This is a genomic window from Pseudomonas sp. Pseu.R1 (genome assembly GCF_045764065.1).
Taxonomy (GTDB): domain Bacteria; phylum Pseudomonadota; class Gammaproteobacteria; order Pseudomonadales; family Pseudomonadaceae; genus Aquipseudomonas.
Genome location: NZ_JBJGEE020000001.1, coordinates 3700553 through 3813993, shown reverse-complemented (window position 1 = coordinate 3813993; position 113441 = coordinate 3700553). Strand labels below are relative to the sequence as shown.

The following is a 113441-nucleotide window of genomic DNA, read 5'->3' as shown; positions in this document are numbered from 1 at the left end:
CGGCCTCAGTTTTCTCAGCCGATTGCGTAAAAGCAAAGTAATTCTTGGATAAGACCTTTTCAAGATATTTAAGCGCTCATGCGCCATATAAAATCTCTTGGCATACCAATAGGTCGACGCTTTGGAGTATGCATCTCGCTCCAAACGCATAATTATCTGGATCGCCCTACTGATATCTCGTTTTGATGGAAGCGGATAAACTTTCACCAGCCTAGCCACTAAAGCAGCATGTTGAGTGTGCCGCAGCCTTGCCAGTTTATTAACCTTTCCCATGCACCGATTGAAGTCATGCCGATAGGCATGGGTTAATCTATAACCACGCTCATTAGCTATGACTTCAATATTCTTAACTGACGCTCGAATTCGCCTAACCTCGTCTGCCGGGAGGCGCGGTTCATTGAAGCAAATTCTCAAACCATGTACCATCAACGGCTCAGACGATAAATACTGAGTCCTTGATTTACCCGAATTCAGAGGTAAATCTTTTGCGGTCAACATTTGTTCTACTACACCGCGAGCAAAACCAAAATCGAAATTTGATATTTTACTAGAGAGAGTTATGTCGTCCACGAAACGAGTGTATACAATACCTTTTCGCGACAAACGATCTACAACATACGTTTCTACATCATGGAGACAGAGACTAGCTAGATAACTTGACGTCAGAGCACCTTGAACTAGATGAGACTTGAAGGTGCATACGTTAGTAAGTGCCCGCGACACTTCATCTGGGTATTTCAATAAATCTTTAAACACACCGTAGACAATGTCGCCATGTACATTGTCAAAGAAATTCTTCACATCAAGTTTAAGCAGCGATTTTGCACCGCAGTGAGATGCAGCGCATGCTATGTGATCCTTTGTTACCTCTTGGCCGTACTTATCTCTATGATTGGGGATTGATCCAAATAAAAAGTCCGGCCAAGTTATTACATGACTATTTGAAAAAATTCTTTTATTAATCCTCCGCTGAATCAGCCTGACCCTATAGTCGGGGCTATAGACCGTTCTAATTCCACCATCAGACTTAGGCAGCTCAGATTTTTTATATCTATCCTCATCTGGGATCTGCAAGACTTCCTGCAAAAAAGAAAGACTTACACCAAGAGCCGACGCTAGATTTTCAATTGAAGATATCGAGTGGACCGAAGCTTTATAACGTTGAACCTCAGCAATCCCTGCCATTATTGCCCACCGAATAAGTGTAGGTGTCGCCAGCTCATACTATAGAGCGTTGAGGGAAAATGTTGCCTTCATTAACACAATACACTGATAGCTACCAAATTCCCTCTGGCTAACCTACCGTCATTCACTATTCCGGGACGGGATAGGCGGACGGTGCCCCCCTCCGGACAAGCTCGTCGAAACATCAACGAGCGCCTTCTCAGGCGTGCTCAGTGTTGTTACATGTTAACTGCAGCAAGCAAGCGATACGCTTGCGTAATCTGACGTTAGCGCAATTTTTCACCTATAGCAATGGGCCATCCTTCAGAGAGTTTTGTTACTGCGCCGAGGGACCACACAACCGACACATCCCCCCACAAAACAAACCAGATCCTGTAGGACGCTTCTGATTTTTGCCGTTATGCTCCCCGGCGCGTTGCGGCTCTGTGGATCGAGGCATACCCTCCTTCGCGTCGCTAGTTCGGCGACCGGTTTTGACAGACCGCATTGAGAGAAAGCAGCGCCCGCCAGCCCCAGCAGATCTTGTATCTGCGGGTTCTGACATGGCGGCTGTACGTGGGGCACATTCGTGTGCGCCAGGTTGCTCTCCACTGGTCTGTCAACCCGCGTATAGCTGCCACCCCATCTGATTGACAGCGGAACAGGTGTCGGCTCAATCGTTCAGGAGAGCCCTAATGATCAGATCCACCCCCCACCCACCCGAAATCCCCGTCACCCAATCCATCCCGTTCGGCGTCAATTTCGGCAGTCACTGCCTCTTCAACGTCCAGTCCGGTATTCGGGTCGATGATGCGTTGGTACTTGTCTCCGAATTCCTCAGTTGCGCAGCCGCAACGGCCTATGAGTCCGCCAACAACACGGCATCTGACTGCCGGCCATTGGCTCGGTCGGTCGTGCATCAGATCGAGGCGGCGAAAGCGCTGGTGGAAGCTTCGCTGGCGGGGTTGGCGGTTCAAAGACGTTGATTGCGTTCAAGAAGCCTGTCGCGTTTCCGATACGTAACTGACCCTTGCGATTTTCATGAGCATCCACCGTCCATGCGTATTCCCCTGTTCGTCGTCGTTCTTGGCGCACTCTCTCTGGTGGGCTGCGCGCATAAGTCACCTGCGCCCCCAAGACGCCGAAAGCCCCGGTCGTGCTGAAGGCAGATGATCAGCTTGCCAAGGTGGTTTTCCGGGTTGCGACGACGCATGCCATTGCCACCTTCCACGCGGGTAAGCCGGGGGATCTGGAGCGGGTGGGGAATGTGTACAACGACGCCGAGGAGCAGCAATACCCGGGCTTCACTCGGGGTCTGGCGAAAGGTCTGACGCGAGCATTTGGCTTTGCACGTCCGGTGCGGGAGATACTGGTTCCAGCGGGTGAAACGACTGAGGTTGAAAGTACGGGCGGCTGGACAGAAAGCACCCCTTTGCGTCAGTGGAGTTACTCGTGCGGGCCGTTCACGAATCAGTGGGTGGCGCAGGCCAACAAGACGTATCTGGTTGAGTTCGATCGGTCCGGGATGTTGTGCTCACAGGCGTTGTACGACATCACTGATACGGGTCAGAAGGTTCTGATTCCCAAAGGCGCACGTTAGCGCTTTGGTTTCTGGTGAAAGAACTGACCGGTTTTCGCTGCGATTTTTGCAAACAGTCTTGCCCCACAATCCTCTCAGATTTTTCCGACAGACCCGCCAAGTCGAGGCTGGAAAGATGCGCCCTTCGTTCACAAGGGACATTGAACATGCTGAAGCTCGACAAGCATCTGCTGAAGTACCTGCTGCCACCGGTGGCAGCATTGATCGCCATTCCGCTGATCTTTACCCAAGTCTTTTTCTACAACGAAGCCGGGTACATGACCCATGTGCGTACGATCTTCGGTGACGAGAAGATCGTCGATGACGTGGGGTATGCCACCAAGTGGTTTGGTCGCGCGACGCCCTGGAAGAAGGCGGTGAGCGTGCAGTCTGTGTTGGTGATCGACAAGGATGATCGGGACCCGGAAAACGATGCACTGGGGGCGACCATCGAGGCGTTTCCGATTGTGTTTCTGGGCAATGTCGATGCAAAAGTCGAGTCGTCTGCCCGGTTCCGTCTACCCAGCGGTCCTGCCTTTTTGACCATCGCTCAGGAATACCGCAACCCTGACAACTTCATCCGCACTGCGTTGCTGCCTGCGATCAAGGAAACCCTGCAAGCCACGGCGTCGCTGATGACGGCGGACGACTATTACGCAGGCGCGCGAAGTGAGTTCGCGGCCGAGTTCGAAAACCAGCTCAACGAAGGGCTCTATCTGATCAAGCGCCGCGAGATTCGAGGCCCGAGGGGCGATTTGCCCAAGCAGACGGCGATTCTCCAGGCCGGGACCGAGCAGGGCAATTTTGGCAGCAATACAGGCAGCCAGTACGTCACGGAAAAGGTGGTCGACAGCAAGAACATTCCGATTCGCAAGCAGCAGCAATTCCGCAAATTTGGCGTGGAAGTGGTTGAGGCTCGAATCACCAACACCGACCCGAACCCACAGTACAAGCAGCGTATGGTCAAGGTGCAGCAGGCGCTGGCGGAATTGGCGGTAGCGCGGCAGAACCGATTGAAAGAGGAAGAGGAAAAACGCCTGGTGACCGCGCGCGGCGAGAAGGAAGTCGAAGCCAAGCGGCAGGAAACGCTACGCGATCAGATCGAACGCACTACGCAGGCCGAGACAGAGAAGCAGCTTGCGGTGATCAACGCCGAGCGCGAACGCAGCCGCGCAGAAATCGAGAAGCAGACGGCGGAGCTGTTGCGCGACAAGGCCACCACCATGGCGCAAGCGACGACCATCACGGCAGACGCTGAAGCCCATGCGCGAGAAGCGACGATCAAGGCGGACGGTGCGCTGCAATCCAAGCTCGATGCGCTGATCGAAATCAACAAGGCGTGGGCACAGGCCGCTATGCATGCGCCTGTCCCGAGCGTCACCATGGGCGCTGGGCAATCTGGCGGCACGGGGCGTCAGGATGAGTTGAATCAGTTCATGAGCGTGTTGGCCACCAAGGCGGCGCGGGATCTGGCGATTGATCTGAAGGTCGTCAAATAACGGTTGAACGGGGCGGTAGGGCTGAAACGCTCTCCCGCCCTCAGCTGTTGGATCACCAAAAGCACCACCACTCATCCGATACCCATCCCCTTGGCCCATCTCCCGGAACCGATCCCTCGCCCCGCAACTCAAGTAAATAGCGGCTACGCTGCTGGTTGACTGATCTGACACAGTTTTATCGCCCCGCGCCAACGCACTTGGCAGTGACGATCCCATTTCCAGTGATGGAAGCCTTTTCGACCGTCCCACTCATTGCATCGACTCCACGCGTTGACTCATGTGGAGTGGAAGGCTTTGTTTCATGCTTGCTGGCGCCCGCTGCGACTTTTGTGACGAATGGCAGTCGCCGCAACAGGGGAAAACCGTCGTTTGGCGATCACCCCCGAAATGAACGACTACTTAAAAAGGGAATTACCATGGGCATTCTTAGCAGCATTCTTGAAAAACTCGGTATTGGGTCAGCCAATGCCAGCCCTTCATCGTCACCAGAGCCGTCCTCCGCACCACCGGTGGTGGATGTGACGTCTGGCATCGATGCACCTTCGCCCGCGAGTGCTGAACAAATCAGCGCCAAACTCGCGTCGTTGGCTCAGGCTCATCCAGAACTGAAGCCTCAAAACTCCATCGTGGATTTACTCAAAGCGTTGGGCCTCGACAGTAGCTTCGAGCACCGCAAAGAGTTGGCCAAAGAGGTCGGGCTTGAGGGCTACGAAGGCACTGCAGAACAAAACATCAAGTTGCACGAAGCCGTGCTAAGAAAGGCCTCTCAGTAGGACCAAGCGCCGTAGGTGTAACTCAACGAACCTATAGAAAACCCTGGGCGTTGCGCCTGCATTCTGGCGCAGCGCCCATAAATGCGATGGCTTTTTGGGCGAGAATGTCGCTGCCAACAAGCCTTGGTCTCCGGGATTTGTATCGCTGTGTATCTACAGCCCAGGCTGATACGCATCGTTGCGTTCAAGCAGGTTCGGGGACACATCCGGTATACGTGAGGGGCGTTAAATGAGACCCATCGAGACGGTACAGAGCCTCTCGAAACAAACACTCATTGAACGCTAGGAGACACCTCATGAACTGGAAAAATCTGACACTCGCTTCCCTGTTTGCTGCTCTGAGCTTCGCTGCTGTTGGTGCCAACGCGGCCGATGCGGTCAAAGCGCACAACTACATGTACGGCGATCATCTGGACATTGCCAAGGTGGTGTCGGTGAACGAAGGTTCGGCTTCCTGCGGTGTGGTCAATGCTCGCCTGACCTACCTGGATTCGATGGGCCAGAAGCAGGCGGTGGACTACCGGACCATTGCTCAGAACTGCGCGCAGGACAACTGATATCGATGCACGCTGTTCGCCAAATCCTGCAAACACTGCCTCCCTGATGAATGCGTGGGTTCATCAGGGAAGCGGCGTTTGCAGGAAACTCAGTGCTCGCTCTTGTCCAGCGTGCGTAATTTTTCCGGCAACGCCCACAGCAACAGTCCCGCCGCGATCACGCTGGTGACGCCGATCACGTACAGCGCTGGGGTGGTGCTGCCGGTCATGTCTTTGATGCTACCGACCATGATCGGGCTGACGATGCCGCCAAACTGACCCAGAGTGTTGATCAGCGCGATGCCGCCCGCCGCGCCTGCGCCTGCACCGGCCAGCAGTTTGGGTGGCAGGGTCCAGAAGGCCGGGATGGAGGCGACGATGCCGCCGCCGAGCATGGCCAGCGAGAGGATCAGCATGCTGGTGTGCTGGGCGAAAATGCCTGCGCTGAAGAAGCCAATGGCGCCGAGCACGACGAGGCCACAGACGAATTTGCGTCGCTCACCACTGGCGTCGGACAGGCGACCGATGACGACCATGCTGATCGCGCCGCAGATGTAAGGGATGGCGGTGAGCAGGCCGATGACCACCGGGCTTTCGACGCCTGCGCTGCGAATCAGTTGTGGCGCCCAGAAATTGAGGCCGTAGGACGCGACTTGAATCAGGAAGTAGATCAGGCCGAGCATCAGGAAACCGGGCATTTTCAGGGCCGTCAGCAACGAGCCGTGTTTGTTCGGCTCGTGTTGGGCGATGCGGCTGGAGAGGTAGGTTTTCTCCGAGTCGGTCAGCCATGGGGCGTCTTCAACGCGGTCTTTGAGGATTTTCAGCACCGCCAGCCCGAGCAGGATGCAAGGCACGCCGCCCAGCAGGAACAGCCAATGCCAGCCGCGCATGTGCATCACGCCATCCATTTGCCCCAGCACCAGGCCCGAGATCGGCGCACCCAGCAGGCCGGCGAAAGCGGAAGCCAGGAACAGGGTTGAGGTGATGCGACCACGGTAGGTCTGCGGAAACCACAGCGTCAGGTAAAACAGCACGCCCGGTGCGAAACCGGCTTCCATCGCGCCGATGATGAAACGCAGGACGTAGAACTGCCAGTCGGCGTTGACGAACACCATCAAGGCCGTCGCGATGCCCCAGGAGATCATGATGCGAGCGATCCAGCGCCGTGCGCCAACCTTGTACAGCATGATGTTGCTGGGCACTTCGAACAGCACGTAACCGATGACGAACAGGCTCGCGCCCAGGCCATAAGCGGTGTCGCTCAGGCTCAGGTCGGTCTGCAACTGGAATTTGGCGAAGCTGATGTTGATGCGGTCGAAGAAGGCGAACAGGTAGCAGACCATGATCAGCGGCATCAGGCGCCACGCGACTTTGCGGATCAGGGCCTTTTCGGCGCTTACAACCTCGGCGAGGCTGCTGCTCGGGTTCAGAACAGAAATTGTCATTGCGGTCACTCCAGTGGGACTTCCCAGGGGGGAGCCCTTTTGTTTTTGTTGTCTGGACGAGCACGCGGCGAGGCGTGTTCGTTCGTTTTAAGGGTGTAACTCCATGAGTACGCCGCTGCTGATGTGGGAGATTCTATGTTGCCTGATCAACAGCTTTCGCCACCAAGGCGGCTCCCACAGGGATCGCGCCGAACTCGAATCTCGTTATCGACGCTGAATCTGTGGGAACCACAGAAACGTGGGGCAAGGTGTTTTCGATTCAGGTCGGGAGATTTTCGGGTGCTGGATGCAAATCACAGTTACGCCCCGCCTTGGCGACCTGGCCCGGCATTTCGTGGCCGAGCAGTGCGGGCAAGCGTCGCGACATCGTCAGCAAATGCGGCAGATCGATACCGGTCTCGATACCCATTTCTTCGCACATGTTCACCAGGTCTTCGGTGCAGATGTTCCCCGATGCGCCCGGCGCGAACGGGCAGCCGCCCAATCCACCCAGCGAGGCATCGAAACGACGGGCACCGGCTTCGTAGGCGGCCAGCACGTTGGCGAGCCCCAAACCTCGGGTGTTGTGGAAGTGCAGAGTCAGCGCCGACGCCGGAAGACGCTCCAATACGCGCTGCACCAGACGATGCACCTGTCGCGGGTTGGCCATGCCGGTGGTGTCGGCGAGGGAAATGCCCTGCATGCCCAGTTCCAGATAGGCATCGACGATTTGCAGCACGCGGTCTTCGTCGATCTTGCCTTCGAACGGGCAGCCAAATGTTGTGGCGATGGAGCCGTTGAGACTCACGCGGCTGCCAGCGGTGAACGAGACGATGTCGCCAAACGCGCTGAGCGACTGCTCGCAACGCATGCGCATGTTGGCGAGGTTGTGGGTCTGGCTGGCGGACATCACCAGGTTCAGCTCATCGGCGCCAGCCGCCATCGCACGCTCGGCGCCCTTGAGGTTGGGGATCAGCGCCACATAGACCACACCCGCGAGCCGCTTGATGCCACGAAACACTTCATCGCCATCGCGCAGCGCCGGGATGGCCTTTGGCGAAACAAAAGAACCGGCCTCGATGCGGCTGAAACCGGCGAGAGAAAGCTGGTTGATCAGGTCGATCTTGTCAGCGGTTTCGACCCAAGTCGGCTCGATCTGCAAGCCATCGCGGGGCGAAACTTCCTGGACGATCAGACGCTCGGAAAAATCGGTAATCATTGCACCACCCCATCGGTCTTGAGTTGCACGATATCGGCAGCGGTCAGGCCCAGGTCGCCGAGCACGCTGTCGGTGTGTTGGCCCAGCGCCGGCCCTTGCCAGTTCACCGAACCCGGCGTTTCGGAGAGCTTGGGCACGATGCCTGGCATTTTGACGTTCGCGCCGCCTGGCAATTGGGCGTCCAGAATCATCTCCCGGGCCTGATAATGCGGGTCTGCCACGATGTCAGCGACGTTATAGATGCGGCCTGCGGGCACTTCGGCCTGCTCCAGTGCCTTGAGCACGTCATCTATCGGCAGGCTGGAAGACCAGGCACTGATCGCGGCGTCGAGCATGTCACTTTGTGCGGCGCGACCGTCGTTCTGCGCGAACTCGGGCGCTTCGGCCAAGTCCGGGCGGCCAATGGTGTGCATCAGCCGCTTGAAGATCGGGTCGCTGTTCCCGGCGATGACCACGAACGCGCCTTCGGCCGTCGGGTAGGTGTTGGAGGGCGCGATGCCTGGCAACGCGCCGCCAGTGCGCTCACGCACATGACCGAGCATGTCGTATTCGGGCACCAGGCTTTCCATCACGTTGAACACGCTTTCGACCAGCGATACATCGACGATCTGGCCATCGCCCTGCCCGGTTTTCACCCGCAGCAGCGACATCAAAGCGCCCATCACGGCGTGCATCGACGCGAGGGAATCGCCAAGGCTGACGCCCACGCGCGCAGGCGCTGAATCTGGCGAGCCTGTGGTGTAACGAATGCCGCCCATGGCCTCGCCGATGGCGCCAAAGCCCGGTCGGTCGCGATAAGGGCCGGATTGACCGTAGCCGGAAATACGCACCAGCGTCAGTTTGGGGTTCAGGGCATGCAGGACATCCCAGCCCAGGCCGAGCTTTTCCAGCGCGCCGGGGCGCAGGTTTTCGATCAGCACATCGGCGCTTTCGGCCAGACGTTTGACGATCTCGATGCCTTCAGAGGACTTGAGGTTCAGCGAAAGGGATTTTTTGTTGCGCGATTGCAGGTACCACCACAGCGACGTTCCTTCGTGCAGCTTTCGCCATTTGCGAAGTGGGTCGCCCTGCCCCATGGATTCGATCTTGATCACCTCAGCGCCGAATTCACCCATCAGACGGGCGGCAAAGGGCGCTGCGATCAGTGTGCCGATTTCAATCACGCGCACACCGTTCAGGGGGCCTGTCATAGCGGATACCTCAAGTGTTTCTTGGAATTTGAGGCCAAGACTAGAGGACCCGCGTTCGGGAAATCCAACCGTTTGTGGGCAAGAGGCGTTCGCGAAACGCGAACGCTTTCAAACGTGCCGCTGAAGATGCTCGAACAGCAGTTGGCTGACTGGCGACAACGCCGAGGTGTCGCGCACCACCAGAATCAACGTGCGTTGCGCCCACGAATCGCTCAGCGCCACAGCCGTCAGGCCCAAGGGCGTGCCCAGCAATTCGAACGCTTTGCGCGGCAACACGCCGATGCCCATGTTGGCCTGTACCATGCGGCACATCGCGTCGAAGCCGGGCACGTGAATCCGCACCCGAAGAGGAACGCCATGAGAACGCGCCGCCGTGTGGGTGCGCATGTTGATCGAACTGGCCGCGTGCAGACCGATGTGGTCACTGCCAAGGGTTTCTTCGAACGCCACTCGCTCCCGCTGTGCCAGTGGATGATCAGGGCGCATCACCACGACCAGTTCGTCGCGTCGATAAGGCACGCTGTGCAGCCCCTGAACGTCGGTGTCTTCCGAACAGATGCCGATGTCTGCCACGCCATCGATCAGCCCTTGCACCACGCCATTGCTGGGCCGTTCTTCCAGATCGATCTTCACCAAGGTGTGGCTGGTGGTGAAGTCGTGCAGGTCTTCGGGCAGAAACTGGATGATCGCCGAAAGGTTCGCCAGCATGCGCACATAGCCGCGCATGCCTTGCAGATGCTCATCCAGTTCCAGGCCCATCTTTTCCAGATCGGACAGCATGCGGCGGGCGTGATGCAGCAATGTTTCCCCCGCTGCCGTGAGCAGCATACCCTTGGCGTTGCGCACGAACAGGCCAATGCCCAGCACTTCTTCGAGTTCCATCAGGCGCTTGCTCGCCGCCGAGGTGGCAATGGCTTCGCGCGCTGCGGCGCGGGTCAGCGTGCCTTCCTCATACACCGCGATGAACAGCTTCAGGGTGATCAGATCGAGGCGGCGGATGAGGTTCTTGTGCAGCATGCTGATGCTCTCAGTGGCCGGGCGGGGTCCAGAATACACGCAAACAGGCGAATGAACGTTTGCCCTCCTTTCTGTCTGAGGGGTATACGCTCTGTAGTCACACATTGATCGAGCAGGCCCCTCCCCGATCTTGCTGCCTTCTAGTAACGTATAGCGACGTCCAACGGGCCATCGCCGTATCCACTGAGGCGCCAGGGGTCCGTAACCTGAAACACGAGAGAAGACACACCGTGCATAAAGTCCGATTGATCAAAAACGTCTGGACTCACCAGACTCCTGAGATCTCTTCTGAATGGTCCAAGCTTCTGTTTGAAGCCGAACTGCCGTTCGTCCCTTTCCCAGGCCTGAACATTCGCCTGCCCGATCAGAGCGCCTGGCGCATCCGCGATGTGGAATGGAACGTCGAAGAAAAAACCTTTCGCTGCTATATCGAGGATCAGTTCATGAACCTGCTCGTCGATGTCGACGACTCCTACGAGGACTGGCTCGAAACATTACAGGCCGATGGCTGGAAATTGAGCGGCCGCTACACCAACGAGCACAACAAGACCTGATAGTGGATGTTTTTCAGCATTGACGCTGAATGCTGTACCTTGACCAGCAGAATCATGAACAGCTGCCAGACTGATTCATGAGCCAGGCAAGAGGCCTGCTTTTACAGGCCCGGTATTTACCTTGAGCGCTGCTGCCATGAAATGGATGTCCCGCTTTACCTGCTACGCGTTCGGCGCGTTTCTGGTGTGGCCGTCAATTGCGTCTGCTACACCGTCGGTTGATATGTACGTTCCCGAAGCGCCTCCCCTGACGATGCTCAGTCAGAACGATGAGCACGGCATCGTCGGTGACATCGCGCTGCAAGCCATCGCCATGGCCGGGTACTCGCCAAACCTTCTGTCCCCTCCCTGGCCCCGCGCACAGCGGGAAGTGAGCATCGGGCGCGACCTGCTGATTGCGCCTCTGACACGCACTCAGAGCCGTGAAGACAACTTCACCTGGATCGCACCGATCCTGACCATGGACCGTAGCTTCTTCAGCCTGACCAAGCGCGTCGATAGCTTCGACGAGGCGAAAAAGACTTTCAAGCTGATCGCTGTCGGCATAGGCAGCGCTCAGGAGACACGCTTGCGGGACGAGGGCTTTCCCGCCTCGCAAATCTACCCGCTCAAGATCGGTGAAAACCCGGCGCAAATGCTGCTTAAAGGGCGGGTCGATGCGTGGTTCAACGGCGTGCCGGAAACGCGCTACATCTGGAAACAGGTGAGTGACCGGCCTTTAGTCATGAGCCGCGTATTGATGACCGCCAATTTGTACCTGGCGTGCTCGAAGAACTGCGACCCAATGATGGTCGAGAAGCTGAGAACCGCCATCGACACGCTGGAAGCCAATGGCACCAATGAGCGGATCGAGGCGGGGTATATGAAGGGCTTGCCGGTTTGGTGAGCGTAACGGCGGCCGTTTTGTAGGCGCCTGCGGTGGCGATTTAACAGTCGCTGCCGTCGGCAAGTCGGACTGCTACAGATCAGGGAATCAAAATCACCTTGTCCGTGCTGCCCTGATTGACCTCGGCATAACGCCCCAAACCTTCCTCGATAGGCGTTTCGACAAGCCCCGTCGGCAGCGGCAGCTTCCCTTCGTCGAACAACTGGCCGAACTGCTCCAGCATCCGCGCACACTCTTCAACGCCGTACAACAACGAGTTAATCCCCACCACTGAGCCGCCTTTGCGGTACAGCGCCAACGCAGGCAACTGAACGTGGCCGTCTACCGGCGCAGCGATGATCGCAATGCGACCGAAAGGTGCCAGCGCCTGAACAGACGCAGGCAGCCAGAAACCGGTGGTGTCGAAAATGACGTCAGCCCCACTTTCAAATACGGCGCTCACCTGACCGGCCAGCTCTTCTGGCTTGCCCAGTTGAATCGCGTTGAAACCCTGCTCCTTGAGCGCATCAACCTGTTCAGGGCGCCGCACGGCCGCCAGCACTTGAGCGCCACGCACTTTAGCCAGGGCAATCGCCGCACTGCCGACCGCGCCATTGGCGCCAATCACCAACAATCGGGTTTTCGCATCAACGAGGCTACGCTCCAGTGCGTCCCAAGCCGTGGTGTACGGCACACCCAGACTGGCCGCCTGAGCGAAACTCAGCGAGCTCGGCTTAAGTGCAACGCCCTTGGCAGGCAGCGTGATGTAACCGGCATGGGAGCCATTGCGCGAAAAACCGATCTTGTTGCCCGTGCCCCAGACTTCCTTGCCGATCAGCGATTCCGGACCTTCGATCACAACACCCGCGAAGTCGCGACCGGGAACCCGTGGCAATGTGGTGTAGGGAAAACGGCCCAGCACGTTCTTCACGTCGCTGGGGTTCAGACCCGCTGCCTTGATCTGCACCAATACCTCACCTTCTGCGGGGACGGGAGTGGGCAGTTCGACGACTTCCAGCGCAGCCAGGTCGCCGGTGCGGGAAAATTGCAGTGCTTTCATGGTGTTCACATCCAGAGAGAATCGGAAATCGTTCGAGTCACGAGATCAGGTTGGCGACCAGTTGACGCCCCATGGGCCAGAGCTTCTCGCCCGCCTGCATGCCCAACAGGCCAACCAGGGCCACCAACGGCGGTGCAGGCGAACGGAAATCGAGGGCGCCATAAAGCAGGCCGACAGCGATGCCGATTGCGAGGGAAATGATGTAGCTCATGACGAACTCCGGTGCTGTGTATCAAGCGATGACCAGAGTGTAAGAAACGGCCTAAAGCGCTACCGGCCAAGTGCTTCTGAATTTCGGACAGGCTGTTCCGAATCCTGTAGGAGTGAGCTTGCTCGCGATTACATGGATTCAGACAACACATGCGTCACAGACAGATTGTTATCGCGAGCAAGCTCACTCCTACAGGTGCGCGGTAAAGCGTTACGACATTTCACCCAACGGATAGTGCGAAGGCGCCACCCCCAGCTCACGACGAAACATGTCGCTGAAACTGCTGGGCGAATAGCCCATGGAACGCGCGATGGTGCTGACGGGCACGCCCTGAATGATTTCGGCCACCGCCGTCGCCAGTTGCACCTGCCTGCGCCACTCGGCGAAACCCATCCCCAGCACGCTCTGAAACAAGCGAGATAACGTCCTGACGCTGGCTCCGGCATTCTCGGCATGCTGCTCGAACGAAACGCCGATCGACGGCTCGACCATCACCGCATGGCAGACATTCATCAGGCGACGATCACTGTCATCCGGCATTGGCACCTTCAACAGCGAACGCTTGGCGCGCTTGAGCTCCAGCAGGGCCAGGCCGACCAGCGCAGCGTAATACTCCGAATCCTTGTCCTCTTCGGCGACCAGATTGACGATCAGCTCGCGCAGCAGCTTCGCGACTTCGAAGACCTGAACCGTACTCTCCAGTGTCTGCGCCAGTTCAGGACGCAGATAGATGTTGCGCATTTCCAGGTCCGACACCACCCGAATGCCATGAGAAACGCCCGGTGGCAGCCACACAGCACGCTGCGGCGGTACGACCAGCGCCTCATCGGGCGTCTCGACCCACATCACCCCCGACATCGCATACAGCACCTGCCCCCAGTCGTGCTCATGAGGCTCGATGTACAGACCGCGCGGGTAGGTACGCGACACGCGTTGCACGGGGACGGTGGTGTTCGTGAGGTCGGGCGGTGCGGCGAGGGCCATGGGGTGACCAATGAAAATGTGTGCGGCAATGTTATCGAGATGACGCATGCGATGAAACAGCCCTCTTCAGGCGCCACCGGTGGCGAACGCAGTGTGTCATTCAATTGGTCAGGTGCCGACATTACGCATTCGCCACCAAGGCGGCTCCCACAGGCTCAGCGTCTGCCACAAGGTTTGTATTCGGCGCGGCTCTTGTGGGAGCCGCCTTGGTGGCGAATGCGTCGGGTCAGTAACGTCCAGGTCGACTGAAACACCGCAATCGCCTACGCATAAAAAAACGCCCCGATCTCTCGACCGGGGCGTTCTCTGCAGCTTCAGCTCAACTGCCGTTCAACATTAGAAAACGTTGATCGGGTAATCGATGAAGATACGGGTTTCGTTACCGCCAACGTTGTAGTTGGAAGCGTTGTCCGACACGCGCAGCCACGAGTTGCGCAGGCGCAGGGACAGGTCTTTGGCCGGGCCGCTCTGAACCACGTAGGTCAGTTGGCTGAACAGTTCACGCTCGTCGCCATCGCCACGGTTGGTGCCGTCGTCGATGTTGTCGCCACGCACGTAAGCAACTTTGTAGCTCAGGCCTGGAGTGACGACGGTCGACAGGTTCACGCCGTAGCCCAACTGCCAGGAGCGCTCGTCCTTGCCGTTGAAGTCGGACCAGTAGGAGTTGCTCAGGTAGATGGTGTTGCCGCCATCGCTGAAACCACCATTGCTGCGCACGCCGCCGTAGTTGTAGCCGGTTTCGCCAGTGCTGCGCTGGTGCGCGATGGTGAACGAGTGGATACCGGTGGCCCAGGTGGCCGCCAGGCTCCAGATCTTGTTATCGCGGGCGTCGTCGGCCGCGATGTCCTTGTCCAGCTTGGTCTTGTAGCCGTTGAAGTCAAAGGTCAGGGACTGATCCTGCGGCAGCGCGAAGACGTAGTTCAGGTTCACGTACTGCTTCTTCAGCGTGTCTTCGTCGTCGGAGCCGTAGAACGCGGCGCTGAAGGCGTCGGTGAATTTGTAGCTGGCGCCGTACACGTTGATGCTCTTCAGGTCGCCACTGTCGCGACCTTCAGCGCTCTTGCGGGTCTGTGCCGTGAAGCGACCGGCAACCAGTGTCAGGTCCTTGATCTCTTTGGAAGTGATCATGGTGCCGGTGTAGCTTTCCGGCAGCAGACGCGAGTTGTCGTAGCTCAGGACTGGCAGCTCCGGCATCATGTCGCCGTATTTCAGCTCGGTCTTGGAGATGCGGAATTTGACCGCGCCGCCGAAGCGCTGCAGGTCGTCAGCAGCATGACCACTGCTGTCCTGTTTGAAGAAGTCGATGCCACCGGCACCACTTTTGCCTTTGCCGCCGTCCAGACGAACAGCGTACAGACCGAATGCGTCAACACCGACACCGACGGTGCCCTGAGTGAAACCGGAGGAGTAGTTGGCCATGAACGCCTGACCCCACTCGGCGCGGTCTTCAGGCCCGCCTTTATAGTCACGGCTGATGTAGGCGTTACGCAGATTGACCTTCAGGCTGCTGTCTTCAACGAAGCCGTTGGAGTCTGCCTGCCCGTCTGCCATGGCATGGCTGGCGGCGAAGATGCCCAGAGCGAGCAAGCCGATACGCTGTTTCATCTTGTTGTCCTTGTGTGCAGATTGATCTCGCGCTGTGGCAAAAACCCGGACAGGTCATTGCGTCTCCCCAGACATTGTCCCGGAAGCCCGCACGAAATCATCGCAGTGGACTACTGATGCACGTACATGGCGCTAGGCCACAGGCGGTTGAATCGCGAATGCTAGCGGCGGCATACAAGGGTGTCAATTTGATGAACGCCAAACCGACCCGCGAAAAGGCCTCCCCAGACCTGGGAGAAGCCTGTCGATTCAGTTATGCAGGATGCCCAACAACGCTTCCAGCTCTGCGTCATTGATCAGGCCTGAGGGGTAGCGCTGGGTCAACATCGCCCGGTAATCCGGTGCCTGGGTTTTCTGAGCCTGGGTTATCCGTAACCAGTCCGCCATCATCTGCCGTGCTTCATTGCTCGCAGACAAACCTCGAGTCACGCGTGACTCCTGACCTGCGTTCATAGGGATAACCTCTTGCGTCTTGGACTGCGAAATCTACGGATCTTTTGTTACAGACGGACGAATGCGGTAACCGTTTAGATAACTGCGCAGACCTTTCGGACAGGTAAACGAGAAATCGCTACCCACAAAAAAGCCCATCGTCCGATGGGCTTTGATGAAAGCAAGAAACGAACCAACTCAGCGGCGATGAGGCGCCGGTTGTTGCTGAGTCAGGCAATGAATGTTGCCGCCGCCTAACAGCAGCTCGCGACCCGGAACCATGACCACTTCATGTTCCGGGAACAGGCGTTGCAGGATTTCACGGGCGGTTTCGTCCAGTGGATCGTCGAAACTGGGGGCAATGATGCCGCCGTTGACGATCAGGAAATTCACATATGATCCAGCGAGGCGCACCGAAGGGTTGCGTTCCTGACTGCCATGCACCTGATCAACGCCCGCACATTCTTCTTCCGTAGCGAACAATGGCCCCGGAATCGGCATTTTGTGGACGACGAACGGTCGGCCTTTGGCGTCTCGCGCGTTTTGCAGGACCGCCATCGCCGCCTGGCAACGCGGGAAGTTGGGGTCTTGCGGATCATCGGTCCAGGCCAGCAGCACCTCGCCGGGGCGCACATAGCAACAGAAGTTGTCCACATGACCGTCGGTTTCGTCGTTGTACAGGCCATCCGGCAGCCAGATGATCTTCTCCACCGACAAGTGGTCACGCAGCACAGCCTCGATCTCTTCGCGAGACAGGTGCGGATTGCGGTTGCGATTGAGCAAGCATTCTTCAGTGGTGATCAGCGTGCCTTCGCCATCGACATGAATCGAGCCACCTTCCAGCACGAAGCTTTCAGTGACGTAACGCGGGCAGCGCTCGATTTCCAGCACCTTACTGGCCAGCGCGGCGTCCAGATTCCATGGCGAGTACAGACCGCCGTCGAAACCGCCCCACGCGTTGAACCCCCAATCCACGCCGCGCACTTCGCCGCCATCATTGATCACGAAGGTCGGCCCGGTGTCACGCACCCAGGCGTCGTCGTTGCTGATCTCGACGACACGAATGTTCGGCACGTCCAGACGCGCGCGAGCGTTGTCGTACTGGGCAGCGGAAACAGCCACGGTCACCGGCTCGAAGCGGGCAATGGCTTTGGCGACGGCCACATGCGCGGTCTGCACCGGTTTGCCACCCAGACGCCAGTTGTCAGGGCGTTCGGGCCAGACCATCCAGGTCTGGGTGTGTGGCGCCCATTCGGCGGGCATGTGAAAGCCGTCGGCGCGGGGTGTGCTGTTGAGTGTGGTCATTGATCAGGACTCCAGTGAACCATCGAGGGTTTTGAGTGGGCCGTACAGGTTGGGACGGCGATCACGGAAAGTGCCCCAGGCACTGCGGATGTGTTCCAGTTCATCGAGGTCGAAGCGGTGCACCAGCACGCCTTCCTCGGTTTGATTGAGCTCTTCGACCTTCTCGCCAAACTGATTGGCAATAAATGAGGAGCCGTAAAAAGTGATGTCGTAACCGTCTTGCTCTTCGCGGCCAATACGGTTGCTGGCGACCAAAGGCATCAGGTTAGCGCCTGCGTGGCCTTGTTGCACCCGCTGCCAGTGATCGCGGGAACTGATGGTCTTGTCATGCGGCTCGCTGCCGATGGCCGTCGGGTAGAACAGGATCTCAGCCCCCAGCAACGCCATGCTGCGGGCGCACTCCGGAAACCATTGGTCCCAGCAGATGCCAACGCCGATTTTCGCGTAGCGCGTATTCCAGACCTTGAACCCGGTATCCCCCGGATTGAAGTAGTACTTTTCGTGATAGCCGGGGCCGTCCGGAATGTGGCTTTTCCGATAGATTCCCAGGTTGCTCCCGTCCGCGTCGATGATCGCGATGCTGTTGAAGCGCGCACGCCCCGCCCGTTCGTAAAAGCTGATCGGCAGTACCACTTGCAGCTCTTTGGCGACCTTCTGGAAATGCGCGATCGCCACGTTGCTTTCAACGGACGTGGCCAGGTGCAGGTAGTCGGGGTTGGGTTTCTGGCAGAAGTACGGCGCTTCGAACAGCTCTTGAATCAGGATGATCTGCGCCCCCTTGCCTGCCGCCTCGCGGACCAGCCTTTCAGCGTTTTCGATGTTGGCTTCCAAGTCCCATGAACAGGCCATTTGAGTAGCAGCGACAGTGACGATACGGCTCATTTGATGCTCCGGCGGCAGATGCAAAAGGCGACTCATCCTGACAGACGAGCGATGACAATCTGGCCGTCTTTATAGCCGATAAATATCCGACTTAAAAGCATAAAGCCTCAGAAAAAGATTAATACCGTTACAGGTAGCCGATATTAATCTGAATTTAGCCCTTCCCTGTAGGAGCGCACGAGCTATGCCAGGCCGCGAACGGCCTCGCGCTGCTCGAACGCTCCTACAGGGGGATCTCGCACTACCGGATATCACCCGGGGCACCCATCAGCCTTCCAGCTCGCTCAGCACCTTCGAAACGCTGTCGACAAAGAAATCCACGCTTCGCCGCGTGGTCACCATCGGCGGTTTGATCTTGAGGATGTTCAGGTAATCCCCCGTGGGTTGCATGAAGATGCCCAGCTCGCGCAGGCGATCACACAGGTAGGTGGTTTCCTCGGTCGCAGGTTCCAGCGTCTCGCGATTGCGCACCAGTTCCAGCCCCAGATAGAAGCCGGAGCCGTGAGCCGCACCGACCAACGGATGTTTGTCGATCAGCGCCAGCAGGCGCTCCTTGAAATAGCCGCCCACCACCTGGGCGTTTTCCCACAGCTTTTCTTCTTCCATGACATCCAGCACGGCCATGCCGATCTGACAGCTCACAGGGCTGCCACCCGACGACGAGAAGAAATACCCCTCAGCCTCCAGCGCCTCGGCAATTTCCCGGCGAGTGATGACCGCGCCCAGCGGATGGCCGTTACCCATGCCCTTGGCCATGGTGATGATGTCCGGCACCACGCCTTGCTCTTCGAAGCCCCAGAAATAGTGCCCAAGGCGGCCATAACCGACCTGCACCTCGTCGGCGATACACACGCCGCCCTGCGCTCGAACTTTCTGATACACCTCGCGCAGATAGCCCGGCGGCAGCGAAATCCCGCCCGCGTTGCCGTACACCGGCTCGCAGATAAACCCCGCCAGTTGGCGGCCTTGCTCGCTGAGCCGCGCAAGATGCGCATCGACGCTTTTCAGGTAAAACGGCGTACTGTCACTGCCACGGGCCTCGCCGCGATAGGTATTCGGCGCCACCACGGGGTGCACCCAGTCTGGCCGGGTGCTGAGTGCTTGCGGGTTATCGGCGATGGAGGTCGAGATCGCATCGGTCGCCACTGACCAGCCGTGATACGCCTCCAGTACACTCAGGACATCGCGCCCGCCGCTGTAGGCCCACGCCAGACGAATCGCCAGATCATTCGCCTCTGTCCCGCTGTTGACCAGAAACACCCGATCCATGCCCGCTGGCGCGAGTTTGAGCAGGCGCTCGGAGAACTCGGCGATGGCTGCATAGTGAAAGCGTGAATTGGTATTGAGCAACGACCACTGCCGCGCGGCGACCTGCGCCATACGCGGATGGCCATGGCCCAACACGGCGACGTTATTGAGCATGTCCAGATAGGATCGGCCCTGCACGTCGATCAGATGATTGCGCCAGCCGCGCTCGATCTGCGGCGGCGTCTGATAGTAATGCTTCTGGGAGCGGGCAAAACTGGCATCGCGACGGGCCAGCAAATCTACCGCGTTAACAGGCTCAGGCGCGTCGCAATCAAATCCCAGAAGTACCGCTGGCGAAGGGCACAACGCCCGCCATGCAGCGGCACGCGACGGGATCGTGAACAGCGGTGGGCTGACATCACGCTCAGTGCACAGTTGCACGATCAGCGAGCCACCCCCTTGGCCGATGACGTCACCCGCTGCGAATTCGACACCCGAATCGAAATCCGAACGCACACCCCACAACCGCAGCGTCAACTGGTCACCTTCCACAGTCAGCGCGCCGTCAGCGGCGTGTCGCAGGGAGCCATGAAACGGCGCATGGACGACCGTCCCGTGAGGAATCTGCAACTCCACGTGCAACGCAAAGGTCTCCGGTTCACGAGCGCTGTCGGGCAGTGTTCTGGACAACCGATACTCGCCATAACGACTGGCTGCCAGACCGTCATGCTGTGCGGCGTCTTTGAGCAGACGTTCATCGATGTCGCTTTGCTCCCAGTTGCCCGCTTCGAAATGTTCACTGAGCACGCCAAGATCGACGATTGTGAATGCTTGTCCTCGCAAGCTTGGCAGCATCGGGGAAAGCACTCGGTCACGAGGCTGACGTTCCAGCAAACCCACGGAGTCCAGGATGGCGGCCTCCATCAAGGCCATGGGCACTGAAGTCGCTACATCGAAAATGTTCCACTCGCTGGCAAGGTTGGCCTGAATATAGGCGTTGCCCGGTTCGATACTCGCCTGCTGCTCGCTGCTGAGCACCAACACTGCCGAACGCGCAACGATCAACGGCCATAAGGCCTTGAGCTCTTCGACGCGCAGCGGATTGATCGCGTGATAGGCCTGAACCGCGTGCAGGATGTAGAGCGGATCCCCGTCGGCGTGATGCAACAGCGCGGCGCACGTGACGGACAGGTCGGCAATGCGCCAGGTGCTGACCAGATCGCCGAAATCGATCAGCCCTTGCAGTTGCCACATGGCGTGAGCATCCCGCGCCCAGACCACGTTGTACTCCGTGATGTCCAGATGAATGGCCTGAACAGGCAGCGCTGCGATCAGCGGCAGCAATCGTGAATGAGCCTCTGTGGCCGCCTTGTCGATACACGCCTGCGCGTGCGGGTCAGTAATGACCGGAAGCAAATGTTTGACCAGCGCACGCGCATGGCGCGGGTCCCACTGCAAAATGCGCTCAAGCCCCGGATGCGAAAAGTCAGCCAATGCCACATCGACGCGTGCGCACAGCTCGGCCAATCCGGTGACCACTTGCCGACTCAAATGCTCGACATGGGCGATGGACTGACCGTCAATGAATTCCAGCAGACGCGCATGAATCCCTTGGCCGCCCACGTCGACAGAAAGCAGGTCAGCACCGTTGAGCGCCTGTATCACGGCAGGCACACGAACTTCGGAATGGCTTGCCAGATGTCGAAGCGCAGCATGCTGGGCCTGCAACTCGACAACCGAATAGTCGCCATGGCAAATCTTCAACACGAAGCGCCGTCCATCACCGGTATCGAGGAGGAAATTACGGTCCTGATGGCTCCCCAACTCCTTCAAGGCCCCCGCCATGCCGTAATGCGTCAGCAACAGTTCAGCGGCCTGGGCAGAGGTCACTTCTGGGCATGGCAAGCTGGATCGACGAATCAGGGTGGCGAGCGGCATGAGAAGGTCTCAACGGGTGGAGGTGGGCTGCAATATCGCCAGTTGCCACGCACATGTGCAACCCTGTCTCGCAGCACGGGCGAAAACACTCATAACAATAGATGGATAGCGCGAGCGTTAGGCTGATGAAACAGTTGCGGCGGTTTTATGACGCGCCAACGATCCCGCAATCAATTATATTCATTGCCTCTGGGTGGTTTGCGCCTTGCGCGCGCCGCCACTCCCCCTCAAGCTGTGCATTGTTATCTCGACGTCCTGCCAGGGAAGAAGGTCTCTCCATGCGAATACTTGTCACCGGTGGCGCCGGTTTTATTGGCTCTGCATTGATCCGCCATTTGATCAACAACACCGACCATGACGTACTGAATGTCGACAAACTGACGTACGCAGGCAACCTCGAATCGCTGCACAGCATCGTGACCAACACCCGCTACGAATTCGTGCAGCAAGACATCGTCGATCAAGCGGCCATCAGCAAGGTGCTCGCACGCTTCAAGCCGGATGCCGTCATGCATCTGGCCGCCGAATCCCACGTTGACCGCTCCATTGATGGCCCGTCGGAATTCATCCAGACCAACATCGTCGGTACCTACAGCCTGCTTGAAGCAACCCGTGGCTATTGGCAGGGGCTGCCGGAAGCCGAGCGCGCGGCGTTTCGTTTCCATCACATTTCCACAGACGAAGTGTACGGCGACCTGCACGGCGTCGACGACCTGTTCACCGAAACCACGCCGTATGCCCCCAGCTCGCCATACTCGGCCAGCAAAGCCGCGTCTGACCACCTGGTCCGCGCCTGGCAGCGCACCTACGGCCTGCCGGTCGTCGTCACCAACTGCTCGAACAATTACGGCCCGTTCCACTTCCCGGAAAAGCTGATCCCGCTGGTCATTCTCAATGCCCTCGCGGGTAAACCACTGCCGGTGTACGGCAATGGCCTGCAAGTACGCGACTGGCTGTTCGTTGAAGACCACGCCCGCGCGCTGCTCAAGGTCGTGACCGAGGGCAAGGTGGGTGAGACCTACAACATCGGTGGCCACAACGAGCAGAAGAACATCGACGTCGTGCGCGGCATCTGTGCCCTGCTCGAAGAGCTGGCACCCGAACAGCGCAAAGGCGTGGCTCACTACGCTGATTTGATCACCTATGTGACCGACCGTCCGGGCCATGATATGCGCTACGCCATCGACGCCAGCAAGATCGAGCGCGAGCTGGGCTGGACGCCCGAAGAAACGTTCGAATCCGGACTGCGCAAAACCGTGCAGTGGTATCTGGACAACATGGAATGGTGCCGCAACGTACAAGACGGCAGCTATCAGGGCGAACGCCTGGGTACTCACGTAAAGGATCTGATCGCATGACCAAAGGAATTGTACTGGCCGGAGGCTCTGGCACACGCCTGCACCCGATTACCCTTGGCGTTTCCAAGCAACTGCTGCCCATCTATGACAAGCCGATGATCTACTACCCGATCTCGGTCCTGATGCTGGCGGGTATCAAGGAAATTTTGATCATTTCCACGCCGCTGGATCTGCCGCAATACCGTGCACTGCTGGGTGACGGCAGCCAGTTTGGTGTGCACTTCAGCTATGCCGAACAGCCCAAGCCTGACGGGCTGGCGCAAGCGTTTCTGATCGGCGAGACATTCATTGGCGATGACTCCGTTTGCCTGATCTTGGGCGACAATATTTTCCACGGCCAACATTTCAGCGATCAGCTCAAACGCGCCGCTGCCGATAAGTCCGGGGCGACCGTGTTCGGCTATTGGGTCAAGGATCCGGAGCGCTTCGGTGTCGTGGACTTTGACGAAGCAGGCAACGCCCTGTCCATCGAAGAAAAGCCCAAAAAGCCGAAGTCCAGCTATGCGGTGACCGGGCTGTATTTCTACGACAACGAAGTGATTCAGATTGCCAAGGACGTCAAGCCGTCCCCGCGAGGCGAGCTGGAAATCACCGACGTCAACAACGCCTATCTCCAGCGTGGCGACCTGCGCGTGGAGCGTTTCGGCCGCGGCTTTGCCTGGCTGGATACCGGCACTCACGACAGCCTGCTGGATGCATCGCAATACGTGCAGACCATCGAACACCGTCAAGGCCTGAAAGTGGCGTGCCTTGAAGAAATCGCCTATCAGAATGGCTGGATCGACCGGGCACATCTGCTGTCCCGGGCCGAATACTTTGGCAAGACCGGCTACGGTCAGTATCTGTTCAAGGTCGCAGGGGAAAGTCTGTGAACGTCATCGAAAGCGAGTTGCCTGAAGTCCTGATCATCGAACCGAAAGTGTTCGGTGATGAGCGTGGTTTCTTCTACGAGAGTTTCAACGCCAGAGCCTTCGCCGAGGCGACGGGCATCAAGACCCCATTCGTGCAGGACAACCACTCCCGCTCCCAGAAGGGCGTGCTGCGTGGCCTGCATTATCAGATCGAAAACCCGCAGGGCAAACTGGTACGCGTCACTGCGGGCAGCGTGCTGGACATTGCGGTGGACATCCGCCGCAGCTCGCCGCATTTCGGCAAGTGGGTCGGTATCGAACTGTCAGCGGCGAACGCCCGCCAGCTCTGGATTCCCGCAGGGTTTGCTCACGGCTTCGTGGTGCTGAGCGACTACGCCGAGTTTCTGTACAAAACCACCGACTACTACACCCCATCTGCCGAACGCTGCATTCGCTGGGACGATCCCGATCTGGCCATCGATTGGGGGCTGACCGAAGCGCCCAGACTGTCGGCCAAGGATCAGGTTGGGAAAAGCCTGAAAGACGCGGATCTGTTCCCGTGAGTTCGCCATTACGGATTCTGATCAGCGGGCAGCACGGCCAGGTTTCGTTGGCGCTGCAACAATGCCTGAACGGGCTGGGCGAGTTGATCGTGGTGGGCCGTGAACAGCTCGACCTGAGCCAGCCCGAATCGATTCGGGCCGTGGTGCGCGAGATCAAGCCTGATCTGATCATCAACGCGGCTGCGCACACGGCGGTGGATCAGGCCGAAAGCGAGCCGGATCTGGCGTACGCGATCAATGCGACTGCCCCCGGCGTTTTTGCCGAGGAAGCCAAGGCATTGGGCGTTCCGTTCATCCATTACTCCACTGATTACGTCTTCGACGGCAGCAAAGAGGGCGTGTGGAACGAGTCCGATACGCCCAACCCGCTGGGCGTTTACGGCAGCAGCAAACTGGCGGGCGAACAAGCCATTGCCAAGGTGGGCGGTCAGTACCTGATCCTGCGCACCAGTTGGGTCTACTCACTGACGGGGCGCAATTTTCTGCTGACCATGCAACGTCTGCTGCAAGAGCGTGAAAAACTCACTGTCGTCGCTGATCAGATCGGCGCGCCAACCTGGGCGGGTACGATTGCGCAGAGCACGCGCGAACTGATTGAACGCTGGCGTGACGGCAAGCCCGGCGCTTGGGGCGTCTATCACCTGACAGCGTCGGGCGAGACCTCGTGGTTCGGGTTCGCGCAAGCGATTGGTCAGGAACTGATCAAAGCAGGCAAGCCTTGCGCGGCCCTCGAACCCATCCCGTCGAGCGCCTACCCCACGCCGGCAAAGCGCCCGCTTAACTCACGCCTGGACTGCAGCCGTCTGCAACAGGAGTGGGGTGTCAGCCAGCCGAACTGGCGGGACGCAATGCTGGAGTGCCTGGCGCAGCAGCGATTGGTCAATCGCGTGTAATCTATTGCGACCGCTGCGCGATCGTTCGCGGATGAATCCGCTCCCACAGAAAAGGCATAACACCTGTAGGAGCAAATTCATCTGCGAGACGTCGATGCAGGCACCATAAAAATCGGCAGCGTACGCATACGATGAACAGCACCTCCCTTCCCCCCCGCCCTCGCTGGCGCAGCCTCGCGTTACTGGCGCTGATCCTCGCGCCGCTGCTGTGGCCGCTCGAACGTCTGGCCGAACATTACTATCGCAACGAGTTGCTGAGCCAGAACCGCCAGACGCTGGACCTGTACGTCGCCAACCTGCTCGGCACGCTCCATCGCTACGAAGTGTTGCCGCAAATTCTTGGTGACCTGCCCGGACTGCGCGCCATGCTGGCCAACCCGCAGGACAAACAGACTCAAGATCAGGCCAATCAGCTATTGATGAACACCGCTCGCCAGACGGGGGCGGAAGTCATCTACCTGATGGCGCCCAACGGCGACACCCTCGCCGCGTCCAACTGGGACAAGCGCGACAGCTTTGTTGGCCGCAACTTCGCGTTTCGCCCCTATTTCAGTAACGCCATGGCCGGAAATCTGGGGCGGTTCTTCGGACTGGGCACCACCTCGGCCAAGCGCGGCTATTTCTTCGCGGCAGCGGTACGAGATGGCAACACCGTGATCGGCGTGCTGGTGGTCAAAGTCGATCTGGACCTGACCGAAACCCTCTGGGGCAAGACACCCGAACAATTGCTGGTGACCGACCATAACGGCGTGGTCATCCTGACCTCGAATCCCAACTGGCGATTCCGCGCCACACGCCCGCTCAGCGAAGAGGAAAAGCAGGCCATCGTCGCGATCCAGCCCTATCCGACCCGCGACCCAAGACCCTTGCAGCTCGACGAAAACGGCTGGCTGACACAGACCCAACAGATCGACGAAACCGGCTGGAGCGTGAACATTCTGGCGCCCAAAGTGCTGGTATCCCGGCCCGTGCGCACGGTCGTGGCCATTGGCGGCGCGACGCTTCTGGTGCTGATGCTGCTGCTGGGGATCATGATGCAGCGCCGTCGACACTATCTGGATCGCATCCACTTCGAAGGTAAGGCGCGACGCGAACTGGAAGCGCGGGTGGTTGAGCGCACCAGCGATCTTGAGGGGTTGAACAGGCGGTTGCGCCAAGAAGTGCTGGAGCGCGAACACGCACAGCAAGAGCTGTTTCGCGCGCAGGATGAGCTGGTTCAGGCGGGCAAACTGTCAGCACTGGGCACGATGTCGGCCAGCATCAGCCATGAACTCAACCAGCCGCTGGCCGCCATTCGCAGCTACGCGGAAAACGCCGAAATCCTCCTCGATCATCAGCGCACCGACGATGCGCGCGGCAACCTCAAACTGATCAGCGAGTTGACCGGGCGCATGGCCTCGATCATCGCGCACCTGCGCGCCTTCGCCCGCCGCGACCGCCACGCCCCCGAAAGCGTGGCCCTGCAACCGGCGCTGGACGATGCGCTGGCGTTACTCGCCAAACGCCGTCGCGCCATGGACGTCGAGCTGATTCGTGACATGCCGGATGCCACCCTCTGGGTGCAGGCCGGTGAGACCCGTTTGCGTCAGGTGCTGGGCAATCTGCTGGCGAACGCGCTGGATGCGCTGACCGAAAAAGGTCCGCCGCGCAAATTGTGGATCAGTGCCGAGCACAACGCCGAAGGCGTCAACCTGTACATTCGCGACAACGGCCCCGGCTTCTCCCGCGAGGCGTTGGAGCACGCGCGCGAGCCGTTCTTCACGACCAAAACCCGGACGCAAGGTCTCGGGCTGGGCCTTGCGATCTGCGATACCCTGATGCGCGCCCTGGGGGGAGAGTTGCTGTTCGCCAACCATCCCGAAGGCGGCGCATTGCTGACATTGCGCATGCGCACAGCCGCTTCAGGAGTCAGTCTTCAACCGCCGGAGGATCTATCTGCATGACCACGGAGACCGCCATCGACAGCCGCATTCAGGTGGTGCTGATCGACGACGACCCGCATCTGCGTCAGGCCCTGAGCCAGACGCTGGATCTGGCTGGCCTGAAAATCCTGCCGCTGAGCGATGCCAAGGGCCTGCCCACGCGTATCGAGCGTGACTGGCCGGGGGTGATTGTCAGCGATATCCGCATGCCGGGCATCGACGGTCTGGAGCTATTGAATCAGTTACACGCTCAGGATCCCGAGCTACCTGTCTTGCTGATCACCGGCCACGGCGATGTCCCTCTGGCAGTGCAGGCCATGCGCGCAGGGGCGTACGATTTTCTGGAAAAACCCTTCGCCAGCGATGCACTGCTCGACAGCGTTCGCCGTGCACTCGCGCTGCGTCGACTGGTGCTGGACAACCGCAGCCTGCGTATGGAACTGAGCGACCGCCAACAGTTGAGCGCCCGGCTGGTAGGGCTTTCAGCGCCAATCCAGCGCCTGCGCGATCAGATTGGCGCGCTGGCCGCGACCAAGGCCGATGTGTTGATCCTCGGTGAAACCGGGGCGGGCAAAGAAGTGGTCGCCCGCGCCCTGCATGATCTGTCGAGCCGTCGTAATGGTCCGTTTGTGGCAATCAACGCCGGGGCGCTGGCCGAGTCGGTGGTCGAGAGTGAGCTGTTTGGTCACGAACCCGGCGCGTTCACCGGGGCGCAGAAACGGCGTATCGGCAAGTTCGAATTCGCCAATGGCGGCACGCTGTTTCTCGACGAAATCGAGAGCATGAGCATGGACGTGCAGGTCAAACTGCTGCGTCTGCTGCAAGAGCGTGTGGTCGAACGTTTGGGCGCCAACCAGCAGATTCCGCTGGATATCCGCATCGTCGCGGCGACCAAGGAAGACTTGCGCCACGCGGCCGATCAAGGCCGCTTCCGAGCTGACCTGTATTACCGCCTGAACGTCGCGCCGCTGCGCATCCCGCCGCTGCGCGAACGTGGCGAGGACGCCTTGGTGCTATTCCAGCATTTTGCCGACGCTGCCAGTCTGCGCCATGGTTTATCCCGTCGCGAACTGCAACCGGGGCATCGCGCGATGCTGTTGCGCCACAGTTGGCCGGGCAACGTGCGCGAGCTGCAAAACGCCGCTGAACGCTTCGCGCTGGGACTTGAGCTGGAACTCGAAGGCGCGGCGCCGCAACACGTGCCGTCGTCGACCGGGGGTTTGAGTGATCAAGTGGAAGCCTTCGAACGCGCGCTGATCGCGGCCGAACTGACCCGTCCGCACAGCTCGGTACGCAGCCTGGCCGAAGCCCTGGGCGTACCTCGCAAGACATTGCACGACAAACTGCGCAAGCATGGCCTGAATTTCAGCGGTGGCGGTTCTGATGACAACGAATGATCCGGGCTCAACTGCCCAACACCTCGAACACGTACTGCACCAAGACATTCCGCTGACCCGAGACATGGGGATGCAGGTCATCAGTTGGCGCGACCATCAGTTGCGCCTGCGCCTGCCGTTGACGCAAAACATCAATCACAAGAGCACGTTGTTCGGCGGCAGTTTGTATTGCGGCGCCGTATTAGCAGGCTGGGGCTGGTTGTATCTGCGCTTGAAAGAAGCGGGGATCGACGACGGACACATCGTGATTCAGGAAGGCCAGATCAGCTACCCACTGCCGGTTAAGCGCGACGGCGTGGCCATTTGCGATGCGCCAGATGACGCAACGTGGGACAAGTTCGTGAAGCTATACCAGCGACGCGGGCGTGCGAGGTTGGCGTTGAATACGCGGATTGTGGCTGAAGGATCGGAAGAGGCGGCGGTAGAGTTTGTCGGGCAGTATGTGTTGCATCGTTGACCGCACTGCCATTTTGCGGCCTGCGTAAAGGTTCCTGTAAACGCTTTACCTGTGGGAGCCGCCTTGGTGGCGAATGCGCCGTGTCAGTCTCCGTGGGAGTATCAGTTTTTTTGTGTTCGGGCTGGTCTGGCCTGCCGTTAGGCAGGCCGTTGTTTCACCAGCTTGGTCTGGTAAAACGGTCTCCATAGAGAATCGCAAACTGGTTAAGCGCCACTTTCCAGTCGTGTGCCGCACGGCTCCAATCCGCAGTGATATTGCGTAACGCCAGCCAGATCAATTTTGTCGCGGCATCATCTGTCGGGAAGTGCCCACGAGTCTTGATGATCTTTCGCAACTGAGCGTTGATGCTTTCGATGGCGTTGGTCGTGTAGACCACTTTACGGATGGCTGGCGGGAAGACAAAGAACGGGATCACCCGATCCCAGGCACGACGCCACGCAGCGACTACTGTCGGATACTGTTTGCCCCAAGGCCCTGCTTCAAAGGCGTTCAGCTCTTGTTCCGCAGCATCAGCGTTGATCGCCTGGTAAATAGGCTTGAGCGCTTTGGCCAGCGGACGGCGTTTATCCCAAGCCGCGTAATCAAGACTGTTTCGGATCAGATGCACGATGCAGGTTTGCAGCGTGGTGGCAGGAAAAACCGCTCCCAAGGCCTCCGGTATGCCTTTGAGCCCGTCAGTGACGGCGATCAGAACATCTTCAACGCCTCGCGTTTTTAGATCGTTGAACACCTTCATCCAGAACTTCGCGCCCTCTGTGCTCTCGATCCAGATACCCAAGATGTCACGCGTGCCATCCGGCAATACGCCCAGCGCCAGATATATCGCCTTGTTGCGCACCAAGCCCTCATCACGGATCTTCACTCGCAATGCATCGAAGAAGATGACCGGATACATCGGTTCCAAAGGGCGCTGCTGCCATGCTCCAACCTCATCCAGCACAGCATCCGTCACCGAGCTGATGAAATCGTGCGATACATCTGTTCCGTACTGCTCCGCCAGAAAAGCGCGTATCTCACGCACCGTCATGCCGCGGGCGTACATGGCGATAATCTTGTCGTCAAAGCCGGTAAAACGGCGTTCGTGTTTGGGAATCAGGATGGGAGCGAAGCTGCCGTCTCGGTCTCTGGGAATGTCCAGGCGAAGCGGCCCATCGTCGGTGAGCACCGTTTTGCCGCTTTTGCCGTTGCGCTGGTTGGTCGAATCCTCGGGGCGCTCCGCGCCCTGAGGATAGCCAAGGTGCTGCCCCAGTTCGGCACCTAAGGCGCGCTCGATCAGCGCTTTTTTGAACGCCATCGAGGCATCCTGAATGGCTTCGGCGCTCATCGGCCCCTTAACGAACTGGTCGATGATCTCTTGGGGAATCGAGGGCAGCTCTCTCGATGTTGCACTGGCAGCTTTCTTTTTGGTCGGCATACATGCACCTCTAGCTACATGTTAGGCCCGAACACAAAATTTCTGACAGTCTCGTCTCCGTAGATCTACCTGACACAGCCTTCGCCACCAAGGCGGCTCCCACACAAGAATCGCATTCAGGACTGGGATTTCGCCAACTCAACCAACGCCCCACGCCACGGCGCCTGCTCCGGTAACGCCAGGAAAAACCCGTTCAACAGCGACTCTCTGGCTGGGTAATCGAACGTCTCGCCCGCCAAATTCAACACCATGCCACCCGCGCCTTCCAACACGCCTTGCGCCGCAGCGGTGTCCCACTGAGAGGTCGGTGCCAGACGTGGGTAGCAGTCCGCCGAACCCTCAGCCAATAAACAGAACTTCAACGAGCTGCCAATGTTGGTCAGTTTCAATTCGCCCACGACAGAGGACAGCCCCGCCAGCAGCGCCTCTTGCTCCGGACTGGAATGACGACGACTGGCCACCACGGTAAACGGCTCACCGTCGCCAGGCTGGTTACGCACGCTGATCGGCTGAATATGATCGACAGCATCGCTGCGCCATGCACCCAATCCCGCACCACCGAAGTAGCAACGGTCATTGGTCGGCATCGACACCACACCGAATACCACGCGACCGTTTTCGATCAGCGCGACATTGACCGTGAATTCCTCGCTGCCGGAAATGAACTCCTTGGTGCCATCCAGCGGATCCACCAGCCACCAGCGTTGCCACTGGCTGCGCTCGCTCAGCGGAATGTTGGCGTCTTCTTCGGAAAGAATATGAATGCTCGGGTCCAGCGCTTTCAGGCCCGAGACCAGCACTTCGTGTGCGGCCAGATCCGCCGCAGTGACTGGCGAGTTATCGGATTTGGAGGTCACTTCAACGCCAGAGCGCCAGAACGGAAGAATAACCTTGCCCGCCTGGCGGCACAGCGCAATGACGGGCGCCAGCAACGGATGAGGCAAGTCTGCAAACACACCGGTCATGGCTGAAAGGCTCCGCGTTGGGTCAAAAGATCTCGCGCCAGATACAACGCCGCCAGCGCTCGACCTTCAGAAAATTGGGGGTGTTGCGCCAGGCTCGACAGCTCGCGCAGGTTCACCTTGTCCACACGCATCGGCTCAGGCTCATCGCCTTCCAGACGCTCTTCATACAGATCAGTTGCCAGCACCACCTGAATTTTCTGGCTCATGTAACCCGGCGACAGTGACAGCTCCGTCAGGTGTTCAAGGTTGCGCGCGCCAAATCCAGCCTCTTCCTTGAGTTCACGGTTGGCCGCAGCCAGCACATCCTCGCCAGGTTCGACCAGACCTTTGGGCAATGAAAGCTCGTAGGCATCGGTGCCACCGCAATATTCTTCCACCAGCACCGCATGATCGGCGTCCAGCATGGCCACGATCATCACCGCGCCATACCCGTTACCACGTCCGACCAAGCGCTCATAAACACGCTCGACGCCGTTGGAAAAGCGCAATTGCACTTCCTCGACACGAAAAAGGCGGCTGCTCGCGACGATTTCCCGGGCGAGAACGGTAGGTTTCTGGCGCATGACAAGCTCCTTGGCGTAGACGGGTTACTATACCGTGGCTTTTCTGAATGTCTGTGCCGATAGCCATAGCGATTTATTCACTGCCGAGAGATCTCCATGCCTTCTTTGCCCTGGCGCGATATCGACACCGTCCTGCTGGATATGGACGGCACGCTGCTCGACCTGCATTTTGACAACCATTTCTGGCTGGATTACCTGCCGCAGCGCTACGCCGAATTGCACGGTGTGAGCGTGGCCATGGCGCAATTGGAGCTGATGCCGCTGTTCGAAAAGAACGCTGGAACGCTGAACTGGTACTGCACCGACTTCTGGAGCACCGAACTGAAGCTGTCGGTGAAAGACCTGAAAGTCGAAATAGCCCACCTGATTGCCTTACGGCCCGATGCCGAAACCTTTCTGGCCGCTCTCCAACGTGCGGGCAAGCGCGTGATCATGATCACCAACGCCCACCGCGATTCGCTGTCGTTAAAGATGGAGCGGTTGCAGCTCGCGCCGTATTTCGAGCGCCTGATCAGTTCCCACGACTACGGCTACCCCAAGGAAAATCCGCAGTTCTGGGATGCCCTGCAGGCCGATATCCAGTTTGATCCGGCGCGCAGCCTGTTCATCGATGACACTTTGCCGATCCTGCGCAGCGCCGGGCGTTATGGCGTGAAACACCTGCTGGCCGTACGCGAACCGGACAGCAAAAAGGGGCCGAAGGACACCGAAGAATTCGCCGCGGTTGAGGATTACAGAGCACTCATCAAAGGGCTTTGAGCGTAACGCCAGACGTATGCTTTTGAATCTGGCGAAGCCTGTGGGAGCCGGCTTGCTGGCGAATACGGAGTGTCAGTCCACTTATCCGTAACTGATCCACCGCATTCGCCAGCAAGTCGGCTCCCACAGGATCTGAGTCCAACTGAACACCCCATGCGACATCCTGCCGCGTTAGAATCCCCGAGCCAGCCCAGTGCCTTGCGGAGTGACAATGGACATCAAACAGCTGAAATTCCTGATTGCCCTCGACGAAACCCGTCATTTCGGACAGGCCGCTGCGCGTTGTCACATCACTCAACCAACCCTTTCCATGCGCTTGCGCAGCCTGGAAGAAGAACTGGATCTGCCACTGGTCAATCGTGGCCAGCGCTTCGAAGGCTTCACAGCCCCCGGTGAGCGCGTGTTGGCCTGGGCGCGCACGGTGTTGGCCGCCTACGACGGATTGCAGGCCGAAGCCGCTGCCTGTCGCGGACATCTGGTCGGTACGCTGAGGCTGGGCGTGGTCCCGCTGTCGAACTTCGACCCACTGCCGTTGCTGCAACGCCTGCACAACGTTCATCCGAACATGCGCTTCGAGTTGTCCTCCCTCAGTTCTGAACAGATTCTCGACCAGTTGGCGAGCAACCGGCTGGACTTGGGCGTGTCGTATCTGGAGCGTCTGGACACCGACCGTTTCGATTCGCTGGAACTGGCGGAAACCCGCATGGGCCTGATCTACGACCAGCGCCATTTCAGCTTCGGCGACGAGCCGCTGAGCTGGGAAAGCCTGATCGAATTGCCCTTGGGCATGCTCACCAGTGGCATGCATTTTCGTCAGTCCATCGATCACAACTTCCACAGTCGCGGTCTTGAACCCCAGCCGCTAATCCAGACCGACGCCGTGCACCAACTGCTGCAAGCGGTTCACGGAGGCTTCTGCTGCGCGATCATGCCGCTGGATGGCGGCCTGGAAACACTGACCGAGCACCTGCGCCTGCAACCCATCGAACACGCACAAACCTTGGCGCGCCTGGGCCTGATCATGCGCCGCTCCGCGCCACGGTCGGCGCTGGCTGAAGCTTGCTTCGGGCTGTACCAGAAAATGATCGAGCCCTCTTGATCGACGTCATCTATCACGACATCAGTACTAGCAATTAGACGTTATTCGACGGGAAGCCTAGGCTTATAGCCTTAATACTCTGCCGGTACGTCCCGATGCATGCCAAGCGCACGGAGAGCACGGCGCCCGCAAAGCAACTGCCCGCGCCTGCCGCAAGCCAGTCTTACAGCTACTCGAACCTTGAGCACGACACCTCTGAGCCCAATGTGCTCGCCGAAGAGGTGGCGCTGGCCATTGCCTATAACGGCATCAGCCAGGCCGTGATGCTCGTGACACCCACCGATCTGGAAGACTTCATCGTCGGTTTCAGCATCGGCAGTGGCATTATCGAATCCCCGGACGAAATCTACGACATCAAACTCGGTGGCTGCGGCTCGGCGCAAACCGCTGAAGTGGAAATCGCCAGTCGCGCCTTCTGGAACCTCAAAACTCAACGTCGCCAACTGGCGGGCACCAGCGGTTGCGGCCTTTGCGGCGTCGAAGCCGTGGAACAGGCTTTGCCTGAACTGAACGTGTTGCCCGGCGCACCGCTGCCGCCAGCCGAATGGCTCAAGGGGCTGCGCGAGCGTCTGGACGATTTCCAGCCGCTGGGTCAGCACTGCGGCGCGGTGCACGCCGCGATGTTCATGAACGATCACGGCGAGCTACTGCTGGGTCGTGAAGACATCGGTCGCCACAACGCCCTCGACAAACTGATCGGCGCGTTGATCCGCCAGAACATCCCGACCACGGGCGGCCTGGCCATCGTCACCAGCCGTTGCAGCCTCGAACTGATTCAGAAAGTCCTGCGCGCCGGGATTCAAACCCTCGTCAGCCTGTCCTCGCCTACGGGCCTGGCGCTGCAATGGGCCCGTCGCCACAACCTCAATCTCATTCATTTGCCTAAACACAGTGCGCCGCGGGTCTACAGCCCTGCCTTGGAGAATAAAGCGTGAGCATGCACAAACAAGCCGACAAGACCCCAGTTCCGCGCTACAAGCCCTACAAAGGCCCGGCCGGTGGATGGGGCGCCCTGATCAGCGTGACCCAAGCCTGGCTGACCAGCGACAACGCGTTGAAAAACCTGCGCATGATGCTCAAGACCAACCAGAACGGCGGCTTCGACTGCCCTGGCTGCGCGTGGGGCGATTCTCCCGAAAGCGGCATGGTCAAGTTCTGTGAAAACGGCGCCAAGGCAGTCAACTGGGAGGCCACCAAGCGCCGCGTTGATCCGTCCTTCTTCGCCCGTTACAGCGTCAGCTCGCTGCTGGAGCAGAGCGACTACTGGCTTGAATATCAGGGCCGTATCACCGAGCCGATGGTGTACGACGCTGAAACCGACCGCTACAAACCGATTGCCTGGGACGACGCGTTCGCGCTGATCGCCAAGCACCTGAACAACCTGCCAAGCCCGAACATGGCCGAGTTCTACACCTCGGGCCGGGCGAGCAACGAGGCGGCGTACCTGTATCAACTGTTTGTGCGCGCCTACGGCACCAACAACTTCCCCGACTGCTCGAACATGTGCCACGAAGCCAGTGGTGTGGCGCTCTCGCAAAGCGTGGGCGTGGGTAAAGGCACCGTGACGTTCCACGATTTCGAGCACGCCGACGCGATTTTCGTGCTGGGCCAAAACCCCGGCACCAACCACCCGCGCATGCTGGAGCCACTGCGTGAGGCCGTGAAGCGCGGCGCCCAAGTGGTCTGCGTCAACCCACTCAAAGAGCGCGGCCTGGAACGCTTCCAGCACCCGCAGCACCCGATCGAAATGCTCAGCAACGGTTCCGAGCCGACCAATACCGCCTACTTCCGCCCTGCACTGGGCGGCGACATGGCGCTGCTGCGTGGCATGGCCAAATTCCTGCTGCAATGGGAGCGCGAGGCGCAAGCCAAAGGCGAACCAGCCGTGTTCGACCATGACTTCATCAACGAGCACACCCATGGCGTGCTGGACTATTTGGCAAAAGTGGACGAGACCTCCTGGGATTTCATCGTCGAGCAGTCCGGCCTGCCACTGAGCGACATCGAACGCTCCGCGCGCATGTACGCCAAGGGCAAGAACGTGATCATGTGCTGGGCGATGGGCATCACCCAGCATCGTCACTCGGTGCCAACCATCCAGGAAGTTGCCAATCTGATGCTGCTGCGCGGCAACATCGGCAAGCCCGGTGCAGGCCTGTGCCCGGTGCGTGGCCACAGTAACGTGCAGGGCGACCGCACGATGGGCATCAACGAGCGCCCACCGGCGTTCTTCCTCGATGCGCTGGAAAAACGCTTCCAGTTCAAAGTCCCGCGTGAAAACGGCCACAACGTGGTTGAGGCCATTCACGCGATGCTCGAAGGCCGCTCGAAAGTCTTCATCGGTCTGGGTGGCAACTTCGCTCAGGCGACCCCGGACAGCCCACGCACCTTCCAGGCCCTGCGCAACTGCGACCTGACTGTACAGATCAGCACCAAGCTCAATCGCAGCCACCTGACCCACGGCAAAGAAGCGCTGATCCTGCCGTGCTTCGGTCGTACCGACATCGACATCCAGGCAGAAGGCCCGCAGGCCGTTACCGTGGAAGACTCGTTCAGCATGGTTCACGCATCCAACGGCCAGTTGAAACCGCTGTCGCCTCACATGCGTTCCGAGCCTGCGATTCTTGCGGGTATCGCCAACGCCACCGTGGGCAAGCAGCCGGTGGATTGGCTGTGGCTAGTCGAAGACTACGACCGGATTCGTGACCTGATCGCCGACACCATTCCGGCGTTCAAGGACTTCAACGAGAAGGTTAAAAACCCGGGCGGTTTCTATCTGGGCAGCACCGCCGGTTCGCGCAAGTGGAACACGCCGAGCGCGCGCGCCAACTTCAAATCGAACCAGTTGCCACAGGACTTGATCCACGAAAGCATTCGCGGAACAGGCATCGTGCCGGACCTGATCATGCAATCGATGCGCTCTCACGATCAGTACAACACCACGATCTATGGCTTGGATGACCGTTATCGTGGCGTGAAAGGCCAGCGTGACGTGATGTTCCTCAACGAGGCCGACATCGTGCGCCTGGGCTTCGTACCGGGCCAGAAAGCCGATATCGTGTCGATCTGGGGCGACGATGTGGTGCGCCGCGTCAAAGGCTTCACGCTGCTGCCATTCGACATTCCTGCCGGGCAGGCCGCTGCTTACTACCCAGAGGTCAACCCGCTGGTGCCGCTGGAAAGCGTGGGCGATGGCAGCCACACGCCAACATCGAAGTTTGTGGCGATCAAACTGGAGCGGCATAGCGAAGTGGCGCGGATTATTTAAAAATCTCAGCAAACCCTGTGGGAGCGAATTCATTCGCGATTCGATCGTACATCCGACAAATATGGGTCGGATGTACCGGCCAATCGCGAATGAACTCGCTCCCACAGACGATCCCCACTCGCAGGTTTTGACCCACAAAAAAGGCCCGAATCGCTTGATTCGAGCCTGTGTGAAGTAGTCTAGGACTCACCAAAAAGCCTTAAGTTCCCGCCTAAAAACAATAACTTATCTATTTGTATACAAATCGTGTTATTCGTCGGATTTCGATTGTGACAAATTATTCATGATTGCAGGATCGCGTCGTCATCCCTACGAGCATCCTTACATGAAGTATTCCTCGATTCTGCTGTTGTCTCTCTCCCTGGCCACCGGGTTTGCCTCTGCGGGCGATAACCTGAATGCCGGTGTGGGTGGCGCATTGGGTGGGGTACTGGGTTCGGTCGTTGGCCAGCAGATTGGCGGCAGCACCGGATCGGCCATCGGCGCAGGTCTGGGCGGCGCAGCCGGTGGCGCAGTCGGCGCCAACCGCCACAACCGCACTGAAGCCGCGATTGGCGGTGGCCTTGGCGCAGCAGGCGGCAACGTGATTGGCCGCAGCGTCGGTGGTAGCACCGGTAGCCTGATCGGCGCAGCCGCAGGTGGCGGTGCCGGTGGCGCGCTGGGCAACTACATGGGCGAGCAGAGCCGCCATGATGACGATCGTCGCGGCTACCGTGGCGACCGTCGCCACTACGATCACGACCGCCGTCATCGTCATTACGATCATGGCCGTCATCGCGGCTGGCGCCATCGCTGAGCTACAGCTCACACCGATACCGGCCGCTTCCTACGCGGCCGGTTGTCATTTCAAACCATCAACACTTCCATGGCCTCGCGTAACGGCGCGGGGATCGGCACTGGCTGGTTCGATGCACGATCCACAAACACATGCACAAAGCGCCCGGCCGCACACGCCTCTTCTTCCCCTGTTCTGAACACCGCCAATTCGTACTGGACCGAACTGTTACCCAACTTGCCGACTCGTAAGCCCACCTCAATCACATCGGGATAGGCGATCGAGGCAAAGTAGTCGCACGAGGAACTCACCACAAAGCCCACCACGTTGCCATCGTGAATATCCAGCCCTCCACGCTCGATCAGGTAGCTGTTCACCGCGCTGTCGAAAAAGCTGTAATAGGTCACGTTGTTCACATGACCGTAGATGTCGTTGTCGTGCCAGCGGGTGGTGATGGGCTGGAAGTGACGGTAGTCGGAGCGCTGCGGGGTTTCGCTCATTCTTTTTCCTTATCGGTCGGGCTGCATTTGACGGCACGCGAGTCACACCTAGGGGCACCTGCCGTGCGCCCATTCCCTGACCTGCGCATAGGGATAATTCTCCAACGCTGCAAAGCCACTGAGTGCCTTGGCCTTGAGCTTGGCAAACAACGGCACACTGATCCCGCAAAGAAACCGGGTCAGACACTCCGCACTGGGCGGATACCCGCATGTTTCCAAATGCTTGCTGATGAACGGATCACACAGTCCACCGAAGTCCTGTTGATCAAACGGGGTCAATGCTGGCGTAGCAGGAAGAACGGCCGCTTGGCCCGCGCACACCGAACAGTGTCCGCACCGCTCGGGCGCCTGGTCATCGTCGAAGTAATTTGCCAGCCGATCGCTCAGGCATTGGTCGCTGGCAAACAGATCAAGCATGGCATGAATACGTGCTATCTCAGCCGTTTCGTGCTGCGTGAAATACGCGTGCAATTCTTCGCTCAAAGCCTGCGCATCGAAGTCCGTGATCAACACACTGTAGACCTCTGTCATCTGCTTGCTCTCCAGTTCGATCCAGCCTTTCTCTTGAAAGAAGTCCAAGGCTGTTATCACCCGTGAGCGCTCGGCCTGATATCGTTGATACATCGCGTCAAAACTCACCGTCGCCCAGGTCCGCGCCCGGCTTGATGTCTCGACAAGCGCCTGAACGAACTGCCGCCGCTCGCCCTGAAAGTGCTCAACGAGCGCCTCCGGTTCGATCAAATACTTAAAACGGTATTCAGCAAAATATGAGTACCGCGGCGCAATGATTCCGCGCAGTTCCAGCTGCACCAAGAGGGTCTTGAGTGGCAGTTGGCGGATGTTGCTCATCTCCGAAAGCGGCGTCAGCAAAAACTCCCACTGCCCGTCATGGCGTGCATTGAGCACATCCTCCAGCACCCTCCGAATGCCCTCGCGCTCGGGCGTGTCGCCATAAACGAAATTTTCCAACACGTTGAGGTTATCCCGATTGGCCAACACCAGGCACTGGGAAACGGCGCCGTCACGCCCCGCCCGGCCAATCTCCTGGCTGTAGTTCTCGATGGATTTGGGCAGATCGAAATGCACCACATTACGAATGTCGCTTTTGTCGATGCCCATGCCGAACGCGATGGTCGCCACGATGCAATTCAGCCGTCCGTCCATGAACTGGCGCTGGATTGACTCGCGGGTATCGTGGGGCAAACCGGCGTGATAAGCCTGCGCAGGCAAGCCGTTCTGCGCCAAGTGTGCCGCAACAAACTCAGCGGTTTTCTGGAGGGTGACATAGACGATGCTCGGCTGACCGGCGCGCTCCTTTAGCCATCGCAAGAGGCGCCCGCGTTTGTCATGACCCGGCGTAGGTTCGACGAATAACGTGAGATTGGGTCGGTAAAACCCGGTTGTCACCACATCATCGGCTGCGATAGCGAATTTGCCCTGCATGTCACGTATGACACCCGTGGTGGCCGTGGCCGTCAGCAGCAATACCTGTGGGATACGAAACTCCCGCTGGTAGTCCGGGAGCTTGAGGTAATCCGGCCTGAAGTTGTGGCCCCACTCAGAGATACAGTGCGCCTCATCCACCACCAACAACGAAATGGGCACCTGTGAGATGAAATGCCGGAAGCGTTCGTTCTTCAGTCGCTCAACCGAAATCATCAAAATCTTGAGTTCGCCTGATCGGGCGCGAGCCATGACACTGGCCACCTCATCGCGATTCTGCGCTGAATCGATACTGGCTGCCGCAATGCCATGGCGTTGCAAGAACGCCAGTTGATCCTGAATCAGCGCCAACAGAGGCGAAACCACCAGTGTGAGGTGAGGCAGTAACAACGCCGGAAGTTGATAGCAAAGGGACTTACCCGATCCCGTTGGGAAAATCGCTGCGGCCGAACGCCCAGCCAGAATTGCGCCAATTGCAGCCTCTTGTCCGGGACGAAACTGCCGATACCCAAAAACCTGTTTGAGGATTTGATGCATAAGCTACCCCTGCGTGGGAGTTTGCGAAAGTGCCGACCTTAACGCGACCATGCTCGCCGAGACACGGCCCAAGCGTTACAAAAATTCCGAGCAGGATACAAAGCTGATACCTCGTCGCTACGCACTACTAGCAAAAGAACATCGCGCCGTTTAACCTCGCCGCACCATTTACTCATGTTTCAGATCGCGGACTGCGCAGCCGCTGAAATACGCGAAATCCGCAACACGCCAAGGAGAGGCAATGCCACACACGCAACCGCCCAAGGACGACGGGCAGATTGTCATGCAGCGTCTGACACCTGACCAGTTCGATGTCGTACTCGGTTCTCATCCCGCAAAACGAAAAGCCGCCCCCTCCCAAGGTGCCTGGCCGCTCAGCAGTATTGGTATCTGTCTGGCACTGCTCGTTGCGATTATCTACCTCGTCGCTCAGATGTTTCATACGCCCAAGCCCGCTCAAATCACCATTGCCCCGCCACCGCCGGCAGAGATCAACGAAGAACCTGCACCGGCTGCCACCACGCCTGAAATCCGTACTGTGGAACAGGTTGTCTATGTTGCCCCCAAACTCGACAACAGCCAGCCCGTGCCAACCAAGCCGCTGGACGACTGCATCAAGGGTGGCAACGTCATTGATCGCGACGTGATCAATTGTCGCTTCGGCGATGCACAGCCCACCGACTACAACGCCCCTCGTCCACAAGGCATGGTTTCTGATCAGTACATGGCGCAGTACAAGTCGGCTGCGGCCAAAACCAAGCCCGAATTCCGCCACTACGATGTGGCAAGTGTATTCATCCGGGAAATCGACGGGCGTAACCGTTACGAAGCACGGTATCGCACCTACAACAACCACATCGACAACAGCAGCGTGTGCATGAACTTTAAAGGTGAAAGCGTCGAGTACCGCGAATGCCGACGTGCAGCCGAACCGTTCTTCAAAGACATGTGCAGCGACTGGACCAAGCGCCTCGCCAAAAACAAGGACGAAAAAAACAAGCTGGCACAGGAAAAGTACTGCGAAGCGGCACGATCTTATCGCCCCTAAAAGACGCTAGCCCATGAATACGCACATATTAAATCAGGTAATGGGTAAGTGCTTTAACATCAAGCAACATACCAAATTTTACCAAACACGTGATCACCTATACGTTGTGAGTTACCTATCAACCAACAAGGTAATAAGCAATGAGTGTATTTACAGTATTTTTCTGCGGCACCGGCTCCAATAAGTATGACACCCTCAACAACAGTTATTGGGATGGAGAGCTGGTCTCCAGACTGGCCTCTCAAATGGCAACGTACGAGTTCGCTGACTGGATTGTGGTAGACGGCCCAGGCAGCGGTAACTTACAAGCCGATGAGTTATTCACCGCACCCGGCGGTTATGGAATGAGTGGCACATTATTTGGGAGTGGCTGGGAAGAGAACGTTAAACATGCAGTGAACGTCATCAAAGGCCACACTACCTGGCAACGCAAAGTACTGACTCAACAGGAATACGAGCGCCTGAAGAAAAACGGGGTGCCTATCCAAGATTTGGAAACCACCGGCTCATGGCTATGGCGCACCTACGACTACGGGACCCGAAAAGTCACGCCTCAAGCGTTGCAGGAACAGATCATCAAAATGCGCCGTAAAGGCCAACCTATCCCGGACACCGTGAATATCGTGGGCTGGAGCCGGGGCGGGATCAGTTGTCACATGCTGGCCAATGCCATGTTGGCCGACCCGGCACTCAAACACGTTAAAGTGAACATCTTTGCGATCGACCCGGTACCGGGTGTGCTGAATATTCAAAAACACCGTATCTCCCTCGGCGAGAATGTGAAGGAATACGTGGCTTTTTATGCAAGGGACGAGCGCTCCAAAGGGTTTGCCTGCGTAATCCCACAAACAGCGCCTAGTACTGCAGTGCACGTTTATCCCATGGCTGGCCGTCACGCGACACTCGTAGGAAATGCGGCAGTAGACGGTGCCAACGGAAAGAAAGCATTCATTGAACCGGGCCTTATCGTACGACACTATGCCGAACAGTGCCTGACCCGTTGGGGGGCGAAACTTAACAACATGTTGAAATTGCCCAGCACAAAGATTGATGAGTACTTGAAGTCTGTTGCCAGTAATAACGAGGCGTTTATTGCAATGCGCAAACACTCATACACCCTCATCGTAGAACAAAGTGGAAGCTGCCGCTTTGTACACTGGGGAAAAAAGAGCATTAAGTTTTCATTAGTCGGCGGCTTGAACTTGAAGCCGGACGCAGGCTTGTCTGCTCCTATTGCAAAAAAGGCAACGGATTACAAGCACATTTAAGCAGCACCGAAAGCGATATTAAACACAATTGATTGAGTGGGGCATATCCTGGTTCTCCTGCACCTGCCCACAATGAGTTACCCCGACCTGGAGTGAATTACTCGGTCCAGCAACACACCGAATTCATGTACGACCGCCTGCTCTCGGAACGACCGAGGGCGGGCTCACGTGCCAGCGATGAGGCCGGCTGTACGGTAAAGCCGGACAAACGAAAAATGCCCCGTATCTTCCGATACGAGGCATTTTGCTAAGCCGCCCTTACAGATTGCCTGGTGTTCACACAATCTGTTTGAGAGCGGTTTTCTGTTCAGGAAAATATGACGTTACAGCTTCGGACCCGCCGCCTTGATCGCGTCGCTGACTTCAAACTTTTTGAAGTTCTCGATGAACAAGCCCGCAAGTGCCTTGGCCGCTTCATCGTAGGCCGCTTTGTCAGCCCAGGTGTTGCGTGGGTTGAGCAGTGCAGTGTCGACGCCCGGAACGACTTTTGGAACGTCCAGGTTGACGGTGTCCAAGTGCTCGGTTTCAGCACCGATCAGCGCGCCGCTTTGGATGGCTGCGATGACGCCGCGAGTCGTCGGGATGTTGAAGCGTTTGCCGACGCCGTAGCCGCCACCGGTCCAGCCGGTGTTGACCAGGTACACTTTCGAGCCGAAGCCGCGGATACGTTTGATCAGCAGCTCAGCGTACTCGCCAGCCGGACGCGGGAAGAATGGCGCGCCGAAGCAGGTGGAGAAGGTCGACTTGATGCCAGCGCCCGAACCCATTTCGGTCGAACCGACCAGCGCGGTGTAACCCGACAGGAAGTGGTAAGCCGCTTGTTCTTCGCTGAGGATCGAAACAGGTGGCAGAACACCGGTCAGGTCGCAGGTTAGGAAGATCACGGCGTTTGGCTCGCCACCGAGGTTTTTCTCGGAGCGTTTTTCAACGTGCTCCAACGGGTAGGCTGCGCGACTGTTCTGGGTCAGGCTGCTGTCGGCGTAGTCGGCGTGCTTGTTGGCATCCAGAACCACGTTTTCCAGTACTGCGCCGTGCTTGATGGCTTTCCAGATGACCGGCTCGTTCTTCTCGGACAGATCGATGCACTTGGCATAGCAACCGCCTTCGATGTTGAACACCACGCCTTCGCCCCAACCGTGCTCGTCGTCACCGATCAGGTAACGGCTTTCGTCGGCGGACAGGGTGGTCTTACCGGTGCCCGACAGACCGAAGAACAGGGTCACGTCGCCTTCTTCGCCAATGTTGGCTGCGCAGTGCATCGGCAGCACGTCAGCGGCTGGCAGCAGGAAGTTCTGCACCGAGAACATGGCTTTTTTCATCTCGCCGGCATAGCGCATGCCCGCGATCAGAACTTTCTTCTGAGCGAAGTTGATGATCACGCAACCGTCGGAGTTGGTGCCGTCACGCTCAGGTACGCACTCGAAGTTGGCAACGTTCAGCACTTGCCACTCTTGACGACCTGCCGGGTTGTACTGGGCAGGGTTGATGAACAGGCAACGACCGAACAGGTTCTGCCAGGCAGTCTGAGTGGTCATCTTGACGGCTAGGTAGTGGTCAGCCGCCGCACCTACGTGCACGTGGGAAACGAAGTGTTCCTGAGCGTTGTTGAACGCCTCGACACGCGCCCACAGGGCATCGAATTTATCAGCAGGGAATTTGCGGTTGATCGGACCCCAGGCGATGGCTGCCGTGGTGCTGGGTTCGTCAACGATGAAACGGTCGACTGGCGAACGACCCGTACGATGACCGGTTTCAACAACCAGAGCGCCGGTGTCGGACAGTACGCCTTCTTCGCGTTTGAGGGCTTCTTTAACCAGTTCGTCGACACTGAGATCGGTGTGAACGGCGTTATTGGCTTGCGTCATGAGATTCCCCGTCGGCCCGCTGGCCGAGTGCTCCAAACGTTTTGTAGTAGAAAAACCCAAACTACTACAGCTAAAAAGTGGCCGGATTATGCCAGAAAAGCCCAAAAAAGGTAGGGGCCTCCGGTCAGAACTACATAAAGAGAAGCCAAGCCCGCCGGGCGGAAACCATTCAGCCCGGCGCCCGCACTACATCAATGGCGAGTATCTGAAGGGGTATCGACCCCGCCACCGGCGAACAGCTGCGCTACATCGGTGGCGTCGAAAAGGTAGCGCTGATTGCAGAACTGGCAATCGATCTCGACGGTACCGTTGTGCTCGGCCACCAATTGCTGTGCATCTTCCACGCCAAGACTGACGAGAGCATTGGCGGAACGTTCGCGAGAACAGCTGCAACGGAAGACCAACGGCTGAACATCGAACATGCGCACGGCATCTTCGTGGAAAAGACGATGCAACACCGTCTCGTTATCCAGGCTCAACAGTTCCTCGGCGGTCAAGGTGTTGGCGAGCGCTCGAACATGCTGCCAACTGGCCTTGCGCTCGTCTTCATCTTTCAGGCGCTCAGGCGGCAGTTGCTGAAGCAGAAACCCCCGCGCCCGTTTTCCATCGGCATATAGCCAGAATTCGGTCGGCAGTTGCTCGGACTGAACGAAATAATCAGACAGGCAACGCGACAGGTTCTCGCCCTCCAGATCGACGATGCTCTGATAACGCTTGCCATGCCGTGGATCGATGTTGATCACCAGCGTACCGTCGGGCATCAGGTCCTGAAGCGTCGCGCCTGGCTGGATCAGGCTCTCATCGTAACGGGCGATGCCGCGCAGCTCGCGCTCGCTGGAGCATTCGACCATCAGCAGCGAGACAGGTCCCTGAGACCGCGCCTGCAACACGAGCAGTCCGTCGAACTTCAACGTGCCCACCAGCAGCGCTGCCGCCGACAGCATTTCGCCGAGCAGTTGCGCTACAGGCTCCGGGTAGGGGTGCTTGGCCAGCACTTCGGCGTAGCTGCGTTCCAGCGAGGCCAACTCGCCGCGAACGTCGCTGTCGTCGAACATGAAGCGCTGGGTGTTATCGGTATCCGGGAAATCATGCATATGAAATTGGTATCTGAAATGATGACAAAGTGATGACGACCGCTTATAAAACGCGGTTTAGCACCCTTGGGTGCACTGTCATGCCGATGGGGGCATTTTATGGACTATCCAGCGCTGTTCCAACCCAAGTGGAACGCCAAAAAATTCCTGCTGTGTAATCTAGTAGCGCTTGCGCTACTTCTGGTGTGGATTTGGCCGACGGGCCACGCAGCCTTCACCCAATTCGACGAGTGGCTTTTCCACCTGCTGAATCAGCCACTGACCCAGAACAAAGCCTGGCTATGGACCTGGACAATCGCCAGTATGCGCCCGTTCGACATCGTCGTCGGCTTGATTCTGTTGATGTTGCTCATCAAGGGCGACTGGGTATTCAAAACGGTACAAACCCGCGCGGCCCTGATCGGCTTCGTGCTCACGCTGATTCTTCTGCTGATCATTCGCACGGTGTTTTCCAAGATCATCGATCACACCTCACTGCAACACGACAGCGCATCGATGGTGATCCCGGACGCCATCAAACTCAGCGAGATTTTCCCTACGCTGGAAGACAAATGGCAGCTCAAGGACCGTTCGAGCCAAAGCTTCCCCGGTGACCACGCCTCTGTGTTGTTGATCTGGGCGATGTTCATGACCGTTTACAGCCGCACCGCTGGCCAACGTGTCGTGATTTGGGTCCTGGCTTTCCTGTTCATGATGCCGCGCCTGGTCGCGGGCGCTCACTGGGGGCAGGACGATTACATCGGCGGCGTAATGATCGCCCTGCTGGCGCTGGCCTGGAGCTGCTACACCCCGTTTGCCGCTCACGCCACAAGACTCTTGATGCGGGCCACTGCGCCCATTTTCAACGTCTTCGGCAAGCTTCCGTTGTTCCGCTGGCTGAGCATCATGAAGACGGACGCTCGCGCGTAAGCCGATCACGGGCGACACACTTCTGTGGGGCGGAATCCATTCGCGATACGGCGTGTCAGGCAAAGTAGATGCCGCATGTGCCGACGCTATCGCGAATGAATTCGCTCACAGGTTCAGCGTCGATAACGAGATTTGAGTTCGACGCGATCCCCGTGGGAGCCAACTGGGTGGCGAAGGCGTTTGACCGGGCAACATAGAATCTCCCACAGGTATTACATCCCCCCTCAATCATCGCCCGAGCGAAACTGAAACAGTTGCCGACGCTGCTTCTTGTTCGGCTTGCCGTCCGTTGTCACCCCCAGACTTCCGGCCTTGCGCATTTGCGCGGCCTGCTCACGTTTGGCCAGGCTCTCCGGGGTTTCGCTGTAAAGCAACTGAGCCTCCGGAGCACCGCGACGCACGATGGACAGGGCAGTAACCACCACCGTTCTATCGTCGAATCCGGTGCGAATCTCGAACGTATCCCCTACCCGCGGCTCCTTGCCCGGTTTGCAGCGCTCTCCCCGACAATGAACCTTACCGCTTTCGATAGCAGCCTTCGCCAGCGCACGGGTTTTGAAGAAGCGTGCAGCCCAAAGCCACTTGTCCAGACGAACCTTGTCGTCCTCGTCTGACTTTTGTGTCATCTGAATTCCTCAATTACGTGATAGTCAGAACTGTACTACTCCAAACGAAGCACGCAACGCTGGGCACACAGTAATCATCAGCCTTGGTTAGAATCCTCTGCACACAGAAGAGGGCATGCACACTCATGCTCGTCAGGCTATCGTGGGCAGAACGCGCAAACGTACGGGATCGCTTTGAAAACATTCGACCATCTCACAGTCATCGGCCTTCGCGAATGGGTGGCACTGCCCAGTCTGGGTGTGGCAGGTCTGCGCGCCAAGATCGACACAGGCGCCAGCACCTCCAGCCTGCACGCCACGGAAATCGAACCTTTTGAACGCGACGGTGAACAGTGGGTGCGTTTCAACGCACACCTGGGCACCGTCGTGCAATTGCGCCATCGCCGTTGCGAAGCGCAACTGGTGGCGATGAAGACCATCAAAAGTTCCAACGGACAGGCCCAGGTGCGTTACGTCATTCGCACGACGATGGCGCTGGGCGACCGGGTCTGGCCGGTGGAGTTCACCCTCGCCTGCCGCAAGGCCATGCGCTATAGGCTGCTGTTGGGTTCCAAAGCCTTGATCGACGGCCAGTTGGTAGTTAATCCGGGTGTTACTTATGTTCAGGACAAGCCGACCTTTCCGGCTTCAAATCCCTCTGCCACAGGTGTTGCATGAAGATCGCTGTGCTTTCGCGAAACCCGCGTCTGTATTCAACTCGTCGTCTGGTCGAAGCCGGTACCCAGCGTGGCCATGAGGTCGTAGTGATCGATACCCTGCGCGCCTATATGAACATTGCCAGTCATAAGCCGCAGATTCACTACCGAGGCAAACCGCTGGAAGGCTTCGATGCGGTCATCCCGCGCATCGGCGCTTCGGTCACGTTCTACGGCTGCGCCGTATTGCGTCAGTTCGAGATGATGGGCGTATTCCCGCTCAACGAGTCCGTGGCCATCGCGCGCTCTCGCGACAAACTGCGCTCGCTTCAACTGCTTTCCCGGCGCGGCATCGGCCTGCCCGTGACAGGTTTTGCTCACTCCCCCGACGACATTCCCGACCTGATCCAGATGGTCAACGGCGCCCCGCTGGTGATCAAGGTGCTGGAGGGCACTCAGGGGATTGGCGTTGTGCTGTGCGAGACCGCAACGGCGGCAGAGTCCGTGATCGAGGCGTTCATGGGGCTCAAGCAGGACATCATGGTGCAGGAGTACATCAAAGAGGCGGGCGGTGCGGATATTCGCTGCTTCGTGGTGGGTGACAAGGTGATCGCGTCCATGATGCGTCAGGCCAAGCCCGGCGAGTTTCGCTCCAACCTTCACCGAGGAGGCACTGCGAGCCTGATCAAGATCACCCCCGAAGAGCGCATGACCGCTATTCGCGCCGCCAAGGTCATGGGCCTCAGCGTCGCAGGCGTCGATATCCTGCGCTCCAACCATGGCCCACTGGTCATGGAAGTGAACTCATCGCCCGGCCTGGAAGGTATCGAAACCACCACCGGCAAAGACGTGGCAGGGATGATCATTCAGTACATCGAGAAAAACGGCGGGCCGCATATGACGCGGACCAAGGGCAAGGGATAACCGGCCACTCTGCCTTGCAGGAGCTCGCTTGGCCTGGGCGCGCTCCTGCAGCGGCAAATCGTTTTTCAAACCGCATCCCTCGGCAACATCAGCCCTAACGGCAGCCTCACCCGAGCCTCAAGTCCACCTCCCGAGCGATTACGCAGTTCGACATTGCCCCCATGCATGGCGGCAATGCGCTTTACGATGGCCAGCCCCAAGCCCGTTCCCTTTCCACCTCTCGCCCGATCGCCACGAGTGAAAGGATTGAAAATACCGTCCAGTTCGGAAGGGTCGATGCCCATGCCCCGATCCAGCACGCTCAGGACCACATAAGGTGCACCACTGTCACCCGAGACATAGGCTGCGACTTCGACACTGTCTCCCGCGTGATGCATGGCGTTGCCGATGAGGTTATTCAGCAAGCGCTTCATCGACACCCGTCGCAGTGGAAAGGGCGGGATGGATTCCAGTCGTGTGCGGACCTGTTCGGTCGGGCTGTTATAGGGGGCGACCACTTCGCGAATCAGCTCGACCAGATCGACTTCTTCGACCTCTTCATCGCGACCATCTCGGATGAATGCAAGGAACTGATCGAGAATGGCGTCCATATCCTCTATGTCGCGCACCATGCCGTCCATGAATTCATTGTCACGGGGCATCAGCTCCAATGACAGGCGCAATCGGGTCAGCGGCGTGCGAAGGTCGTGAGAGACACCGGCCAACATCAACTCGCGTTCCTGCCCGGCCTGCTCGACGTCTTCAGCCATTTGGTTGAAGGCGCGGTACACCTCGGTCATTTCACTCGGCGTATCCCCCACTGGCAGGCGTACACTGCGGCCCTGGCCCAACTGGCGAGCGGCGAACACCAGCCGCTTGAGTGGTCGGTTCAACTGACTGACGAAAATCCACGCCGAGGCCGTGGACAGCAGGCCTATGGCAAGGAACCAGCCCAGCACACTCCAGATTTTCTGGCCTCGTAGCGGGTGGGGATATAACGGAACCTTCAACCAGCCATCGCCTAGGCTGGGGGCACGAACCCACAGGGCTGGAGGCGCGTGAACGCGCAAACGGACTTCGGTATCGGCGCCCAATTCCGCTTGCATCTGGCGTTGATAGATTTCCGAGTACGGCCAGTGCTGCTCTCCTTCAGGCACACCGCCACCCACCACGCGTATCAGCCCTGCTGCATCGGCAATGGTCTGTCTGTCACTTTCATCAGCCGCCCAGTACGCACGCAACGTCAAGGCCACACCATGGCTGTACTGACGATCCACCAGCACGTCTTCGTTCATCAGCAGATAAACCAGCGTCAGCGCCTTGGAGAACAGCACCACGATAAGCACCAGCCACAAGGTGCGGGAGAAGAAGCTTTGCGGGAACCAGAGCGGTGTTTTCATGACAACAGCTACACACTTTGCGGAAGCGAGCCAGGCTCGCGGGAGTTCGCGGAATGCACCAGACAACAAAACCAGCCACCTCAGAGCCTTCTTTTGAAAGGCGTCGAGATGGCTGGCTAGCGGATGTGTGCAAGCGACACGCCCGGTATCAATCTGCCGACTGACGGTTACTGCTTGCCGGTACCGTCCGGCACGAATACATAGCCCACGCCCCAGACGGTCTGGATGTAACGCGGTTTAGCGGCGTCCACTTCGATCAGACGGCGCAGACGGGAGATCTGGACGTCGATCGAGCGTTCGAGCGCGTCCCACTCACGACCACGGGCCAGGTTCATCAATTTGTCGCGAGTCAGCGGTTCACGGGCGTGCATGACCAGCGCCTTGAGGACGGCAAACTCGCCAGTGGTGAGCATGTGGACTTCATCGCCTTTCTTGAGCTCGCGGGTCGCCAACGACAGCTCATACTCACCAAAGGTGACGGTTTCATCTTCACTGGCAGGTGCGCCAGGTACCGGCGTGGACTGGCGACGCAATACCGCCTTGACCCGCGCCATCAGTTCGTCAGGGTTGAACGGTTTGGCCAGGTAATCGTCAGCCCCCAGTTCCAGGCCCTTGATCCGGCTCAGCTCATCGCCCTTGGCGGTCAACATGATGATCGGCACCTGATTGTTCGCGGCGCGCAACCGGCGGCAGGCGGACAGGCCGTCTTCGCCAGGCAACATCAGGTCAAGCACCACGAGGTGAAAAACTTCGCGAGCCAGCAGGCGGTCCATCTGCTCCACGTTACCGACGGCGCGGGCGCGATAGCCTTTGCTGGTGAAAAAACGTTCTAACAGGCTGCTAAGGCCCGGGTCATCGTCAACGATGAGGATTTTCTCGCCTTCAGCCGTTTGTGCAGTGCTGCTCATTGAATGCTCCTTTAGTCTCGGCGCGCATTATGGCGTAGCGGCTGCCATGTGCACCGTGTGCATTGTTAGCAGATTTTTCCTGAGCCGCCACTGCTGCTCTACCTCGCCGCATTGCAGCAGACACGGCCAACGGTGTCGCTCGTAGTCAGCAGCCGACAGGACGGTCCCCTAATCGGAACTCACTGGGTATAATGCGCCGCCCTCAAAGTCAGGCAACGCTCGCTCAAGGCGGTTCGCCAGCAGCTGGTTTTTTTGCACACACATTTGCCAGGTGGTTTTATGGACAGTATCAACAGCCGCATCGCCGAAGAACTGGGCGTGCGCCCGCAACAGGTCGAAGCGGCCGTCGCGTTGCTGGATGAAGGCTCTACCGTGCCCTTCATCGCTCGCTACCGTAAAGAAGTGACTGGCAGCCTCGATGACACGCAGCTGCGTCATCTGGAAGAGCGCCTGCGCTATCTGCGCGAACTCGAAGAACGCCGCGGCGCGATCCTCGCCAGCATCGAAGAGCAAGGCAAGCTGACCCCGGAGCTGGCGCGCGACATCAAGCTCGCCGACACCAAGACCCGCCTTGAAGACCTTTACCTGCCTTACAAACAGAAACGTCGCACCAAAGGCCAGATCGCGCTGGAAGCGGGTCTGGGTGAGCTGGCCGACGGCCTGTTCAATGACCCGAGCCTGACGCCTGACGCGGAAGCGGCACGTTTCGTCGACGCTGAAAAAGGCTTTGCGGACGTCAAGGCCGTGCTCGAAGGCGCCAAATACATCCTGATGGAGCGTTTTGCCGAAGACGCTTCGCTGCTGGAAAAACTGCGCACCTTCCTCAAGCAGGAAGCGGTGATCAGCGCCCGCGTCGTGGCAGGCAAAGAGGAAGAAGGCGCGAAATTCCGCGACTACTTCGAGCACGACGAACCGCTGAAAAGCATGCCATCGCACCGCGCACTGGCGATCTTCCGTGGCCGCAACGAAGGCGTGCTCAGCTCAGCATTGAAAGTCGGCGAAGAATTGCCGGGCACCCTGCACCCGTGCGAAATGATGATCAGCGAGCGTTTTGGCCTGCAAAACCAGAATCGTCCTGCGGACAAATGGCTGGCCGAGGTCGTGCGCTGGACGTGGAAGGTCAAGCTCTACTCCCATCTGGAAACTGATCTGCTGGGCGAGCTGCGCGACGCCGCCGAGACCGAAGCGATCAACGTGTTCGCCCATAACCTGCACGATTTGCTGCTGGCCGCGCCCGCAGGCCCGCGCGCGACACTGGGTCTGGACCCGGGCCTGCGTACCGGCTGCAAGGTAGCGGTGGTCGACTCCACCGGCAAACTGCTGGACCACGCGACCGTGTACCCGCACGTTCCGAAAAACCAGTGGGATCAAACCATCGCCGTACTGGCCGCCCTCTGCGCCAAGCATTCGGTCGACCTGATCGCCATCGGCAACGGCACTGCCAGCCGTGAAACCGACAAGCTGGCGGCTGAGCTGATCAAAAAATATCCAGGCCTGAAAATGACCAAGGTCATGGTTTCGGAAGCAGGCGCCTCGGTGTATTCGGCCTCTGAGCTGGCCGCCAAGGAATTCCCGGATCTGGACGTGTCGATCCGTGGCGCGGTGTCCATCGCTCGCCGCTTGCAGGATCCATTGGCTGAACTGGTGAAGATCGATCCGAAATCCATCGGTGTCGGCCAATATCAGCACGACGTGTCGCAACTCAAACTGGCACGCGGCCTGGACGCTGTGGTCGAGGATTGCGTGAACGCCGTGGGCGTTGACGTGAACACCGCATCCGTCGCTCTGCTCGCCCGCATCTCCGGCCTGAATACCACGCTGGCACAGAACATCGTCGCTCACCGTGACGAGAACGGCGCCTTCAAAACTCGCGCTTCGCTGAAAAAAGTGCCGCGTCTGGGCGAAAAAACCTTTGAACAGGCTGCCGGTTTCTTGCGAGTCATGAATGGTGACAATCCGCTGGACTCGTCCGCCGTTCACCCCGAGGCCTACCCGCTGGTGCAACGCATCGCCGCTGAAACCGACCGCGACATACGCTCGCTGATCGGTGATGCCAGCTTCCTCAAGCGTCTGGACCCGAAGAAATTCACCGACGAGACCTTCGGTCTGCCCACCGTGACCGACATCCTGCAAGAGCTGGAAAAGCCGGGCCGCGATCCACGCCCCGAGTTCAAGACCGCCGAGTTCCAGGACGGCGTCGAAGACCTCAAGGACCTGCAACTGGGCATGATCCTCGAAGGTGTCGTCACCAACGTGACCAACTTCGGCGCGTTCGTCGACATCGGCGTGCATCAGGACGGCCTGGTACACATCTCTGCACTGTCGGAGAAGTTCATCAAGGACCCTCGCGAAGCCGTGAAAGCCGGGGATGTGGTCAAGGTGAAGGTCATGGAAGTCGACATTCCACGCAAACGCGTTGGCCTGTCGATGCGCATGAGCGACACCCCTGGCGAGAAAATCGACGGTGCTCGCGGCGCTCGTCCAGGTGCAGCGCCACGTCAGCAACAAGCCAACGCGCCTCGCAAGGAAACCGCGACTGCGGCCCCGGCCAACAACGCCATGGCTTCGCTGTTCGCCAACGCCAAACAACTGAAGAAACGTTGATGGATATTCCTGCAGAACTGACCGAGAGCGCGTATTTCAAGACCTTGGGCTGCAAACTGGTGCGACTGGGAGACGGCGTCGCCGAAGTCACGCTGGCACTGGAGCCACACTTGCGCAATCGCGGCAACGTGATGCACGGCGGCGCACTGTTCAGCCTCGTCGACATCGCCATGGGGCTGGCCTGCTCCAGCTCCCACGGCTTCGACAGGCAAAGCGTGACGGTCGAGTGCAAGATCAACTACATGCGCGGCGTACCGGACGGTGAAGTCACCTGCATCGGCACGGTGATCCACGCCGGGCGCCGAACACTGGTGGTCGAAGCCGAAGTGCGCCAGGCCGACAAGCTCGTCGCGAAAGCACAAGGCACGTTCGCGATCGTCTAGCTGTCCGATAGGGATATGAGTTAATTTCGACACTTGCTTAGCAGTGTCGAAATTTTCTGTCAGCTTCTGCATGGCACCCCTGCAGGAATGATCAGCGACGGGCATCGGCGTTCGGACCTGAAAACAAGGCGAAAACGCCAGTTCCTTTCTTCACCCTTGTAGACCGCCATATCGCCCCCATATAGGGCCGACTGACGCGTGAAGGAATCCAACTTGAGCGAACTTCTCAATCGCCGCCTGGCCCTGCTTGGCGAGCACTCGCACCTCTCCCTTCTGGAGAAATGCCTGCACGGTATCGAGCGTGAATGCCTGCGCGTTACAGGCGATGGCCGCCTGGCACAGACCCCGCACCCGGAAGCCCTGGGCTCTGCGCTGACCAATGAGCAGATCACCACCGATTATTCCGAGTCGCTGCTGGAGTTCATTACGCCAGCGATGGCTCAGCCAGCCGACACGCTGGACAGCCTGGAAAAGATCCATCGCTTCGCCTACAGCAAGCTGGGCAGCGAATACATCTGGAGCCCTTCGATGCCGTGCCCGTTGCCGGCCGAAGAAGACATCCCGATCGCCTATTACGGCACCTCGAACATCGGCAAGCTCAAGTACGTATACCGCCAGGGTCTCGCGCTGCGTTATGGCAAGACGATGCAATGCATTGCCGGTATTCACTACAACTTCTCGCTGCCCGAAGACATCTGGCCGGTGCTCAAGTCGACCGTGGCCTTCGATGGCAGTGATCGGGAGTTTCAGTCCGAGAGCTACATCGGCCTGATCCGCAATTTCCGCCGCTATAGCTGGCTGCTGATGTACCTGTTCGGCGCCTCCCCTGCGCTGGACGCCAGCTTCATGCGCGGTCGCTCGCACCAGTTGGAGCAGTTCGACGCCGATACCCTGTACCTGCCCTACGCCACCAGTTTGCGCATGAGCGATCTCGGTTATCAGAGCAGCGCGCAGGCCGATCTGACGCCGTGTTACAACGACCTGCTGACGTACACCGATAGCCTGCGCAAAGCTGTTGCAACGCCTTATGCGCCTTACGTCGAGATTGGCACGCACAAGGATGGCGAGTGGATTCAGCTCAACACCAACGTGCTGCAGATCGAGAACGAGTACTACTCGACGATCCGCCCGAAACGCGTCACCTATTCCGGTGAGCGTCCGATTCAGGCCCTGATGGCCCGTGGCGTGCAATACGTTGAAGTGCGCTGCCTGGACATCAACCCGTTCCTGCCGGTGGGTATCGACCTTCAACAGTCGCGCTTCATCGACGCCTTCATCCTGTTCTGCGCCTTACAGGAAAGCCCGCAACTGGCTGACTGTGAATGCGGCAACGCCAGCAGCAACTTCCTGACCGTGGTGAAGGAAGGTCGTCGTCCGGGCCTGCAACTGAGCCGCAACACCTCGACCATTGACCTGAAGGTCTGGGCTGACGAGTTGCTGGACAAGATCGAGCCGATCATTGCGTTGCTGGACAAGAGCCAGGGCATCGACGAGCACGCCAAATCGCTGGCCGCTCAGCGGGCTAAAGTCGCCGACGTGTCGCTGACCCCGTCTGCCCAGGTGCTGGCCACCATGACCGAGCACAAGGAAAGCTTCACGGCGTTCTCGTTGCGCCAGGCGCAAAGCCACGCCGAGTACTTCCGCAGCCGCCCATTGAGCGCCGAAGATCAGGCCGCATTCGAAAGCAAAGCGCGTGAATCGCTGGCTCAGCAGTCCGAAATGGAACAAACCGAAGAACCGGTGGATTTCGATACGTTCGTGGGGGCGTATCAGGCGAGCATCCTGGCGATCAGTAACTAGGACTACACAGATCCGCCCTTTGTGGGAGCCGGCTTGCTGGCGAATGCGTTGCGTCAGATACGCAAAGGGCGACTGACACTCTGCCTTCGCCAGCAAGCCGGCTCCCACAGGATTTGCGTCCGGCACATATCACGCTGTAACTGCGCTTAAATCGCCTTCTCGAAAATCTTCGAATTGCGCTGGTAGTTGTACAGCGACGCCCGAGCGCTCGGCAGGCGATCAACACTGCTTGGCTCGAACCCACGCTCACGGAACCAATGCGCCGTGCGGGTGGTGAGAACGAACAGGGTTTTCAGCCCTTGCGCCTTCGCCCGCTCTTCAATGCGCTCCAGCAACTCGTCACCGCGCCCGCCGTGACGATACTCGGGATTCACTGCCAGACACGCCAGCTCACCGGCCTCGGAATCGGCAATCGGGTACAACGCCGCGCAGGCGATGATCAACCCCTCACGCTCGACCACGCTGAACTGTTCGATCTCGCGTTCCAGCACCTCGCGGGAGCGACGCACCAGAATGCCCTGCTCTTCCAGCGGCGTGATCAGGTCGATCAAGCCACCGACGTCACCAATCGATGCCTCACGCACCAACTCGAACTGCTCCTGCGCCACCAGCGTGCCGCCACCCGCACGGGTGAAGAGCTCGGACAACAGCGCGCCATCTTCGGCGTAGCTGACGATATGGCTACGCGCAACGCCACCACGGCAGGCCTGAGCGGCCGCGTCCAGCAGCTCGGCCTGGTAGTTGTTACCCAAACGTTGAAGGTGCGCCGGGATCTGCTGTGGACGCAGCTCGCGCACCAGACGCCCCTGCTCGTCCATCAGGCCCGATTCGGCGCCGAACAACAGCAGCTTCTCTGCGCCGAGATCGACCGCCGCGCGGGTGGCGACGTCTTCGCAGGCCAAATTGAAGATTTCTCCGGTCGGCGAATACCCCAGAGGCGACAGCAGCACGATGGAGCGCTCGTCGAGCAGGCGATTGATACCTTTGCGGTCGATCCGGCGCACTTCGCCTGTGTGCTGGTAATCGACGCCTTCCAGCACGCCGATCGGGCGCGCTGTGACGAAATTGCCACCGGTCACACGCAAGCGCGACCCCTGCATCGGCGAGGCGGCCATGTCCATCGACAGACGCGCTTCGATAGCAATACGCAATGCGCCAACGGCGTCGATCACGCACTCCAGCGTGGCCGAGTCCGTGACACGCATGTCGCGATGAAAATGCGGCGTGATGCCGCGCGCCGCCAGACGGCTTTCAATCTGCGGACGGGAGCCGTGAACCAGCACCAGCCGCACGCCAAGGCTGTGCAACAGCACCAGATCGTGAACGATGTTGCCGAAATTCGGGTGTTCAACGCCATCGCCCGGGAGCATGACGATGAAGGTGCAATCCCGGTGGGCATTGATGTAGGGAGACGCGTGGCGGAGCCAATTGACGTAATCGGGCATATCCAAAAAGGCCTGTAGCAAAGAGGGACGAAAGGTAAACACTCACAGCGGCATGAGCTTTATCGTCGGAACAGGCGTCGCAACACGCGTACTCTCCTTCTGGTTTTGGACTGACTCACGAACCGCACTCAAGGGGTGGTCAGGCAGTAATGTTCGATCAATTGACGTAGCAGACGCACTGTAGGCTGCAAACGTGACATTTCAAGATACTCACCAGGCTGGTGCGCGCAGGCGATGTCGCCTGGCCCCAATACAATGGTTTCGCAACCAAGGCGCTGAAGATAAGGCGCTTCGGTGCCAAATGCCACCGCTTCAGCCGTATGACCGGTCAGACGCTCGGCCACCCGTACCAGTTCCGCGTCAGCACTCTGTTCGAACGGTGCGACTTCCGAGAACAGTGGCGCGTAATCGATCTGCACCTGATGCTGCTCGGCCAGCGGTTGCAACTTCTGTCGGATCGCCGCGCGCAGCATTTCCGGATCCATCCCCGGCAACGGACGCAGGTCGAACTCCAGCGAACACTGGCCGCAAATGCGATTGGGGTTGTCGCCGCCATGGATGCAACCGAAGTTCATCGTCGGCTGGGGCACGCTGAATTGTGGATTATTGAACTGCGTCTGCCATTGCTGACGCAGCCCCTTGAGCGCGCCAATGGCGTCGTACATGGCTTCGAGGGCGCTGTGGCCCAGGCTCGGGTCCGACGAGTGGCCGCTGCGGCCCAAAATCTCAATGCGCTCCATCATCACGCCTTTGTGCAAGCGAATCGGCTTCAGGCCCGTCGGCTCGCCGATTACCGCTGCGCGCCCCAGCACGCCACCTGCCGCGGCCAGCGCCTTGGCGCCGGACATTGAGCTTTCTTCATCGCACGTCGCGAGAATGATCAACGGCTGTTTGAACGGTTTGTCGAGCAACGGCTGGAGCGCCTCGATGGCCAGCGCGAAAAAGCCCTTCATGTCGCAACTGCCCAGGCCTACCCAACTGTTGTCAACTTCCGTCAGCTTCAGCGGATCGGTCTTCCACAACGCATCGTCGTAGGGAACGGTGTCGCTGTGCCCGGAGAGCACTAGCCCGCCGGGACCTGAGCCGAAGGTCGCCAACAAGTTGAACTTGCCGGGGCTGACTTCCTGGATGTCGCAGTTGAACCCCAGATCTCCCAGCCAGGTGGCCAACAGATCGATGACGGTGCGGTTGGATTGATCCAGCGCAGGTTGCGTACAGCTCACTGATGGCGCGGCGATCAGGGCGGCGAACTGGTCTTTCATGGACGGCAACGGCATAGGCGACTCCTCTCGTGCTGCGAACCATCATAGGGTGATTGGACAGCAGGAATAAACTGTCGAGGTGATGTCCTGTACACTGCACAACCCACGCGGCGGTGTCGATTCCCGCTGCGTCTCCTGTTATCAGCACTCGAGCGTCTGGATTCCCGGCCATGCAGAAAGAAACCGAAATCAAACTCCGCGTCAGCCGCGAAACCCTCAGCGCCCTGCGCGACCACCCATTGCTGAAGAAGCGCAATAAAAGCGGCTGGGAGCGGCTGGAACTGTTCAATCAGTATTTCGACACCCCTGAGCGCGAACTGGCTCAGGCCAAAGTCGCACTGCGCTTGCGCAAGGATGGCGACGCGATCATCCAGACCCTCAAGACTCGCGGCCAGAGCGTTGCTGGCCTGTCCGAGCGCAACGAGTACAACTGGGACCTGCCCAAAGCCAAGCTCGATGTGAAAAAACTCGACGGCGAATGCTGGCCTGAACAACTGGCGAATCTGGACAAGAAAACCATCAAGCCGCTGTTCACCACCGACTTCGTGCGTGAGAAGGCCGAGATTGCTTGGGGCCGTGGTAAGTCCAAGGTCGTGATCGAGGCGGCGCTGGATCTGGGCCACGTCATCGTGGGCAAGCAGAAGGAAGAAATCTGCGAGCTGGAACTGGAACTGCGTGAAGGCGAGCCTGCCGCCTTGCTGGAACTGGCCGCTGAACTGGCGGAAAAGCTGCCGCTGATGCCGTGTGACATCAGCAAGGCCGAGCGCGGCTATCGCCTGTTCGACGCCAGCACCTACACCATCAAACTGCCGGTGCCGGAGCTGCACGCCGAAACGTCGGTGGACGATGCCTACAGCGCCCTGGCTTGGTATCTGCTGGGTAGCAGCCAGCGGTTGGCCGAGCAATACCGTTTCAACGGGCACTGGAGTTTGTTGCAGGACTGGGTCGATGTGCTCGCCGAGCTGCGCGCGCTGACCGGCAGCCTCGGTCAAGCAGCGCCACGCGCCACGACTCACGACTTGCGCGCCGCGCTGGATGCCCTGCTCGAAGACTGGCGTACGCTGGTCCAGGCCGGTCAGGAAGACGCCGACGTGCGCGCCGCTGCCCATGAGCAGTTCATCGAAGAACTGGAGGACACGCGCTGGGGTCTGTTCTCGCTGACTACGTCACGCTGGCTGATGAAGCGCAGTTGGGCAGTGGAGCGCAACAACCGTGGCAACCGCCTGGGCAACGCGATGCTCAGCAGTTGGGTGCCACGTTTCCTGGGCGACGAAGCCACAGCGCTGAACCTTGCGCGTTATCAGCAACAGCCGGAAGACCTCGCCGAACAACTGCCGCGTATCGAGCGGATTCAGGTGTGGCTGCACTACGCTCGTCAGACGCTGGAGTTGCCGGAACTGGACCGTCTGTATGGCGAGCTGAACAAGCTGGAACAACTGGCGCATCTGGATATCACTGACGAAGTCCTCGAAGCCCGCGTGCAACAGACCATCACCGTGCTGCAAAGCCGGGCGTGGAAGGTGTTGCTCAAAATCTAATACGCAACTCCAATCCTGTAGGAGCGCGCTTGCCCGCGATTGCTGTCTGTCTGATACGAATATATCTACTGACACACTGCAATCGCGGGCAAGCGCGCTCCTACAGGCCCTTCATCACCGGATGATCGGCAAACTCGTCGTCGATTTGATCTCCGACAGCGCCACGGTCGAATTCACCTCCTGAATCCCCGGCACCAGCGACAGCTTCTCGAAGAAAAACCGTTCATAGGCTTCGATGTCCGGCGTCACGATGCGCAGCAGGAAATCCACAGACCCCATCAGCACATAACATTCCAATACCTCGGGAAACCCACGAATCGCTTCGGTGAATTCCGTGAAGTTCGAGCGGCCATGGGCGTTGAGCTTTACCTCGGCGAAGATTTGCGTGTTCAGCCCGATTTTCTTGCGATCCAGCAATGTCACCTGCCGCCGAATGACCCCTTCATCCTTTAGCCGCTGAATCCGGCGCCAACAGGGCGACTGGGACAAACCCACCTGCTCGGCAATCTGCGCGCTGGACAGGGACGCATCCTCTTGCAGCAGCGCCAGGATCTTGCGGTCATAAGCATCCAGCTCGATTTGCATAAATAATTCTCCACAAAGACAGCATGCGCAATAACAATTCGTAAATAACCTAATTCTGTCGATTATGGATCAGAAATTTCTTTTCTGGCATGTAAAAATTCCTCTCACTCAAACAGCTCGCCACCGCCCAGTCAGCCCAGCGGCGAAAACAGGAGAGTTCAGCATGCCGCACCTCGAAGCCGTCACCCCGCCTGCACTTCGTCCAGATGCCTGGGGCGCCAGTAACGCCCATTGCCGGTCGCGTTATCAGATTCTTGCCGAGGCCGAGCCTGACTTGATTTGCCGCGTGCTGAACCTGTTCGCCATGCAGTACCTAGTCCCGCAACAGGTCAGTGTTATGCAGCAGGAAGGCATGTTGATGATCGAAGCCGAAGTGGACGGCATGACCTGGCATCGCGCGCAGGTGATTGGTGAAAAAATGCGCAATTTGATCAATGTTTGCTCAGTGACACTGGAACCGATCAGCGATTTGCACGTCCTATCCGAGCCCGTCTCACTCGCTGTCGGTTGAGCGCGCCGAAAATATTGGCAACGCTTCACTACCTGCAGGACGCAACAACTGGCACGCTTGGGACTACTCTTGCTTACCAACGAAGTAAGCCGTCTCGTCCAAAGGAGCCCGCATGTCCGTCCTTGCCCCTTCGTCCCAGGACCGCTGGCTGGATCTGAACGAATTGCTGCGTGACCTCGTCGCGCAGGAATATCTCAACCAGGACAACGCCGAATACGCGCTAACCCTGCGCCGCACCGCACAAAACCTGCAAACGCACCCGCTGGAGTTCATTGCCGCCCAGCAGTTCGACAACCTCAAACGCCCCGGCAGAAAGCTCGATCTGGAAACCCTCACCGCGTGGCTGGCCGAGCAGTCCGGTCAGCCTTACATGCGCATCGACCCGCTGAAGATCAATGTCGCAGCGGTGACACCTTTGATGTCCTATGCATTCGCCCAGCGTCACAAGATCCTGGCGGTGGCGGTAGACCGCGAATGCGTGACCATCGCCAGCGCCCAGCCCTACGTTAAGGCGTGGGAAGCGGACCTGATGCATGTGTTGAAAATGCCGATCAAGCGCGTCGTCGCCAACCCGCTGGATGTTCAAAAACTGGCCGTCGAGTTCTACCGGCTGGCCAAATCGGTCAGCGGGGCCAGCGCGACCGATCAGAAAATCAGCGGCGTGGGCAACTTCGAACAGTTGCTCAAACTCGGCGCCAGCGATCAGGAACCGGACGCCAACGACGCGCACATCGTCAACATCGTCGACTGGCTGTTCCAGTACGCCTACCAGCAGCGAGCCAGTGATATTCACATCGAGCCTCGGCGCGAAGCGGGGAGCGTACGTTTCCGCATCGACGGCGTGCTGCACAACGTCTATCAGTTTCCGCCACAAGTCACGATGGCCGTCACCAGCCGCCTCAAGAGCCTGGGCCGAATGAACGTTGCCGAGAAGCGCAAACCTCAAGACGGCCGGGTCAAGACCAAGACCCCGGATGGCGGCGAAGTGGAGCTGCGCCTGTCGACGCTGCCGACCGCGTTCGGCGAAAAAATGGTGATGCGGATCTTCGACCCCGAAGTGTTGCTCAAGGACTTCGATCAACTGGGGTTTTCCAGCGACGACCTGCGCCGCTGGGAGGGCATGACCCATCAACCCAACGGCATCATTCTGGTGACCGGGCCGACGGGGTCCGGCAAAACCACGACGCTTTACACCACACTCAAGAAACTGGCGACCTCGGAAGTGAACCTCTGCACCATTGAGGATCCCATCGAAATGGTCGAACCCGCCTTCAATCAGATGCAGGTGCAGCACAACATTGATCTGACCTTTGCCAGCGGCGTGCGCGCGCTGATGCGCCAGGACCCGGACATCATCATGATTGGCGAGATCCGCGACCTGGAAACCGCTGAAATGGCCATTCAGGCCGCGCTGACCGGCCACCTGGTGCTCTCGACGCTGCACACCAACGACGCCCCCAGCGCCATCAGCCGCCTGCTGGAACTGGGCGTTCCGCACTATTTGCTCAAGGCGACGATTCTCGGGGTGATGGCCCAGCGTCTGGTGCGTACGCTCTGCCCGCATTGCAAAGCCCCCATGGAGATAGACGAGGTCGACTGGCAAACCCTGACCCGACCCTGGCAGGCGCCTGTGCCTGGCAACGCCCATCGGGCGGTGGGCTGCGCCGAATGCCGCGACACGGGTTACAGGGGCCGTGCAGGGGTTTACGAAATCATGCTGATGTCCGACGCCGTGAAATCCCTGATCACCGCGGATCTGGACCTCACCGCCCTGCGCAGGCAAGCCTTCAAGGACGGTATGCGCAGTCTACGACTGTCCGGGGCTCAGAAAGTGGCTGCCGGAATGACTACGCTTGAAGAAGTGCTGCGGGTGACGCCGCAGAGCGAACAGCGCTGACGCCTACGTTCCAACAACGGACGTTTACAACAAACAGTCGCAGAGTGGATTCCGAACGCCGTATTCTCTGCCGGATCGCATTTTTATCAGCAGCAACCAACAGGGATACGTTATGCAAATCGGTAGTGTGGTTTTACTCTTCGTCGCGCTGGCCATCGCCATCGTCTTCATGGGGTTCAAAGTGGTGCCTCAGGGCTATCAATGGACCGTCGAGCGCTTCGGGCGTTACACCAATACGCTCAAACCCGGCCTGAACATCATCGTCCCGGTGATGGACCGCATCGGCCACAAGATCAACATGATGGAAACCGTGTTGGACATCCCGCCACAGGAAGTGATCACATCCGATAACGCGACGGTTCAGATCGACGCAGTCTGTTTCTATCAGGTAGTCAACTGCGCTCAGGCGGCCTATGAGGTCAACAATCTGCAACACGCCATTCGCAACCTGCTGCAAACCAACATCCGTACCGTGCTGGGTTCCATGGAGCTGGACGCCATGCTCAGCCAGCGCGACGGCATCAACGAGCGCCTGCTGCGCATCGTCGATGAAGCCACGGCGCCGTGGGGAATCAAGATCACTCGGATTGAGATCAAGGACATCAGCCCACCCGCCGATCTGATGGCGGCGATGTCCGGGCAGATGAAAGCCGAGCGGATCAAGCGCGCGCAGATTCTCGAAGCAGAAGGTCTGCGCGCATCGGCAATCCTTACCGCCGAGGGCAAGAAGCAGGCGCAGATTCTTGAAGCAGAAGGTGAGCGTCAGGCCGCATTTCTGGAATCCGAAGCCCGCGAGCGTCAAGCCGAAGCAGAAGCCCGGGCAACTCAGGTGGTGTCCGAGGCTATCGCTGCGGGCGATGTACAGGCCATCAATTATTTTGTCGCGCAGAAATACATTGACGCATTGGGCAAACTGTCGGCAGCCAATAACAGCAAAGTGATTCTCATGCCACTGGAGGCTAGCCAGATGATTGGCGCGGTGGGCGGCATTGGCGAGATCGTCAAAGCGACCTTCGACAAGCCGAAAACCGATACCGGCAAGCGGGTTTAAGCCATGTGGGACTACCTGCAAGACCTGTCATTCTGGGACTGGCTGGGGCTTGGCACCGTGCTGTTGATCCTGGAAGTGTTCGGCGCAGGCGGGTATCTGCTGTGGATCGGCGTTGCAGCGGCTGCCGTCGGCATCCTCACCTACATCATCCCGGCGATGAGCTGGGAGGTGCAGTTCCTGCTGTTTGCGGTGTTTTCGGTACTCACGGCGCTGTACTGGTGGCGACGCCAGCGCAGCGTGTGGCGCAAATCCGATCAACCGGGGCTGAACATGCGCGGTTCGGAACTGATTGGCCGAACTTTCGTCGTTCACGACGCGATTGTTGGCGGACGGGGCAAAATCAAGGTGGGCGACGGGGTCTGGATGGTCGTCGGCCCTGACACGCCTGCAGGCGACCGGGTCAAGGTCGTCGCTCAGGACGGGGCGATTTTGAAGGTAGAGACTTTGTGACTTACGACGGCTGACCTGTGGGAGCGAATTCATTCGCGATGTGGCGGTACCGACGATGGAGATGCATTGAATGTACCGGCCAATCGCGAATGAATTCACTCCTACAGGTTTGCAGTGCGTACGGAACTTGATTGAGGCGGGGCGTATCAAATCGTTTCAGAACAACCCCAAAGTCGGAGTAACCCGTCATGCGTCTAAAACTCGCTGTTGCCACATTAGCCCTGCTTTCTCTGCCGATCGGTTCAGCCACGGCTGACGGCTTCCTGCGTGATGTCATTTCGTCCGGCGCCACCACGGGCTCGACCTACCTGACTTTCCGCCACCACAAACTGATCGTTGCCGCACAGGACGACGCGGGCAGCTTCGTTGCCAGCGACGGCGCCATTCGTGGCCCGTATCTGGAAGCTGCTCTGGACCAGGTACGCAAGGATAATCCGGGCCTGAACGCCTCGGACATGGAGTTGGCTAACGCGATTCTGGCGAAGAATCTGGTCGCTGAGCAGTAACGGTTTAACGATACCAACCGTGTTGGAGCCGCCCGCACCAAGACGGCTCCAACAATGGTTGTATTCGGCAAGTTACTCGCCGATAACAGCCTTGTAGCCCGCAGCGTCCAGCAGTTTGGCCAAGTCGCCAGCCGCATCGCTTGGCTTGACCTTGAAGATCCACGACTCGTATGGCGAATTGTTCAGCTCTTCAGGCGCATCGCCCAGTGCTTCGTTGACCTCTACCACTTCACCGGCCACTGGGGAGTAGATGTCGGAAGCCGCTTTTACCGACTCAACGACGCCAGCCGCATCGCCCGCCGCGAAGACCTTGCCGATCTCCGGCAACTCGACGAACACCACATCTCCCAAGGCTTCCTGTGCGTGGTCGGAAATACCGACAACGATCAAGTCACCCTCTTGTTTCGCCCACTCATGGCTCTCGGCAAAACGCAGTTCGGCGGGGATATTGCTCATGTTTTTTATCCTCTCTACATCATCAGGTCAGCGGAAAAACCCGCCATGGGTAGCTGTTGAAAACAGGTTAAATCAGGGCCTTGCCGTGGCGCACGAAGGTTGGCTGAACCACACGAACCGGATACCACTTGCCACGAATCTCAACCTCGGCACGGTCGGCAGTCGCCATCGGCACGCGCGCCAAAGCAATCGACTTGCTCAGCGTAGGAGAGAAACTACCACTGGTGATCTCTCCTTCGCCAACTTCCGCTATTCGGACGACCTGATGAGCGCGCAGAACACCTCGCTCTTCAAGCACCAACCCCACCAGCTTCGACTCGATGCCCTTGGCACGCTGAGCCTCCAGCGCGGCACGGCCGATGAAATCGCGTTCAGTGGGCGACCAGGCCACGGTCCAGGCCATGTTAGAGACCAGCGGTGAAACCTGCTCATCGATTTCCTGACCGTAGAGGTTCATGCCCGCTTCCAGACGCAACGTGTCGCGCGCCCCCAGACCGATGGGCGGGATGCCCGCACCGACCATGTCATTGAAGAAGCGACAGGCCTGTTCGCTCGGCAAAATAATCTCCAGCCCGTCCTCGCCGGTATAGCCGGTGCGAGCGATGAACCAGTCGCCTTCTTGCTGACCTTCGAACGGCTGGAGGGTGTGGATAAGTTCGGTTCGGGCCTGGGTGACCAGCTCCGCGATCTTCTGCCGGGCGTGGGGACCCTGAATGGCCAGCATGGCCAGTTCGGAACGATGAGTGAGGTGCACGTCGAATCCGGCACGATGGGCGCTCATCCAGGCCAGATCCTTGGCACCCGTAGCCGCATTGACCACCAGGCGATACCCCTCGTCCGTCAGGTAGACGATCATGTCGTCGACGATCCCGCCCTGAGTGTCGAGCATCGCGGTGTAAAGTGCTCGCCCGGTCCGTTGCAATCTGCCGACATCGTTGGCCAGCACATGCTGCAACCAAGGCTTGGCCTGGCTGCCGGTAATATCGATAACGTGCATGTGCGAGACGTCGAAAATCCCGCAATCGCGACGCACCTGATGGTGTTCCTCGACTTGTGAGCCGTAATGCAACGGCATATCCCAACCACCAAAATCGACCAGCTTCGCGCCCAGCGCGAGGTGCAGGTCAAAGAGGGGTGTGCGCTTTCCCATGGGTTTCTCCTTCCGGGATTGGCGAAGACACGGCCTGGCACAACAAGGACAAATCCCCCGTGATTTGGGGTATGACACTGCTGCGAATTTGTGGAATTGTCTGACAGACCGCGTCGATTGCGGCGCATTGTAGCCGCAAGGGGGTGACCCCGCACCTAGCCGATCGGTCTGGCGGAACGTCTGATCAGGCCAATTACCGGTAGTAAACCGACAACCACCAGCGTCAGGGCCGGTAATGCGGCGCGCGCCCACTCACCTTCGCTGGTCATCTCGAAGATGCGCACGGCCAGCGTGTCCCAACCAAATGGGCGCATCAGCAAGGTGGCAGGCATTTCCTTGAGCACATCGACGAACACCAGCAACGCCGCACTCAGCGTGCCAGGAATCAGCAACGGCAGATAAATCCTGAAAAACAATCGCGGACCACTGACGCCCAGGCTGCGAGCCGCTTCCGGTATCGACGGCCGAATCCGCGAGAGGCTGTTTTCCAGCGGGCCGTACGCGACAGCGATGAAGCGCACCAGATAGGCCAGCACCAACGCCGCCAGACTGCCCAGTAATAACGGTTTGCCTGCGCCTCCCAGCCAACTGGACAGCGGCACCACCAGCTCACGATCCAGATAGCTGAAGGCGAGCATGATCGACACTGCCAGCACCGAGCCCGGCAATGCATAACCCACGTTGGCTAGACTCACGCCAGTGCGAATCGCGCGAGTCGGCGCAAGGCGGCGGGCAAACACCAGCACCATCGCCACACTCACGGTGACCAGCGCTGCAATACCGCCAAGATAGAGGGTATGAAGGATCAGCCCCGTGTAGCGCTCATCCAGATCGAAACGCCCCCGCTGCCAGACCCAGACCACCAGTTGCAACAACGGCACCACGAACGCACAGGCAAACACCAATCCACACCATGTGCTGGCCGCAGCCGCCTTCAGGCCTCGCAGGTGATACAACGCCTTGACCCGAGGCCGCTCGTTGCTCGCGCGGCTGGCACCTCGGGCACGGTGCTCGCCATAGAGCACCAGCATGACCGCCAATAGCAGCAGGCTGGCAAGCTGTGCAGCACTCGACAGACTGAAGAAGCCGTACCAGGTTTTGTAGATCGCGGTAGTGAAGGTGTCGAAGTTGAACACCGAAACGGCACCAAAATCCGCGAGCGTTTCCATCAATGCCAGCGCTACGCCTGCCCCGATGGCCGGTCTCGCCATAGGAAGCGCTACGCGCCAGAACGCCTGCCAGGGCGATTGCCCCAGAATGCGCGCGGCCTCCATCAAACCCTTGCCCTGAGCGAGAAATGCGGTGCGCGCCAGCAGATAAACGTAAGGGTAGAAGACCAGCATCAGTACGACGATGACCCCGCCGGTCGAGCGCACCCCAGGGAAACGAATGCCTGTGCCCAACCATTCACGCATCAGCGTCTGCACCGGGCCTGCAAAATCCAGCAGACCGACGAAAACGAACGCCAGCACATAGGCAGGAATGGCAAAAGGCAGCATCAATGCCCAATCAAGCCAGCGGCGACCTGGAAACTCACACAGCGCCGTCAGCCACGCTAGGCTGACGCCTAAAAGCGTCACACCAACGCCCACACCGATGACGAGCGTCAGGGTGTTGCCCAGCAGGCGTGGCATCTGGGTTTCCCACAGGTGCGACCAGATTTCGTGATCGATGGTCTGCCAGGAAAGAAACAGTACGCTTAGCGGTAGCAGAACCAGCGCTGCGATGGCGAAGACCAAGGGGTACCAGCGGCGCTGGGCGGGGTGGGTCAAGACGAACTACTCAACAAAACTGTCAGAAGGAACTCCGGACCGTGGGAGCGAATTCACTCGCGATGCGGCGATACAACTAATGGAAATGTTGCGGATGTACCGGCCAATCGCGAATGAATTCGCTTCCACAGAATCTGTCTCCAATCATCGAACGTGGCCGGATCGCAGATCTACGGACCGCATATCAGCTCAATTCCAACCTGCACGGTCCATCATGCGAATGGCCTCGGCCTGACGGCGTCCGGCGATTTCCACGGGAATCGTATCGGCCTTGAAGTCCCCCCAGCTCGCCACTTCTTCCGACGGAGCCACTTTCGGATTGGCCGGGAATTCCTGGTTGGTGCCGGAGAAGATGGTTTGCGCCTCAGGCCCGGTCATCCACTCCACCAATGCTTTGGCGGCCTCGGGGTGAGGGGCGTACTTGGTCAAACCGATCCCGGACAGGTTCACGTGAACGCCGCGATCCGTCTGGTTTGGCCAGAACAAACGCACTGCCAGCTCAGGATTCTGTTTGTGCAGACGGCCATAGTAATAGGTGTTGACGATGCCCACATCGCACTGCCCGGCGTTGATCGCCTCAAGCACAGCAATATCGTCCGAGAAAACGTCGGTGGACAGGTTATTGACCCAGCCCTTGAGAATCTTTTCCGACGCCTCGGCGCCGTGGGTTTCGATCAAGGTGGCGGTCAGCGACTGGTTGTAGACCTTCTTCGCGGTGCGCAGACACAGGCGCCCTTCCCACTGTTTGTCAGCCAAGGCCTCATAAGTGGTCAGTTCTTCAGGCTTCACACGGTCGGAGGAGTACGCGATGGTCCGCGCGCGCAAGCTCAGGCCGGTCCAGGCGTGGGTTGAAGAGCGGTACTGTGGCGGAATGTTCTGATCGATCACTGGCGAGGTAAATGGCTGAAGAATGCCCATCTGCTCGGCTTGCCAGAGGTTACCCGCATCAACGGTAAGCAACAGGTCAGCGGTCGCGTTCTGCCCTTCGGCCTTGATGCGCTGCATCAACGGCGCTTCCTTGTCGGTGATGAACTTGACCTTCACACCGGTCTTGGCGGTATAGGCATCGAACACCGGCTTGATCAGCTCGTCGATACGGGAGGAATACACCACTACTTCATCAGCGGCCTGGGCGGTACTGCCGAGCACGGTCAATACCAGGGCAGCCATAAGACGCTTGCTCGCCTGCATGCGGGAATCTCTTGCGTGAGAAATGAGGCGAAATGGTAGTGAATCTCATCAACGAAGTCCGTCCGCAGCCGTTACCAGATGTTGCAGGGCCGGGATTACAAGCGCCACAGTATGGTCGGCACGCCCACAACGTCGGTCTTCTGAAACCAGCCCTTGATGGCACAACTGGCAAATGCGCGGGTACTGCAAGCGCCGCTGTTGAGCGCGGTTTTCAATGCGCCCACGTCAACCTTGTTGATGTAGTCGATGCCGTGCTTCAGGTTGTCTTCGTCGCCGTATCCGCCGTGCATCATTTCATCGAGTGCCGCCTGCTTGCTCCAGCCCTGAATGACGATGCGGTACATGGCAGACACCAGCCCCGTACGATCCAGCCCATGCTTGCAATGAATCAGCACCGGACCTTTCTGTTGGGCGTCCTGAATGGCGCGCAGGCTCTTGATCATGTCGGCGTCATCGACATGCACGGTTTGCAAAGGAATCTGCACCTGCGCCACCGACGGATCCGTCAGCCACTTGCTGTCACTCTCTTTGATGAAATCCACCACCGTGACGACACCCAACTTTTTCAGCAATGGCAGCGCCGCCGCATCAGGCTGGCGACTGCGATACAGCGTTGGGGTGATTTCGTACAGGTTGTAATGCGTGTCGATGGGCTGCGCCCATTCCCCCGGACGCATGGGGGTGGGCTGCGCATCATCAGCCTGTGCGATGCTATTCAAAGCAAGGAGAAACGTGGCGACTAAAGAAGTGATCAATCGAATGCGCATCAAGGCATACCGTGCGAGCGGTGGATAAGATGCGGCGAGTTTCAGTGCGCAGGGGTCAAGGCGGTGTGAGGCGAATGTCAAAAGATCGTTGGACCGCTGATCGGCGCGTCTCCGTATCGCGAAGACGAGACGTGGAGCTCATGATCATTTCCATATACTGTATATAAAAACAGTATTCATGAGACGCCTATGCCTACTCCATTGCCCCCGCGTGGCCGCGGCACTGCCACCAACCCCCATAATCGCTTCGCCCCCAATCGCTCGGTGGCCGAAGACGATGGCTGGTATCAGGAAGCGCCGCTGACCCAAGGCACGACCGTTACGCTGGAAACCGCAAAAAGCATCATTGCGCGTAATTCGTCGCCGGATATCCCGTTCGACCGTTCGATCAACCCCTATCGTGGCTGCGAGCACGGCTGCATTTATTGTTACGCGCGCCCCAGCCACGCCTATTGGGACATGTCGCCAGGCCTGGATTTCGAGACAAAGCTGATCGCCAAAACCAATGCCGCCGCGCTGCTCGAACAGCAGCTATCCAAGCCCGGTTACAACGTGGCGCCCATCACACTCGGCGCGAATACAGATCCGTATCAGCCCATCGAACGCGAGTACAAAATCACCCGCGCCACCCTCGAAGTGCTGCTTCGCTACCGCCACCCGGTCACGATCATCACCAAGGGCTCGCTGATTCTGCGCGATCTAGATCTTCTGGCGGAACTGGCAAAGCTGAATCTGGTGTCGGTGTTCATCAGCCTTACCTCGCTGGACGATGAACTCAAACGTATCCTTGAACCCAGAGCGGCCGCACCCAAGGCGAGGTTGCGCGCGATCCGCGTATTGCGAGACGCAGGCGTGCCGGTCGGGGTCTTGCTGGCGCCGATGATTCCTATGATCAACGACATGGAGATGGAAAAACTCATGACCGAGGCCAAGGCAGCCGGTGCGTTGAGCGCCAGCTACGTGATGCTGCGATTGCCATTGGAGGTGGCCCCGCTGTTCGAAGAGTGGTTACAAACGCACTACCCACAGCGGGCCGAGCACGTCATGAGCCTGGTTCGGCAGAGTCGAGGCGGCCAGGTGTATGACAGCCGTTTCGGATCGCGAATGCGCGGAGAGGGTGTATTCGCCGAGTTGCTGGCCCAGCGCTACAGTATTGCTGTGAAGAAATTGGGCCTGAACCAGCGCGACAGTTTCCGGCTGGACTGTGAAGCGTTCTGTCCGCCGGGCGGTCAGATGTCACTGTTGTGACTCAGGCAGCGTCTTAAAAGTCGCATACGAATTATGGCGACACATCCTGTAGCAGTCCGGCTTGTCGGCGGTGGCGAATTTTCGGACGCTGCCGTCGGCAAGCCGGACTGCTACAGGATTTGGAAACATTGCGGATTAAGATTTTCTTAAGCCGGACCCGCGATCTAGAGCGATGCATTCAGCTTCAATTAAGTTTTTATCGCTAAGGTGTTTCGCAAGTGACCAACTGGTCGCGCACAGATGGATTTGTCCGTCATGCCAGAAAAAAGTGGGTCGTCCACAGGAATCACTGGAAACTCCACTTCAATCCGACAGAGAGGATGAGACATGAGCAACAGGGATAAACAGCCTCAGGCCCCGGCTCCACAGGCTTCGGGCAAAGCAGAATCCGCCAATGAGGCGCTGCAACATATCGTCGACGGCTTCAAACATTTCCGTCATGACGTCTTCCCGCAACAGGAAGAGCTGTTCAAGAAGCTCGCGACGGCTCAGCACCCGCGCGCAATGTTCATCACCTGCGCCGACTCGCGCATCGTCCCTGAACTGATCACTCAAAGCTCGCCGGGCGACCTGTTCGTCACCCGTAACGTCGGTAACGTGGTTCCGCCATACGGCCCGATGAACGGCGGCGTCTCCACCGCCATCGAATACGCGGTCATGGCGCTGGGTGTTCAGCACATCATCATCTGCGGCCACTCCGATTGCGGTGCAATGCGCGCCGTGCTCAACCCGCACACGCTGGAAAAGATGCCGACGGTCAAAGCCTGGCTGCGCCACGCCGAAGTCGCCAAAACGGTCGTCGAAGGTAACTGCAGTTGCTCCGGCGAGCACGAAACCATGCACGTGCTGACCGAAGAGAACGTCATCGCCCAACTGACGCACTTGCGCACTCACCCTTCGGTGGCTTCGAAACTGGCCAGCGGTCAGCTGTTCATCCACGGCTGGGTCTACAACATCGAGACCAGCGAAATCCGCGCCTACGACGCCGCACAGGATCGCTTCCTGCCGCTGGACGGCGACCACGCCATTCCGACGGCGACACCGCCGCGCGCGCGATACTGATCGCCGACTGATCGCAGGCTCACGCCCGTGAGCCTGCCGTTCCACCCCCACTCAAGCCTTTAGCGGCCGCGTATGACGCGCGCTGTCGGGCCTCGTCACGTCTGAAGTTTTCCGGAGAGTCGTCATGGCTACTACAGATTTGAAGTCGTTGTTGCCACGGGAGCTGCTGGCGTCCGTGGTCGTTTTTCTGGTGGCCCTGCCGTTGTGCATGGGAATCGCCATCGCATCGGGCATGCCACCCGCCAAGGGTCTGATCACAGGCATCATCGGCGGCATCGTAGTTGGCTTTCTCGCCGGTTCCCCCTTGCAGGTCAGTGGTCCGGCGGCAGGTCTGGCGGTACTGGTATTCGAGCTGGTGCGCGAACACGGCATGGCGATGCTCGGGCCGATTCTGGTACTGGCCGGGTTGCTGCAACTGGTCGCTGGGCGCCTCAAGCTCGGTTGCTGGTTTCGGGTGACCGCCCCCGCCGTGGTCTACGGAATGCTCGCAGGTATCGGCGTGCTGATCGTGCTCTCACAGGCCCATGTGATGTTCGACAGCGGGCCGAAACCTTCCGGGCTGGATAACCTGATTGCGTTCCCCGAAACCCTGTTCGGTGCCATCGGACCTGGCAGCGGCATGCAGGCGGGTCTGTTGGGTCTGGGCACCATTGCCGTGATGTGGCTGTGGGAAAAACGTCGGCCGCAGTCGCTGCGCTTTGTGCCCGGTGCATTGCTGGGCGTGGGCATTGCGACTGCGGTGAGCCTGATCATGAGCCTGGACGTCAACCGCGTCGAAGTCCCGGCCAACCTCGCTGAAGCCATCGACTGGCTGAGCCCAGGTGACCTGCTGAATCTGGCCAATCCGGCCATTCTGATTGCTGCAATTGCTGTTGCCTTTATCGCCAGCGCCGAGACCCTGCTCTCAGCCGCTGCGGTGGACCGCATGCATGACGGGCGACGCTCGGATTTCGACAAGGAACTCAGCGCCCAAGGCGTCGGTAACATGCTCTGCGGTCTGGTCGGTGCATTGCCAATGACCGGCGTGATCGTGCGCAGCTCGGCCAACGTACAGGCAGGCGCCAAGACACGCATGTCGACGATCTTTCACGGCCTGTGGCTGCTGGCATTCGTGATGTTGCTGTCCAGCGTGCTGCAAAGCATTCCGGTGGCGAGTTTGGCGGGTGTGCTGGTCTACACCGGCTTTAAATTGGTGGACCTCAAGGCTTTACGCGGCCTGGGGCGTTATGGCCGGATGCCGATGTTCATCCATGGCGCCACGGCCAGCTCGATCATCCTGACCGACCTGCTGACAGGCGTGCTGATCGGCTTCGGCCTGACGCTGGTGAAACTGGCCCTGAACGCCTCGCGCCTGAAGATCAACCTGGTGGACCTGGAGACCGAAGGCGAGATGGAACTGCGTTTGAACGGCGCTGCAACGTTCCTCAAGGTGCCTGCGCTAACGCAAGCACTGGGCAACGTTCCACCGGGCACCACGCTGCATGTGCCTCTGGGCAACCTCAGCTACATCGACCATTCATGCCTGGAATTGCTGGAAGAATGGGGCCGCGCCAATGCAGCGCAAGGGTCGAGGCTGGTGCTGGAACAGCGCTTGCTGAAGCGCCGAGTTGAGGGTCGCATCCGCACCTCGATTGGCGGCGCGGCAATGCATTGATGGGATAGCGAAGGCTCGGGCGTCTCCATCGTAGGAGCGCACGAGCCTTGCGAGGCCGCGATCTCGCGCGCAGCGGCAGCAAAGCCTGAACATGCGGTTCGTCAGGTGCGGCTCTGCGCGTATAACGGGTCAGAGCTTCGCCAACTCCGGCAAATCCCCGGTCAACCCCAGCGCCTGGCGAACGAACATCGCCTTGGCCTCCGCCGATTGATCGACCATCTTCAAGCCGGTGTTGCGCAGCCAGCGAACCGGCAACGGATCAGCCTGGAACAGCCGCTCAAAGCCCTCCATCGCCGCCATCAGCGCCAGGTTATGCGGCATGCGGCGGCGCTCGTAACGGCTCAACACTTTCGGATCCGCCAGCCGCTCGCCTCGCTCGACTGCGGCGTACAGCACTTCGGCCAGCACCGCGGCATCGAGGAACCCCAGGTTCACGCCTTGCCCCGCCAGTGGATGGATGGTGTGCGCCGCATCGCCAATCAGCGCAAGCCCTTCGGCCACGTAGCGTTTGGCGTGACGCTGACGCAGCGGCACGCACAGGCGAGGATCTGCAGAAATGACCTGACCGAGACAGCCTTCGAACGCGTTCTCAAGTTCGCGACAGAACGCGTCGTCCTCAAGTTTCATCAAGCGCTCGGACTCGTTCGGCGTCACCGACCAAACGATGGAGCACCAATGCTCGCCTTCACGCTCCAGCGGCAGGAAGGCCAGCGGGCCGTCGTCGGTGAAGCGCTGCCACGCTGTTTTACGGTGTGAGTCGGCGGTTCGTACGCTGGTCACGATGGCGTGGTGCATGTAGTCCCATTCGCGCGTCGCGGTGCCGGTCATGCGCCGAACAGTAGAATTCGCCCCGTCGGCGGCCACCACCAGCGGCGCTCGCAGCATGCGGCCATCGGCGAGAGTCAGCAGCCAGTCATCGCCGGAACGGCGCATCTGCTCCAACCGGGCATTGGCCAACAGGCCGATATCGCTGTCGTGCAGACGCTCGACCAGTGCATCTTGAACCACGCGGTTTTCGACAATATGGCCGAGCACCTGAGCGTGAACGCTGGACGCCGAGAAATGCACTTTGCCGGTGCCGCTGCCGTCCCAGACATGCATCTCGCCATACGGACTGGCGCGTCGCGCAACGATGCCCTCCCACACATTCAAGCGCTCAAGAATGCGCTGGCTGGCGGCGGACAAGGCACTGACACGCGGCTCGAAGGACGCGCTGTGATCGAACGGTTTGACGGTCAACGGGCTGCCGTCGACCACCAAAATGTTCAGCCCGCTGTTTTGCAGCGCCAGCGCCAGTGCGCTACCGACCATTCCGGCCCCGACAATCAGCAGATCTGCGCGCGTTTCCATGCTTTAAATCGTTCTCGCCTGTGGCAGTGGCCACGAATGAATAGAGGGGTTAAACATCGGCCCGCGTCCCCAGCCCCATGGCCTGACGGGCAAACCAGCTCTTGGCCGATGGCAATAGGTCCAGACCCAGCAAGCCGATGTTGCGGCCCGCTGTGATCACCGGCTGACGACTGCCAAACAGGCGCGTGACCTGATCGGAGAAGCCCACAGTGAGCTTTTGATCCAGATACTGACGGTCGCGATAACCCTGCAAAGTCGCCAGATCTCCGGGGGCCGAATCGCTGGCCAGCAAGGCTTCGGCCAAGGAAGCCGCATCGCGCAGCGACAAGTTGAAACCCTGCCCTGCAATCGGGTGCAGGCTGTGCGCAGCATTGCCCAGCACCACCAGATTCGAACGTACTTGTTCTTCGGCCTCAATCAGCGAAAGCGGGTAGGTATGGCGCACGCCAACCTGCTTCAACGCGCCCAGCCGATAGCCGAAAATGCCCTGCAATTCGTTGAGAAAGCTGCGGTCGTCCAGCGCCAGCAAGCGTTTTACATCATCGCCCGTGCGGGTCCAGACCAACGCACAGCGGTTTTCCGGCAGCGGCAGTAGCGCCATCGGCCCTTCATCGGTGAAGCGCTCGAAGGCCTGACCACAATGGGCCTCGCCCGGCGTGATGTTGGCGATCAGCGCATGCTGGTCGTAGGGCGTGGTGCGCACACCGATGCCCAGTTGTTCACGCAGGCTGGAGCGTCCGCCATCGGCGAGTACGGCAAGGTCGCAGTCCAGCTCGCTTTCGTCATTCAAGGTCAGGCGATAGCCGTCAGGCAGCGCCTGCATCTGTTTGACTTCGGCTGGCACGCGCCAACTGATGACGTCTTTGTCCAGTCCCTGCCAGAGACACTGGCCGAGCCAGGCGTTTTCCACCACGTAACCCAGCGCGGGAACGCCCTCTTGTATTGCCGATAAGCGCGTTGCGCCAAAGCGGCCCTTGTCGGACACCTGAATGTGCAGAATCGGCTCGGCGCGGCGACTGATTTGCTGCCAAAGGCCCAAGCGCTCATAGATCTGCCGCGCACCGAACGACAGCGCTGACGAACGCGCGTCATAACTGGGCTGGTAGGTGTCTCCGGGGGCGAAGGGTTCGATCATCACGATCTTCCAGCCCCGCGCCTTCGCACCGGCCTGCAACGCCAATGCGAGGCTCGCACCCACCAGCCCGCCACCGACGATGGCCAGACTGAAACGGCTCATGCGGCCTCGCTTCGTGCGGCGGCCATTAAAGCCTCGATCTCGGCGACGGTTTTGGGCACGTCGCCGGTCAGGATTTCACAGCCCTTTTTGGTCACCACGACATCGTCCTCGATTCGCACACCAATTCCGCGCCATTTCTTCGCAACATTTTGATTATCCGGTGCCACGTAGATGCCGGGCTCGACGGTCAGCGCCATGCCCACTTCCAGCACGCGCCACTCGCCACCCACCCGGTACTCGCCGACGTCATGCACGTCCATGCCCAACCAATGCCCAGCGCGGTGCATGTAAAAGGTTTTATACGCCTCGCTGGCAATCAGCTCTTCGACGTTGCCTTGCAGCAGCCCCAACTCGACCAGCCCGGCAGTGATCACCTGCACGGTCGCTTCGTGGGCCTGATTCCAGTGATTGCCCGGCTTGATCGCGGCAAACGCAGCTTCCTGAGATTTGAGCACCAGTTCATAGATCGCTTTTTGCTCCGCCGAGAACGTGCCGCTGACCGGGAAGGTGCGTGTGATGTCACTGGCGTAGCAGTCGATTTCACACCCAGCGTCGATCAGCACAAGATCGCCATCCTTCAGCACCGCATCGTTTTCCTGATAATGCAGGATGCAGGCATTGCGGCCGGACGCAACGATGGAGCCATAAGCAGGCATCTTCGCCCCGCCTTTGCGGAATTCGTAATCCAGCTCGGCCTCCAGGCTGAATTCGTGCAGTCCAGCGCGACTGGCCTGCATCGCCCGAATGTGCGCACGCGCCGAAATTTGCGCCGCTTCGCGCATCACCTTCACTTCTGCCGCCGATTTATACAGGCGCATGTCGTGCAGAAGATGATCCAGCGCAACGAACTCCTTTGGCGGCTGCGCGCCCAGATGCGCCTTGGAGCGAATGACGTTGATCCACTCCATCACATGGCGGTCGAATTCGGGGTTGTTGCCCATCGAGGAATACACCCGGTCGCGGCCTTCGATCAGGCCAGGCAGGATGTCGTCGATGTCGGTGATCGGGAATGCATCGTCAGCACCAAAATCCCGAATCGCGCCCTCTTGCCCGGCACGCAGACCATCCCACAATTCGCGCTCGGCATTGCGCTCGCGGCAAAAGAGTACGTACTCGCCATATTCCCGACCGGGGATCAGCACGATGACCGCCTCGGGCTCGGGAAAACCGCTCAGGTACTGAAAGTCGCTGTCCTGGCGGTACACATGTTCAACATCACGATTGCGAATCGCCACCGCCGCGGCGGGCAAAATGGCAATGCTGTTGGGCTCCATCTGCTCTATCAAGGCTTTGCGGCGACGGGCGTATTCGGCTTTCGGGATACGGATCATGGGCAATCAGGGTCCTCCGGAGGGGCGCTCCGGTCATCGCGCGCAATGACCGGACGGCAGCGATGAGCAATCAGTGCAGCGAAGGCTTCGGCTCAGGGTCGACCTTCTTGTTGAACTCGGTGAACAGCAGCAGCGGCGCGACGCGCAGGTATTCCATGACTTCCATGAAATCGCTCTCGCCGTCTTCGGACTCTTCCAGGGTGTCCTGAATCTGGGCGATGGCCGCGAGGTCTTGCAGCACGTCCTGGGCGTCTTCGCTCATGGACTGACCGCCGATGCGCGCAAACCCGTGAAGGAAACCCTGACACCACTGCCCCATCGCGGCAGCACGTGCCGCCAGAGGCTCGTCATCACCGGGCAGCAGCAAAACGACCGCCATGTCGTCACCCGTCAGTTCGGCTTTGACCATTTCCTGCAGACCGATCAATGCCTGACGAACACGCTCTTCAGGCTCGGTTTGCAACAGGTCCCGGGCATCGTCGAACCAACCCTCGGGATCGAAGCCTGCGCCCGCGCAACTGCGGCCCAGCAACAGACCGTGCAATTCGGCGGGGGAAACGGGATGGCCTGCGCCACTGAGCAAGGTGGCGAAGGCGTTGTACGGGGAATTCTGATTAGGCATGGGCAACTAGGCGCCAAGCGGCGCAATGTCTAGAATGAAGGCCTTGTATCGTAGCACCGGCAGACGCGCGCAAGCTATCCAGGCGACATTGAAGGCAACTCCTGACGCCAGCTCCTGCACCACTCATCAGAAAATAATCAGTGGAAAACGATGGAAGACAACGACCTGCAAGCGCTGATGGCCCGACTGGAGTTATTGATCAACCGTGTCGAGCAACTAAAGAGCCAAAACGGACTCCTATTAGCTCAGGAAAAAACCTGGCGCGAGGAACGCGCTCACCTCATTGAAAAGAACGAAATCGCCCGGCAGAAGGTCGAGTCGATGATTTCGCGCCTCAAGGCCCTGGAGCAAGACTCATGAGTAACGGCAACAGCATCACTGTGCAAATCCTCGACAAAGAGTATTCGATCATCTGCCCTCAGGAAGAGCGCACCAACCTGGTCAGCGCTGCACGCTATCTGGACAGCAAGATGCGTGAAATCCGTAGCAGCGGCAAAGTCATCGGTGCCGACCGCATCGCAGTGATGGCAGCCTTGAACATCACTCACGATCTGCTGCACAAACAGGAGCGCCCTGAATCGCAAACCGGCGGCGCGACCCGCGAACAAGTGCGTGACCTGCTCGAACGCGTGGATCTGGCCCTTGCCACGGATTCGGATAAAGCACAAGGCTGATTGTTCAAACATCATTCGGTATACTGGCGCCCGCTCCCTGGAGTGCTTGCCAGTCGGTCATGTCCCTGAGCCGATACGCACAACCACGGGGGTTGCACGTTGGGGTTGGTGTGCATGTCCGCTCGACGGAAAGCCTTAAAGCCTCCTGCAATCTCCACCTTGAACTTTCGGGTTCAAGGGCTACACCGACAGCGGTTCGTCGGGGAGTCTCGAATCTTCAACCCATCGCCAGGCCGCCGGTCTGGCGGTGGGGATCGTGAGTCGTTCTGGCTTCACGCTCTTCTCCAAAGCCACGTTCAAAAATCACGGACCCGCCGCATGACCTCTTCTGGCGCTGCTTCCCTGAACGATCCCTCGACCCTTTCCCGCCCGCAATTACGTCGCCTGTTGCGCAAGGCCCGCCGATCACTCAGCCGCGCCGAACAACGACAAGCGGCGCAGGGTTTGTACCGGCAACTGGCGCAAAACCCGCTTTTTCGGCGCGCACGGCATGTTTCACTCTACCTCCCGATGGACGGCGAAATCGACCCGCGACTGTTGCTGCGCGAAGCGCAGCGTCGAGGCAAGAAGACGTACCTCCCCGTGCTGAGTCCCTGGCCGCGCACCAAGATGGTATTTCAGCGCATCAAGCCGGGTGATCGGCTCAGACCCAATCGTTTTCGTATCCCTGAGCCACACATCAACCCACGTCAGCAACGCAAGATCTGGGCACTGGATCTGATTTTGATGCCGCTGGTGGGTTTCGACGATCAGGGCGGTCGACTGGGCATGGGCGGCGGTTTCTATGACCGTAGCCTGGCGTATCGCGCACGTCGCAAAGCCTGGCAGAAGCCGGTTTTGCTAGGGCTGGCTCATGAATGTCAGAAGGTCGAAAAGCTGGCGGTGGCCAGTTGGGATGTGCCGTTGCAGGGAACGGTGTCGGACAAGCGTTGGTACTTGGCGTAGCAGAGCGTTTCGTTAACAGCGACTCCGCACGCTTGCGTGCTGGATGCGGTGCTTGTGGGAGATTCTATGTTGGCTGTCCAACCTCATTCGCCACCAGAGGCGGCTCCCACAATAACCGCGCAGAATCCAAACATTACGTTCGACGCCGAACCTGTGGGAGCCGGCTTGCTGGCGAAAGCAGTGGATCATTGACACATGCATGAACTGACAAGCCGCATTCGCCAGCAATGCCGGCTCCCACGAGGGCAATCAAGTCGGCAAGGAAGTGTTTACGGCAGATGATGCAACATCAACGACGAAACGGCTGCTGTTGCTGCTGCTGAGTGATCTCAACCGGTGCATCGGTTTTGGAAGCCCACAGACTTTGCGCGTAACCGGTGGTGACAATACCCAAGCCGAACAAAATGACCAAAATCCATAGTAAATCCGGCTTGCGTTGCATTGATTGCCCCCCTTTGGCACATCAAAAACCTGTCGTCCGTGGCGTGTTTCAATAGGCCCGTAACGGTGTAGCGCTTAAAATTGCGGCATTCTGCGTGAACGTGAACCAACACGCAAATACTGGCGTCAACCGACTGTCGGTTTGTCATAAAAGCGTCGGACAACCTGTCCAGACCGCCTCCAGGAGCCCCAGAAAATGGCCTATTGGCTGATGAAATCCGAGCCCGACGAACTGTCGATCACAGGCCTGCAAAAGCTCGGCCAAACCCGATGGGACGGCGTGCGCAATTACCAGGCGCGCAACTTTCTGCGTGCGATGGCGGTGGGCGACGAGTTTTTTTTCTATCACTCAAGCTGCCCGGAGCCAGGCATTGCGGGCATCGGCAAAATCACCGAAGCCGCGTACCCGGATCCTACAGCGCTGGACAAGAGCAGCCATTACTTCGATATGAAGGCCAGCGCAGAAAAGAATCCCTGGAGCGCCATTGACGTCGGCTTCGTCGAAACCTTCCCCAAAGTGCTGAGCCTGGGCTACCTCAAACAGCAGACAGCACTGGAGCAACTGCCTCTCGTACAAAAAGGCAGTCGGCTTTCCGTCATGCCGGTAACGCCCGAACAGTGGGCAGCGGTACTGGCACTGCGCTGATTTAATCGCCACCGCTAAACACTGTGGGAGCCGGCCTGCTGGCGAATGCAAACTATCAGCCAGCGCATTCGTCACAGAACCACCGCCTTCGCCAGCAAGCCGGCTCCCACAGGGTCCGGTGTTTGCTGTACGAAAGCGCGCCGCCGGGGCGGCAGGTTATCTCCTACAAAAAGAAAGACATCACTGCGCAATAAAGTTGTTGAACAGCAAATCATCCACCACAGGCTTGCCGGTCTCCTGGCTCAACACCTGCTGCGTCTGCTTCAACGCCTCCTGACGCAGTTTCTCTTTGGCGTCCACGTTGCTCATGCTGTCGACGGTTTGCTGAGTGAACAGCGCGACCAATTGGTTGCGAATCAGCGGCTCATTGGCCTTGACCAGCTTCTGCGCTTCAGCACCAGTGACACGCAGGGCCACGTCAGCCTTGTAGACGTGCAGTTTCGGTCCACCGTCCAGCGCGTAATTGCCTACGAACGGCGGGGTCAGAGCCACGTAGGACACCTTGTTCGGGTCTTCCTTCTCACCACCGCCCTCTTCGGCCATGGCCACGACAGGCATCGACAACGCCAACAACATCAAAATCCACGCTTTCACAGTCCGCTCCTCAATCCGGTTCGCGCCATAGCTTACTTCAGCTTATGCACGCCTATCAGGCCGGGGCATGCTCATTGACCCCAAATCCCCTCTACCTACACTTATCGGCCATCACCGGAAAAGGAATAGCCCTCGATGAAAGCCGTGCTCTGCAAAGCCTTTGGCCCCGCCGAAACCCTGGTGCTGGAAGATATTCCAACGCCTGAGCCAAAGAAAAACGAAATTCTGCTCAACGTGCACGCCGCCGGGGTCAACTTCCCCGACACCCTGATCATCGAAGGCAAATACCAGTTCAAACCACCTTTCCCGTTCTCGCCGGGCGGCGAAGCCTCGGGCGTTATCGCAGCCGTGGGCGAGAAAGTCAGCCACCTGAAAGTCGGCGACCGCGTCATGGCCCTTACCGGCTGGGGCAGTTTCGCCGAACAGATTGCCGTCGCAGGCTACAACGTCCTACCCATCCCCGAGGCAATGGACTTCATCACTGCCGCCGCATTCAGCATGACCTACGGCACCTCCATGCACGCCCTCAAACAGCGCGCCAACCTGCAACCCGGCGAAACCCTCCTCGTCCTCGGCGCCTCCGGCGGCGTGGGCCTGGCGGCGGTCGAAATCGGCAAAGCCATGGGCGCCCGCGTCATCGCCGCCGCCAGCAGCGCCGACAAACTCGAAGTCGCTAAAAACGCAGGCGCCGACGAGCTTATCAACTACAGCGAAACCAGCCTGAAAGACGAACTCAAGCGCCTCACCAACGGCAACGGCGTGGACGTCATCTATGACCCCGTCGGCGGCGACCTCTTCGACCAGGCCGCCCGCGCCCTCGCCTGGAACGGCCGCCTCCTCGTCGTCGGCTTCGCCAGCGGGCGGATTCCCGAACTACCGGTGAACATCGCCCTGTTGAAAGGCGCGTCAGTGGTCGGCGTGTTCTGGGGTTCGTTTGCTCAGAGGCAGCCACAGGACAACGCGGCGAATTTTCAGCAGTTGTTTGCGTGGTTTGGGGAAGGGAAGTTGAAGCCGTTGGTGTCGAAGGTTTATCCGCTGGAGAAAGCGGGGGAAGCGATTGATTCGTTGGGGCAAAGGAAGGCGGTTGGGAAGGTGGTGGTGAAGGTGAGGCGATAAGCGCGCAAGCCCGTAGTACAACGGGCCTGTTTAAAGTAGAGCGGGCTGTTACTACTGAGTTACAGCCTGTGGGAGTCGACGCCGCATAAGTTCCGGCAACTGGTCTATGTAAAGCGACGAAGGGTTAGCCCGACACCCCCTCAAAACGCTCGGGAAAACTCCGCTAAAATACATCCTCCAGCTTTCTGCTTCCTGATAAGAAATATTATTACCAGGACGAGGTAGCAGATCCAAAACAACGGAAGACTCCGTATAAATATCTAATTTACGCGAGTTAAAACCGGGGTCTTTAACTTTAGCTTCATCGATCCTTTTATTGAGATCGTCACACTTTAAATTCAGAACATTTCTTCTGAATGCAGCTCTCAATCCGCCGGCCTCTCCTCGATTCAATATAACGGAAAGCCTGACTGCTTCAGGATTACCATCCCGAGGCCAAGGTTTGAACCTCCATTCGGAAACCGCCGCCTTGGCGGCCTCTTCGAAGGCCGCATCGGTAGGAGTCATGACTTCAACGTCGGTAATGTGCCCGTCGTAATGTACGGTGTACTCCACCTGAACTCTGCGCGTGTCGCTTGGTGCATCACCTTGAAATTTCACGACAGGCGCGCCTATCGGTTCAATTTTGAAGTTTGCGTCTACTCTCGCAGATATCAGCATCGCGACCGAAATAGATAACACCTTCACTACTGCCATTATTACTTCTTGAAACTGAGCGCAGTTCAGCCTCTGGCTCACCTCTGAAACTTGACACCTCATAGCTATCTCCCGCTTCGAAAAATAAAATTTCGTTAGAATTCAGTTTCGCGACCAGATACTGGCTCTCGACTTGCACTTACACTTCTGTATTGCCCGATATCAGGTCAATACTTCACTGAACTCTTATCATTCGGGCCCTACTGACCACCCGTTCAAAGCATCCCCCGAATCTCTTCCGGCACCGTATCCCGATAACGCATCTCCGGCTGCGCCTTGCACATCGCGACAATCTGCGGGACAGCGGCAACCAACGCATCCCCCGTCTCTTCTCTTTGCTCGTCGGTCATCTTTAGCCGAGTCGCCGATCTCGCCAGCACTTTGAAGGTGTAAGCGAAATAGTGCATGTCGACCCACGCTCGCTCGGGCGAATGGGCTTGGAAGTCGGCCATCGCTTTATTGAATTTGGTACAAGACGCCCTGCGGACGCTCTGGCGCACCCAGCGATGCGGGTTACTCCCTTCTTTGGAATGACTAAAATAGAGTTCTTCCCTGAAGGTCCGGACGCCCGGTAAACCAGGCTTTACCTGCCAAGGTTGGGCGCGCCACTGGGCCACTGCTCGCACTGCCGACTGGGCAAATTTGACGTGCGAGCTGTCGACAACTTTCACGTCAGTGACTGAGCCATCATTGCGTACGCTGAACTCCATGATCACCACGCCTGACACACCTTCCTCATAAAGCGAACGAGGGAAACGAGGAGCTGTTTGTACGTCAAATTCCAGCTCTTTTTCGGGCGCTGCCTCCAGTGCGCCGACCACCAGAAACAGCAGGCTTAAAAGATACGATTTCGTCGTTGCCACGTCCTGACTCCGTTCATTTTTAATCATGTCTCAGACAGTGAGTTACTTCAGGCCCAACTGATCGCTGTTCGCACATCCTTGGGCAGGAAATCGATGTACCGTCGCTCGGGATGAGCGCGGCATTGCTCGGCAACTTCTGGAGTCGCCCTGATCATTTGCTGAAGCAAGTCTTTTCGGGATGCCAGGTCAGGCACCTTCGCCTTCACATAGGCGCCATTCAGAGATTCGAGGGTGTAGGCGAACAGGTCGACATCTCTGAGCGGTGCCAAGGGATAGTCCAGCCGACTGAGGGACACTTCCTTATTCAGATAAGTGCAGAGGACGCTTTCCAGACCGACCGTGACGTCAGGTGAAAACGCTTCGATCTCCTGTCCGCCGAAAAGCACCAGAAGCATCACCTCGGTTGTCGGCGGGTGCGTATCAGAAACCATCCAAGGCTTGAATCGCCATTGCTTAGTAGCCTGCGTGACCGCGCGAGCAAAGTCGGGATGTGAACTCTCCACGGTACGAACGCCGAGAACGTCGCCAGTGTCACCGAGTTCAAGATAAACGCGGACCTTACCTACGTACTCCGCACGCGAGAGGTGTCCGGGGTACACCGGAGAGGGAGAGGAAATGGGCACTAACCACTCTTCTGGCTGTGCTTCGGACTGAAAGAGCAGTGACCAAATAAACGCGATGATTTCCACACCCACCCCCTAAAAGCTGATCTATCGATGGCAGCGATGGTAGGCCGTGGGCTCAATGCCAGTAAGGTGATCGATTCCGGTTCTCAAGTAGGATGCTTCTGAAAGCAGTAACCCTCGGATACACATTCACGCCATGTTCGTAATCCAACACGAAAAACCGCCTCATTCCGGAATTTTCGTCGTTGAGAAGCCTTCCTATTTTCTGTAATGAAAATGTAATATTCGATTTCGCATAACAATACGAACAATCTGGAGTGTGTCGATGTTTGCCTTTTTCCGACCTGCCGCGCATCAGGCCCGCATGCCTGCCGAGCGTGTCGACCCTACGTATCGCCGCCTGCGCTGGCAGATTTTTGCGGGCATCTTCTTCGGTTATGCGGGTTACTACCTGCTGCGCAAGAACTTTTCTTTGGCCATGCCGTACCTGATCGATCAGGGCTACACCCGGGGTGAACTGGGGGTGGCGATTTCGGCGATTGCCATCGCATATGGCCTGTCTAAATTCCTGATGGGGCTGGTGTCGGATCGCTCCAACCCGCGCTACTTCCTGCCGTTTGGCTTGCTTATTTCAGCGCTGGTGATGTTCGTGTTCGGCTTTGCGCCTTGGGCGACGTCGAGCGTGACGATCATGTTTATTCTGCTGTTCATCAACGGCTGGGCGCAGGGCATGGGTTGGCCGCCAAGCGGGCGGACGATGGTGCACTGGTGGTCGCAGAAGGAGCGCGGCGGCGTGGTGTCGGTGTGGAACGTGGCGCACAACGTCGGTGGCGGTCTGATTGGTCCGCTGTTCCTACTCGGTCTGGGCTGGACCAACGACTGGCACGCGGCGTTCTATGTGCCTGCAGCCGTTGCGCTGTTCGTGGCGCTGTTCGCTTTCGCCACGATGCGCGACACCCCGCAGTCGGTCGGCCTGCCACCGGTTGAGGAGTACAAGAACGACTACCCGGAAGGCTACGACGCGAGCCACGAAGAAGAATTCAGCGCCAAGGAAATCTTCGTCAAATACGTGCTGCGCAACAAAATGCTCTGGTACATCGCGCTGGCCAACGTGTTCGTCTATTTGCTGCGCTACGGCGTGCTGGACTGGGCACCCACGTACCTCAAAGAAGCCAAGCACTTCGATGTCGATAAAACATCGTGGGCGTACTTCTTCTATGAGTGGGCCGGAATTCCAGGCACGCTGCTGTGTGGCTGGATGTCGGACAAGATTTTCCGTGGTAACCGCGGCCTGACCGGCATCGTGTTCATGCTGCTGGTGACCGTGGCAACGCTGGTGTACTGGCTCAACCCTCCGGGCAATCCGACCATCGACATGATCGCGCTGATCTCCATCGGCTTCCTGATTTACGGGCCAGTGATGCTGGTTGGTTTGCAGGCGCTAGAGTTGGCGCCGAAGAAGGCAGCGGGCACGGCGGCGGGCTTTACGGGGCTATTCGGCTACTTGGGCGGCTCGGTCGCGGCCAGTGCGCTGATGGGCTACACCGTGGACCACTTTGGCTGGGATGGCGGGTTCGTGATTCTGGTCAGTGCTTGTGTGCTGTCGATGGTGTTCCTGGCGCCGACGCTGCGACATACGCGGGTGGCGAGTCAGTCGCGGGAGGCGATGGCTTAAAGCCGGAGGTCTTTCTGTAGCAGTCCGGCTTGTCGGCGGTGGCGTACTCAACATCGCCGACGCCAGCAAGCCATGCTGCTACAGAGATCACCGCAAGCCCGTAGGATCAAACCGCCAACAACACCGGCCTGCAGCGCTTGAAGCGCTTCTCCAGACTGACATCAGGCATCGCGTGATTGCGCAGCGCGTGGATGGTCTGCTCGACGTACTCCCACGTAGTGCCATAGCGCCCACTGGCGCTGGCCAGGACTTGGGTCAGCACGCTGTCTGGCAAGTTACCGGCGTAACTGGGCAGATGCCTTTCAAGTACGAACCCCAACGCCTGCACCTTGGTGCCATCTTCCAGTCGGCAACTGAGCCAGTGCGGACGGTATGAGGGATATGGCATTTCCCGCTGCCACAACGCCAACAGCGATTCTTCGATGTTTTCTTCAGGCAGGCGGTAAGCGAATCCGCTACAGGAGCCGCCACGATCCAGACCAAACACCAGACCCGGTTGCTCGGGCGTGCCGCGATGCTCGTGAGACCAGAGATAAAGGCCGCGATGGTAGCCATGCACTCGACCGCGCTGACGCTCCACTGCGGAGCATTCGGGGCGCCAGATCAGTGACCCATACGCGAACAACCACACCGGACCACCCTCATGACGCGACAGAGTGGCGTGCATGGAAGCGAGCAGTTGCTCATGGGTCAGCTTCGGCCCCAAGTCGATGACCGGGGGATAGGAAAGCCCCAATCCGTCATGAACGGCAGCCACCAAGCTATTGATTTGATTCCCCATCTGGCGTCCTTCCGATCTTGAAAAGATCGGCCTTGCGCTGAATACACGTGAAACAGGTCGCGCACGGCAGGCGTTCCACATCACGACCATTTGCCCTATCAGACTCAACCCTGACGCAATCCGTCACGCCAGAAAAGCAGACAATGCCCAATTCTCGATGCAATTCGCACTCCATGCGACGCACCGCCCGGCTGGACGGGGCTTGTGGGGCATTGACCATTTGTCGGCGAGCAAAAATCAGACGATTCCTACAGCAACGTCGGAATGTTCAGCTTACGAGCCAAGAGCCTGCTTACGTATAAGTCCGCTCGTTCGCGCCTCGTGCGCGCTAATGAGCGAAGAGACACCACGTGAACAGATTCAAAATGGCATTGACCCTGATTTTATTGGGCGGCACGGCATCGGCCGAGCAGCCTGTCGAGGCATCGAAGGACGAGGGTTTCTGGCAGTTACAAACGAGCGTGTACACGCGCCATTTCTCGCCGTCCCCAGAGCACAACAATCATCAAAATCTCATTGGTCTGGAGCGCAATGAGGCGTCGGGGTGGCTGTATGGCGCGGCGTTTTTTCGCAATTCGTTCGATCAGCGATCCATTTATGCCTACGGCGGAAAGCGCTTTAACAGCAGCCTTCATCCGTTTTATGCCAAGCTCACAGGCGGATTGCTGTATGGCTATAAAGGCGAATATCGCGACAAAATCCCACTCAATCGCTTCGGCATCGCGCCTGCGCTGATTCCCGGCGTGGGCGTCAGCGTCAAGCCTGTGACCGCCGAGCTTGAGCTGCTGGGCAATTCCGCCGCGATGGTCAACGTCGGACTCAGGTTCTAATTGCGCACTCAGGAACGAGGGGCGTAGGCGAACACATCCGCACGCATCTGCCGAGCGTCCATGCCCGCCACCACCAATGCGTCGAGGGTCGAATAGACCATATTGGGCGACCCGCTGGCGTAGACCTGAATCGACTTCAGGTCCGCAAAGTCCTCACAGACCGCCTCATGCAGCAGACCACAGCGCCCTTCCCATCCGCAAAGATCGCTGACGATTTTGTGCAGGTGCAGGTTAGGCAGGGTTTTCCACTCATCCCAATGCTTGAGTTCGTAGAAATCTTCCGGACGACGCACGCCCCAGTAAACATGCACGGGATAGGAGAACCCCTTGGAGCGGCAGTGCTCGATCAGGCTGTGCATCTGCCCCATGCCGGTGCCTGCAGCGATCAACACCAGCGGGCCGTCAGGCAGCTCACCCAGATGAGTGTCACCGAACGGCAGTTCAACGCGGGCCGTACCGTCGCGCTGAAGCTGCTTGATCAGGTTTTGCGCGCTGGCTTCTCGCGCCAGAACATGGATTTCCAGATCCCGGCCGCTTTCTGGTGACGAGGCCATGGAGAACGCTGATTTTTCACCGTCGTCCCGCGCGATCATCAGGTACTGCCCGGCGTGATAGCGCGGCGGCTTGCCTGCCGGGGCGCGCAACGTGACACGCCAGACATCACCGCCCACTTCGACGCATTCGGCAACCTGACAGCCAAACTTGCGCACTGGCAACTCGCCCAGCGGCAGCACGCTGTCCCACACCACCACACAATCTTGCTGCGGCACCGCGATGCAGGTGTAGATTTCGCCGTGCCCCCGCAGCTCACCGGCCTGTTCGACATGGCCTTCGACCAGCAGCGCGGAGCAGATATGGCAATTGCCGTTGCGACAGCTCTGCGGGCATTCGTAGCCCAGTCGCTGGGCGGCATCGAGGATAGGCTCGCCGGGCAATGTCTCAAGTACTGCGCCCGACGGCTGCAAGGTTACGCGCATCAATCTATTCCCAGCTGATTCCAGATTTCATCGATACGGCGAGTAACGGCGTCGTCCTTGACGATGGCACGCCCCCACTCACGCGTCGTCTCGCCCGGCCATTTGTGCGTGGCATCAAGGCCCATTTTTGAACCCAACCCGGACACTGGCGACGCGAAATCCAGGTAGTCGATCGGCGTGTTGTCGATCATCACCGTGTCGCGCTTGGGGTCCATGCGCGTGGTGATTGCCCAGATGACGTCATTCCAGTCGCGCGCGTTGATGTCGTCGTCGGTGACGATAACGAACTTGGTGTACATGAACTGTCGCAAAAACGACCAGACACCCAACATCACGCGCTTGGCGTGGCCTGGATACTGCTTCTTCATGGTCACGACGGCCATGCGGTACGAGCAGCCTTCCGGCGGCAGGTAGAAATCGGTGATCTCCGGGAACTGCTTTTGCAGGATCGGCACGAACACTTCGTTCAGCGCCACACCCAGAATCGCAGGCTCATCCGGCGGGCGTCCGGTGTAGGTGCTGTGGTAAATCGGCTTGATGCGATGGGTGATACGTTCGACGGTGAACACCGGGAAGCGATCGACCTCGTTGTAATAGCCGGTGTGGTCGCCGTAAGGGCCTTCATCGGCCATTTCGCCCGGATGAATCACACCTTCGAGCACGATTTCCGCACTTGATGGCACTTGCAGGTCGTTGCCCCGGCATTTGATCAGTTCTGTGCGATTGCCCCGCAGCAGACCGGCAAACGCATACTCGGAAAGACTGTCCGGGACGGGTGTAACCGCACCGAGGATGGTTGCAGGGTCAGCACCCAGCGCAACCGAGACAGGGAAAGGCTGTCCGGGATGCTTGTCGCACCATTCCTTGAAATCCAGCGCGCCGCCACGATGGCTGAGCCAGCGCATGATGACCTTGTTGCGACCAATCACTTGCTGGCGATAGATGCCCAGATTCTGGCGTTCTTTGTTCGGGCCTTTGGTGACCGTCAACCCCCACGTGATCAACGGTCCGACATCGCCGGGCCAGCAGGTCTGCACCGGGAGCATGCCCAGATCGACGTCATCGCCTTCGATGACCACTTCTTGGCACGGCGCGTCCTTGACGACTTTCGGCGCCATCGAGATGACCTTTTTGAAGATGGGCAGCTTCGACCAGGCGTCTTTCAGCCCCTTCGGTGGCTCGGGCTCTTTGAGGAAGGCCAGCAGCTTGCCGATTTCCCGCAGCTCTTCGGTAGATTCCGCGCCCATGCCCATGGCCACGCGCTCGGGCGTACCAAACAGATTGCCGAGCACCGGAATATCAAAGCCCGTGGGTTTCTCGAACAGCAGGGCCGGTCCCTTGTTGCGGAGGGTCCGGTCGCAGACTTCGGTCATTTCCAGCACAGGCGAAATGGGTACCTGGATGCGTTTCAGTTCTCCGCGCTGCTCAAGCTGCTGCACGAAATCCCGTAGGTCGTTGAATTTCATTAACCCGGCCACTTAACAAATAGACGCACATCCTACCTGCTCTCGCGGCCGACGGCAGCAGCCTGACACGCAATCATCCGCCCCGAACGGCGTTTTCACTCAAGAATATCGGCGCCAATAAAGGCTTCATGCGCTCACCGCCCTTGTCGGAGAGGTGATTTTCGTCCATGTATTGCGAATAGCCATCGAATTCGGCGCGACAGACGCCATCCGGGCACATCAAGGGCGTCGGATCCAGAACCCGAACGTTGGGGTCCTGCGCGCTCAATTGAGTAAACAGTTGATTGAAAAACCGCTGACGCGCCAGGTGCTCGGCAATCGGCCGCCCCAGCTTCTCGGCAGACCGGCCCACCATCGCCAGACTGGCCAAACGCGCCACCGTCCCCTGTCGCTGCAACGGCACCTCTTTGAAGATCCAAACCCGTGCGCCGGTCTCTCGCACGCTGCGCACCATGGCGCTCAGGTCTTTGGCGATCTCCTGTTCCGCAATAGCGCGACTGTCATCGCGGTACAGCACATGCTGCATGTCTCCGTCTTCTTCGCCGTAGAGATAGAGGCTCCAGCGCGCCGCGAGCACAACGTCTCGGATCTTGTGTTCGCGAATGGATTGCAGCGTGGCCTGATTGAAATCCTGACATTGCGGGCGCGTTTCATGCCCCAGAATCGGCAGGCAGCCTGATAGGCTCGCTAACCACACCGGGATGCCATAACGCTCGGCATCAGCTTCAATGGCAGGCTTGAGCGCGGCGGCATGGCTGTCGCCCCAGACCAGTTGCATCGGAGGCGTCTGTTCGTCGCCACCGAAACGGCAGATCTTGCTCATGTCTTCGCTGTCGCGCTGCAGCAAGCATTCTTTTTGTCCTCGCTGCCAGTCTCGGGCCTGCGCATATTGCAGCGCCTGCCCTGACAGTCGATCAGGAATGCCATCGCCGGAGCGCACAACCTGCCCTGCGAAGCCGATCACTAAAAGTGCTGTCAGACCGGCGAACAATACCGGCTTGCGCCCTGCCAACAGACGTTTTTCGCGGAACGGCAATTCAATCAGACGCCAACTGAGCCATGCCAGCACCAACGTCAGGATGACCCATCCACTCGCCTCCAACGCCTGCATACCATCGACCGAAACGGCGTTGGCGTAGACGAACACCGGCCAGTGCCACAGATACCACGAGTAGGAAATCAGACCGACAGCAACCATCGCGCGCCCGCTCAACAGGCGCCCCGCCCATGTCGAGGCGTGCCCGTTGGCCCAAATCATCGCCGTCGCGCCCAACACGGGCAGTAATGCGGCCCAGCCGGGAAACGGCGTGTATTTGTCGAGTCCAAAGATGGCGTACAGCACGGCCAGCAGCCCGGCCAGACTGACGCCCTGATACAGCCATGGCGAGAATTTGCGATCAGACACCGGAAACACCGCCAGCATCGCGCCGCACAGCAACTCCCACGCACGCATCGGCAACAGGAAAAATGCCGCATCGGGCTGACGCTTGATCACCGCGATGTTGAGCGCAAACGACACAATCAGCAGGCCCAACAATATCCAGCGCCAATGCCGGAGATAGCGGGTCAACAGCACCATGAGTAACGGAAAGAGAATGTAGTACTGCTCTTCGACCGACAGCGACCAGGTGTGCAGCAGCGGTTTGAAATCCGATGCAGGGTTGAAATACCCGTCCTGGCGCATGAACAGAATGTTGGAGACGAACATCGCCTGATACCGCACTGCGCGGCCTAGCTGCGAGTAGTCATTGGCGGGCATCAGCACCCAGCCGACCGCCAGCGCAGCGAGCATCATGACGCTCAGAGCTGGAATGATGCGGCGGGCGCGACGCGCCCAGAAATCGACAAAACTGAAGCGTCCCGCGCTGATTTCCCGAAAAATGATCGAGGTAATCAGAAAGCCGGAGATGACGAAAAACACATCGACACCCACAAAGCCGCCACTGAAGAGGCCAAATCCGAAGTGGTACAGCACCACCGGAATGACAGCCAAAGCGCGCAGCCCGTCGATGTCTCGACGATTGCCAAACGTATGCATGACGCTCCTTGTCCCGCTTTCTTGTTTTCGAAATCCGAAAAAAATGGTGCCGAAAGGGGCACCATTTTTCCACCGCCGTTCGGCGTATGCCGCTCAACGCATGACTTGCGCCTGTCTTACTTACGCTTCATCGACAGGAAGAACTCATCGTTGGTCTTGGTCGTTTTCAGCTTGTCGACCAGGAACTCGATGGCAGCGACTTCATCCATCGGGTGCAGCAGCTTGCGCAGAATCCACATGCGCTGCAGTTCGTCGTCGGCCGTCAGCAGCTCTTCGCGGCGAGTACCGGAACGGTTGATGTTGATGGCTGGGAAGACGCGCTTTTCAGCGATCTTGCGATCCAGAGGCAGTTCCATGTTGCCGGTGCCTTTGAATTCTTCGTAGATCACTTCGTCCATCTTCGAGCCGGTTTCAACCAGCGCGGTGGCGATGATGGTCAGCGAGCCGCCTTCTTCGATGTTACGGGCCGCACCGAAGAAACGCTTCGGCTTTTCCAGCGCGTGAGCATCGACACCACCGGTCAGTACCTTGCCGGAGCTTGGGATGACGGTGTTGTAGGCACGAGCCAGACGGGTGATGGAGTCGAGCAGAATGACCACGTCTTTCTTGTGCTCGACCAGGCGCTTGGCCTTTTCGATCACCATTTCGGCGACCTGCACGTGACGGGTTGGTGGCTCATCGAAGGTAGAGGCAACCACTTCGCCGCGCACGGTGCGCTGCATTTCGGTCACTTCTTCCGGGCGCTCATCGATCAGCAGAACGATCAGATGGCACTCAGGGTTGTTACGGGTAATGTTGGCTGCGATGTTCTGCAGCATGATGGTCTTGCCCGCTTTTGGCGGCGCGACGATCAAACCACGCTGGCCCTTGCCGATCGGGGCACACAGGTCGATCACACGACCGGTGAGGTCTTCAGTGGAGCCGTTACCGGCTTCCATTTTCAGGCGCTCGTTGGGGAACAGCGGTGTCAGGTTTTCGAACAGAATCTTGTTCTTCGCATTTTCAGGACGGTCGAAGTTGATGGTGTCGACCTTGAGCAGTGCGAAGTAACGCTCGCCTTCCTTCGGTGGGCGGATCTTGCCGACAATGGTGTCACCGGTGCGAAGGTTGAAACGGCGGATCTGGCTTGGCGAGACGTAGATGTCGTCGGGGCCAGCGAGGTAAGAAGCGTCTGCAGAGCGGAGGAAGCCGAAGCCATCCTGGAGGATCTCCAGCACGCCATCACCCGAGATTTCCTCGCCGCTTTTGGCGTGCTTCTTCAGCAGGGAGAAAATCACATCCTGCTTGCGCGAACGGGCCATATTTTCAATGCCCATCTGTTCGGCCATTTCGAGCAGATCGGTAATAGGCTTTTGCTTGAGTTCAGTCAGGTTCATATAGGAATGACGTAATCATGTATGAGGGGAAATTAAGCTTTTGGCTTAATGAGGCCGCGCCGCAGAGAAGGCGACAGGATCGCGTACAAATCGAAAGGAGAACGTCGGCGACGGCTATGCAGGGGGCAACGGAGAAGCCGTTGCGGGGCCGAATGTACCACTTGATTTTCTGAGCGTCTAGTGCAACGCCCGAAAAAAGCCCCGCGTTTTGCGGGGCTTTAGCGCCATCAGATGTTGGCGTCGAGGAATGCTTGCAGCTGCGACTTGGACAGTGCGCCGACCTTGGTCGCCGCGACTTCGCCGTCCTTGAACAGCATCAGGGTCGGAATGCCACGCACGCCGTGCTTGGCCGGAGTCTCCTGGTTTTCGTCGATGTTCAGCTTGGCAATGGTCAGTTTGCCTTCGTAGGTACCGGCGATATCATCCAGAACCGGGGCAATCATTTTGCAAGGGCCACACCATTCAGCCCAGTAATCCACCAGCACAGGGCCGCTAGCCTTCAGGACATCGGCTTCGAAGCTCGCGTCGCTGACGTGTTTGATAAGGTCGCTACTCATGAGAATTCTCCGAGGTCATAGGCAAAAAAACGTGGGTCATCATAACTGTGTCAACGCGTGACAGGAAGGCTGAGGCGATTGTCTCTTGCTATGACAGCAGGAGGGAAGACTAATCAAGGGTCAGAGAGTTCCTGGCCGAACCGAAGGACAGGAAGGCGCCGACAGCCAATCTAAACCTGGCGCCAGCTAGGACTAATTGATAACGGAATCAAGTTCAGCCTTAAAGTTTTCCTTAGGCTGGGCTCCGATCAGCGTGCGGATGGTTTTCTTGAATATCTTTGCCGTCGGCAGAGATTGAATGGCGAATCTTGCGACCGTATCGGGGTTTTCATCCGCGTCCATTTGAAAAATTAGAGCCTTGCCATTGTAATCATCCTTCAGCCCCTCAAGAAAAGGGAGGCACATTTTGCCTGGGCCACACCAAGGGGCAGTGAAGAACACCAACACAGGAATTTCAGCTCTATCAACTTGCTGATCGAAATCAGCGTCTGTAACGATGTCTAACTTGCTCATGAGAAAGCTCCTTTTCATTCATGCGAACAGTCGACTGCCTCCATGCTCCTTCCGGCAGCACCTTAATTTTAGAACCCTGAGAGCGTGCCGACTCTTAAATGACAAACGGCTCCTCGTTTTCAGCCAGACGGCGCAACGAACACGATCCCCGTACGCAACGCCGCTCCTCTTATATGCTCCTGCATCGCCTTCTGCGCGGGACCGGAAGCATTGCGCGCCAGAGCACGGAGGATCTTGCGGTGCTCCTGCCAGGTCTCCATCGCCCTGCCCGCCCGGATGAACGGTAGTTTCTGGCTTTCCAGAAAGATGTCGGCGCTGGCGGTGATGATGCCGAGAATCGCCTGATTGCCGCTGGCCACCAGAATGCGCCGGTGGAAATCGAAATCCAGCTTCGCGGCGCTGTCGAAATCACCCGCCTTCAGCTCAAGCCGCATGGCTTCGACGTTATCCTCCAGTACATCACGCTCATCGGCCGTCAAGGTCACAGCGGCCAAGCCTGCCGCGAACCCTTCCAGCGCATAGCGCAATTGAAAGGTCTCGGAAGGCGACGCATGGGCAGCGAAAGGCCAGGAAAAACCGCTCGTGCTCTGTTGTGGTTCAGAAATCGCCTGAACGAACACCCCTTTTCCGGGCTGCACACTGACCACGCCCAACGCGCTAAGTGATGACAACGCTTCACGCAAAGACGCGCGACTGACTCCCAGCCGAATTGCCAGATCCCGCTGCGAAGGCAGGCTGTCGCCGGGGCCGTAGCCCTGTTCGGCAATCAGTTTACGGATCGCTTGAAAGGCCGCTTCGGGTACTGCAATCGGGTTTGAGTGCATGAGAGTTCAGACGCAATCAGGGTGGAAAAATCCTCTTTTATAGTCATCGCGAAGATTCGGCAAGTGACGCCCAAGCAAGGGGCGGCGTGGCTTGCAGGCGCGCCAAAGCGGGGCGCGATGCAGGCCAACTGTTCAGACCAGTTAGACCACAACCCCCTTCCAGCCCGCATTCCATGGTCACAAAAGAGAGAGTGGCATGGGCTGTGCAAAAGCGGTGAATCATCACACACGCATCGCCAACACATTCGTTCGATTCGGAGACGTCACATGACCAAGCGTTACAGCGCTCTGCTTGCCGCCCTGTTTGCCAGCCTGATGCTCGGCCAGGCCCCCGCCCACGCCAACGGCCTGGACGATGTGACCGCACGGGGCACCCTGAAAGTCGCCGTACCGCAGGACTTCCCGCCGTTCGGCTCGGTTGGCCCGGACATGAAACCTCGCGGCCTGGACATCGACACCGCACAACTGATCGCTGACAAACTGAAGGTCAAACTCGAACTGACCCCGGTCAACAGCACCAACCGCATCCCGTTCCTGACCACCGGCAAAGTGGACCTGGTGATTTCCAGCCTTGGCAAGAACCCGGATCGCGAGAAGGTCATCGACTTCTCCCGCGCCTACGCACCGTTCTACCTGGCGGTGTTTGGCCCACCTGAAGCGGCCATTAACGGCGTGGACGACCTGAAAGGCAAAACCATCAGCGTGACCCGTGGTGCCATCGAAGACATCGAGCTGACCGCCGTTGCGCCAAAGGAAGCGACCATCAAGCGCTTCGAAGACAACAATTCGACCATCGCGGCTTACTTGGCCAACCAGACCGATCTGATCGCCAGCGGCAACGTGGTCATGGTTGCGATCAGCGAGAAGAACCCGAAGCGCATCCCGGCGCTGAAAGTGAAGCTCAAGGATTCGCCGGTCTACGTCGGCGTGAACAAGGGCCAACCTGAACTGTTGGCCAAGGTCAACGAGATATTGGAAGCGGCGAAGAAGGACGGCGCGCTGGAAAAGAACTCGCAAACCTGGCTGAAACAGCCACTGCCAGCCGATCTCTGATTCCTGCTCGTTGCTTTGAGGCCTTATAAATGGCGTATCAGTTCGACTTCATTCCAGTCCTGCAAAACGCTGACCTGTTGCTGCGCGGCGCGCTGTTCACCCTTGAGCTGACCGCTATCGGCACCCTACTGGGCGTTGCAGTCGGCATCGTCGGCGCTATCGTCAGAGCCTGGAAAATCCAACCGTTCTCGGCCCTGTTCGGGGTTTACGTCGAGCTGATACGCAACACGCCGTTTCTGGTGCAGCTGTTTTTCATCTTCTTCGGCCTGCCTTCGCTGGGGCTGCAGATTTCCGAGTGGCAGGCGGCGGTACTGGCGATGGTGGTCAACCTGGGGGCTTACTCGACGGAAATCATCCGGGCGGGCATTCAGGCGATTCCTCGCGGGCAGCTGGAGGCGTCGGCTGCGCTGGCGATGACGCGCTTCGAAACGTTCCGCTACGTGGTGCTGATCCCCGCACTGGGCAAGGTCTGGCCCGCGCTGAGCAGCCAGATCATCATCGTGATGCTCGGTTCGGCAGTCTGCTCGCAGATCGCCACGGAAGAGCTGAGCTTCGCGGCGAACTTCATTCAGTCGCGTAACTTCCGCGCCTTCGAGACGTACATCATTACCACGCTGATCTACCTGTTCATGGCCCTGATGATTCGTCAGTTGCTGGCCTGGATCGGCAGTCGCTATATCGCGAGGAACCGCTGATGGATTTCACCCTCTGGGACATCGTGCGCAACCTGCTCACCGGGCTGCAATGGACACTGGTGCTGTCGCTGGTGGCATTCATCGGCGGCGGCATCATCGGGCTGCTGGTGATGACGATGCGCATCTCGCACACCTCGGCGTTCCGTACGCTGGCTCGCGCCTACATCGAGCTATTTCAAGGTACGCCGCTGCTGATGCAACTGTTTCTGGTGTTCTTTGGCGTTGCGTTGCTGGGCGTAGATATTTCGCCTTGGGTCGCTGCGGCGTTGGCCCTGACGCTGTTCACCAGCGCTTACCTGGCCGAAATCTGGCGAGGTTGCGTGGAGTCGATCTCCAACGGTCAGTGGGAGGCCTCGGCGAGCCTGGCCCTGACCCGCGTCGAACAGCTGCGTTACGTGATTCTGCCGCAAGCCTTGCGCATCGCGGTTGCGCCGACCGTCGGGTTTTCGGTGCAGGTGGTCAAAGGCACGGCCGTGACCTCGATCATCGGCTTCACCGAGTTGACCAAGACCGGTGGCATGCTCGCCAACGCCACGTTTCAGCCTTTCATGGTCTACGGCTTCGTCGCCCTGGGCTACTTCCTGCTTTGCTACCCGCTGTCGCTCAGCGCGCGCTACCTGGAAAGGAGACTTCATGCCTCTGCTTAGAATTTCCGCCCTGCACAAATACTACGGCGACCACCACGTGCTCAAAGGCATCGACCTGAGCGTCGAAGAAGGCCAGGTCGTGGCGATCATCGGCCGCAGCGGCTCGGGCAAAAGTACGCTGCTGCGCACGCTCAACGGGCTGGAATCGATCAACGACGGCGTGATCGAAGTCGACGGCGAGTATCTGGACGCGGCGCGGGCCGATCTGCGCAGCCTACGACAGAAAGTCGGCATGGTGTTTCAGCAGTTCAACCTGTTTCCGCACCTGACGGTCGGCGAGAACGTCATGCTCGCGCCGCAAGTCGTGAAAAAAGCTTCCAAGGCTGAAGCGGCCAAGCTGGCGAAAGAAATGCTCAACCGCGTGGGTCTTGGGGAAAAGTTCGATGCGTTCCCGGATCGTCTGTCTGGCGGTCAGCAGCAGCGCGTGGCCATCGCCCGTGCGCTGGCAATGTCGCCCAAGGTGCTGCTGTGTGACGAAATCACCTCGGCGCTGGACCCGGAACTGGTCAACGAAGTGCTCAGCGTGGTGCGGGAGCTGGCCAAAGACGGCATGACGCTAATCATGGTGACCCATGAAATGCGCTTCGCCCGGGAAGTGGGCGACAAGCTGGTGTTCATGCACCAGGGCAAGGTGCATGAGGTGGGCGATCCGCGAGAATTGATGGCTAACCCGAAGACGCCGGAGCTGGCGAATTTCATTGGCTCAGTTGAAAACGCCTGAGGTCGTTACACACCATTTATCGGCTTATCGGCGAACGCGATCCCGTGGGGGATTCTTTGTTGGCTGGTCAACCGCATTCGTCGGAACGCCGCCCGCACCAACGCGGCTCCCACAATGACCGGGGCAGATCCATGACTTCTGTTCGGCGCCGAACCTGTGGGAGCCGCCTTGCTGGCGAAGGCGGCGTGTCAGTCGGTTCATCCTGTGCGGACCCCATGCGTCCGCCAGCAAGCCGCCCCCGCAACACTCGCAGCACAAATGTATCGTCTTGTTTGGCGCCAATGCCCGTTCGTGGCACGATGTCGGGGTTATCGACCGAGACCTTTGACCATGCCGCCATCCACTGACAAGAACCTCTCGCTGATCGCCGCGATCGACCTGGGCTCCAACAGCTTTCACATGGTTGTTGCCAAAGCGCATCAGGGTGAAATCCGCATCCTTGAGCGGCTCGGTGAGAAGGTGCAACTGGCCGCCGGAATCGACGACGAGCGCAAGCTCAATGAAGAATCCATGCAGCGCGGGCTCGATTGTCTGAAGCGTTTTGCCCAACTGATCAACGGTATGCCGCCAGGCTCGGTGCGCATCGTTGGCACCAACGCCCTGCGCGAAGCGCGCAACCGCAATGAATTCATTCATCGTGCCGAAGAGATCCTCGGCCATCCGGTCGAAGTCATTTCCGGCCGTGAAGAAGCGCGCCTGATCTACCTCGGCGTGTCCCACACCCTGGCCGACACGCCCGGCAAACGTCTGGTGGCGGACATCGGCGGCGGCAGTACCGAATTCATCATCGGCCAGCGATTCGAGCCTCTGCTGCGCGAAAGCCTGCAAATGGGCTGCGTGAGCTTTACCCAGCGCTATTTCAAGGACGGCAAAATCACCCCGGCACGCTACGCGCAGGCTTACACCGCAGCGCGGCTGGAGATCATGAGCATTGAGCACGCCCTGCATCGCCTGTCCTGGGATGAGGCCATCGGCTCGTCCGGCACCATTCGCGCCATCGGTCTGGCCCTGAAGGCGGGCGGCCACGGCAATGGCGAGGTCAACGCCGAAGGTCTGGCGTGGCTCAAGCGCAAACTGATGAAGCTGGGAGAAGTCGACAAGATTGATTTCGACGGCATCAAACCGGATCGCCGCGCGATTTTCCCCGCAGGCCTGGCCATTCTCGAAGCGATCTTCGACGCACTCAATCTGGAGCGCATGGATCACTGCGACGGCGCATTGCGCGAGGGCGTGCTGTACGACCTGCTGGGCCGGCATCACCACGAGGACGTCCGTGAACGCACCCTCAGTTCGCTGATGGACCGTTATCACGTCGATCTGGAACAAGCCGCCCGCGTCGAGCGCAAGGCACTGTCAGCGCTGGATCAGGTCGCACAGGCGTGGGGACTGGAAGATGAGTTGTATCGTGATCTGCTGAGCTGGGCCGCCAAGGTGCACGAGGTGGGTCTGGACATCGCGCACTACCACTACCACAAGCACGGCGCGTACCTGATCGAGCATTCGGATCTGGCAGGGTTCTCGCGGGAAGACCAGCAAATGCTCGCACTGTTGGTACGCGGCCACCGCCGCAACATTCCCAAGGATAAATTCGCCGACTTTGGCGATGTGGGCGTGAAGCTGATTCGCCTGTGCGTGCTGCTGCGCTTCGCGATCCTGTTCCACCACATTCGCGGCACCCAAGAGATGCCGCAACCTGTGCTGACCGCCAACGATAACCAGCTCGACATTCAGTTCCCGGATGGCTGGCTGGAAAACAACCAGCTGACTCAGGCCGACTTCGCGCTGGAAGCGGAGTGGCTGACCCGAGTCAACATCGTCCTCAGCGTACGCTGAGGACCGGGTTGCTGAGCCTCTCCAGCAACGACGCCTGCACATTGCGGGGGTTCTGGTTGCCGGTCGGCGTGCTGCGAATGTAGCGCCCGTCCGGCTGCAACAGCCAGGCGTGGGTGTTGTCGGTCAGATACCCTTCCAACTCCTTCTTCACCCGCAGAATCAGCTTTTTGCCCTCGACCGGGAAGCAGGTCTCGACGCGCTTGTCGAGGTTGCGCTCCATCCAGTCTGCACTGGACAGGAACATCTGCTCGTCGCCGCCGTTAAGGAAGTAGAAGACACGAGTGTGCTCCAGGAAGCGGCCAACGATCGAACGTACCTGAATGTTGTGCGACACACCCGGCACGCCCGGACGCAAGCAGCACATGCCACGCACCACCAGATCGATTTTCACGCCCATCTGACTGGCCTTGTACAGCGCACGGATGATCTTCGGATCGGTCAGCGAGTTGAACTTGGCGATGATGTGCGCGGGCTTGCCTTCGGTCGCGAATTGCGTTTCGCGACCGATCATGTCGAGCATGCCTTTCTTGAGCGTGAACGGCGCGTGCAGCAGCTTCTTCATGCGCAGCGTTTTACCCATGCCGATCAACTGGCTGAACAGTTTGCCGACGTCTTCACACAGCGCGTCGTCGGAGGTCAGGAGGCTGTAGTCGGTATACAGACGTGCGTTGCCAGCGTGGTAGTTACCCGTCCCCAAGTGCGCGTAACGCTGAATCTCACCCGCTTCGCGGCGCAGAATCAGCATCATCTTGGCGTGGGTCTTGAAGCCGACCACGCCGTAAATCACCACCGCACCTGCCGCTTGCAGACGGCTGGCGAGTTGCAGGTTGGACTCTTCATCGAAGCGCGCACGCAATTCGATGACGGCCGTGACCTCTTTGCCGTTACGCGCGGCGTCCACCAGCGCGTCGACGATTTCCGAGTTCGCGCCGCTGCGGTACAGGGTCTGGCGTACGGCGAGGACGTGAGGGTCTTTCGCGGCCTGACGCAGCAAATCCACCACGGGCGTGAAGGACTCAAACGGGTGCAGCAGCAAAATGTCCTGCTTGCTGATCACGTTGAAGATGTTTTCGCTGTTCTGCAAAAGCTTCGGAATTGCCGGGGTGAACGGCGGGTGCTGAAGCTCAGGATGGCTGTCCAGACCGGTGATGCTGAACAGACGGGTCAGGTTGACCGGACCGTTGACCTGATACAGCTCGCTCTCGGTCAGGTTGAACTGCTTGAGCAGGTAGTCCGACAGGTGTTTAGGGCAGGTATCGGCCACTTCCAGACGCACCGCATCACCGTAACGCCGGGAGAACAGCTCGCCACGAAGGGCGCGGGCCAAGTCTTCGACGTCCTCGGAATCCAGCGCAAGATCAGCGTTACGCGTCAAACGGAACTGATAGCAGCCCTTGACCTTCATGCCTTGGAACAGGTCATCGGCATGGGCGTGAATCATCGACGACAGGAACACGTAGTTGTCGCCCGGCCCACCGACATCTTCCGGCACTTTAATGACGCGCGGCAGCAGACGTGGCGCCGGAATGATTGCCAGACCCGAGTCACGACCAAAGGCGTCGATACCTTCCAGCTCAACGATGAAGTTCAGGGATTTGTTGACCAGCAACGGAAACGGGTGCGTCGGGTCCAGACCAATCGGCGTGATGATCGGCGCGATTTCGTCGCGGAAATAACGACGCACCCACGTCTTCAGTTTCGTGGTCCAGTAACGACGACGGATGAAACGCACCTGATGCTTTTCCAGCTCCGGCAGCAGGATGTCGTTGAGGATCGCGTACTGGCGGTCAACGTGGCCATGGACCAGCTCGCTGATGCGGGCCAGCGCCTGATGCGGTTGCAGACCGTCGGCACCGGCTTGTTCACGGGCGAAATTGATCTGTTTCTTCAGGCCCGCGACGCGAATTTCGAAGAACTCGTCGAGGTTGCTGGAGAAAATCAGCAAGAACTTGAGACGTTCGAGCAGTGGATAGGACTCATCCAGCGCCTGTTCCAGCACGCGAATGTTGAACTGCAACTGCGACAGTTCGCGATGGATATAAAGGCTGCTGTCGTCCAGGTTTGGAATCACGACAGCAGGAGCGACGGGCGGGTGCGCTTCAGGAGCGGGTACGACCTCGATGGTCGGCTCGACCACTGAGTTCACTTCCTGCGACACGACCTGAGGTTCGATTTCGACGACGGCTTCGGTTGTTCCTTCGGTACTCATGAATAATCCTGTAAGGCAATCGCCCTTATCACAGTTGGGCCGTGGGAACGGCTGAGGAGATCAACCTGCCGGTCCCGCCACAGCTAGGGGGACGAACAGCAGCGCAGACCGGTCACACCGGACTCCTGCGGACAAACGTGACAGTTATAAGCCAGCATTATGACTCTTGCATGACAGTTGGATGTCCACCATACAGTGTCAGACTCAAACCCGCTTCCCAGACAACAATTCCACTGAAGTCGTAGGAAACTTTAACGCCAAGACACATTTCGACACTTTCCTGAATGTGTCCGGCGCGTTAGGCTGCGCGTTCATTTCGCCAGCACCCATATGATGCTCCAGCATTTTTTACAAGAATTTGGCTACTTCGCCCTTTTCCTCGGCACCTTTTTCGAAGGTGAGACCATTCTGGTTCTCGCTGGATTTCTGGCGTTTCGCGGGTACATGGACATCAATCTGGTCGTGGTGGTTGCCTTCTTCGGCAGCTACGCAGGCGACCAGCTCTGGTATTTCATGGGGCGCAAGCACGGCCGCAAGCTCCTGGCACGCAAACCGCGCTGGCAAATGCTCGGCGATCGCGCGCTGGAACACATTCGCAAGCACCCGGACATCTGGGTGTTGAGCTTCCGCTTTGTCTACGGCCTGCGTACGGTCATGCCCGTGGCGATTGGCCTGTCCGGTTACCCGCCGGGGCGCTATCTGCTGCTCAACGGTATCGGCGCAGCGATCTGGGCGGCGGCGCTGGGCGCTGCGGCGTACAAATTCGGCGCCGTACTCGAAGGCCTGCTGGGCAACGTCAAGAAATACGAGCTGTGGGTACTGGGCGCCCTGTTGGTGATCGGTGGCCTGCTGTGGCTCCGACGCCGCCTCAAGAACGCCCGCATTGCCCGGGAAGAAGCCAAGCTGGCGCTGCCTGCTGCGGTCGACGCCAAGGACCGGCCAGACGAGTAAACCGCCCATGAGCGCGATACATCGCAATCGTGCTCAACAAGGTGTACGTCAGCAACGCCGCCCATCCCAGCGAACTGGCTGACCACAGCCCCACAACAGGCGCCAGCGCCATCAGCGGCCAGTTCGCCACCAGCCTCACCCCCTCCAGCTTCAACGCGGCGGCCCTTTCTCCAGCGCCACCCCGAACACGAACAAACCCAGTGCAACCCACGTCCAGCCCAGCATCAACGCGGGCGAGGACAGCGCTTCCCCATTCGACAGCAGGTAGCTACCGAGCAGCGTGTACAACGAAAACTGCACGTCGATGTAAATCTGCTGCGCAAGGTTCAACGGCACATCGAATTTGCCCTTGGTCAGCAACCCGGTGGTGGTTGACAGCACGCCGGTACTCGAACTGTTGATCGCGTCCGCTCCACGGTAGTAATTGACCTTACGCCAGCAATCAGCCAACAGTTTTACCGCGATCAGCACAAAGAAAAACGGCACGGCGTACAGAATGAAATTCATCGATGCCACCCGGCGACGAAACTTCAAAGATTAGGCGCCACCACGGCAAAACCTTGTGGCAACAGGTGAGAAATTAGTAGACATTTGATGCCATCGTTGGCGCCAAAAGTGCCAGAGAACAGGACAACAATGGCGTACCCGGCGCGAACGGATCGTCTCAGAGAGGGAATACACGCATGAGCAAAAAAGTGGCCGTCATTCTTTCCGGTTGCGGCGTACAGGACGGCGCGGAAATTCATGAAAGCGTGCTCACCCTGCTGCGTCTGGACCAGCGCGGCGCCGAGGTGAAGTGTTTTGCGCCCAATATCGCCCAACACCACGTCATCAATCACCTGACGGGTGAAGAAATGCCCGAAACCCGCAATGTGCTGGTGGAATCGGCGCGCATTGCCCGAGGCGCCATCGAAGACATCCGCGAGGCTGACATCAGCGAATTCGACGCGCTGATCATCCCCGGCGGTTTTGGTGCGGCGAAGAACCTGTCGAACTTCGCAACAGAGGGTTCAGCCTGCAAGGTTCAAGCGGAGGTCCTGGCCATGGCCGAAGCATTCGCAGAAGCGGGCAAGCCAATTGGCCTGATCTGCGTATCGCCTGCACTGGCCGCCAAAATCTACGGCCCCGGTGTGACCTGCACCATTGGCAACTGCGCCGAAACGGCAGCCAAGATCGCCAAAATGGGCGGCCAGCACAAAGACTGCGACGTCACCGACATCGTCGAAGACAAAGACCGCAAACTGGTGAGCACACCGGCCTACATGGTCGCCAAGTCGATTGGCGAAGTGGCGTCGGGGATCAACAAACTGGTGGATCGGGTGTTGGAGTTGGTGCAGGAGAATGAAGCAGCCCCCGCTTGAAGCGCTACCTTGTAGGAGCTTTTATGTCGGCTGACAACCTCTTTCGCCACCAAGGCGGCTCCCACAGAATCGGCGCTGATCCTGAGCGTGGGAGCCGGCTTGCTGGCGAATGCGGTGGGTCAGTGACTGATGAGGTGACAGACGTAACGCCTCGCCAGTTCAAGCCGGCTCCTACAGGGGTTAACCACGTAAGGTTTGCGAACAGCTCAACCACGGGATAAGCGCGTCAGAATCCTATCCAGCGCATTGGCGAATGCCTGTTTCTCGCGATCGCCATAAGCGCTCTGCCCTCCTCCCACCTGACCCTGCTCGCGCAAGTCAGTGAACAGATTGCGCACCGCCAGCCGTTCGCCCATGTTCTGGGCATCGAACTCCTTGCCGCGCGGGTCCAGTGCCGCGACGCCTTTTTTGACCAGCCTGTCAGCCAGCGGCACATCGCTACAGATCACCAGTTCGCCTGGCACTGCGTGTTCAACCAGATAATTGTCAGCGGCATCCGGCCCGCTGGGCACCACGATCAGCTTCACCACTGCAAACGCAGGCCGAGGCACAGCCTGCCCTGCCACCAACACCACTTCGAAGTGCCGCTTGAGGGCAAACTTGACCACTTGATCCCGCGCCGCCTTGGGGCAGGCATCGGCATCGATCCAGACGCGCATTTGGCATTGACTCCTACAGGGTAACCATCAGGCCGCTGACGCGCGTCGCTTCTCCGAGAGACGACTGCGCCCATACAAAACCGCAATCGCAACCAACGCGATGGCCTGAGCACTCAGTGAATACGCATCAGCGTGAATACCCAACCAGTCGAATTCGAAAAACGGCACCGGGCGTGTGCCGAAGATTCCAGCCTCCTGCAACGCCTTGACACCATGCCCTGCGAACACAACAGAGAGCGCGCACAACAACGCGGCGTTGATGCCAAAAAACATCGCCAATGGCAGCTTCGCCGAACCGCGCAGAATCACCCACGCCAGACCGACCAGCAACACCAGCGCCGTGGCGCCGCCCGCCAACACGGCGTTATGCCCGGCTGGACCGGCTTGCAGCCACAGAGTCTCGTAAAACAGGATCACCTCGAATAACTCGCGGTACACCGAGAAGAACGCCAACACCGCAAAACCGAACCGACCGCCGCCACCGACCAGGCTGCTCTTGATGTAGTCCTGCCATGCCGCGGCGTGGCGCCGATCGTGCATCCACACCCCCAGCCACAGCACCATGACACTGGCGAACAGAGCGGTCGCGCCTTCAAGCAATTCACGCTGCGAGCCGCTGACGTCGATCACATAGGCCGCCAACGCCCACGTTCCCAGACCCGCGAGCAACGCCAGCCCCCATCCGACGTTGACGCTACGCGCCGCCGATTGCTGGCCAGTGTTACGCAGGAACGCCAGAATCGCCGCCAATACCAGAATCGCTTCCAGCCCTTCACGCAGCAGGATCAACAAGCCCGAAACAAAGCTCAGCGACGTGCTCAAGCCATCGCTGCCCAGCAGGTCGGCTGACGCTTTCAACTTCACCTTCGCAGCGGCGAGTTTTTCGGCGGCTTCGGCGGCTGGCAGGCCATCCTGCAAAGATTGTCGATAAGCCATCAACGCCTTTTCGGTGTCCTTGCGCACAGTGGCGTCGACGTTATCCAGCGAGCTTTCCACCAACTCGAAGCCTTCCAGATACGCGGCGACGGACAGGTCGTACGCCTGCTCGCGATCCCCGGACTGGTAGGCCGCCAGGCTTTTGTCCAGCGTCGTGCTGGTGTAATCGAGCAACTGCGCTGGGCCTCGCTGAACCTGGGGCGGCTGGGCACGCAGGGCGCGGAACGTGGCGGCCGCTTGCGGGCCTTCGACAGCGGCGATTTCGACCGGGGTCTGACGCGCAAGGTCCGCAAGGTTGAAGGTCTTGACCGGCTGGGCCGTGGCATCGGCGCTGAAACTGGCGATGTAGGTCGCCACGTCCCAGCGCTGGCGGTCGTCCAGTTGATCGGCGAACGACGGCATGTCCGTGCCTTCGATGCCCAGTCCGAGGGTGTTGTAAACGTCGAAGAGGCTCAGGCGATCCAGTCGCGCCGCATCACGCAGATTGGCCGGAGAAGGCGTCATGCCGATGCTTGCCGGTCCATCACCCGCGCCCGCATTGCCATGGCAGACCGAACAATACTGGGCGTAGAGCGGCGCACCGCGAGCCGGATCCGGCGTAATGATCGGCGCCTGGCTCACTTCATACGCCACCGCAAGCTTCGCCCCTAACTGACGGGCCTGACGCGCCACGGAAGCGCCGTCCTGCTTCTGATCAACCGCGCGTTGCAGCGTTTTGACGCCTTGGGCCAGATCGGCACGTTCAGCCCGCTCTGGCAGCGCCTCGATCAGCCCTTCCAAAGCCCCCAGAAACTCAACCTGTTCCTTGTATTCCGCCTCATCGACGACCTTGCTATCCGCAACAGTGGGTGGGTAATCGGCGCTCACGTAATCGAGCAGGTGCAGCGCCTGAGCGGCACCGTCGGCGGAATCTGCCGATGCGCCAACGCTGAACAGACTCAGCAATGTCAGGCTCAGGCAGGCCAGATAGCGAGAAGGGGACAACATGAAGGGATCTCAAATAGAAATGCGAAGGGTTGCTATTGTTCATGTTGGGCGTCGCGCACTCAAGCGTTGCTGCTCAATGGCCTCGATGTGCGCTTTTCATGCTTAACATCCGGGCTTGTCAGCCGATGTACCAGTGGCACTGCGTATGTGGCAAAACCTCGTGTCAGACACTTCTAAAAGTGTTGAAAGCCATCAAAAAGCCATTGTTTTCAGCGCCTCACTCCTTATAATTCCCGCCCGCCACAGTGTGGCACACAGCCATCATCCAGGGCTGTTTTCATGGGAAGCGCCCTCGCCTTCTTCAAACGGATTTGTCTGGCCGCAGACTCAACGACACGGCCAGCCCTGTTCAAGGACTGATCTTGATGTCACCTCGCGCCCTTGGCACTCTCGCGCTGATCGCTGCTGCGCAACTGACCGGCTGTGCTGCGTTTCGCAGTTACGATACGGAGCTGCAACAAACCAACCAGCAGCTCACCAGCGGCAACGTCGACGGCGCCCTGACGCTCCTTGAAAAGAACAACACTGGCGACGACAAAGACCTGCTCTATTATTTCGAGAAAGGCGAATTGTTGCGCTCCAAGGGCGATCTGGCAGGCAGCCAGGCCGCATGGGGCCACGCAGACCAGACCGTCATCGCCTGGGAAGACTCGGTCAAACTGGACAGCGGCAAGTACCTGGCCCAGTTCGGCAGCTACCTGGTCAATGACAAGGTCCGTCGCTACGAAGGCTACGACTATGAAAAAGTCATGCTGACCACGCAGATGGCCCTGAACCTGCTGGCCCAGAACGATTTCGAAGGCGCTCGCACCGAAATCAAGAAAACCCACGAGCGCGAAGCCGTCATCGCCGAACTGCGCGACAAGGAATACCTCAAGAGCGAAGACGAGGCCAAGGCTCAAGGTGTGAACACCCAGTACAAGGACCTCAGAGGCTATCCAGTCGAATCCCTCAACGCGCCCGAAGTGGTGAATCTGAAGAACAGCTATCAGAGCGCCTTTAGCCACTACCTCGCGGGTTTCGTCTACGAAGCGTTGGGTGAGAAGGACTTGGCAGCACCAGGTTATCGACAGGCCGCCGAACTGCGCCCTAACACCCCGCTGCTGGATCAGGCACTGCTGGACCTCGACGCTGCAGGCAGCAAAAACACCCAGACAGAGGGCAGCGAAGTGCTGCTCGTCGTGCAAACCGGCTTCGCGCCCGCCCGGGATTCAATTCGCCTCCCGATACCGTTGCCGATCAACAACAACCTGGTGATCACCCCACTGTCGTTACCGGTGATCAAGGCGGACACTTCGACGCCGTTTTTCGATCAGATCGGTCTCGACGGCCAGCCACTCAACCTGACTGCGCTCAACAGCACCACGGCCATGTCCCGCCGCGCACTGCGTGACGACATGCCGGGCATCATCCTGCGCACCAGCGTGCGAGCGATCACCCGTGGCGTGGCGCAGAAAAAACTCAACGACGTAAACCCGCTGGCCGGCCTGGCGGTGGGCATCGCGTCAGCGGTGACCGAAGGCGCCGACACCCGCACCTGGCGCACGCTGCCGGACAACACGCTGGTGGCCCGCGTACGTCTCAAGCAGGGCGAACATCAGGTGGTGTTGCCGTCGTCGCTAGGTGGCACTCATGTGCAGATCAAAATCGATCGCCCTTATCAAGTGGTCACCCTGCGCGCCATCGGCAACCAGGTCTACACCGCCGGTCTCGCCGCGCAAGTGATGCCATCGACCCTGCCGCAAGCCGTGGCCGCTAACAAACCTTGAAGGAAGATTCTCCATGCGTTGCAAGATTCTCGCGCTGACGGCACTGGCACTCCTCGCCGGTTGCGCCACACCTCCGCCACCTGCTCCTGGCACGGCGGCCAGCAAGGTTGTTGCGTTGGGTGACCTGAAAAACATCGAGATCGGCCCGATGCGCGTCGCCCGTGAAAACGGCTTCATGACCGTCAACGTCTCGCTCAACAACACCAGCAGTTACAACAAGACGATGTATTACCGCTTCGCCTGGCTGGGCAACGACGGCTTTCCGGTCGCCGAGCCTGAAACCTGGAAAAGCCTGACGCTGTATGGTTCCCAGAGCAGCTTCCTGCCCGCCATCGCCCCGGTTCCCAAGGCCACTGACTTCCGCCTCGAAGTCAAAACCCCTTGATCGCCCCCCTTCGCTCAGCCCAAGAGACTAAAGACATGTCGTTCATTCGCCTTTCACTCCTCGCCGCTGTCGCCCTGCTGGCCACCGGCTGTGCCAACAACTCGCCCACCTTGGGCAGCAAGAACATCAGCTACGGCGACACCAAGGCCGTGGAAACCGTGACCAACGAATTCGGCTCCACGGACCTGCAAATGATCGCGGAGAGCATGACCCGCTCGCTGGCCCAGTCCGGCGCGCTGCAAGGCCGCCCGGTGGTGCAGGTCTACGACGTGAAGAACAAGACCAGCGAGTACATCGACACCCGTGAAATCACCACGACGATCAAGACCCAGCTGATGAAGTCCGGCACTGCACGTTTCGCCAGCGACAACACGGATATGCAGAGCCAGGTCGACCAGTTGAAGCTGCAAAACCAGAGCGGCCTGTACAAGCAGTCGACCGTTAACAAGACCGGCAACATGATCGCCGCCAAATACCGTCTTGAGGGTTCGATCAGCTCCATCGTCAAGCGCAGCAGCGATTATAAGGACGTCTTCTACAAATTCAGCCTGCAACTGATCGACGTTGAAAGCGGCATTGCTGAGTGGATGGACGAGAAAGAAATCCGCAAAACCACGGAGCGCTAAGCGATGCGTACATGGATCGGCATTCTCGGCCTGGCGTGCGCAATGAGCACGCTGTGCGCTCAAGCGGCGCCAAAAGTCGCTGTGACTGACATGGCGTTCGAACAGCAAGTGGAACAGTACATCCACACGGTGTCGGCGCAGACCAACCTTCAGGTTAATCGCTACAGCGCCAGCGGCTCGTCGAGCTACAACGAATACGAAGCGCGCAACACCTACATCGAACAGGGCGAACTGCGCACATTCAGCGGCGACATCAAGGGCGAGATCCTCAAGTCCGGGATGTTCCAGTTGGTGCAGGGCACGCCTTACACGGCCAACGCCAAGGAAGACGTGTACGACGTCATCAAGCGCATCAAGAACGGCAACTTCAAAGGCGCTGATTACGTGCTGTTCGGCACCGTGTCGGACATCGATTTTCGCCAGGACGTCAATGAAATCGCCAACACCAACAGCCACTCAGCCGTGCTGGGCCTGACGCTGGTGGGCGACTTCAGCCTGATCAACACCCGCACCTTCGAAATCACTTCGGCCTTTACGGCGATGGGCGAAGGTCAGGACACCAAACTGGTCAATGGCAACGACGTGCGCGTCACGCCGAATCGCGGTCGCGTCGTCAAAGAGGTTTCAAAGTCGATCGGTATTGACGTTGCGCGCCAGTTGCGAGAGCAACTGCGAGGGGAATTGGAGTACTCGCAAGAGCAACCTGCGCCACGCAACAACCTGCCCCGTGACGAGGCGCCGAAGATTCTGCGGTGATTCCGAAACCAACGCAGCTCAACTGCGGGAGCGAATTCATTCGCGATGCGAGGGTACATCCAGAAAATGTGTATCGGGTGTACCGACGTCTCGCGAATGAATTCGCTCCCACACTTTGCTGACTGCGTGACAGCGTGTCATCTGAACGATGCGCCATCCGCCACGGTTTTTTATGCGCGTGCTTTCAAGCGCGGTGCAACGTCGCCAAAAACGCCGCCGCGCTCACGAACAATCCGGCAAACGTGCGGTTCATTCGACGCTGCTGTTTCGGCGTCTTCAGTGCCCGCAGCACTTTCGACGCCAGCCCCGTATACCCCGCCATCACGATCAGGTCGACGCTGACCATCGTCACGCCAATCATCAGGTACTGCGGCAGCAGTGGCAGATGGGTGTCGATGAATTGCGGCAGGATCGCCAGCATGAACACCAGCGCCTTGGGATTACTGATGTTCACCAGAAAGCCCCGCGCGACCAGCGCCAGCGGTTTACCAATCGGACGAATGGAAGCGTTATCGGAAAGATCGGTAGGCAAGGCGCGCCACTGCTTGATGCCCAGGTACACCAGGTACGCGACACCGAACCATTTGATCAGAGTGAACGCCAATGCCGAGGTCGCAAGCACGGCACCCAGACCCGCCGCGATGATCGCGATCTGAACAATGAGCGCTAGTTGCAGGCCCAGCGCGTTCCAGTAACCACGCCAGAAACCGTATTGCAGACCGCTGGACATCGATGCGATCGCACCGGCACCCGGAGAAAGACTGATGACCCAGCAGGCGGCAAAAAAGGCCAGCCACGTTTCGAGCGACATTACACACCTCAGGCAGAACGGCATCTCTGCCTAAGCTAGTGTTTGCGTGGGCCAAAAACCAATTATTTCTAACTGTTACGCCAGCTTTGTGGGCAACTGTGAGGCTATTTCGACACCGGGCTGTCGCCCACTCGCCTCTCGCCCGAAACTATCGCAACGCCGTCGTTACCGCGCCAGCGCCGGATCGACTTCTGGAAGAACTGGCTATTGGGCACCTGCACCAGGGTGCCGCCCAGTTCGGCAGGCTCCACCAGCGTGGTGAACATCAGATTGATCGCCGTCACACGGCCTTTGATGCCGGGCTTGTCGGTGGTGTCCACCAGCTCGACCACATCGCCAATGCGAAACGGCCCCATGGTGAAGATGAACACCGCACACAGCAGATTCGACAGCACGCTCCACATGGCGAAGAACGCCACCGCCGCCACGGCGACAAACCCCGAGAGCGCCGCCCACAATACCGAAGCCGAAACGCCCAGCCGCCCGAGTACCGCTACCAGCGCCGTGCCCATGATCAACCAGCGCAAGCCGCCACGCACCATCACCAGCAACTCTGGAGGCAGCAGCGGGTAACGCTCGGCCATGCGGGTCAGAAAGCGCGCGACGAAGCGTTGCAAGGTGTAGCCG

The 113441-nt window shown here is 58.9% G+C and carries 107 protein-coding genes, 1 other RNA gene and 1 pseudogene (2 of these 109 running past the window's edge); 55 read left to right on the top strand and 54 right to left on the bottom strand.

All coding sequences use genetic code 11. The annotated features are described in order from the left end of the window. A protein-coding gene (locus ACI5GA_RS17685; protein ID WP_421423569.1) for a reverse transcriptase family protein crosses the window boundary here: on the bottom strand, positions 1-1185 show its 5' portion. It extends 12 nt beyond the left edge of the window; only the first 1185 of its 1197 coding nucleotides appear in the window; the start codon lies at positions 1183-1185; its stop codon lies off the left edge, out of view. 674 nt (positions 1186-1859) lie between these two features. Here ACI5GA_RS17685 and ACI5GA_RS17680 point away from each other — a divergent pair. The 5 genes from ACI5GA_RS17680 to ACI5GA_RS17660 all read left to right on the top strand — a co-directional run bounded on the left by ACI5GA_RS17680 (position 1860) and on the right by ACI5GA_RS17660 (position 5572). Then, the gene (locus tag ACI5GA_RS17680) at positions 1860-2150 is read left to right on the top strand and encodes a DUF6124 family protein (protein WP_421423568.1); all 291 of its coding nucleotides are present in this window, start codon (positions 1860-1862) and stop codon (positions 2148-2150) included. 170 nt (positions 2151-2320) lie between these two features. Then, a complete protein-coding gene (locus ACI5GA_RS17675; RefSeq protein WP_421423566.1) occupies positions 2321-2764 on the top strand; it encodes a hypothetical protein in 444 nt (147 codons plus the stop codon). A 146-nt stretch (positions 2765-2910) separates the two neighbouring features. After that, complete coding sequence (locus tag ACI5GA_RS17670) at positions 2911-4242, top strand: SPFH domain-containing protein (protein WP_421423565.1); 1332 nt, start codon at positions 2911-2913, stop codon at positions 4240-4242. A gap of 416 nt (positions 4243-4658) precedes the next feature. After that, on the top strand, positions 4659-5015 hold the full coding sequence (locus tag ACI5GA_RS17665; protein WP_421423564.1) for a DUF3597 family protein: 357 nt from the start codon (positions 4659-4661) through the stop codon (positions 5013-5015). A gap of 296 nt (positions 5016-5311) precedes the next feature. Next, complete coding sequence (locus ACI5GA_RS17660) at positions 5312-5572, top strand: DUF2790 domain-containing protein (protein WP_421423563.1); 261 nt, start codon at positions 5312-5314, stop codon at positions 5570-5572. A gap of 89 nt (positions 5573-5661) precedes the next feature. Here ACI5GA_RS17660 and ACI5GA_RS17655 read toward each other — a convergent pair whose 3' ends face one another. The 4 genes from ACI5GA_RS17655 to ACI5GA_RS17640 form a co-directional block, all read right to left on the bottom strand. Beyond that, entirely contained in the window at positions 5662-6996 is a 1335-nt protein-coding gene (locus ACI5GA_RS17655) for an MFS transporter (protein ID WP_421423562.1), read from the bottom strand. A 259-nt stretch (positions 6997-7255) separates the two neighbouring features. Further along, a complete protein-coding gene (locus tag ACI5GA_RS17650) occupies positions 7256-8194 on the bottom strand; it encodes a hydroxymethylglutaryl-CoA lyase (protein WP_421423561.1) in 939 nt (312 codons plus the stop codon). Next, a complete protein-coding gene (locus ACI5GA_RS17645; protein ID WP_421423560.1) occupies positions 8191-9384 on the bottom strand; it encodes a CaiB/BaiF CoA transferase family protein in 1194 nt (397 codons plus the stop codon). The genes ACI5GA_RS17650 and ACI5GA_RS17645 overlap by 4 nt, the downstream gene beginning before the upstream one ends. Positions 9385-9492: 108 nt before the next feature. Beyond that, positions 9493-10401: a LysR family transcriptional regulator gene (locus tag ACI5GA_RS17640; protein ID WP_421423559.1), complete on the bottom strand. Its 909-nt coding sequence runs from the start codon at positions 10399-10401 to the stop codon at positions 9493-9495. A 230-nt stretch (positions 10402-10631) separates the two neighbouring features. Here ACI5GA_RS17640 and ACI5GA_RS17635 point away from each other — a divergent pair, with 230 nt between their 5' ends. Both ACI5GA_RS17635 and ACI5GA_RS17630 read left to right on the top strand, forming a co-directional pair. After that, on the top strand, positions 10632-10955 hold the full coding sequence (locus ACI5GA_RS17635; RefSeq protein WP_404635205.1) for a hypothetical protein: 324 nt from the start codon (positions 10632-10634) through the stop codon (positions 10953-10955). A 136-nt stretch (positions 10956-11091) separates the two neighbouring features. Then, positions 11092-11841, top strand: a complete 750-nt coding sequence (locus tag ACI5GA_RS17630) for a substrate-binding periplasmic protein (protein WP_404635206.1) — start codon at positions 11092-11094, stop codon at positions 11839-11841. A 79-nt stretch (positions 11842-11920) separates the two neighbouring features. Here ACI5GA_RS17630 and ACI5GA_RS17625 read toward each other — a convergent pair whose 3' ends face one another. The 8 genes from ACI5GA_RS17625 to ACI5GA_RS17590 all read right to left on the bottom strand — a co-directional run bounded on the left by ACI5GA_RS17625 (position 11921) and on the right by ACI5GA_RS17590 (position 21485). Beyond that, positions 11921-12880 (bottom strand): quinone oxidoreductase family protein, encoded by a 960-nt coding sequence (locus tag ACI5GA_RS17625; protein ID WP_421423558.1) that lies wholly within the window; start codon positions 12878-12880, stop codon positions 11921-11923. 37 nt (positions 12881-12917) lie between these two features. Then, the gene (locus ACI5GA_RS17620; protein ID WP_081564875.1) at positions 12918-13091 is read right to left on the bottom strand and encodes a DUF1427 family protein; all 174 of its coding nucleotides are present in this window, start codon (positions 13089-13091) and stop codon (positions 12918-12920) included. Positions 13092-13301: 210 nt separating this feature from the next. Further along, complete coding sequence (locus tag ACI5GA_RS17615; RefSeq protein WP_404635690.1) at positions 13302-14075, bottom strand: AraC family transcriptional regulator; 774 nt, start codon at positions 14073-14075, stop codon at positions 13302-13304. Positions 14076-14411: 336 nt separating this feature from the next. Beyond that, positions 14412-15680, bottom strand: a complete 1269-nt coding sequence (locus ACI5GA_RS17610; RefSeq protein ID WP_404635210.1) for an OprD family porin — start codon at positions 15678-15680, stop codon at positions 14412-14414. A gap of 249 nt (positions 15681-15929) precedes the next feature. Continuing rightward, positions 15930-16109: a hypothetical protein gene (locus ACI5GA_RS17605; protein WP_404635212.1), complete on the bottom strand. Its 180-nt coding sequence runs from the start codon at positions 16107-16109 to the stop codon at positions 15930-15932. Between the two features lie 201 nt (positions 16110-16310). After that, positions 16311-17417, bottom strand: a complete 1107-nt coding sequence (aguA, locus tag ACI5GA_RS17600; RefSeq protein WP_404635214.1) for an agmatine deiminase — start codon at positions 17415-17417, stop codon at positions 16311-16313. A 3-nt stretch (positions 17418-17420) separates the two neighbouring features. Then, entirely contained in the window at positions 17421-18299 is an 879-nt protein-coding gene (gene aguB / locus ACI5GA_RS17595) for an N-carbamoylputrescine amidase (RefSeq protein ID WP_404635216.1), read from the bottom strand. 267 nt (positions 18300-18566) lie between these two features. After that, positions 18567-21485 (bottom strand): aminotransferase, encoded by a 2919-nt coding sequence (locus ACI5GA_RS17590; protein ID WP_421423556.1) that lies wholly within the window; start codon positions 21483-21485, stop codon positions 18567-18569. Positions 21486-21763: 278 nt separating this feature from the next. Between ACI5GA_RS17590 and rfbB the strand changes: the two genes are divergently transcribed. The 7 genes from rfbB to ACI5GA_RS17555 all read left to right on the top strand — a co-directional run bounded on the left by rfbB (position 21764) and on the right by ACI5GA_RS17555 (position 28926). Further along, a complete protein-coding gene (gene rfbB / locus ACI5GA_RS17585; RefSeq protein ID WP_421423555.1) occupies positions 21764-22843 on the top strand; it encodes a dTDP-glucose 4,6-dehydratase in 1080 nt (359 codons plus the stop codon). Beyond that, positions 22840-23715: a glucose-1-phosphate thymidylyltransferase RfbA gene (rfbA, locus tag ACI5GA_RS17580; RefSeq protein WP_421423554.1), complete on the top strand. Its 876-nt coding sequence runs from the start codon at positions 22840-22842 to the stop codon at positions 23713-23715. Before rfbB ends, rfbA begins: the two co-directional genes overlap by 4 nt. Further along, positions 23712-24257 carry a dTDP-4-dehydrorhamnose 3,5-epimerase gene (rfbC, locus tag ACI5GA_RS17575; RefSeq protein WP_404635224.1) on the top strand — a complete coding sequence of 182 codons (546 nt, stop codon included), beginning with the start codon at positions 23712-23714 and terminating at the stop codon, positions 24255-24257. The genes rfbA and rfbC overlap by 4 nt, the downstream gene beginning before the upstream one ends. Further along, positions 24254-25150 (top strand): dTDP-4-dehydrorhamnose reductase, encoded by an 897-nt coding sequence (gene rfbD, locus ACI5GA_RS17570; protein ID WP_421423553.1) that lies wholly within the window; start codon positions 24254-24256, stop codon positions 25148-25150. The genes rfbC and rfbD overlap by 4 nt, the downstream gene beginning before the upstream one ends. A 131-nt stretch (positions 25151-25281) precedes the next feature. Beyond that, positions 25282-27093, top strand: coding sequence for a sensor histidine kinase (locus tag ACI5GA_RS17565; protein ID WP_404635228.1), 1812 nt, complete (start codon positions 25282-25284; stop codon positions 27091-27093). After that, positions 27090-28469 carry a sigma-54-dependent transcriptional regulator gene (locus tag ACI5GA_RS17560; protein WP_404635230.1) on the top strand — a complete coding sequence of 460 codons (1380 nt, stop codon included), beginning with the start codon at positions 27090-27092 and terminating at the stop codon, positions 28467-28469. Before ACI5GA_RS17565 ends, ACI5GA_RS17560 begins: the two co-directional genes overlap by 4 nt. Beyond that, positions 28456-28926, top strand: a complete 471-nt coding sequence (locus tag ACI5GA_RS17555) for a YiiD C-terminal domain-containing protein (protein ID WP_404635232.1) — start codon at positions 28456-28458, stop codon at positions 28924-28926. Before ACI5GA_RS17560 ends, ACI5GA_RS17555 begins: the two co-directional genes overlap by 14 nt. A gap of 154 nt (positions 28927-29080) precedes the next feature. Here ACI5GA_RS17555 and ACI5GA_RS17550 read toward each other — a convergent pair whose 3' ends face one another. The 3 genes from ACI5GA_RS17550 to nudE form a co-directional block, all read right to left on the bottom strand. Beyond that, on the bottom strand, positions 29081-30340 hold the full coding sequence (locus ACI5GA_RS17550) for an IS256 family transposase (RefSeq protein WP_421423166.1): 1260 nt from the start codon (positions 30338-30340) through the stop codon (positions 29081-29083). Positions 30341-30456: 116 nt separating this feature from the next. Further along, positions 30457-31305: a 3'(2'),5'-bisphosphate nucleotidase CysQ gene (cysQ, locus tag ACI5GA_RS17545; RefSeq protein ID WP_421423552.1), complete on the bottom strand. Its 849-nt coding sequence runs from the start codon at positions 31303-31305 to the stop codon at positions 30457-30459. Then, positions 31302-31868: an ADP compounds hydrolase NudE gene (nudE, locus tag ACI5GA_RS17540; protein WP_404635236.1), complete on the bottom strand. Its 567-nt coding sequence runs from the start codon at positions 31866-31868 to the stop codon at positions 31302-31304. Before nudE ends, cysQ begins: the two co-directional genes overlap by 4 nt. A 96-nt stretch (positions 31869-31964) precedes the next feature. Here nudE and yrfG point away from each other — a divergent pair, with 96 nt between their 5' ends. The 5 genes from yrfG (at position 31965) to ACI5GA_RS17515 (ending at position 37790) form a co-directional block, all read left to right on the top strand. Beyond that, a complete protein-coding gene (gene yrfG, locus ACI5GA_RS17535) occupies positions 31965-32627 on the top strand; it encodes a GMP/IMP nucleotidase (RefSeq protein WP_421423551.1) in 663 nt (220 codons plus the stop codon). Positions 32628-32838: 211 nt separating this feature from the next. Further along, positions 32839-33726, top strand: coding sequence for a LysR family transcriptional regulator (locus ACI5GA_RS17530; RefSeq protein ID WP_421423550.1), 888 nt, complete (start codon positions 32839-32841; stop codon positions 33724-33726). Positions 33727-33821: 95 nt separating this feature from the next. Continuing rightward, entirely contained in the window at positions 33822-34661 is an 840-nt protein-coding gene (gene fdhD / locus ACI5GA_RS17525) for a formate dehydrogenase accessory sulfurtransferase FdhD (RefSeq protein WP_404635242.1), read from the top strand. Positions 34662-34663: 2 nt separating this feature from the next. After that, positions 34664-36994, top strand: coding sequence for an FdhF/YdeP family oxidoreductase (locus ACI5GA_RS17520; RefSeq protein ID WP_404635692.1), 2331 nt, complete (start codon positions 34664-34666; stop codon positions 36992-36994). Between the two features lie 325 nt (positions 36995-37319). After that, positions 37320-37790, top strand: a complete 471-nt coding sequence (locus ACI5GA_RS17515; protein ID WP_404635694.1) for a glycine zipper domain-containing protein — start codon at positions 37320-37322, stop codon at positions 37788-37790. Between the two features lie 50 nt (positions 37791-37840). On the opposite strand, the gene ACI5GA_RS17510 is transcribed toward ACI5GA_RS17515, so the two are convergent. Together ACI5GA_RS17510 and ACI5GA_RS17505 are read right to left on the bottom strand one after the other, a co-directional pair. Further along, positions 37841-38269, bottom strand: a complete 429-nt coding sequence (locus ACI5GA_RS17510; protein WP_421423549.1) for an acyl-CoA thioesterase — start codon at positions 38267-38269, stop codon at positions 37841-37843. A gap of 48 nt (positions 38270-38317) precedes the next feature. Beyond that, positions 38318-40249, bottom strand: a complete 1932-nt coding sequence (locus ACI5GA_RS17505; protein ID WP_421423548.1) for a RecQ family ATP-dependent DNA helicase — start codon at positions 40247-40249, stop codon at positions 38318-38320. Positions 40250-40490: 241 nt separating this feature from the next. On the opposite strand from ACI5GA_RS17505, the gene ACI5GA_RS17500 reads away from it, so the two are divergent. After that, the gene (locus ACI5GA_RS17500; protein WP_421423546.1) at positions 40491-41297 is read left to right on the top strand and encodes a hypothetical protein; all 807 of its coding nucleotides are present in this window, start codon (positions 40491-40493) and stop codon (positions 41295-41297) included. A 140-nt stretch (positions 41298-41437) separates the two neighbouring features. Beyond that, the gene (locus ACI5GA_RS17495) at positions 41438-42565 is read left to right on the top strand and encodes a hypothetical protein (protein ID WP_421423545.1); all 1128 of its coding nucleotides are present in this window, start codon (positions 41438-41440) and stop codon (positions 42563-42565) included. Between the two features lie 323 nt (positions 42566-42888). On the opposite strand, the gene ACI5GA_RS17490 is transcribed toward ACI5GA_RS17495, so the two are convergent. Further along, positions 42889-44430: a phosphoenolpyruvate carboxykinase gene (locus tag ACI5GA_RS17490; protein WP_404635252.1), complete on the bottom strand. Its 1542-nt coding sequence runs from the start codon at positions 44428-44430 to the stop codon at positions 42889-42891. A gap of 191 nt (positions 44431-44621) precedes the next feature. Next, on the bottom strand, positions 44622-45524 hold the full coding sequence (gene hslO / locus ACI5GA_RS17485; protein WP_421423544.1) for an Hsp33 family molecular chaperone HslO: 903 nt from the start codon (positions 45522-45524) through the stop codon (positions 44622-44624). Between the two features lie 99 nt (positions 45525-45623). Here hslO and ACI5GA_RS17480 point away from each other — a divergent pair, with 99 nt between their 5' ends. Beyond that, entirely contained in the window at positions 45624-46433 is an 810-nt protein-coding gene (locus ACI5GA_RS17480) for a phosphatase PAP2 family protein (RefSeq protein WP_421423543.1), read from the top strand. A 224-nt stretch (positions 46434-46657) separates the two neighbouring features. On the opposite strand, the gene ACI5GA_RS17475 is transcribed toward ACI5GA_RS17480, so the two are convergent. After that, the gene (locus ACI5GA_RS17475) at positions 46658-47059 is read right to left on the bottom strand and encodes an RNA-binding S4 domain-containing protein (protein WP_404635258.1); all 402 of its coding nucleotides are present in this window, start codon (positions 47057-47059) and stop codon (positions 46658-46660) included. Between the two features lie 201 nt (positions 47060-47260). Here ACI5GA_RS17475 and ACI5GA_RS17470 point away from each other — a divergent pair, with 201 nt between their 5' ends. Together ACI5GA_RS17470 and rimK are read left to right on the top strand one after the other, a co-directional pair. Continuing rightward, complete coding sequence (locus ACI5GA_RS17470) at positions 47261-47716, top strand: ATP-dependent zinc protease (RefSeq protein ID WP_404635696.1); 456 nt, start codon at positions 47261-47263, stop codon at positions 47714-47716. After that, positions 47713-48618, top strand: coding sequence for a 30S ribosomal protein S6--L-glutamate ligase (gene rimK / locus ACI5GA_RS17465; protein ID WP_108236090.1), 906 nt, complete (start codon positions 47713-47715; stop codon positions 48616-48618). Before ACI5GA_RS17470 ends, rimK begins: the two co-directional genes overlap by 4 nt. Positions 48619-48683: 65 nt before the next feature. On the opposite strand, the gene ACI5GA_RS17460 is transcribed toward rimK, so the two are convergent. Next, positions 48684-49997, bottom strand: coding sequence for an ATP-binding protein (locus tag ACI5GA_RS17460; protein ID WP_404635260.1), 1314 nt, complete (start codon positions 49995-49997; stop codon positions 48684-48686). Positions 49998-50164: 167 nt separating this feature from the next. Further along, complete coding sequence (ompR, locus tag ACI5GA_RS17455) at positions 50165-50905, bottom strand: two-component system response regulator OmpR (protein WP_108236092.1); 741 nt, start codon at positions 50903-50905, stop codon at positions 50165-50167. Positions 50906-51184: 279 nt separating this feature from the next. Here ompR and ACI5GA_RS17450 point away from each other — a divergent pair, with 279 nt between their 5' ends. The 3 genes from ACI5GA_RS17450 (at position 51185) to gshA (ending at position 55692) form a co-directional block, all read left to right on the top strand. Further along, positions 51185-53509: a Tex family protein gene (locus ACI5GA_RS17450; RefSeq protein ID WP_421423542.1), complete on the top strand. Its 2325-nt coding sequence runs from the start codon at positions 51185-51187 to the stop codon at positions 53507-53509. Further along, entirely contained in the window at positions 53509-53892 is a 384-nt protein-coding gene (locus tag ACI5GA_RS17445) for a PaaI family thioesterase (RefSeq protein ID WP_404635265.1), read from the top strand. Before ACI5GA_RS17450 ends, ACI5GA_RS17445 begins: the two co-directional genes overlap by 1 nt. Before the next feature lie 213 nt (positions 53893-54105). Continuing rightward, positions 54106-55692: a glutamate--cysteine ligase gene (gshA, locus tag ACI5GA_RS17440; RefSeq protein ID WP_421423541.1), complete on the top strand. Its 1587-nt coding sequence runs from the start codon at positions 54106-54108 to the stop codon at positions 55690-55692. A 146-nt stretch (positions 55693-55838) separates the two neighbouring features. Here gshA and argA read toward each other — a convergent pair whose 3' ends face one another. Then, complete coding sequence (argA, locus tag ACI5GA_RS17435) at positions 55839-57137, bottom strand: amino-acid N-acetyltransferase (protein WP_404635269.1); 1299 nt, start codon at positions 57135-57137, stop codon at positions 55839-55841. A 128-nt stretch (positions 57138-57265) separates the two neighbouring features. Then, positions 57266-58414: an acetylornithine deacetylase gene (argE, locus tag ACI5GA_RS17430; RefSeq protein ID WP_421423539.1), complete on the bottom strand. Its 1149-nt coding sequence runs from the start codon at positions 58412-58414 to the stop codon at positions 57266-57268. Between the two features lie 155 nt (positions 58415-58569). On the opposite strand from argE, the gene ACI5GA_RS17425 reads away from it, so the two are divergent. Then, on the top strand, positions 58570-59937 hold the full coding sequence (locus ACI5GA_RS17425) for an inorganic triphosphatase (RefSeq protein WP_421423538.1): 1368 nt from the start codon (positions 58570-58572) through the stop codon (positions 59935-59937). 114 nt (positions 59938-60051) lie between these two features. Here ACI5GA_RS17425 and ACI5GA_RS17420 read toward each other — a convergent pair whose 3' ends face one another. Next, the gene (locus ACI5GA_RS17420) at positions 60052-60522 is read right to left on the bottom strand and encodes an Lrp/AsnC family transcriptional regulator (protein WP_404635275.1); all 471 of its coding nucleotides are present in this window, start codon (positions 60520-60522) and stop codon (positions 60052-60054) included. Positions 60523-60685: 163 nt separating this feature from the next. On the opposite strand from ACI5GA_RS17420, the gene ACI5GA_RS17415 reads away from it, so the two are divergent. From ACI5GA_RS17415 to ACI5GA_RS17395, 5 genes are all read left to right on the top strand, one after another. Next, positions 60686-61033 (top strand): hypothetical protein, encoded by a 348-nt coding sequence (locus ACI5GA_RS17415; protein WP_421423537.1) that lies wholly within the window; start codon positions 60686-60688, stop codon positions 61031-61033. A gap of 112 nt (positions 61034-61145) precedes the next feature. Further along, on the top strand, positions 61146-62930 hold the full coding sequence (locus tag ACI5GA_RS17410) for a GspE/PulE family protein (RefSeq protein ID WP_404635277.1): 1785 nt from the start codon (positions 61146-61148) through the stop codon (positions 62928-62930). 112 nt (positions 62931-63042) lie between these two features. Further along, positions 63043-63981 carry an SPFH domain-containing protein gene (locus ACI5GA_RS17405; protein ID WP_404635279.1) on the top strand — a complete coding sequence of 313 codons (939 nt, stop codon included), beginning with the start codon at positions 63043-63045 and terminating at the stop codon, positions 63979-63981. A 3-nt stretch (positions 63982-63984) separates the two neighbouring features. Then, positions 63985-64431 carry an NfeD family protein gene (locus ACI5GA_RS17400; RefSeq protein ID WP_404635281.1) on the top strand — a complete coding sequence of 149 codons (447 nt, stop codon included), beginning with the start codon at positions 63985-63987 and terminating at the stop codon, positions 64429-64431. 188 nt (positions 64432-64619) lie between these two features. Next, entirely contained in the window at positions 64620-64937 is a 318-nt protein-coding gene (locus ACI5GA_RS17395; RefSeq protein ID WP_421423535.1) for a DUF2388 domain-containing protein, read from the top strand. Between the two features lie 72 nt (positions 64938-65009). On the opposite strand, the gene gcvH is transcribed toward ACI5GA_RS17395, so the two are convergent. The 5 genes from gcvH to ACI5GA_RS17370 all read right to left on the bottom strand — a co-directional run bounded on the left by gcvH (position 65010) and on the right by ACI5GA_RS17370 (position 70273). Continuing rightward, the gene (gene gcvH / locus ACI5GA_RS17390) at positions 65010-65393 is read right to left on the bottom strand and encodes a glycine cleavage system protein GcvH (protein ID WP_404635285.1); all 384 of its coding nucleotides are present in this window, start codon (positions 65391-65393) and stop codon (positions 65010-65012) included. Positions 65394-65460: 67 nt separating this feature from the next. Then, positions 65461-66543 carry a glycine cleavage system aminomethyltransferase GcvT gene (gene gcvT, locus ACI5GA_RS17385; RefSeq protein ID WP_404635287.1) on the bottom strand — a complete coding sequence of 361 codons (1083 nt, stop codon included), beginning with the start codon at positions 66541-66543 and terminating at the stop codon, positions 65461-65463. 155 nt (positions 66544-66698) lie between these two features. After that, positions 66699-68315 (bottom strand): ABC transporter permease, encoded by a 1617-nt coding sequence (locus ACI5GA_RS17380; protein ID WP_421423533.1) that lies wholly within the window; start codon positions 68313-68315, stop codon positions 66699-66701. 189 nt (positions 68316-68504) lie between these two features. Further along, entirely contained in the window at positions 68505-69506 is a 1002-nt protein-coding gene (locus tag ACI5GA_RS17375; RefSeq protein WP_421423531.1) for an extracellular solute-binding protein, read from the bottom strand. A 95-nt stretch (positions 69507-69601) separates the two neighbouring features. Next, on the bottom strand, positions 69602-70273 hold the full coding sequence (locus ACI5GA_RS17370) for a dual specificity protein phosphatase family protein (protein ID WP_421423530.1): 672 nt from the start codon (positions 70271-70273) through the stop codon (positions 69602-69604). Between the two features lie 189 nt (positions 70274-70462). On the opposite strand from ACI5GA_RS17370, the gene ACI5GA_RS17365 reads away from it, so the two are divergent. The 3 genes from ACI5GA_RS17365 to ACI5GA_RS17355 all read left to right on the top strand — a co-directional run bounded on the left by ACI5GA_RS17365 (position 70463) and on the right by ACI5GA_RS17355 (position 74237). Then, the gene (locus ACI5GA_RS17365) at positions 70463-71521 is read left to right on the top strand and encodes a PA0069 family radical SAM protein (RefSeq protein ID WP_421423529.1); all 1059 of its coding nucleotides are present in this window, start codon (positions 70463-70465) and stop codon (positions 71519-71521) included. 327 nt (positions 71522-71848) lie between these two features. Next, positions 71849-72583 (top strand): carbonic anhydrase, encoded by a 735-nt coding sequence (locus ACI5GA_RS17360; RefSeq protein ID WP_404635297.1) that lies wholly within the window; start codon positions 71849-71851, stop codon positions 72581-72583. A 124-nt stretch (positions 72584-72707) separates the two neighbouring features. Then, positions 72708-74237: a SulP family inorganic anion transporter gene (locus ACI5GA_RS17355; RefSeq protein WP_421423528.1), complete on the top strand. Its 1530-nt coding sequence runs from the start codon at positions 72708-72710 to the stop codon at positions 74235-74237. Positions 74238-74366: 129 nt separating this feature from the next. On the opposite strand, the gene ACI5GA_RS17350 is transcribed toward ACI5GA_RS17355, so the two are convergent. The 4 genes from ACI5GA_RS17350 to ACI5GA_RS17335 form a co-directional block, all read right to left on the bottom strand. After that, positions 74367-75587, bottom strand: coding sequence for a 2-octaprenyl-3-methyl-6-methoxy-1,4-benzoquinol hydroxylase (locus ACI5GA_RS17350; RefSeq protein WP_421423527.1), 1221 nt, complete (start codon positions 75585-75587; stop codon positions 74367-74369). Positions 75588-75636: 49 nt separating this feature from the next. Continuing rightward, positions 75637-76824 carry a 2-octaprenyl-6-methoxyphenyl hydroxylase gene (ubiH, locus tag ACI5GA_RS17345; protein ID WP_421423526.1) on the bottom strand — a complete coding sequence of 396 codons (1188 nt, stop codon included), beginning with the start codon at positions 76822-76824 and terminating at the stop codon, positions 75637-75639. Further along, a complete protein-coding gene (gene pepP / locus ACI5GA_RS17340; RefSeq protein WP_421423525.1) occupies positions 76821-78155 on the bottom strand; it encodes a Xaa-Pro aminopeptidase in 1335 nt (444 codons plus the stop codon). The genes ubiH and pepP overlap by 4 nt, the downstream gene beginning before the upstream one ends. A 70-nt stretch (positions 78156-78225) precedes the next feature. Continuing rightward, entirely contained in the window at positions 78226-78777 is a 552-nt protein-coding gene (locus ACI5GA_RS17335; RefSeq protein ID WP_404635307.1) for a YecA family protein, read from the bottom strand. Between the two features lie 150 nt (positions 78778-78927). Here ACI5GA_RS17335 and ACI5GA_RS17330 point away from each other — a divergent pair, with 150 nt between their 5' ends. The 4 genes from ACI5GA_RS17330 to ACI5GA_RS17315 all read left to right on the top strand — a co-directional run bounded on the left by ACI5GA_RS17330 (position 78928) and on the right by ACI5GA_RS17315 (position 80396). Then, positions 78928-79137, top strand: coding sequence for a TIGR02449 family protein (locus ACI5GA_RS17330; RefSeq protein ID WP_062379587.1), 210 nt, complete (start codon positions 78928-78930; stop codon positions 79135-79137). Beyond that, the gene (locus ACI5GA_RS17325; RefSeq protein ID WP_404635309.1) at positions 79134-79451 is read left to right on the top strand and encodes a cell division protein ZapA; all 318 of its coding nucleotides are present in this window, start codon (positions 79134-79136) and stop codon (positions 79449-79451) included. The genes ACI5GA_RS17330 and ACI5GA_RS17325 overlap by 4 nt, the downstream gene beginning before the upstream one ends. Before the next feature lie 31 nt (positions 79452-79482). Next, a non-coding RNA gene (gene ssrS, locus ACI5GA_RS17320) (6S RNA) lies at positions 79483-79661 on the top strand. Between the two features lie 108 nt (positions 79662-79769). After that, positions 79770-80396, top strand: a complete 627-nt coding sequence (locus ACI5GA_RS17315) for a 5-formyltetrahydrofolate cyclo-ligase (protein ID WP_421423524.1) — start codon at positions 79770-79772, stop codon at positions 80394-80396. 289 nt (positions 80397-80685) lie between these two features. On the opposite strand, the gene ACI5GA_RS17310 is transcribed toward ACI5GA_RS17315, so the two are convergent. After that, positions 80686-80838: a hypothetical protein gene (locus ACI5GA_RS17310; protein ID WP_404635313.1), complete on the bottom strand. Its 153-nt coding sequence runs from the start codon at positions 80836-80838 to the stop codon at positions 80686-80688. Between the two features lie 195 nt (positions 80839-81033). On the opposite strand from ACI5GA_RS17310, the gene ACI5GA_RS17305 reads away from it, so the two are divergent. After that, on the top strand, positions 81034-81483 hold the full coding sequence (locus ACI5GA_RS17305; RefSeq protein WP_421423523.1) for an EVE domain-containing protein: 450 nt from the start codon (positions 81034-81036) through the stop codon (positions 81481-81483). A gap of 180 nt (positions 81484-81663) precedes the next feature. Here the strand turns inward: ACI5GA_RS17305 and ACI5GA_RS17300 are convergent, their stop codons facing one another. Next, positions 81664-82077 carry a flagellar basal body-associated protein FliL gene (locus tag ACI5GA_RS17300; protein WP_404635317.1) on the bottom strand — a complete coding sequence of 138 codons (414 nt, stop codon included), beginning with the start codon at positions 82075-82077 and terminating at the stop codon, positions 81664-81666. 135 nt (positions 82078-82212) lie between these two features. Here ACI5GA_RS17300 and ACI5GA_RS17295 point away from each other — a divergent pair, with 135 nt between their 5' ends. After that, complete coding sequence (locus tag ACI5GA_RS17295; RefSeq protein WP_421423522.1) at positions 82213-83193, top strand: NADPH:quinone oxidoreductase family protein; 981 nt, start codon at positions 82213-82215, stop codon at positions 83191-83193. A gap of 51 nt (positions 83194-83244) precedes the next feature. Here the strand turns inward: ACI5GA_RS17295 and ACI5GA_RS17290 are convergent, their stop codons facing one another. From ACI5GA_RS17290 to ACI5GA_RS17280, 3 genes are all read right to left on the bottom strand, one after another. Next, the gene (locus ACI5GA_RS17290; RefSeq protein WP_404635321.1) at positions 83245-83889 is read right to left on the bottom strand and encodes a TonB family protein; all 645 of its coding nucleotides are present in this window, start codon (positions 83887-83889) and stop codon (positions 83245-83247) included. 215 nt (positions 83890-84104) lie between these two features. Further along, the gene (locus tag ACI5GA_RS17285; protein ID WP_404635323.1) at positions 84105-84752 is read right to left on the bottom strand and encodes an energy transducer TonB; all 648 of its coding nucleotides are present in this window, start codon (positions 84750-84752) and stop codon (positions 84105-84107) included. Between the two features lie 47 nt (positions 84753-84799). After that, on the bottom strand, positions 84800-85441 hold the full coding sequence (locus tag ACI5GA_RS17280; protein ID WP_421423521.1) for a TonB family protein: 642 nt from the start codon (positions 85439-85441) through the stop codon (positions 84800-84802). Positions 85442-85703: 262 nt separating this feature from the next. Here ACI5GA_RS17280 and glpT point away from each other — a divergent pair, with 262 nt between their 5' ends. Next, the gene (glpT, locus tag ACI5GA_RS17275; RefSeq protein WP_404635327.1) at positions 85704-87053 is read left to right on the top strand and encodes a glycerol-3-phosphate transporter; all 1350 of its coding nucleotides are present in this window, start codon (positions 85704-85706) and stop codon (positions 87051-87053) included. Positions 87054-87159: 106 nt separating this feature from the next. Here the strand turns inward: glpT and ACI5GA_RS17270 are convergent, their stop codons facing one another. Further along, positions 87160-87834, bottom strand: a complete 675-nt coding sequence (locus tag ACI5GA_RS17270; protein WP_404635329.1) for a gamma-glutamylcyclotransferase — start codon at positions 87832-87834, stop codon at positions 87160-87162. A gap of 350 nt (positions 87835-88184) precedes the next feature. On the opposite strand from ACI5GA_RS17270, the gene ACI5GA_RS17265 reads away from it, so the two are divergent. Further along, positions 88185-88664 carry a sn-glycerol-3-phosphate transporter gene (locus ACI5GA_RS17265; protein WP_404635331.1) on the top strand — a complete coding sequence of 160 codons (480 nt, stop codon included), beginning with the start codon at positions 88185-88187 and terminating at the stop codon, positions 88662-88664. An 8-nt stretch (positions 88665-88672) separates the two neighbouring features. Here the strand turns inward: ACI5GA_RS17265 and ACI5GA_RS17260 are convergent, their stop codons facing one another. The 7 genes from ACI5GA_RS17260 to ACI5GA_RS17230 all read right to left on the bottom strand — a co-directional run bounded on the left by ACI5GA_RS17260 (position 88673) and on the right by ACI5GA_RS17230 (position 96415). Then, positions 88673-89641, bottom strand: coding sequence for a CDP-6-deoxy-delta-3,4-glucoseen reductase (locus tag ACI5GA_RS17260; protein WP_421423520.1), 969 nt, complete (start codon positions 89639-89641; stop codon positions 88673-88675). Beyond that, positions 89641-91107 carry a 4-hydroxy-3-polyprenylbenzoate decarboxylase gene (ubiD, locus tag ACI5GA_RS17255; RefSeq protein ID WP_404635335.1) on the bottom strand — a complete coding sequence of 489 codons (1467 nt, stop codon included), beginning with the start codon at positions 91105-91107 and terminating at the stop codon, positions 89641-89643. Before ubiD ends, ACI5GA_RS17260 begins: the two co-directional genes overlap by 1 nt. Positions 91108-91180: 73 nt before the next feature. Continuing rightward, complete coding sequence (locus ACI5GA_RS17250) at positions 91181-93145, bottom strand: acyltransferase family protein (RefSeq protein WP_421423519.1); 1965 nt, start codon at positions 93143-93145, stop codon at positions 91181-91183. A gap of 116 nt (positions 93146-93261) precedes the next feature. Beyond that, positions 93262-94521 carry a transcription termination factor Rho gene (gene rho / locus ACI5GA_RS17245; protein WP_108236129.1) on the bottom strand — a complete coding sequence of 420 codons (1260 nt, stop codon included), beginning with the start codon at positions 94519-94521 and terminating at the stop codon, positions 93262-93264. Between the two features lie 227 nt (positions 94522-94748). Continuing rightward, positions 94749-95078, bottom strand: a complete 330-nt coding sequence (gene trxA, locus ACI5GA_RS17240) for a thioredoxin TrxA (RefSeq protein WP_081564805.1) — start codon at positions 95076-95078, stop codon at positions 94749-94751. A 192-nt stretch (positions 95079-95270) separates the two neighbouring features. After that, positions 95271-95591, bottom strand: coding sequence for a thioredoxin family protein (locus ACI5GA_RS17235; RefSeq protein WP_404635339.1), 321 nt, complete (start codon positions 95589-95591; stop codon positions 95271-95273). A 119-nt stretch (positions 95592-95710) separates the two neighbouring features. Then, positions 95711-96415, bottom strand: a complete 705-nt coding sequence (locus ACI5GA_RS17230) for a FadR/GntR family transcriptional regulator (protein WP_404635341.1) — start codon at positions 96413-96415, stop codon at positions 95711-95713. Positions 96416-96682: 267 nt separating this feature from the next. Here ACI5GA_RS17230 and ACI5GA_RS17225 point away from each other — a divergent pair, with 267 nt between their 5' ends. The 5 genes from ACI5GA_RS17225 (at position 96683) to ppx (ending at position 101364) form a co-directional block, all read left to right on the top strand. Beyond that, positions 96683-97468: a transporter substrate-binding domain-containing protein gene (locus tag ACI5GA_RS17225; RefSeq protein ID WP_421423518.1), complete on the top strand. Its 786-nt coding sequence runs from the start codon at positions 96683-96685 to the stop codon at positions 97466-97468. 29 nt (positions 97469-97497) lie between these two features. Further along, positions 97498-98163, top strand: a complete 666-nt coding sequence (locus ACI5GA_RS17220; RefSeq protein WP_404635345.1) for an amino acid ABC transporter permease — start codon at positions 97498-97500, stop codon at positions 98161-98163. Beyond that, positions 98160-98810: an amino acid ABC transporter permease gene (locus ACI5GA_RS17215; protein ID WP_404635700.1), complete on the top strand. Its 651-nt coding sequence runs from the start codon at positions 98160-98162 to the stop codon at positions 98808-98810. Before ACI5GA_RS17220 ends, ACI5GA_RS17215 begins: the two co-directional genes overlap by 4 nt. Then, the gene (locus tag ACI5GA_RS17210; RefSeq protein WP_404635347.1) at positions 98797-99531 is read left to right on the top strand and encodes an amino acid ABC transporter ATP-binding protein; all 735 of its coding nucleotides are present in this window, start codon (positions 98797-98799) and stop codon (positions 99529-99531) included. The genes ACI5GA_RS17215 and ACI5GA_RS17210 overlap by 14 nt, the downstream gene beginning before the upstream one ends. 330 nt (positions 99532-99861) lie before the next feature. Beyond that, on the top strand, positions 99862-101364 hold the full coding sequence (gene ppx / locus ACI5GA_RS17205) for an exopolyphosphatase (protein ID WP_404635349.1): 1503 nt from the start codon (positions 99862-99864) through the stop codon (positions 101362-101364). Here ppx and ppk1 read toward each other — a convergent pair. Then, positions 101351-103573 carry a polyphosphate kinase 1 gene (gene ppk1 / locus ACI5GA_RS17200; protein ID WP_404635351.1) on the bottom strand — a complete coding sequence of 741 codons (2223 nt, stop codon included), beginning with the start codon at positions 103571-103573 and terminating at the stop codon, positions 101351-101353. The two genes, ppx and ppk1, sit on opposite strands and share 14 nt — an antisense overlap. Before the next feature lie 330 nt (positions 103574-103903). On the opposite strand from ppk1, the gene ACI5GA_RS17195 reads away from it, so the two are divergent. Then, the gene (locus tag ACI5GA_RS17195) at positions 103904-104524 is read left to right on the top strand and encodes a DedA family protein (RefSeq protein ID WP_404635353.1); all 621 of its coding nucleotides are present in this window, start codon (positions 103904-103906) and stop codon (positions 104522-104524) included. Here the strand turns inward: ACI5GA_RS17195 and ACI5GA_RS17190 are convergent. After that, positions 104508-105031 (bottom strand): annotated as a pseudogene (locus ACI5GA_RS17190) (hypothetical protein); the annotation flags it as partial. The gene ACI5GA_RS17195 and the pseudogene ACI5GA_RS17190 sit on opposite strands and share 17 nt — an antisense overlap. A 176-nt stretch (positions 105032-105207) precedes the next feature. Between ACI5GA_RS17190 and elbB the strand changes: the two are divergent. Further along, positions 105208-105885: an isoprenoid biosynthesis glyoxalase ElbB gene (elbB, locus tag ACI5GA_RS17185; RefSeq protein ID WP_404635355.1), complete on the top strand. Its 678-nt coding sequence runs from the start codon at positions 105208-105210 to the stop codon at positions 105883-105885. Between the two features lie 206 nt (positions 105886-106091). On the opposite strand, the gene ACI5GA_RS17180 is transcribed toward elbB, so the two are convergent. Then, a complete protein-coding gene (locus ACI5GA_RS17180) occupies positions 106092-106544 on the bottom strand; it encodes a YaiI/YqxD family protein (protein ID WP_404635357.1) in 453 nt (150 codons plus the stop codon). Between the two features lie 27 nt (positions 106545-106571). Continuing rightward, on the bottom strand, positions 106572-108467 hold the full coding sequence (locus ACI5GA_RS17175) for an FTR1 family protein (RefSeq protein WP_421423517.1): 1896 nt from the start codon (positions 108465-108467) through the stop codon (positions 106572-106574). Between the two features lie 365 nt (positions 108468-108832). Here ACI5GA_RS17175 and ACI5GA_RS17170 point away from each other — a divergent pair, with 365 nt between their 5' ends. From ACI5GA_RS17170 to ACI5GA_RS17155, 4 genes are read left to right on the top strand one after another with little or no spacing between them, the layout of a single operon-like run. Further along, on the top strand, positions 108833-110236 hold the full coding sequence (locus tag ACI5GA_RS17170) for a COG3014 family protein (protein ID WP_421423516.1): 1404 nt from the start codon (positions 108833-108835) through the stop codon (positions 110234-110236). Positions 110237-110249: 13 nt separating this feature from the next. Beyond that, the gene (locus ACI5GA_RS17165) at positions 110250-110621 is read left to right on the top strand and encodes a YcfL family protein (protein WP_404635363.1); all 372 of its coding nucleotides are present in this window, start codon (positions 110250-110252) and stop codon (positions 110619-110621) included. 35 nt (positions 110622-110656) lie between these two features. After that, entirely contained in the window at positions 110657-111247 is a 591-nt protein-coding gene (gene lpoB, locus ACI5GA_RS17160) for a penicillin-binding protein activator LpoB (protein ID WP_404635365.1), read from the top strand. 3 nt (positions 111248-111250) lie between these two features. After that, positions 111251-112003 carry a penicillin-binding protein activator LpoB gene (locus ACI5GA_RS17155; RefSeq protein WP_421423515.1) on the top strand — a complete coding sequence of 251 codons (753 nt, stop codon included), beginning with the start codon at positions 111251-111253 and terminating at the stop codon, positions 112001-112003. A gap of 184 nt (positions 112004-112187) precedes the next feature. Here the strand turns inward: ACI5GA_RS17155 and ACI5GA_RS17150 are convergent, their stop codons facing one another. Both ACI5GA_RS17150 and ACI5GA_RS17145 read right to left on the bottom strand, forming a co-directional pair. Next, positions 112188-112814 (bottom strand): LysE family transporter, encoded by a 627-nt coding sequence (locus ACI5GA_RS17150; RefSeq protein WP_404635369.1) that lies wholly within the window; start codon positions 112812-112814, stop codon positions 112188-112190. Positions 112815-112918: 104 nt separating this feature from the next. Beyond that, a protein-coding gene (locus ACI5GA_RS17145; RefSeq protein ID WP_404635371.1) for a mechanosensitive ion channel domain-containing protein crosses the window boundary here: on the bottom strand, positions 112919-113441 show its 3' portion. Its footprint extends 83 nt past the window's final position; only the last 523 of its 606 coding nucleotides appear in the window; its start codon lies beyond the right edge, outside the window — the gene reads right to left on this strand; it ends in the stop codon at positions 112919-112921.

What these genes read in the sequence shown, in the direction of transcription:
- ACI5GA_RS17680 (WP_421423568.1), top strand. Translation starts at nt 1,860, where the DNA reads ATGATCAGATCCACCCCCCACCCACCCGAAATCCCCGTCACCCAATCC.
- ACI5GA_RS17670 (WP_421423565.1), top strand. Translation starts at nt 2,911, where the DNA reads ATGCTGAAGCTCGACAAGCATCTGCTGAAGTACCTGCTGCCACCGGTG.
- ACI5GA_RS17665 (WP_421423564.1), top strand. Translation starts at nt 4,659, where the DNA reads ATGGGCATTCTTAGCAGCATTCTTGAAAAACTCGGTATTGGGTCAGCC.
- ACI5GA_RS17660 (WP_421423563.1), top strand. Translation starts at nt 5,312, where the DNA reads ATGAACTGGAAAAATCTGACACTCGCTTCCCTGTTTGCTGCTCTGAGC.
- ACI5GA_RS17655 (WP_421423562.1), bottom strand. Translation starts at nt 6,996, where the DNA reads ATGACAATTTCTGTTCTGAACCCGAGCAGCAGCCTCGCCGAGGTTGTA.
- ACI5GA_RS17650 (WP_421423561.1), bottom strand. Translation starts at nt 8,194, where the DNA reads ATGATTACCGATTTTTCCGAGCGTCTGATCGTCCAGGAAGTTTCGCCC.
- ACI5GA_RS17645 (WP_421423560.1), bottom strand. Translation starts at nt 9,384, where the DNA reads ATGACAGGCCCCCTGAACGGTGTGCGCGTGATTGAAATCGGCACACTG.
- ACI5GA_RS17640 (WP_421423559.1), bottom strand. Translation starts at nt 10,401, where the DNA reads ATGCTGCACAAGAACCTCATCCGCCGCCTCGATCTGATCACCCTGAAG.
- ACI5GA_RS17630 (WP_404635206.1), top strand. Translation starts at nt 11,092, where the DNA reads ATGAAATGGATGTCCCGCTTTACCTGCTACGCGTTCGGCGCGTTTCTG.
- ACI5GA_RS17625 (WP_421423558.1), bottom strand. Translation starts at nt 12,880, where the DNA reads ATGAAAGCACTGCAATTTTCCCGCACCGGCGACCTGGCTGCGCTGGAA.
- ACI5GA_RS17620 (WP_081564875.1), bottom strand. Translation starts at nt 13,091, where the DNA reads ATGAGCTACATCATTTCCCTCGCAATCGGCATCGCTGTCGGCCTGCTT.
- ACI5GA_RS17615 (WP_404635690.1), bottom strand. Translation starts at nt 14,075, where the DNA reads ATGGCCCTCGCCGCACCGCCCGACCTCACGAACACCACCGTCCCCGTG.
- ACI5GA_RS17610 (WP_404635210.1), bottom strand. Translation starts at nt 15,680, where the DNA reads ATGAAACAGCGTATCGGCTTGCTCGCTCTGGGCATCTTCGCCGCCAGC.
- aguA (WP_404635214.1), bottom strand. Translation starts at nt 17,417, where the DNA reads ATGACCACACTCAACAGCACACCCCGCGCCGACGGCTTTCACATGCCC.
- aguB (WP_404635216.1), bottom strand. Translation starts at nt 18,299, where the DNA reads ATGAGCCGTATCGTCACTGTCGCTGCTACTCAAATGGCCTGTTCATGG.
- ACI5GA_RS17590 (WP_421423556.1), bottom strand. Translation starts at nt 21,485, where the DNA reads ATGCCGCTCGCCACCCTGATTCGTCGATCCAGCTTGCCATGCCCAGAA.
- rfbB (WP_421423555.1), top strand. Translation starts at nt 21,764, where the DNA reads ATGCGAATACTTGTCACCGGTGGCGCCGGTTTTATTGGCTCTGCATTG.
- rfbA (WP_421423554.1), top strand. Translation starts at nt 22,840, where the DNA reads ATGACCAAAGGAATTGTACTGGCCGGAGGCTCTGGCACACGCCTGCAC.
- ACI5GA_RS17565 (WP_404635228.1), top strand. Translation starts at nt 25,282, where the DNA reads ATGAACAGCACCTCCCTTCCCCCCCGCCCTCGCTGGCGCAGCCTCGCG.
- ACI5GA_RS17560 (WP_404635230.1), top strand. Translation starts at nt 27,090, where the DNA reads ATGACCACGGAGACCGCCATCGACAGCCGCATTCAGGTGGTGCTGATC.
- ACI5GA_RS17555 (WP_404635232.1), top strand. Translation starts at nt 28,456, where the DNA reads ATGACAACGAATGATCCGGGCTCAACTGCCCAACACCTCGAACACGTA.
- ACI5GA_RS17550 (WP_421423166.1), bottom strand. Translation starts at nt 30,340, where the DNA reads ATGCCGACCAAAAAGAAAGCTGCCAGTGCAACATCGAGAGAGCTGCCC.
- cysQ (WP_421423552.1), bottom strand. Translation starts at nt 31,305, where the DNA reads ATGACCGGTGTGTTTGCAGACTTGCCTCATCCGTTGCTGGCGCCCGTC.
- nudE (WP_404635236.1), bottom strand. Translation starts at nt 31,868, where the DNA reads ATGCGCCAGAAACCTACCGTTCTCGCCCGGGAAATCGTCGCGAGCAGC.
- yrfG (WP_421423551.1), top strand. Translation starts at nt 31,965, where the DNA reads ATGCCTTCTTTGCCCTGGCGCGATATCGACACCGTCCTGCTGGATATG.
- ACI5GA_RS17530 (WP_421423550.1), top strand. Translation starts at nt 32,839, where the DNA reads ATGGACATCAAACAGCTGAAATTCCTGATTGCCCTCGACGAAACCCGT.
- fdhD (WP_404635242.1), top strand. Translation starts at nt 33,822, where the DNA reads ATGCATGCCAAGCGCACGGAGAGCACGGCGCCCGCAAAGCAACTGCCC.
- ACI5GA_RS17520 (WP_404635692.1), top strand. Translation starts at nt 34,664, where the DNA reads ATGCACAAACAAGCCGACAAGACCCCAGTTCCGCGCTACAAGCCCTAC.
- ACI5GA_RS17515 (WP_404635694.1), top strand. Translation starts at nt 37,320, where the DNA reads ATGAAGTATTCCTCGATTCTGCTGTTGTCTCTCTCCCTGGCCACCGGG.
- ACI5GA_RS17510 (WP_421423549.1), bottom strand. Translation starts at nt 38,269, where the DNA reads ATGAGCGAAACCCCGCAGCGCTCCGACTACCGTCACTTCCAGCCCATC.
- ACI5GA_RS17505 (WP_421423548.1), bottom strand. Translation starts at nt 40,249, where the DNA reads ATGCATCAAATCCTCAAACAGGTTTTTGGGTATCGGCAGTTTCGTCCC.
- ACI5GA_RS17500 (WP_421423546.1), top strand. Translation starts at nt 40,491, where the DNA reads ATGCCACACACGCAACCGCCCAAGGACGACGGGCAGATTGTCATGCAG.
- ACI5GA_RS17495 (WP_421423545.1), top strand. Translation starts at nt 41,438, where the DNA reads ATGAGTGTATTTACAGTATTTTTCTGCGGCACCGGCTCCAATAAGTAT.
- ACI5GA_RS17490 (WP_404635252.1), bottom strand. Translation starts at nt 44,430, where the DNA reads ATGACGCAAGCCAATAACGCCGTTCACACCGATCTCAGTGTCGACGAA.
- hslO (WP_421423544.1), bottom strand. Translation starts at nt 45,524, where the DNA reads ATGCATGATTTCCCGGATACCGATAACACCCAGCGCTTCATGTTCGAC.
- ACI5GA_RS17480 (WP_421423543.1), top strand. Translation starts at nt 45,624, where the DNA reads ATGGACTATCCAGCGCTGTTCCAACCCAAGTGGAACGCCAAAAAATTC.
- ACI5GA_RS17475 (WP_404635258.1), bottom strand. Translation starts at nt 47,059, where the DNA reads ATGACACAAAAGTCAGACGAGGACGACAAGGTTCGTCTGGACAAGTGG.
- rimK (WP_108236090.1), top strand. Translation starts at nt 47,713, where the DNA reads ATGAAGATCGCTGTGCTTTCGCGAAACCCGCGTCTGTATTCAACTCGT.
- ACI5GA_RS17460 (WP_404635260.1), bottom strand. Translation starts at nt 49,997, where the DNA reads ATGAAAACACCGCTCTGGTTCCCGCAAAGCTTCTTCTCCCGCACCTTG.
- ompR (WP_108236092.1), bottom strand. Translation starts at nt 50,905, where the DNA reads ATGAGCAGCACTGCACAAACGGCTGAAGGCGAGAAAATCCTCATCGTT.
- ACI5GA_RS17450 (WP_421423542.1), top strand. Translation starts at nt 51,185, where the DNA reads ATGGACAGTATCAACAGCCGCATCGCCGAAGAACTGGGCGTGCGCCCG.
- ACI5GA_RS17445 (WP_404635265.1), top strand. Translation starts at nt 53,509, where the DNA reads ATGGATATTCCTGCAGAACTGACCGAGAGCGCGTATTTCAAGACCTTG.
- argA (WP_404635269.1), bottom strand. Translation starts at nt 57,137, where the DNA reads ATGCCCGATTACGTCAATTGGCTCCGCCACGCGTCTCCCTACATCAAT.
- argE (WP_421423539.1), bottom strand. Translation starts at nt 58,414, where the DNA reads ATGCCGTTGCCGTCCATGAAAGACCAGTTCGCCGCCCTGATCGCCGCG.
- ACI5GA_RS17425 (WP_421423538.1), top strand. Translation starts at nt 58,570, where the DNA reads ATGCAGAAAGAAACCGAAATCAAACTCCGCGTCAGCCGCGAAACCCTC.
- ACI5GA_RS17420 (WP_404635275.1), bottom strand. Translation starts at nt 60,522, where the DNA reads ATGCAAATCGAGCTGGATGCTTATGACCGCAAGATCCTGGCGCTGCTG.
- ACI5GA_RS17415 (WP_421423537.1), top strand. Translation starts at nt 60,686, where the DNA reads ATGCCGCACCTCGAAGCCGTCACCCCGCCTGCACTTCGTCCAGATGCC.
- ACI5GA_RS17410 (WP_404635277.1), top strand. Translation starts at nt 61,146, where the DNA reads ATGTCCGTCCTTGCCCCTTCGTCCCAGGACCGCTGGCTGGATCTGAAC.
- ACI5GA_RS17405 (WP_404635279.1), top strand. Translation starts at nt 63,043, where the DNA reads ATGCAAATCGGTAGTGTGGTTTTACTCTTCGTCGCGCTGGCCATCGCC.
- ACI5GA_RS17400 (WP_404635281.1), top strand. Translation starts at nt 63,985, where the DNA reads ATGTGGGACTACCTGCAAGACCTGTCATTCTGGGACTGGCTGGGGCTT.
- ACI5GA_RS17395 (WP_421423535.1), top strand. Translation starts at nt 64,620, where the DNA reads ATGCGTCTAAAACTCGCTGTTGCCACATTAGCCCTGCTTTCTCTGCCG.
- gcvH (WP_404635285.1), bottom strand. Translation starts at nt 65,393, where the DNA reads ATGAGCAATATCCCCGCCGAACTGCGTTTTGCCGAGAGCCATGAGTGG.
- gcvT (WP_404635287.1), bottom strand. Translation starts at nt 66,543, where the DNA reads ATGGGAAAGCGCACACCCCTCTTTGACCTGCACCTCGCGCTGGGCGCG.
- ACI5GA_RS17375 (WP_421423531.1), bottom strand. Translation starts at nt 69,506, where the DNA reads ATGCAGGCGAGCAAGCGTCTTATGGCTGCCCTGGTATTGACCGTGCTC.
- ACI5GA_RS17370 (WP_421423530.1), bottom strand. Translation starts at nt 70,273, where the DNA reads ATGCGCATTCGATTGATCACTTCTTTAGTCGCCACGTTTCTCCTTGCT.
- ACI5GA_RS17365 (WP_421423529.1), top strand. Translation starts at nt 70,463, where the DNA reads ATGCCTACTCCATTGCCCCCGCGTGGCCGCGGCACTGCCACCAACCCC.
- ACI5GA_RS17360 (WP_404635297.1), top strand. Translation starts at nt 71,849, where the DNA reads ATGAGCAACAGGGATAAACAGCCTCAGGCCCCGGCTCCACAGGCTTCG.
- ACI5GA_RS17355 (WP_421423528.1), top strand. Translation starts at nt 72,708, where the DNA reads ATGGCTACTACAGATTTGAAGTCGTTGTTGCCACGGGAGCTGCTGGCG.
- ACI5GA_RS17350 (WP_421423527.1), bottom strand. Translation starts at nt 75,587, where the DNA reads ATGGAAACGCGCGCAGATCTGCTGATTGTCGGGGCCGGAATGGTCGGT.
- ubiH (WP_421423526.1), bottom strand. Translation starts at nt 76,824, where the DNA reads ATGAGCCGTTTCAGTCTGGCCATCGTCGGTGGCGGGCTGGTGGGTGCG.
- pepP (WP_421423525.1), bottom strand. Translation starts at nt 78,155, where the DNA reads ATGATCCGTATCCCGAAAGCCGAATACGCCCGTCGCCGCAAAGCCTTG.
- ACI5GA_RS17335 (WP_404635307.1), bottom strand. Translation starts at nt 78,777, where the DNA reads ATGCCTAATCAGAATTCCCCGTACAACGCCTTCGCCACCTTGCTCAGT.
- ACI5GA_RS17330 (WP_062379587.1), top strand. Translation starts at nt 78,928, where the DNA reads ATGGAAGACAACGACCTGCAAGCGCTGATGGCCCGACTGGAGTTATTG.
- ACI5GA_RS17325 (WP_404635309.1), top strand. Translation starts at nt 79,134, where the DNA reads ATGAGTAACGGCAACAGCATCACTGTGCAAATCCTCGACAAAGAGTAT.
- ACI5GA_RS17315 (WP_421423524.1), top strand. Translation starts at nt 79,770, where the DNA reads ATGACCTCTTCTGGCGCTGCTTCCCTGAACGATCCCTCGACCCTTTCC.
- ACI5GA_RS17310 (WP_404635313.1), bottom strand. Translation starts at nt 80,838, where the DNA reads ATGCAACGCAAGCCGGATTTACTATGGATTTTGGTCATTTTGTTCGGC.
- ACI5GA_RS17305 (WP_421423523.1), top strand. Translation starts at nt 81,034, where the DNA reads ATGGCCTATTGGCTGATGAAATCCGAGCCCGACGAACTGTCGATCACA.
- ACI5GA_RS17295 (WP_421423522.1), top strand. Translation starts at nt 82,213, where the DNA reads ATGAAAGCCGTGCTCTGCAAAGCCTTTGGCCCCGCCGAAACCCTGGTG.
- ACI5GA_RS17290 (WP_404635321.1), bottom strand. Translation starts at nt 83,889, where the DNA reads ATGGCAGTAGTGAAGGTGTTATCTATTTCGGTCGCGATGCTGATATCT.
- glpT (WP_404635327.1), top strand. Translation starts at nt 85,704, where the DNA reads ATGTTTGCCTTTTTCCGACCTGCCGCGCATCAGGCCCGCATGCCTGCC.
- ACI5GA_RS17270 (WP_404635329.1), bottom strand. Translation starts at nt 87,834, where the DNA reads ATGGGGAATCAAATCAATAGCTTGGTGGCTGCCGTTCATGACGGATTG.
- ACI5GA_RS17260 (WP_421423520.1), bottom strand. Translation starts at nt 89,641, where the DNA reads ATGCGCGTAACCTTGCAGCCGTCGGGCGCAGTACTTGAGACATTGCCC.
- ubiD (WP_404635335.1), bottom strand. Translation starts at nt 91,107, where the DNA reads ATGAAATTCAACGACCTACGGGATTTCGTGCAGCAGCTTGAGCAGCGC.
- ACI5GA_RS17250 (WP_421423519.1), bottom strand. Translation starts at nt 93,145, where the DNA reads ATGCATACGTTTGGCAATCGTCGAGACATCGACGGGCTGCGCGCTTTG.
- rho (WP_108236129.1), bottom strand. Translation starts at nt 94,521, where the DNA reads ATGAACCTGACTGAACTCAAGCAAAAGCCTATTACCGATCTGCTCGAA.
- trxA (WP_081564805.1), bottom strand. Translation starts at nt 95,078, where the DNA reads ATGAGTAGCGACCTTATCAAACACGTCAGCGACGCGAGCTTCGAAGCC.
- ACI5GA_RS17235 (WP_404635339.1), bottom strand. Translation starts at nt 95,591, where the DNA reads ATGAGCAAGTTAGACATCGTTACAGACGCTGATTTCGATCAGCAAGTT.
- ACI5GA_RS17230 (WP_404635341.1), bottom strand. Translation starts at nt 96,415, where the DNA reads ATGCACTCAAACCCGATTGCAGTACCCGAAGCGGCCTTTCAAGCGATC.
- ACI5GA_RS17225 (WP_421423518.1), top strand. Translation starts at nt 96,683, where the DNA reads ATGACCAAGCGTTACAGCGCTCTGCTTGCCGCCCTGTTTGCCAGCCTG.
- ACI5GA_RS17220 (WP_404635345.1), top strand. Translation starts at nt 97,498, where the DNA reads ATGGCGTATCAGTTCGACTTCATTCCAGTCCTGCAAAACGCTGACCTG.
- ACI5GA_RS17210 (WP_404635347.1), top strand. Translation starts at nt 98,797, where the DNA reads ATGCCTCTGCTTAGAATTTCCGCCCTGCACAAATACTACGGCGACCAC.
- ppx (WP_404635349.1), top strand. Translation starts at nt 99,862, where the DNA reads ATGCCGCCATCCACTGACAAGAACCTCTCGCTGATCGCCGCGATCGAC.
- ppk1 (WP_404635351.1), bottom strand. Translation starts at nt 103,573, where the DNA reads ATGAGTACCGAAGGAACAACCGAAGCCGTCGTCGAAATCGAACCTCAG.
- ACI5GA_RS17195 (WP_404635353.1), top strand. Translation starts at nt 103,904, where the DNA reads ATGATGCTCCAGCATTTTTTACAAGAATTTGGCTACTTCGCCCTTTTC.
- elbB (WP_404635355.1), top strand. Translation starts at nt 105,208, where the DNA reads ATGAGCAAAAAAGTGGCCGTCATTCTTTCCGGTTGCGGCGTACAGGAC.
- ACI5GA_RS17180 (WP_404635357.1), bottom strand. Translation starts at nt 106,544, where the DNA reads ATGCGCGTCTGGATCGATGCCGATGCCTGCCCCAAGGCGGCGCGGGAT.
- ACI5GA_RS17175 (WP_421423517.1), bottom strand. Translation starts at nt 108,467, where the DNA reads ATGTTGTCCCCTTCTCGCTATCTGGCCTGCCTGAGCCTGACATTGCTG.
- ACI5GA_RS17170 (WP_421423516.1), top strand. Translation starts at nt 108,833, where the DNA reads ATGTCACCTCGCGCCCTTGGCACTCTCGCGCTGATCGCTGCTGCGCAA.
- ACI5GA_RS17165 (WP_404635363.1), top strand. Translation starts at nt 110,250, where the DNA reads ATGCGTTGCAAGATTCTCGCGCTGACGGCACTGGCACTCCTCGCCGGT.
- lpoB (WP_404635365.1), top strand. Translation starts at nt 110,657, where the DNA reads ATGTCGTTCATTCGCCTTTCACTCCTCGCCGCTGTCGCCCTGCTGGCC.
- ACI5GA_RS17155 (WP_421423515.1), top strand. Translation starts at nt 111,251, where the DNA reads ATGCGTACATGGATCGGCATTCTCGGCCTGGCGTGCGCAATGAGCACG.
- ACI5GA_RS17150 (WP_404635369.1), bottom strand. Translation starts at nt 112,814, where the DNA reads ATGTCGCTCGAAACGTGGCTGGCCTTTTTTGCCGCCTGCTGGGTCATC.